Genomic DNA, 115,343 nt, shown 5'->3' on the forward strand with positions numbered 1-115,343 from the left:
TTATCGCGGTGGGCGGCCGCTTATTTTTTTTATAACACACACAAAACCACCCCCCCGGCCCTTTGCTGCACTTGCTAAAAACCCGCGGGCGGGGCCCCCCGGCCCCCGCCACGAGTGCGTTTTCAGACCACTGTGGACAACGCGTCACGCCCGGTCGGCGGTGCCGAACTCGTAGCGCACGCACAAGCTCATGTCGCGCAGCGCGCGGATGTGCCGCATCAGCTTGGCGAAGATCCTCGTCGCTTTCGGCAACGCGGCGGCACTGGGTGACAGCAGGGTGCTGACCACGTCGGTGCACCGCAGCCTCGCATCGACGGCTTCCAGTTCGCGCGGGTCTTCGATGGCCCAGTGCAGCAGGGGCGCGCCGAACAGTCGGGTCAGGTTCTTGTTCACCAGGCGCACGGCCAGCCGGTTGTGGGTGTCGAAGGTGATCGTGCCGTGCGGGAAGCGCTCGACGATCCGCCGGAACAGTTCGTGCCCCTGTTGCGGGCGCAGGTACATGGTCAGACCTTCGGCGACGATCAGCGTCGGCCGGTCGGCGGGCACTTGCGCCAGCCAGTCCGGGTCGGTCACCGAGCAGCCGATCATCCGGTAGTGCTGGCGTTCGGGGAAGATCTTGGCGCGCACGTCGAGGACGTCGGGGTAGTCGACGTCGTACCAGTCCACATCCGCCGCCGGGTCGACTCGCCACACGCGCGGGTCCAGTCCCGCGCCCAGGTGCACCACGGTGGCCTCGTCGTGGGTGGCGAGGAATTCTCGCGTCCAGTTGTCGAAGTGCTTCGTGCGGACCGCCGCATTGGGTGCCAGTTTCGGCGTCATCCCCAGTTTGGTGAAGTCGTAGTCGATCTTGTCGATGGCCTGCGCGGCCATCTCGTCGCCGAGCACGCTCGGCGACATCCGGGCGTCCAATGCCTTGCCGTACAACGTGATCAGCGACGTGCCCATCGCCTCGCCCAGTTGGACCTTCACCTGCGACATGCGGCGTGCTCCTCCTGCTTCGCGTCCGCGGCCGGTCATGCGGACTCCCCCGGCAGCGCGTCGGCGAGTTCGGTCAGCCACTGCTGGTACAGCTCGGTCATCTCGGCCGCGGCCGCCCGCAGCATCGCCGGGGTCGGTTCGGTGTCGGGTTCGAAAGCGCGGCGCACCGTCTCGGCCAGGGCGGCCGCCTTGTCCGCCACGCTGAAATCGGCGGCACCGGGCATGCCATCCAGCAGGAAAGAACCGGTGACCGCGGCCGAGACGCGGTAGGTCAGGATCGGTTCGGCCACCGGGTCGTCGGCCAGCAGACCGTGCCGGTGCAGCACGGCCAGGTATCGCGCCGTCGTTTCCACCTTGCCGACGGTGAACTGCCACCCGATCTTGCTCGCGGTCAGCAGTTCCCCGAGCGCTTCGTGGTCGCCGGTGGCCAGCGCCCTGGTCAGGGGCCTGCGCATGGTTTCCTGGAACGACCGGCGCAACGCGCGGTGCAACTGGACCTCGGCCGGATCGGCGCGCAGCACATCGAGTTCCGCGGCCAGCAGCGCGGCCGAGTCGCGGACCAGGACGGTCGCGAACAGGTCCTTCTTGCTCGGCCAGTAGAGGTACACGGTGCCCTTGCCCACGCCTGCCCGGCGCGCGACGTCGTCCACGGTGACCTTCCGGTAGCCGAACCCCACCAGCAATGCCTCGGCCGCGTCGAGGATCCGCACCGCCTTGCCCTGTTCCACCAACCACCTGACCAACTGACCGTACTGGTTTTTCAGTCAGTGTAGGGCTTGGCCGTTCGCCGCGGAAGTGCCCGCAGTACTGGCCGAATTTCGGGCGGATTTGCCTGACCAGGCAACTGCTCCCGAAATTCGGCCGCCGCGACAGCCCAGCTCTTATCGCGAGTACTCGCGGTTGAACAGCTTCTTCGACCAGAAGTAGCCGCCGAGGGCGATGAGGGCGCACCAGCCGAGCGCGATCCATGCGTTGTTCCCGATCGGCTTGTCCATCAGCAGGCCGCGCAGGGTTTCGATGATCGGGGTGAACGGCTGGTATTCGGCGAACCAGCGCAGCCCGTCCGGTATGGAGTCGGTGGGGACGAACCCGCTGCCGAGGAAGGGCAGTAGCACCAGCGGCATGGGCAGGTTGCTCGCGGTCTCGACGCTCTTGCTCACCTGTCCGAGCGCGACGGAGAACCAGACGAGCGCGAATGTCACCGCCACCAGGAAACCGGCTGCGGCCAGCCATTCGCCCGGTCCCGCGGTGGGCCGGAAGCCGACGAGTAGCGCCACGCCGATCACGATTACCAGGCTGAGCATCGTCTGGATCACGCTGCCGAGGACGTGCCCGGTCAGCACTGAGACGCGGGCGATGTTCATCGTGCGGAACCGGGCGATGATGCCTTCGGTCATGTCCATGGCGACCGAGATCGCGGTGCCTTGGACCGTGGCCGTCACGGTCATCAGGATGATCGCGGGCGCCACGTAGTTGGCGTACTCGGCGCGCCCACCGGCCACCCCGCCGAGCCCGGCGCCCAGCGTGCCGCCGAAGACGTAGACGAACAGCAGCAGGAAGATGATCGGCATCCCGACGAGCATCAGGGTCATCGACGGGTAGCGCAGCATGTGCTTGAGGTTGCGGCGCAGCATCGTCACCGAGTCGCGCAGCGGGTGGAAACGAGTGCCCGCAGGTGCGGGGCCGGTGAGTGCCGGGGTGCTCATCGGGTGATCACCTTCTCGTTGTCGGGATTGCCGGTGAGGGCGAGGAAGACGTCGTCGAGATCGGGGGTGTGCACGGACAACTCGTCGACCTCGATATCCCGCTCGTCGAGCCGGTCGAGCAGGGACTTCAGCGACCGGAGGCTGCCGTCACCAGGCACCCGCAGGGTGAGCGCGTCGTTGTCGCGCGAGACCTGGCCGAGGACGCGCACGGCCGCGTCGAGGCCGCGCGGATCGGCGAACCGCAGGCGAACGTGCCCGCCGGGGATGCGGCGCTTCAGCTCGTCCGCCGTTCCCTCGGCGACCAGCCGACCGCGGTCGAGGACCGCGATCCGGTCGGCGAGTTCGTCGGCTTCCTCCAGGTATTGCGTGGTCAGGAAGATGGTGACCCCGCCCGCCACGAGTTCCCGGACCATCTGCCACATGCTCCGGCGGCTGCGCGGGTCCAGTCCGGCGGTCGGTTCGTCGAGGAAGATGACTCGTGGGCTGGCGACCAGCGTCATCGCGAGGTCGAGCCGCCGCCGCATGCCCCCGGAGTAGGTTGATGCCGGTTTTTTGCCCGCTTCGACCAGGTCGAACTGGTCGAGTAGTTGGGCGGCGCGCTGTCGGCCGTCGCGGCGGCCGAGGTGGTGCAGATCCGCCATCAGGAGCAGGTTCTCCTCGCCGGTGAGCAGGTTGTCCACCGCCGAGAACTGGCCGGTGACCCCGATCGCCGCGCGCACCGCGTCGGGTTCGGTCGCGAGGTCGTGCCCGCCGACATGCGCGCTGCCGCCGTCGGCACTGATCAAAGTGGACAGGATCTTGACCGTGGTGGTCTTCCCGGCGCCGTTCGCGCCGAGTAGCGAGAAGACCGTTCCCCTGGGGACGTTCAGGTCGAGACCGTCGAGCACGACGTGGTCGCCGAAGGACTTGTGCAGCCCGGTCGTCGAGATGGCCGGTTGGGTGGTGGCCATGATTTCCCTTTCAGTAGGGCAGGAACCGGTCAGGAACGGCGGATCGTGATGTCGCCGTAAGAGGTGCGCGCCCGCACTTCGACGGTCTCGTCGGACTCTTCCGGGCGGGCAGCGTCCTCCAGCAGGTTGCGCACGTGCCCGAAGCCGGTGTTCACGTCGAGCCAGGCGGCGGTGCCTTCGGCGATGCCGATCTCGAGTTTGCCCATCGCGGTTGCGAGGGTGACCACGCCGCGGGCCACCTCGCCGAGGCGGATGTTGCCGTTGGCGGTCTTCGCGTCGACTCCCGCGTCGGCGCGCTCGACGGAGATGTCGCCGTTGGCCGAACGCATCCGCGCATCGCCGGTGACCGCGTCGATTTCGATGCTGCCGTTGGAGTCCTTGACGACCGCGGTCCCCTCGATCCGGCCGATGCTCACCTTGCCGGATGCGGTGTGAATCTCCGCGTTGCCGGTGGCGTGGTCCACGGTGACGTGACCGGTCGCCGTGTCCAGACGCAGCGCACCGGTGCGTTCGACCTGGATGTCCCCGGTGCCAGTTTTGAACCGGGTCTCCCCCAGCTGGCCGGTGCCGTGGAAGTCGCCGAGCTGCACCACGCCGGACACCCGCGAATCGCTGGGCAGCTCGACGGACACGTCGACCGACCTGGTCTTGCGGGAGAAGTCGAAGGGGCGCACCTTCGGCCCCTTGATCTGCAGCATCCCGCCCGCGTACTCGACGCGGACCTGCTGCGCGGCTTTCACATCGGACTTGTCGGATTCGTCGCTCGGGCGAACTTCGACGACGGTGTCGGTCCGGTCGGCGGCGGTGATCCGCACGCGGCCGGTCACGCCGAGTTCGAGCTCGACGGAAATCGGTTCGGGTGTCTCGAAATTGGGCATGGTTGTCCCCTCAGCACGAGTAGGTAGGGCATCCCCGCAGGTCAGGGATGTGTAGCGGAAAAGGTGTGGTTAGCGCACCCAGCCGGTGAAGCGCTGCTGGGACCGTTTTGCGCCGCCGCTTTGCTCAGCGCGTCGACCCTGATCGGCGCGCTGCAGGGCGGCCGATGCCGCCCGCACCAGCCAGGCGTTCACCGAGCGCCCCTCTTTCGCGGCGGCCTCCTCGACCGCGGCCTTGAGCTGCTCCGGGAGTCGTACGTTGATCCGCGCGGCCGGGCCGTCCTCGGCAATCGGTGGACCGCTGTCCGGCGCGTCCTCCGCGCCGCCTTCGACGACGTCCTGGGGTGGCTCGGCGGGCGGCGGGGTTACGGCGAAATCGGGATCGCGCCCGCGCAGGCGCAGCTCCACCGAACCCGGCGCCAGCTCCCGGGTGATCTCGTCCGCGGCGGCCGAAAGCACATCCAGCAGCGTCATCCGGATCGCCGACTCAAGCGGCCCGGTCAGCCGCTCCGCCAACGCTCGCGCATCGTCACCGCCAGCCTCGGCGAGCGTGGCGAACTCACGGCCAAGGTTGCCTACATGCGAGGTCAAATCCATGGCATCACCATGGCACGCCAGTGGCATCACCGCAAGCGAAAGTGGCTCAGAACGACTGCCAGATGGCACCACCAGGCGTCGTTGGTACCTGCTGCTGCCTAGGCGGGCACCCCGAACCAGGAAGTGAGGGCATCCGGCAGGCCCTCGGGGTCGGCTGTCGCGCATGCCCAGGCGACGTAGCCGTCCGGGCGGATGAGCAGACCGGCCAACTCGCCGCAGGATGCGCTGGACGCGGTGATGATCTGCACTCGGTCGGAGTGCTCGGCCGCCGCTGAACGGATCTCCGCCGAGTCGGCCAGATCCAGCAGGACCGCGCGGCTCTGCCGCAGTGGTACGGCGACGAGGTTCCAGATGTCGGGGTCCAGGTCGGGCATGAACCGGCCGACGAGTGGGTGTGTCGAGCCGGGCGCGTAGTCGATGTCGGTGCTGTTGACCATCGCGATGAAGTGGCGTTTGGCGGCGGGAATCGCAAGCACCTCGGCGAGCACCTCCCGCAGGGCCTCGACCTGCGGACCAGGTCGTATCAACGCCACCTGCGCGCGGCTGTTGCGCAGCACCCGCTCGCCGATCGGGTGCCGTTCGGCGGTGTAGGTGTCCAAAAGGGACTCCGGTGCCAGGCCGCGGACCACCAGGCCGAGCTTCCAGCCGAGGTTTATCGCGTCCTGCACGCCGAGGTTGAGCCCTTGGCCGCCGATCGGGGAGTGGACGTGTGCGGCGTCACCGGCCAGCAGCACCCGGCCCTGCCGGTAGGTGGCCGCCTGCCGGGCGTTGTCGGTGTACCGGCTGGCAATGGTCAGGTTGGTGACCGTCGCGCTGACGCCGCTGGCGCGACGGATGCTGGCCTGCACCTCTTCCGGGGTGACCGGCGCGGTGCGGTCGCCGGGCCCGCCGTCGAACTCCATGGTGGAGATCTCTCCTGGGAGCAATGGGGACACGGTGACCATGCCGCCCGGTCCGCGCTGGTTCGAAGCGAGGGCGTCGGGATCGGCCACTTCGGCCACGGCAACGCGGCCGGTCATGGTCGGCTCGGTGCCGGGGAAAGGGATCCCGGTGCGCTTGCGCACGATGCTGCGACCGCCGTCGCAGCCGACCAGGTAGGCCGCGTCGACAGTTCGCCCGTCAGCGAGGACTGCGAGCACGGCCTCGCCCTCGTCGATGACGTCGACGACCTCGCTGTCGTGCCAGATCCGCACCCCCAACTCGCTGGCCCGATCAAGGAGAACCTGTTCGAACAGATGCGGCTTGAGCAGGTGCGGACGCAGCGGCGAGGCGTCCTCGCCGGTGTCCTCCTCGAACAGCATCAGCCCGCCGAAGTGGCCTCGCACCTTGCGGGACCGGAGCTGGCGCCCGAGGCGGTGCCCCGGTGCGGCGTCAGCGCCGTCGTGGCCGTGCTCGGCGTCCAACCGCTCGAACATCTCCCGCTGCACTCGGGCCAGTGGTTCGGTCAGACCGCGCAGCCGCAGGCTCTGAGTGCTGCGGCAGTTGATGCCGCGCAGGCCAAGGCTGCGGGTGCGACGTTCGGTGCCGTCGGCGGCTTCGAGGACCAGCGGGTCCAGGCCGGCCAGGCGCAGTTCGCTGGCCAGCAGCAGACCGACCGGTCCGCCACCTACGACGAGGACATCAGTCATCAGAACACTCCGTTTACGATGTAAATTTACAGCGTAATTATCGGAGCATGTACGGTGTAAATCTGTCAACGCCGGAAGCGATGGAAGGACGGGCGGATGGCACCGAGGCAACCGCTGACCCGGGAACGCATCCTGGACGCCGCCCTGGCCCTGGCCAGCACAGACGGGTTGGACGGGCTGTCCATGCGCAAACTCGCCAAGTCCCTCGGCGTGGAGGCGATGGCCCTGTACAACCACGTGGCCAACAAGACCGAGATCCTCGACGGCATCGCCGACCGGGTGCTCGGCGGCATCGACCGCGCCGACCCTGAGCTCCCCTGGGCCCAACGGGTACGCGCCACGGCGGTGAGCATGTACCGGGCACTGCGCCACCACCCGGTCGTGCCGATGGCGCTGGCCACCGACCAGGCCAACCCGACATCACTGCGGGCACTGCAACCGATAGACGACCTGCTCGGGGCGTTCTACGAGGCAGGGCTCGACGATGACGGCGTCCGCCAAGCGCTCGGGGCGGTGCAGAGCCTGGTCCACGGATCGATCCTGCTGTCGACCACCGGGTTCGTCCGCGACACCAGCCGGACCACCCCAGGGGAACAACTCGACCCCTACGTCCACCGCCTCGACCCGGACAAGTTGCCGCACTTCAGCCGGGTGCAGCCCGTGCTGTCGGCCGGGGATGCGGAGAGCGACTTCGTGCGCGGGTTGGACGTGCTGATCGCCGGACTCCCGGTGCTGAAGTGAGCGGCGACGGGATAGGCGGAACTGCGACCTCGCGGGTCTCCCAGAGCTGCCGACCAGTTCCGCTCGATCGTTTTGGCACGGGCCCTCGGTGCGCACCACGGTCGGGTAGTGTTGCGGCCATCGCGTGCGACCGGGGAGGTGAGACCCATTACCGCTGCAGCAGGTCGGGTGCTCTCCCCGCACGGCCGTGATCCGCGTCGGTGACGTGGCAGGGTGCCCGCTGATATCGAAAGGCACTCCCATTCCCGTTTTCTGTTCTTCCACGCTGGCCACCGTCGTGACCAGGTTGCGGGCCGCGGGCTGCGTGTTCGCCGAAGACGAGGCGCGGCTGCTCGTCGACGCCGCGGATGCTCCGGCGCAGCTCGCCGAGATGGTCCAGCAGCGCATCGCCGGTCGCCCCTTGGAACAGGTGCTCGGTTGGGCCGAGTTCTGCGGTCTGCGGATCGTCGTGGCACCTGGGGTGTTCGTGCCGCGTCGCCGCACCGAGTTCCTCGTCCGCCAAGCCGCCGCACTCGCCGGGCCGCGCGCGGTCGTCGTTGACCTGTGCTGCGGTTCGGGAGCCGTGGGCGCGGCCTTGGCCGCGTCGCTGCAAGACGTGCGGCTCTACGCCGCCGATGTGGATCCCCGCGCGGTGCGCTGCGCGCGGCGCAACATCGCAGGTGCTGGTCAGGTCGTCGAAGGCGATCTCTACGAGCCGCTTCCCGCCCGGTTGCGGGGCCGCGTGGAGATCCTGGCGGTCAACGCCCCGTACGTGCCCAGCGGGGAGGTCGCTTTGATGCCCGCCGAGGCCCGGCTGCACGAGCCGCGTGTGGCGCTCGACGGCGGCGGCGACGGGCTGGACGTCCAGCGGCGGGTGGCCGCGGCGGCGCCGCGTTGGCTGGCTCCGGGCGGGCACCTGCTGATCGAGACCAGCCGCCGCCAGGCGCGGCGCAGCTGCGAGCTCTTCGCCCGCGCCGGGCTGCTCACCCGCGTGGCGACCTGCGCGGAACTCGACGCCACCGTCATCATCGCGACCCGGCCCCGCTAAAGACTGTTTCCAGAAGTGGTTTGCGCAGCGGTGCGGGTGGCGGAACCTCAGACGCCGCCTCGACTCCGGGATCCCCGACATCATGCCAATTCACCACGTCGGAGCTGTCCTCCCGAGGAGACGCCTGAGAACCCGCGGCGGTGCGAGCTGAGTCCCACACCGCAAGCGGCTACGCCGCTTACAACACAGGCTCCAGGCGAGCCGGGCGTTCAGCGCTGGGCTTCGCGGTGCTTGGCGGCCATGGTCACGTAGTGCTCGGCGGCGATTTTCAGGCGGGCCTGCTCCTCGGCGGTCAGTGCGCGGCGAACCTTGCCGGGAGTCCCGGCGACCATCGAGCCCGGCGGGATCTCGGTGCCTTCCAGGATCACCGCACCGGCGGCGACCAGGGACCCGGCGCCGATGCGGGCACCGTTGAGCACCACCGCGCCCATCCCGATCAGGCAGTCGTCCTCCACGGTGCAGCCGTGCAAGACCGCTTTGTGCCCGACGGTGACCCTGGTTTTGATCTCGGCCGGGAAACCGGGGTCGGCGTGCACCACGCAGCCGTCCTGGATGTTGCTCTCGGCGCCGACGCTGATGTTCTCGCGGTCCCCGCGCAGCACGGTGTTGTACCAGATGCTGGCACCGGCGGCCAGGCGCACGCGCCCGATGAGCGCCGCACCGTGCGCCACGAACGCCGCCGGGTCGATCTGCGGACTGATCCCGTCGATGGTCAGGGTGAACGACTGCCCTGCGCTCACTTGCCCTCCTGGTTCTCGCGTTGCCGCCGCAGCCACTGCAGCGACGCCTCGGTGTGTCCGTCCACTTTGGTCTCGATGCCGTCCAGGAAGGCGCGGTCGCCGTGCACGGCGAGTTCGGCGAGCACCGCGTCGGGATCGCCGCCTTCGATGATCTTCAGCAGCCGCTGGTGGCGGGCCAGGTCACCGGCGAGGGTTTCCCGGTCCCGGCGGGCCCGCCGGTTGAGCGCCATGGACATCAGCACCTGCAGTTGCAGCGACCGGTACGCCTCCTCCAGGCGCTGGTGCCCGGACAGGCCGACCACGGACAGGTGGAACTCGAAGGAGCATTCCCGGTAGCCCGGTTCGTCACCGGCGTCGACGGCGTCGCCCATCCGCTGCAACGCCTGCGCGCAGCGGCGCAACCGGGCGGGATCGGTGACCGGGACCCCCAACCGCACCGCGAGGCGTTCGAATTCGGCGCGCAGCGTGCAGATCTCGTAGATGTCGTGCAGCGTCAGCGGGGTCACGATCACGCCCTTGCGCGGCACCTGCCGCACCAGCCCTTCGCGTTCCAGGACCCGCAGCGCTTCGCGCAGCGGCGGGCGGCTGATGCCCAGTTCGTGGGTCAGCCGGTTTTCCACGATGCGCTGCCCGCCCAGCAGCTCGCCGCCGATGATCATGCGGCGCAGCGTGGCGGCGGCCAGTTCCACCAGGCTCGGGGGGCTGATGATGCTCGGGGCGCGGGTGGCGGCGGTGGGGCTGTCTTCAACGGTCACGACCAGCAGTGTCTCCTTCCGGGGCCGGGCGCCGGGGTGCTTTGCGCGTCACCGGCGGCGCGCTGGTCCGCTTGGAGCAACCTCGACGGGTAAGCTTGTCAGCTTCATCCTGCCTGCTGTAGACAAAAGTCAGGTGATGCCGATCACGGTGTCCGGTTTTGTCCCGGATTTCTTGGAGCCGCGCATGACTTCCTCCCCTGCCTCCGCCCAGGCCCCGTTGCGCGGGGTGCGCGTGGTGGAGATCGGCGCGTTCATGGCCGCGCCGTTCGCGACGATGCAACTGGCCGATCTCGGCGCTGATGTCATCAAGGTGGAAAACCCGGTCGGAGGTGACCCGGTCCGCCAGAGCGGGCCGTTCCTGCACGAGCACAGTTCCCCCTTCGTCCGGCTCAACCGCAACAAGCGGTCGGTGGCGCTGGATCTGAAGACCGACGAGGGCAAACGCCTGCTGCACGCCCTGCTGGAGAGCACCGATGTGCTGGTGGAGAACCTGCGACCGGGTGCGCTGTCGGCGTTGGGGTTCGGCTACGACAGCGTGCACGCCCGCAACCCGCGGCTGGTGTACGTCTCGGCGTCCGGGTGGGGCCAGGACGGGCCGCTGGCCGCCCAGCCTGGTCTGGACATCATGGCGCAGGCCCGCGCCGGGCTGATGAGCATCACCGGCAGCCCCGGCGGCGAACCCACCAAGGTCGGGGTGCCGATGTGCGACCTGGTGTGCGGGTTGTACGCGGCGATGGCCGCGATGGCCGCCCTGCGCGCCCGCGAGCACACCGGCGAAGGCCAGCACGTGGACGTGTCGCTGTACGAGGCGGGCGTGTCGTTCGCGGTGTGGGAGGCCGGGAACTACTTCGCCACCGGCGAGGTCGGCCGCGCGCACGGCTCGGCGCACCAGAACAGCGCCCCCTACCAGGCGGTGCGCAGCAAGGACGGGTGGGTGACCGTCGGGGCGACCACGACCAAGACCTGGCCCGCGTTCTGTCACGCCCTCGGGTTGGACGACCTGCTCGACGACGACCGCTACACCAACTCCTACGACCGCTACCAGCACCGCGACAGCCTCATCCCGGCGATCGAGGTGGCCACCACGACCCGCACCACCGCCGACATCGTGGCGGTGCTGGTGGCCGCCGGGGTGCCGTGCGCGCCGATCGCCACCATGGACCAGGTGTTCACCGACGAACACCTCGGGCAGCGGGGGTTCTTCTGGGACGCGCCGCATCCCGAGCTCGGCGAAGTCCGCCAGATCGGCTCGCCGATGCGGATGTCGGCGACCCCGGCGCGCCGTGATGGCGCCGGGCCGCCCTTGGGCGCGCACACCGCTGAGGTGCTCGCCGGTGTCGGGGTGCCGCCCGCCGAGGTGGCGCGGTTGCGCGATTCCGGCGTGATCGCCACCGGCCAGTAGCGGCCGCGCTGACCTCACTGGTGCGGTGCTGGCCTGGCCAGGCCGCGCGAAGTTCTTCTGCAACCACCTGCTTTTGGTTTCCGCGACGCAGCTCAAGGAGGAGCGATGCGCGCGTTGTTTCTGGCCCGTGGCGTGCTGGCCGCGGTGTGCACGGCGGCGCTGGTGGGTGCGTGTGGCACCGGCGCCGCCGGGCGGGACAGCTCCGGTACCGGCGGGCCGCGGCCGGTGGGGAACGTGACGATGGTGGTGCCCTTCGCCGCCGGTGGCGGCAGTGACATCGCCGGGCGTGCGATGGCCGACGGGTTGGTGTCGGTGCAGCCGGACCTGCGGATCAACGTCGACAACCGGGAGGGCGGCCAGGGCGCGGTGGGCTACTCCTACTTCCTGGCCAAGGCCGGGTCGCCGAACTACCTGCTGGCCACCGAGACGTCCCTGCTGTCGTTGCCGCTGAGCGTGGACGTGGCGTTCTCCTACCGCAGCTTCACGCCGATCATGAAGGTCGGCGAGGACTACACGTTGCTGGTGGCGCGGCCGGATTCGCCGATCACCGGTTGCGCGGACGCGGTGGCGCAAAGCCGCCAGCGGCGGGTGCTGGCCGGGATTTCCGGCGCGGTGGGACCGGACGCGGTGGTGTTCTCGCAGCTGGAACGGGTGGCGGGCGCGGATGTCGACACGGTGCCCTACGAGGGTGGCGGGGAGGCCGTCGCCGCGGTGCTGGGCGGCCAGGTGGAGTTGGCGTCGCTGAACCCCAGCGAGGTCATCGGCCAGTTGCGCGCCGGGCAGCTCAAGGCGTTGTGCGTCTTCGCCGACCAGCGCTACACCTACCCGGAACTGGCCGCGGTGCCCACCTCGGTGGAGCAGGGCGTGCCGGTGACGTTCGCGCAGTTCCGCGGGATGATCGCACCGGGCGGGCTCAATCCGCAGGCCGCCGAGTACTGGATCGACGCGGCCCGCCGCTTCGCCCAATCCCCCGCCTACACCGACTACGTCGAGTCGGAGTACCTGCAGCCGCGAGTGGCCTTCGGCGCGGAGTTCGGCGCGTATTTGCAGGACAGCGAGAAGCTGCTGGCGCAGGTGGTGCGGCGATGACGGATCAGCGGTTGGGCCAGGTGGTGCTCTTCAGCGGGCTGACGCTGGTGGGCGCGGGTTTCGCGGTCAGCGCGCTGGGATATGGCGTGCTGCTGCCGGAGTCGCGGATCGGGCCGGGTTTCCTGCCCTTGGTGGCCGGTGGGCTGCTGGCGGTGCTGTCAGCGCTGCTGCTGGTCGAGCAGCTGCGGCGGCCGGGACAGGCCGAAGCCGAGCGCGGCACCGACGATTTCGGGCGCAGCCCGGCACAGCGGATGTGGATCCTGCGGCGGGTGTTCGCGCTGCTGCCCGCGGCGCTGCTGGTGGTGCCGGTGGTGGGCATGGTCACCGCGTTCGGGCTGCTGGTACTGGTGATCTCGACCTGGCTGGAGCGGCGGCGGGTGCTGCCCGCGCTGGCGTTGTCCGCGGTGTCGGCGGCGGCGATGCACGTGATCTTCGCGGTGGTGTTGCGGGTGCCGCTGCCCACCGGCGTGTTCGGGTTCTAGGCGGGATGCCGATGCGCACCACGACACTTTCGCCTGAAGCCGCTTTCCGTCAACTTCCTGCCGCGCACCTTCTCAACCCGCGGAGGCGCACGTGATCGATAACTTGTTGTTGGGCTTATCGACGGCGTTGACTCCGACGAACCTGTTGTGGTGCTTCGTCGGGGTGGTGCTGGGCACCGTGATCGGGTTGCTGCCCGGTCTGGGTTCAAGCACGGGTGTGGCGATCCTGATCCCGTTGACGTTGACCGTGGAGCCGGTGACGGCGCTGATCATGCTGGCCGGGATCTACTACGGCTCGCAGTACGGCGGCACCATCACATCGGTGCTGCTGTCCACACCGGGCGAGGCGGCCAGCGTGGTGACCACCTTGGACGGTTACCAGATGGCCCGGCAGGGCCGGGCCGGTGCGGCGCTGGCGATCGCGGCCATCGGGTCGTTCGCCGCGGCAATCCTCTCCCTGGTCCTGCTGGCCGCGCTGGCACCACCGTTCGCGGCGTTCGCGCTGCGGTTCGGGCCGCCGGAGAACCTGGCGGTGATGGTGCTGGCGCTGGTGACGATGGTGGTGCTGTCCACCGGGTCGAAGCTGCGGGCCGCGGCGATGGCGTGCGCGGGGGTGCTCCTGGCGTGCGTGGGCATCGACGCGGGCACCGGCGAGGCCCGCTACACCTTCGGCAACATCAACCTGCTCTCCGGCATCCCCTACATCGAGGTGGTCATCGGCCTGTTCGCCGTCGGCGAGGTGCTGTACCAGATCCGGGTGGGTGCGGCCACGCCGATCCGGGCACGGTTTCGGGACCTGGTGATCCGCCGCCGCGACATCCGCGATTCCGCCGGGGCGATCGGCCGCGGCAGCGTCATCGGATTCCTGCTGGGCACGCTGCCCGGTGCCGGGTCGACGCTGGCGTCGTTCATGGCCTACGGGCTGGAAAAACGCCTGTCGCGCAATGCCGCGCAGTTCGGGCACGGCGCGATCCAGGGGGTGGCGGCGCCGGAGAGCGCCAACAACGCCGCCGCCAACGCCAACTTCATCCCGACGTTGACGCTGGGCATCCCCGGCGGGGCGACCACGGCGGTGCTGCTGGGCGCGTTGACGGTTTACGGAGTGCAGCCGGGACCGCTGCTGTTCGAGGAGCAGCCGGAGTTGGTGTGGGGTCTGCTGGTGTCGTTCTTCATCGGCAATGTGATCCTGCTGGTGCTCAACCTGCCGTTGGCGCCGGTGTTCGCGCAGTTGCTGCGCATCCCCTACGCCTATCTGTACCCGCTGATCCTGTTCACCAGCTTCGTCGGCGCCTACGCCATCGACAACAACTTCTTCAGCGTGTGGCTGGTGCTGATCTTCGGGATCATCGGCTACGGCATGAAGCGCTTCGACCTGCCCATGGCGCCGCTGGTGGTCGGCGTGGTCATCGGGGCGCTGTTCGAGAAGGCACTGGTGCAGTCCTCAGCGCTGCTGGACGGCAACCTGTGGCTGGTCCTGACCAAACCGATCGCGGTGGTGATCCTGGCGCTGGCACTGGTGCTGCTGGCCGGTCCGGTGCTCACCCGCCGCGTCCGCTCATTCCTCCGGCCACCCACCCCGGAGGAATCCCGCACCGAGGAGAAACACAATGTCTGACGAGTTGCTGGTCACCCGCGACGGCGCGGTACTGCAGGTGACGTTCAACCGGCCGCGGCAGCGCAACGCGATGAGCTGGCAGATGTACGACGGGCTGGTCGCGGCGTGCGAGGCGGCCGAAGCCGACGACGACATCCGGGTGATGGTGTTGCGCGGCGCCGGTGACGAGGCGTTCGTGGCCGGAACCGACATCGCCCAGTTCGCCGAGTTCACCAGCGGCGACGACGGCGTGGCGTACGAGAACAAGATGGAAGCGGTGCTGGAGCGGCTGGAATCCACCACGGTGCCCACGGTGGCGGCGATCTCCGGGTTCTGCGTGGGCGCGGGCATCGCGTTGGCGGCGGTGTGCGACATCCGGGTGTCCACTGTGACCGGACGTTTCGGGGTGCCGGTGGCGCGCACGCTGGGCAACTGCCTGGCCATGAACACCTATTCGCTGCTGGTGTTCCACCTCGGGCCCGCGCGGGCCAAGGACATGCTGCTGCGGGCGCGGCTGTTCAGCGCGCAGGAAGCGCACGCGGCCGGGTTCGTCGCGGAAGTGTGCGAGGTCGACGAACTGGACGCGACCGTGGCGGGCGTGGTGGACCGGCTGGTGCAGCACGCGCCGCTGACGATGTGGGCGTCCAAGGAAGCGGTGCGCAGGCTGCGGAAGGCGAACCTGCCCGACGGCGACGACCTGGTGCGCACGGTGTTCGGCAGCGACGACTTCCGCCACGGAGTGCGCGCCTTCCTCGACAAAACCCCCCGCAACTGGACCGGCCACTAGAGACTGCTTCAGACGCGGTTTGCGGGGAGCGGAACCTCAGAGGCTTTCTCGCTGTGGGATCTCCGACATCATGAATGCCTGAAATCGCTAGGATATTTGTCGTGCTTTGACGTCCGCGTGGCCCGCCCGCTGCTCCTTCGTTGCTCGGTTCATTCGTCACGACGGAGGAGTAGATGTCGTTTTCCCTGGTGGTTCCAGCTGAGTTGGCGGCCACCCATCGCAGGGTTTTCGGTTCAGCGGAGTGGATCGACGCGCTGCCCCGGTTGGCCGGGCAGCGCGTGGCGGCGTGGGATCTGCGGCTCGACGGGGCGCCCCGGCACGGCATGGTGGCGTTGGTGCTGCCGGTGCTGCGCGCCGACGGCACGCCCGCGGTGTTGAAGCTGCAACCAGTCACCGACGACACCGTCGGCGAACCGGTGGGTTTGCGGGCCTGGGCCGGGCGGGGCGCGGTGCGGCTGCTGGAGCACGACCCGGCATCCGGAAGCATGCTGCTGGAACGCCTGCAACCGCGCTCACTGGCCGACGTCGACGATGATCTCGCCGCGCTGCGGCTGCTGTCCGAACTCCTGGCGAGGCTGAGCGCGCTGCCCGCACCCACCGGGCTGCGGCGGCTGGCCGACATCGCCGCCGCGATGCTCACCCAACTCGACCGCGCGTGCGCGCGGCTGGCCGATCCGGGGCAGCAGCGGCTGCTGCGCCACTGCGCGGGCGCGGTCGCCGACCTGCTCGACGAACCCGGCGACCAGTTGCTGCACTGGGACCTGCACTACGAGAACGTGCTGGCCGGGCAGCGGGAACCGTGGCTGGCCATCGATCCGCAACCGATGGCCGGTGACCCCGGATTCGAACTGCTGCCCGCCCTGGACAACCGGTGGGACGACATCGTCGCCACCGGCGACATCACCGCCGCCGTGCGGCGCCGGTTCGCGGTCCTGGTCGAAACCCTGGGCCTGGACCGGCAACGGGCGGCGGGCTGGACGTTGGGGCGGGTGCTGCAGAACTGCCTGTGGGACATCGACGACGGCGCCACCACCCTGGACGCGGTGCAGGTCGCCATCGCGCAAGCCCTGGTCCCGCTGGGCCCGTGAGCGGTCTAACTGCCCTACCCGCCCCAGGTGGCGGCGGATGAGACTGGTCGATGTCGCAGCGCTCGGTGTCGCAGCCGAGGAGGCAAGGCGCCATGCATCCACGCGCACCCGCGGCCGACGAGCCGCGCGGAACCTACCCGCAGCGGTATGTGCGGTGGGATGAGGAGGTAGCCGACGAGCTGGCGGCGGCCTTCGGCGCGGCCGAGGGCCGCCAGGTCGCCGCCGCCTACCACCAGGCGTTCCCCCCTGGCTACCGGAACGACTCACCGGTGCGGCAAGCCGTCGAGGACATCGCGATCATGCAAGGCCGCCCGGTCCGGTGCGGGCTGGGCCGCATATACCGGGCACCGCAGCAGCCGCCGGGCTGGGTGCGGCTGCGGATCTGCTGGCCCGATGCCGCACCACTGCTGCAGGAGGTGCTGCCGATCTTCGCCGGGCTGGGCCTGCGGGTGGCCGACCACCGCAGCTACGAGGTCCACCCCGCCGACCGACCGCCAGCCCGCGTCGACGACTTCGGGCTGCTGCACGACCTCGACGAGCTCACCGACACCTCCGCCCGGCTGGTGGAGGACGCCTTCGCGGCGATGTGGACCGGCCGCGCCGAACGCGACGGCTTCAACCGGCTGGTGCTCACCGCCGGACTGCCGTGGCGGCAGGCCGCGCTGGTGCGCGCGGCCTACCACTACCTGTGGCAGGCCGGGTTCACCTTCAGCCGCACCTACGTCGAGGCGACCCTGGCGGGCCGTCCCCGGTTCGTGCGGGCGCTGCTGGAGTTCTTCGCGCAACGCTTCGACCCCGACCGCGATCGCGGGCCCGCCCCGGCGGCGTTGGAGGAAACCCTGCAGGAGGTCACCGGGCTCGACGAGGACAAGACCCTGCGGGCGGTGCTGGCGTTCGTGCAGTCCATGGTGCGCACGAACTACTACCAGCGGCTGCCCGACGGTGCGAACAAGGACTACTTCGCGTTCAAGATCGACCCGTCCTCGATGCCGTTCGTGCCCCGTCCCAGGCCGCTGTTCGAAACGTTCGTCTACTCCCCTCGCGTGGCGGCCCTGCACCTGCGCGCCGAGCGGGTGGCGCGCGGCGGGATCCGCTGGTCGGACCGGCCGGAGGACTTCCGCACGGAGGTGCTCGGCCTGATGAAGGCGCAGGCGGTGAAGAACGCGCTGATCGTGCCCGGCGGCGCCAAGGGCGCGTTCGTGCTGCGCCGGTCGCTGGCCGGACTGGACCGCGCCGCCATCGAGGCGGAGGTGCGGGAGTGCTACGCGACGTTCATCCGCGGCATGCTCGATATCACCGACAACCGCGTCGACACCGCGGTCGTGCCACCGCCGCGCGTGGTCCGCCACGACGAGGCGGACCCGTACCTGGTGGTGGCCGCCGACAAGGGCACCGCCAGGTTGTCGGACGTCGCCAACGCCATCGCCTGCGAGTACGGGTTCTGGCTCGGCGACGCCTTCGCCTCCGGTGGATCGGCCGGATACGACCACAAGGCGATGGGCATCACCGCCCGGGGCGCGTGGGTGTCGCTGCGGCAGCACTTCGAGGACTGCGGCCGCGACCCCGAACGGGCGGAGTTCACGGTCGTGGGCATCGGCGACATGTCCGGTGACGTCTTCGGCAACGGAATGCTGCTGTCCCCGCACATCCGCCTTCTCGCGGCATTCGACCACCGCCACATCTTCCTGGACCCCGACCCGGACCCCGCCCTCTCGCACGCCGAACGCACCCGCCTGGCCGGACTGCCCGCCTCCAGTTGGCAGGACTACGACCGCAGCCGCATCTCCCCCGGCGGCGGGGTGTTCTCCCGACGCGCCAAATCGGTGCCGCTGTCGCCGCAGGTGCGGCGCATGCTGGCCGTGGACGTCGAGGCGATGACCCCACCGGAGCTGGTGCAGGCGCTGCTGCGCGCCCCCGTGGACCTGCTGTGGAACGGCGGGGTCGGCACGTTCGTCAAGGCCAGCACGCAAACCCACCCGGACGCCGCCGACCCCGCCAACGACGCCATCCGCGTCGACGCCACCCAACTGCGCGCCAGCGTCGTCGTCGAAGGCGGCAACCTGGGACTGACCCAACCGGCCCGCATCGAATACGCGCTGCGCGGCGGCCGGATCAACACCGATTTCATCGACAACGCCGCCGGGGTGGACACCTCCGACCGCGAGGTGAACCTCAAGATCCTGCTCAACACTGCCATCACCGAGGGCATGATTAACCGCGGCGAACGCGATGAACTGCTGGCGGCGGTGCAGGACGAGGTAGCCGCGGCGGTGCTCACCGACAGCCGGTTGCAAGCCCGAATACTGGGCGTGGTGGAAGCAGAGGCGCCGGTGTTCCTCGACCAGCACGCGCAGAGCATCCGCAGGTTCGAGCAGCGCCACAACCTCGACCGCGAACTGGAATGCCTCCCGGATGACGAGGTGCTGGCGCAACGCCGAGACGCGGGGCTGGGGTTGGCGCGACCGGAGATCGCGGTGCTGCTGGCGCACGCCAAGAACCACCTCGCCCGCGAACTGTCGAACTCACCAGTGCCCGACGACCCGTATCTGGTCGAGGAACTGCTGCACTACCTGCCACGGGCACTGCGCGAGAGGTTCGGGCAGACCATGGCGCGCCATCCGCTGCGGCGGGAGATTCTGAGCACCGCGCTGAGCAACGACATCGCCGACCACGTCGGCAGCGGATTCTTCTACCGCCTGGAGGACACCACCGGGGTCCGACCGGCGGATGCGGTGCGCGCCTACCTGGCGGCGCGGGACATCTTCGGCCTCAACAGCCTGTGGTCCGAAGTGGACGGTCTCGCCGCCGACTGCCCGCCGCGGGTGCGCACCGAGATGTTCCACGACCTGCAACGGTTCTGCCAGCTGGGCACACTGTGGTTCCTGCGCCACCGGCGGCCGCCGGTGGACATCGCCGTCGAGGTCGAGCACTTCCGCAAACAGATCCGCCAGCTCGCCCCGGTGCTGCCCGCCGCACTGGCCGGTTCGCAAGCCGACGCGGTGGCGCGGCGCACCGACGAGCTCACCGGGCACGGGGTGCCGGGACTGCTGGCCAGCCGCATCGCCGCGCTCGGACCGCTGGCGGCGGCGCTGGACGCGGTGGAGATCGCCGGGGACCGCCGCGACGTCGGGTTCGTGGCGGCCGTGTACTCCGCCCTGGACGTGGGATTGCGGATGGATTGGCTGCAGGAGCAGATCGTCGAGCTGCGCTCGGAATCGCACTGGGAACTGCTGGCCAAGATCTCCCTGCGCGACGACCTGTTCGCCCAGCGGCGGCGGCTGACCAGCGCGGCACTGGCCCGGTTCGTGCCGGGGGTGAGTGCGGCGGAACTGGTCGAGGACTGGTTGCTCGCCAACACCGGGCCGGTGGACCGGTGCCGCGAAACGTTGGACCAGCTGCGCGGCGCCGGGCGGCTTGATGTGGCGATGCTGTCGGTGGCGTTGCAGGACCTGCGCAATCTCGCGCAGATCAGCGCCGACCCCCGCCCGGTGTGACAGCGGGCGGCCCGAACCAAGCGGCCAGGGCATCGGTGAGCCCGTCGCCACCGGCCCAGGCGAGGTAGCCGTCGGGGCGCATCAGCAATCCCGCCGCCGGGGGATCGGGGTGCCGCGCGAGGACCGCGTCAACCCGGTCCCCCCACGGACCAGCCATTGTGGACAGTTCACCGGCGGTGAAGTCCAACAGCAGCGGACGCCCGGTGCGGGCCAGCTCCGCCAACCGCCGCACCCCAGCCGTGGTGGTCACGGTGAGCTCCGGCGCGAAGTAGCCGGTCAGCGGATGCGCATCGGGCCCGGTCGGGTACCGCAAGTCGATCCCGGCCAGCAGCGCCGCGATACGTCGACGGGCAGCCGCGTCACCGAACAACTCGGCCACCACCCCACGCAACGCCGTGATCTGCTGACCAGGCGCCAGCAGCGCGGTCTGCGCCTGGGTGTGGGCGGCGACGCGCTCGGCAGCCGGACGGCGTTCGGCCTGGTAGGTCGCCAACAACTCCGGCGGCGCCCAACCGTGCAGCTGCGCGGCGAGTTTCCAGCCGAGGTTGGCCGCGTCCTGCAGGCCGACGTTGAGCCCCGGCGCACCCATCGCGGAATGCACGTGCGCGGCATCGCCCACCAGCAGAACGCGGCCGAGCTGGTAGTGCTCGGCCACCCGGGTGTTGCCGCCGTTGCGGCGGCGCAGCAGCGGCGGCTCATCCGCGGGCAGCCGCATCGTCAGGTCCACCCCCACGACCCGCCGCAGGCTGGCCCGCAGTTCCTCCACCGTCATCGGGACGTCGTCGCCGGGCGGGGCCTGATCCCATTCGATGGTGCTGACGTGCACGACGCCACCACCGGTCGGCATGATCGCGTACGTGCCGGTGGCGGTACGCGTCCACGCATACAGCGGCAGCCGCTTGTGTCCGAGGTCGACTTCGGCGGTGTCCATGCGCAGCACCGCCGCGTCGATGATCACCCGCGCGGCGCGCCAACAGGTGTTCTCGCCCGCCGCACCGACGAAAGCGATCCCGGCGTGGCGGCGCACGGTGCTGTGCCCACCGTCGCAACCGACGAGATAACGGGTGCGCACAGTGCGCGGCCCGTCGGAACCGTGCAGGTGCACGGTGACCGAGTCGGCGTCCTGGGCGAAGCCGGTGACTTCGGTGCCGCGGCAGATCTCGACACCGAGTTCACCGGCCCACCGCGCCAACACGCGTTCCAACTCCGGTTGTGCCACCGCCAGCCCGTGCAGCGGATTGTCCGCGAGATCGCGCAGATCCAACGGCAGCGCACCGAAGAGGAACCGCGGCACCGGGCTGGGCCGCTGGGAATCGCCGCCGAGACGGTGGTGCAGCCCGCGGTGATCCAACAGGCGCACCGCCTGCCCCATGACAGCGTTGGCCTTGGGTTCCTCGTTGGGTTCGACGCGAGATTCCAGCACCAGCGGACGCACTCCGGCCAACGCGAGCTCACCGGCCAACATCAGCCCGTTGGGTCCGGCCCCGGCGATGACGACGCCCTCGGTCATGACCGCTGCCCGGCCAGCTCGGCCAACGCGGTCACGGTCTTCCAGTTGCGGGCGGTGATGCTGACCCCGAGCCGCTTCTCCAAATAGGCGGCGGTCAGTTTGGAACGCCCCACCCCGGCCGGATAGTGCAGGTAGAGCTGCCGACCCGCCTGCTGGAACTCCTCGGGTGCCCCAGCGGGCACGCTCAACCGCGCCGCGTGCGCAGCGTCGGGTTCGTCGGAGAGGAAGGCCACCAGCAGCTTCGTGTGGTCGGTTTCCCGGTCCAGGAACGGGTTGCGCCCGGCGATATCGGCGATCTCCGCGCCGGTGCGCACCATCACCGGCGTGTCCACCCCGATTTCGGCGGCCAGCCGCTGCCGCAGGTCTGCGGCCACCGCCACCGGATCGGCGGCATCGGAGGTGAAGACCACGTTGCCGCTTTGCAGATAGGTCGCCACATCACCATGCCCCGCGGCAGCGACCACCGCCCGCAGATCGGCCATCGCGACGCGGCCACGGCCGCCGAGGTTGACCGCGCGCAACAGCGCGACATAGGTGCTCACACAACAATTCTTTCAGCCCGATCGGCCGGCGGGCAGCACGGGGGATCACCGATGGCCGCACCTGGCCCACGTAAAATGACCCCTCAACCGGGCTTTCACACGCGGGCTTCGGCAACCGCTTGGGCCGCGGTTTCCCGGCAGACGAACCGCTCCCGCAGCCGGGTGATCGTCAACAGCCGCAACATCGCGCCACCGCCGGGCACCACGAACAGCCGGATGCCGCGATGCTCAGCGCGGCGCTGGGTGTGCAGCAGCAACTCGACCGCGGCACTGCTGGCGAACGACACCTCCGAGAGGTCCAGCACCACCGCGTGCAACGCCGCCGCGGTCAATCGCTGCCGGATGAGTTCGGTGAGCCTGGGCACCGTGGCGAGGTCGATCTCGCCACGAATGCGCACCACCACGATTCCGGGGGCGGGCCATTCCACGGCCAGCCGCAACGCGGACGAGCAGGCACTACGGCCGATGATCGGATCGTCCGGCGAGCGTGGCGCCACGATCTCGTGACCGCGCGAAGTCCACGCGGCCGGTGGAGTACCGGATCTGGAAACGATCACGCTACCTCCCCTGGTTGCGTATCGACGGGCTTTGGCCACGGGCCCAGGAACTCGCCGCTGCGCTCAACGCAAGAGGTGCGCCGTGGCGGCTGCTCAACCGCACTTCCCACCGTAGGAGCCACCAGCCAACCCAACAAGGCTCACCACGTTCGTGTGACATCTGGTCTCGATCAGGTGGGCTTCCGCCCGACCAATTACCCCACGCACCCGACACCGGGGTGACACAGCGTCACGAGACGCGTCAGTGGTAGCAGCGAACCGCGGGCGCCCGCGAAGCCGACAGCGGCGGGCCGTCGACCGGCATCTCCACCCGCACCACCACCGACTCGGCGAACCGGTACGGACGGTGCGCGAGCACCCCCGCGAAATGCCGCCGCAACCGCGACATCTCCGCCCGCACCGTCACCGCCCGCCCCGCATCCCCGAACAGGTCCTCGGCCAACTCCACGGCACTGCGCCCACCCGGATGGCACGCCAGCACGAACAACACCTCGGCATGACGCGGCGTCAACCGCTGCCGCCAACTGCCGCCCACCCCGCTGACCTCCAACCACGCCGGACCGCTGCCGCGCAGATCCAACACCACCTCGGCCGGGCCCGGCGACTCAGCGGCATCCAACCGGATCAACCACCCACCCGGCACCGGCTCCGCGATACACGCACCGAACGCCGGAAGCCAACACGCACCGGGCAACGCCTCCGGCAACAACACCCGATCCACCGGCGCCACTCCGGCCGTAGCCGCAACCCAACCATGCGCGTCAGTGACCAACGCCCGCCCACGACAGCCAGCCAACACCCCCGCCGCCACCGCCCGCAGCCGCTCCAACTCCCACCGATGCGCATGACGCAACTCGGTCTCCGCCAACCGCGCCGCCGTCATCGCCAACGCCAACGTGCTCGGATGCACCGTCGACACCGGCCCGGACAAATCCACCGCACCCAACACCACACCACTGCGCGGATCCCGCACCGGCGCCGCCGAACACGTCCACGGATGGTGGCTGACCAGGAAATGCTCCGCCGAATACACCTGCACCGGACGACCGACCACCAGCGCCGTACCGATCGCATTCGTACCCACGGCGTCCTCACGCCAATTCGACCCCGGCACGAACCCCAACCGATCCGCCCACGCACGCACCCCGCAATCGCCCTCCCGCCACAACACCCGGCCATCGCCATCAGCCACGACCATGATGTTGCACGCCTGCTCGGCAATGGCCACCAGACTTGCCCGCAACGTCGGCAACACCTGCGCCAACCGCGTCGCCCGCGTCGCCCGCCGCCGATGCGCCAACTCCCGCGACCCCAACAACCCGCACTCCCGCGCCCGGCCCGGATCCATCCCCGCACCCAACACCCGCTGCCACGACTCGGAAATCACCGGCCGCGGCGCCTCCCGCACCAAAACACCCGACAGGTACTGGGCATGCACCTGCTCCAGGACCCGCGCCCGCACTCGCGCATCGGTGCCGACCGGCACCGCCGGTTCCAACCGCTCACCGCGCACTGATGTCCGCTCCCGACGCCGTTGTCCCACCTCAGAACACGCGCTCCCGGCTTGCGCGCGGCCCTCATTGTCAGCAGCGGCAACCGGGAACGTAAACGGCCGGTCGGGGCATCACAACCGAGCGAGCACCGCCTCGCGCACCACATGCGGATGCTCCAGGTGCAACATGTGCCCGGCGCCGTCGACCACCTCGACCCGCAACCCCGCAAGCTCGTCGGGCACCGGCAAGATCTGATCCGCACCACCCCACAGCACCGTCACCGGCACGGCCACCGACGCCAACAACCCGGGAGTGTCGATCCGCTGCTGATCACCATCCAGCAACGCCACCTGCAACGCCTGCAAAGCCTCGGTGACCCCGTCCAACCGCTTGTACCGCAGCAGATCCTCCACCAACCGGCGAGTGACCAACTCCGGATTGCCGAACAGCTTCGCCACCTGCGCCTTGAGCTCACGACGCGACGACGCCGCAGCGAAACCACGCACGAACTCCACATCCACCGCACGCGTGCAACCCGCCGGAGCCACCAACGTCAACGACGCCACCCGCTGCGGCGCGGCCCGCGCCACCGCGGCCACCACCGCACCACCCAACGAATGCCCCACCAGATGCGCGCGGTCGACGCCGACCGCATCCAGCAATCCCAACACCGACGCGACCAGCATCTCCAGGCTGCCGTCGCCGACGTCCTTGCTCGACTCGCCATGCCCCGGCAAATCCAACGCGAACACCCGCGCCGCCGCCGACAGCGGCTCCTGCACGAACAACCACGAGTTCTTGTCCCCGCCATAGCCGTGCACCAACACCACCGCCTGCTCGCCATCGCCCAGGCTGGCATAGCTCAACCGCCGCCCCCCGACCTCGACGGCCTCCACCGCCGGTCCGGACTCCTCGACGACCGCACCACTGGCCAACTCCTCCCGCGCGGCGGCCACCACCGCCGCAACAGGCCCCTCGCCGACATCATCATCAGCGACAACCGCGATCGTGGCGCCCACCGGAACGTCCTGCCCCGCCGCAGCCACGATCGCCCGCAACACGCCCGCCCCACCAGCCTCCAACGTGCCCGCGATCTTGTCCGTCTCGATCTCCGCCAACTCCGTACCCGGCTCGACCCGATCACCCTCGGCCACCAGCCACTCGGTGATCCGCCCCTGCGACATCGACAAACCCCACTTGGGCATCACGACCTGCTGCACCCCGGCCGCGCTCACCGCTGGTACCCCACAGTCGTTTTCACCGCATTGGCCACCCGCTGCGCATCCGGCACGTACAGGTCCTCCAACGCGTCGCTGAACGGCACCGGCGTGTGCGGGGCGGTGACCATCTCGATCGGCGCCCGCAACGACCCGAACCCCTCCCTGGCCACCAGAGCCGAAATATCGGTGGCCATGCTGCACCGCGGCGTGGCCTCGTCCACAACCACCAACCGACCGGTGTTCTCGACGCTGTCCAGGATCGTCTCGGTGTCCAGCGGGCTGAGGGTCCGCGGATCCACGATCTCCACCGACACCCCCTCAGCGGCCAACCGCTCCGCAGCCTGCCCGGCCACCGACACCATCCGCCCGATCGCCACCACCGTGACATCCGAACCCTCGCGCACCACATCGGCCTCCCCGAACGGCAACGCGTAGGAATCCTCCGGCACCTCACCCACCACGTCGTACATCGCCTTGTGCTCGCAGAAGATCACCGGATCATCATCGCGAATCGCCGCGATCAACAACCCCTTCGCGTCATAAGGCGAAGACGGCGTGACCACCTTCAACCCCGGAACGTGCGTGAAAATCGAATACAACGACTGCGAATGCTGCGCCGCCGCCCGCAACCCCGCCCCGTACATCGTGCGGATCACCACCGGCGTGACCGCCTTGCCCCCGAACATGTACCGGAACTTCGCCGCCTGGTTGAAGATCTGGTCGAAGCACACCCCCATGAAATCCATGAACATCAACTCCGCCACCGGCCGCAACCCACGCGTAGCCGCACCAATGGCCGCACCGATGAACGCCGACTCCGAAATCGGGGTGTCCAACACCCGCCCCGGAAACTCCCCGAACAACCCCGAGGTCACCCCCATGACCCCGCCCCAGGCGTCATCCGCGCCCGGCGCCCCGGCACCCCCGGCGATGTCCTCACCCATCACCACCACGCGCTCGTCCCGACGCATCTCCTGCCGCAACGCCTCACCGATCGCCTCGCGGTAACTGATCGACCGTGCCATCGAACGCTCCCTTCAGTACGACACGTAGACGTCGGTTTCCAAGTCCACTTCGGACGGTTTCGCCGCCGCCCGCGCCGCCCGCGCCGCGTCCTCGATCAACGCCGCGACCTCGGCATCCACCACATCCAACCGATCACCGGAGACCTGCCCGGTCTCCGTCACCCGCGCCCGAAACCGCGCCAAGCAGTCCAACCCCTGCCGAGCCCGCGCGACCTCATCACCGCGGTAAGTCTGCTGATCACCCTCGAAATGCCCGTAATAACGAGTCAACTTCACCTCGATCAACGTCGGCCCACCGCCATCCCGAGCCCGCGCCACCGCCTCCCCAGCCGCCTCGTGCACCGCGAAGAAATCGAACCCGTCCACGATCACCCCGGGCATCCCGAAACCCGCCGCCCGATCAGCGATGTTGTCCGAAGCCACCGACCAACGACTCGCCGTCGCCTCCGCATACCCGTTGTTCTCCGCCACGAACACCGCGGGCAGGTTCCACACCGACGCCAAGTTCATCGCCTCCAACGTGGTGCCCTGATTGCTCGCACCATCACCGAAGAACGCCACGCTCACCGCGCCATTACCAGCCAACTTGCCCGCCAACGCCGTCCCGCAGATCAACGGCGGCCCACCCCCGACGATCCCGTTGGCACCCAACATGCCCTTGCTCAGATCCGCGATGTGCATCGAACCGCCCTTGCCGTTGCACGACCCGGTCCGCCGCCCGAAGATCTCAGCCATCATCGCCTTCACATCCACCCCCTTGGCGATGCAATGCCCGTGACCCCGATGCGTGCTGGCAATCGAATCCCGATCATCCAAATGCACGCACACCCCCACCGCCGAAGCCTCCTCCCCGGCGTAGAGGTGCACGAACCCCGGAATGTCACCGGTCGCGAACTCCTCGTGCACCCGATCCTCGAACGCCCGAATGGTCCGCATCGTGCGATACGCCGCAACCAAATCCGCCCCAGCGGGCGCAGCGGCATGCTCGGACACCGTGCCAGTCATGGCAACCCTCCGTCCTGCTCCACCAACAACGACTCCTCGGCCGCCCGCCGCAACACCGCCCGCACATCCACACACCACGGGCCCTCGGCACACAGCCGCACACTCGGATCAACACCCGGACCGAACTCGATCTCCCGCTCCCCATCCACCGCGATCACCCCCGACGCCGTCCGCACCGCCACGGTCTCCCCCACCGCAAGCACCCGGCACTCCCGAACCCCCACCGAACGAATCAACCCCGGCGCGATCGGCGCCCGCACCACCCGACCACCCGGCCCCAACCGCAACGCCACACCCTCGGGCTCCGCACGGCGGCTGGGCAGCAGCAAACCGGCCACACTGGACCACCCGATCCCATCCGGCTCGGCAAACGTGCAGTACAACTCGGTCAGCGTCGAGGGATCCCACACAGCGCGACTACCCACGTGCAGCGCGCTGGACACCGCCACATCCACCAACGCCACCTCATCGCGTTGCCCAGCCCGCACCCGCAACACGCTCGCCCGCCGCGTCACCGCAGCGGCATCCACCGCACCGGTGGCCACCAACCCCGCCGCCAAACCCGCGACCGTGGCCTCCCGCAACTCCGGAAAAACGTTGTTCGTCCCCGTCGACAACGGCAGCAACGGCACCGACCCCACTGCACGCGCAGCCACCCGCGCGGTCCCGTCCCCGCCCAGGCACACCACCACCCGCGCCCCGGCCGCCACCATGTGCTCGACCGCACGCACCGTGTCCACGGCCGACTCCGTCGGCACCCACCCGTCGAGGAACTCCACCGCCGGCCACGGCGCATCCCGCCCCGGCCGGTGCTGCCGCGACGCCCGCAGCACCCCCGCCGAGATCCCACCCAGATCCGTGGACATCAGCACCCGGCCAACCCCCACCGCCGCCAACGCCCCCAGCAGCCGCTGCACCATGTTGGCCTTCTCCGCGGTCGGGAACACCGACGCCTGCGCCACCAACCGCCGCACATCCCGACCCGACATCGGATTGGCGACGATACCCACCAGCGCGTCGGCCACCGCTCCTCCTCGAACAGCGCGATACCCGCTCCACTGTCCGACCCGACTCGCACATCCGGAAGAGTTGCAAGGGGTTGCAGCCGACCAGCATCACCCGATCGGCTGCCCACCGAGGCGGTTCAAGGCCACCAGGACGTCAACGGATCGATCGGGCGGCCGCGACTCCGGCGACAACGGATCGTTGTGACAGCTCCGTGTCGCCGGTGATCTCGTTGAACTCCTTTCCCCTTAGAGAAAAGGAACCGTCAGCCGAACACGCTGTGCCGCTGGATCGGCTCCGAACGCTCAACCGCGGCCGCCGCCGCGTGCCGACCACCCGACACCGGCTCCCACACCGACGTCACCACCAGCGACAACTCCCCGCCGAGCACATCCACCGACACCTGATCACCCGCCGACAACGCGCCCTCCAACACCATCGACGCCAACCGGTTGTCCAACTCCCGCGCGATCACCCGCCGCAACGGCCGCGCCCCGAACTCCGGCTGGTACCCCCGCTCCACCAACCACCCCAACCCGGCATCGCTGACCACCAACCGAATCCCCTTGGCCGCCAACTGCTCCCCGGTGCGCTCCAACAGCAACGACGCGATCCGCCGCAACTGCTCCGCCGCCAACGGCCGGAACACCACCACATCATCGATCCGGTTGATGAACTCCGGCCGGAAGAACGCCCGCAACTCCTCCAACACCACCAACGCCGACTCCCCGGAATCCACCCCGGCGTCCATGATCCGATCCGCCCCGATGTTCGAGGTCATGATCACCACCACGTTGCGGAAATCCACCAACCGACCCTGCGAATCGGTCAACCGCCCCGCATCCAACACCTGCAACAACGTGTTGAACACATCCGGATGCGCCTTCTCCACCTCATCCAGCAACACCACCGAATACGGCTGCCGCCGCACCGAATCCGTCAACTGCCCCGCCTCGCCATAACCCACATACCCCGGCGGCGCCCCCACCAGCCGCGACACCGTGTGCTTCTCCTGGAACTCCCCCATGTCCAACCGCAACAACCGCTGCACATCCCCGAACAACGCATGCGCCAACGCCCGCGCCAACTCCGTCTTGCCCACCCCGGTCGGCCCCAAGAACAAAAAACTCCCGATCGGCCGATCCGGATCCGCCAACCCGGCCCGCGCCCGCCGCACCGCCTCGGCCACCGCCGCCACCGCAGCGTCCTGACCGACCACCCGCGCCCGCAGCACCTGGTCCAACGCCAACAACCGCTGCGCATCCTGCGCACTCACATCCGCCACCGGAATCCCGGTCCGCGACGCCACCACATCCGCCACGTCATCGGCACCCACCGTCGGCTCGAACACCGCCGACTCCCGCACCTCACCACCACGCCGCAACCGCACCCGCGAACACGCCTGATCCAGCAGATCCACCGCCTTGTCCGGCAAGAACCGATCCGCTATGTAGCGCTGCGACAACTCCGCGGCCGCCGACAACGACGCGTCATCGATGCGCACCCGATGATGCCGCTGAAACCGATCCCGCAAACCCCGCAGCACCACCACCGTGTCGGCCACCGACGGCTCCGGCACCATGATCGGCGCGAACCGGCGCTCCAGCGCCGGATCCTTCTCCACGTGCCGCCGGTACTCCTCCACCGTCGTCGCCCCGATCAACCGCACCTCACCCCGCGCCAACGCGGGCTTGAGCATCGTGCCCGCATCCATCGACCCCTCACCAGCACCCGCACCCACGATGCTGTGCACCTCGTCGATGAACACCAGCACGTCCTCCCGATGCGCCCGGATCTCCGCCAGCACATCCCGAAACCGCTGCTCGAACTCCCCCCGGTACTTCGCCCCCGCCACCATCCCGGCCAGATCCAGCGACACCACCCGCATGTCCGCCAACGACCACGGCACCGCCCCGTCCACGATGCGCTGCGCCAACCCCTCCACGATCGCGGTCTTGCCCACCCCCGGATCCCCCACGAACACCGGATTGTTCTTCGACCGCCGCCCCAACACCTCGACGGCCTGCTCGATCTCCGCGTCCCGGCCCACCACCGGATCCAACTTCCCCGCCCGCGCCAACTCGGTCAGATCCAACCCGAACTCGTCCAACCGCGGCGTCACGCTCAACACCGACCGAGCCGCACCCCGATCACCCAGCTCGATCGCCCGCGCCAACGCCCGCCCGGCCACCGAATCCGCATCCGCGGCCAACCCCAACACGACGTGCCGCGCACCCACCACATCGGCGCCCTCGGCCAACGCCTGCTGATACGCCCCCAACAACGCCCGCCGCGCCGCCGACGACAACACCGGCCGACCCGACCCCACCGGATCCTGCGCCACCACCGCCGACCGCACCGCCGAGGCCAACTCCTCCACCCGCACACCGGAAGACACCAACAACTCCGCAGTCGCCCCGACCTGCGTCACCGCCCACAGCAGATGCGCGCTGTCCAGCTCCCGGCTGCCCCAATCCACGGTGGCCCGAACCGCCTTCGACACCACCTCGTGCGCCTGCTCGTCCAGCAACGTCCCCAACGGCAGCCCGCGCTCCGAAGTGGACGCATCCTCCGAAGCCCCCGAGAACATCTCGCTGAACAGCGAATCAAAGGCGGCAGAGGAATCACCGACACTGCCGCGAACCAAAGGGGCCACCTCCACAACACACGCGCAGGCCCCGCCTGCAACCGGACTCCAGCAGCACACCAGCACGTCGCCCGCCCGCTAGCGAGACCGGCGCCCGACCCCACCAGCGCGCCCACCAGCAGCAGCGCACTGATCCTCGCGACCACGCACCGAGCTGCCGCAACGCCGGATCACCAAACCGGACCCGCGAAGCGCAACTCGATCATCGCAGTCGCGATGTTGGCACAAACATACTGAGAGGTCCGAAACAGCCCCGCAGCCGTCCCGGCATCACGCGCATCCGCGCGCGGCGGTCGGCCGCCAGGCCGTTCAACTCGCGCGCTGCTGCGCCCGCTCGATCGCCTCGGCCAACCGGCTCAACTCCTTGCCGATGTGCGACAACCGCTCCGCCATCACACTCGCGTGCCCGGACAGCGGACCAGCGTGCCCCGCCGCGCGCAGCCACTCGGTCACCCCGCCGACACCGACGGACATGCCCTCCACCGTCAGCGAGAACCCGCGCATGACCTTCTCGATCTCCTCGACGGTGTGCGGCACCGCCGGATCCCGCAGCCGATCGCCCAAGGCGGCGGCCGCCTCACCCACCTGCCAGGCCACTTCGGCGGAATATCCGGAGTCGCTGGAATCGGCACTCCGTCTCGCCCCCGACCGCCGAGGTGGCGTGTGCCTACCCGCCTGCGGCGGCGTGTTGTCGGAATGTCCAGCGGCAGTCATAACGAACCAATCAACCCGAGACGGACGGCTACCTCCACCCCGACGCGCCCGAAGACCCCCAACCGGTGGCACGAACCACCCGATTTTCAGCTCTTCGCAGCGCAGGAAGAGGTCCCGCGAGGTTATCGCGTCGTGGCTTCGATTGGTGAGGGTTGGTCCGGAGGATTGTATTTAGTCGACACTGAAGCAACGCGATCTATCAAAATCAACACCAGCGGGTCACAGCGCGCTCCCGCGGACTGAACTGGATCCGAATGCCCACCTCCACCGGAAACCCGTTTTGGCCCGCCCATCCACCTGCGAACATCGCACCGTGGAGATCGACTTCCGCTGGCGTGGTGACCTCGCCGACGACGAACTGGCCGAGCTGACGCGATCGCACGGCGGCACCGCCGAGCGCGGATGGTGGAACCGGGTCAGCGCGCACAGCCTGGGCTGGATGACTGCGCGACTGCCCGACGGGCCACTGGTCGGATTCGTCAACGTGGCCTGGGACGGCGGCGACCACGCCTTCCTGCTCGACCCGAAGGTCCGGCCGGACCACCAACGCCAGGGCATCGGGACCGAACTCGTGCGGCGCGCGGCCAACGCCGCCCAGCGCGCTGGGTGCACCTGGTTGCACGTCGACTTCGAGGCGCACCTGAGCGGCTTCTACCACGGCTCCTGCGGGTTCCGCCCCACGAAAGCCGGGCTGATCTTCCTCCCCGATCAGGCCAGCACGAACTGACAGCGGGGTGCCCTCTTCTGGGCGTTTGTGCCTGCTTCGGTTTTGGCATGTTCAAGCTCGTTGGTGTTTAGTTTTGATCCACACTGAAAACACAGGATCTATCAAAATAAGTGCAGACCACTGAAGACGACCGCACGGAAACCAGCACTGCTAGTCGAAGTCGCGGAGGATCTCGTGGATCTCCTCATCTGTGGTGGCGCTGAAATCCCGATACCACTGCCCCACCGCCGCGAAGCCGACCGGTTGCAGCACGCACACCACCACGTCGGCTTCCTCGCGCAGCGCGCTGACCGCCTCGGGCGAGCCGACCGGAACCGCCAGCACCACGCGGGTCGGCGACGATTCGCGCAGCATCCGTACCGCCGCGCGGGCCGTCGCCCCGGTCGCCAGCCCGTCATCGACCAGCACGACGTCGCGTCCGCCCAGCGGCAACGGCTCGCCGTGCTGGAACAGCCGCTCCCGGCGGCGGGCCTCAGCGCGCTCCCGTTCGCAGGCCGCCTGCAGGGTCTGCTCGTCGAGGTGGAACGAGCGCACCAGACGGTGGTCGTAGCTGGCCGGTCCGTCCGCGGTCACCGCGCCGATCGCCAACTCCGGCTGGCTCGGCGCGCCGATCTTGCGGGCCACGCAGACCCGCAGCGGCGCCTTCAGCATCCGCGCCACCTCCGCGGCCACCGGCACCCCACCCCTGGCCAGGCCGAGCACTACCGGGTCGAGAAGTCGCAGTCCGGTCATCCGCTGGGCCAGCACCCGACCGGCATGCCTGCGATCGGAGTAGCCGGTGGCGGTTCGTTGCGGGAAACCCATGCGAGGCATCGCTCGCCTCCCGTCCGCCGCGTGCGCGCACGGCAACACATCGGGGAAACCACTCGCCTCGATGATGCCCGTTCAACTCCGCTGGGCAAACCTCCGTCAGGACCGAAAACCGATCACCCGCAGCGCGCGCCACCGGTTCAGCGCCGCCGCCAGCTCGAAACGCCGCGGCACCGCGAAGTCGCCCACGTAGTGCTCGTCCACGGCGGCCACCCCGCGCTTGGCGACGTCGGCGGCGAAGGCATCGAGCACCTCGGCGACCGTGCGGTGGCCGTCCAGCAACCCGCGCCGCGCGCAGTTGACCAGCGCCAACCCGATCCCGGTGACCTGAGCCGGGTCGACCACCTGCTCCACCCCGCGAAGCTCCACAGTGGATTCGCCCAGGGTCAGTGCGTCCACGCCCCGAGCGCGGATCTTCGGCCGCTCGGTGGGAATCGAGCGCGGATCCACCACCCGGTGGCGAACCGGCGGGAACACCTCGGCCTCGGACCGGCGACCGGTCGGCGACGCCGCCAGCAGCTTCGCGCGATCGGTGACGTCACGCGCGTGGTAGGCATCCAGCATCAACACCTGGTCGGCGACGTCCATGTAGTCCCCCGAGCCGCCCATCACCAGCACCGTCGACACCCCGTGCGCGGCGTGCAGCGGCCGGATCAGGTCCACGAACGGAGTCAACGGCTCGGACTCCTTGGCCACCAACGCCTGCATCCGGGCATCTCGGATCATCAGGTTCGTCGCCGCGGTGTCCTCGTCGACCAGCAGCACCTTCGCGCCGGACTCCACCGCCTCCACGATCGCCGCCGCCTGCGACGTCGAGCCCGAGGCGTTGTCGGTGGAGAAGTCCGCGGTTTCGGCACCGGTGGGCAGATGGCTGACGAACGGGCTGACATCCACCCGATGCACCCGCCGCCCGTCCTCGGCACGCACCTTGACGGTGTCCTCCCGGCACACCACCAGCTCCCGCCCGTCGCCAGGCACGTGGTCGTAGACGCCGAACTCCAACGCCCGCAGCAAGGTCGACTTGCCGTGGAAACCACCACCGACGATCAGCGTGATCCCCTCCGGCACCCCCATGCCGCGCACCAGGCCCCGGTTGGGCAGCTCCACCTCAACGCGCATCGACTCCGGTGCCGCGAACGGCACACCGTCGGGCAGCGGACGTTCGTCCACCCCGCTGCGCCGGGGCAGCATCGCCCCGTCGGCGACGAAGGCGATCAGCCCCAACCGCGGCAGCATCCGGCGCAGCGCATCGGTGTCCTCAATGGAGTCCACGAACTCCCGCAACTGCTGCTGGTCCGCAGTGGCCCACCGCAATGCCGCTGCCACCATCCCGGGCAGCTCATCGCACAGCGCCCGCTCCGCCTGCCGCCCGTCGATGGTGCGGCCCCGGCCGGGCAGGTCGATGCCCAACCGCAGCACCACGGCACCATCCACCAACTGGCAGGCGCTGCGGTCCAGGACCTGCTGCCGACCGGCGTCCACCCGCAACCGGCTGTCCCGCAGTCGTCGGTACGCCGCCCGAACCAGGTACCCGGCCAGGCCCCGTGCTCGCACCGGAGTGGACCACAGCCGCTCCGGGAAACCCGCGACCACCGGATCCACCCGGACCTCGCAACGGCTCGCGGGCGCGTACGGGTCCGGCTGCACCCGCTGGACCTCCAAGGTGAACCCGTCGAAGGACCACCGGCCGCTCAACGACTTGTAGCGGCCGTAGCTCGCCCCGTGCATGGCGCGCAACTCCTGCCGCAGCGCCTGCTCATCACCGCGATCACCGCCGGGCCGGTCGTAGCGCCTGCGATCACCCGACCGCCGCCGATCTCCGTTGCGCCCCGGTCCGGAGCCGCCCGCTCGCTGTGCCATGCCCCGAGACCTACCTCACCCGCAGCGGATTCTCCAATCGGGAGACGCGGATCACCTCCGGCCACCACAGTGGACGGCCGCGATCGGCCCCATCGGGGCAAAACAGACGAAACGCCGCGCCAGAACCCAGCGCGCGCCCCGGTAGCGGGTTATCCTCCCAACGCGCAAGATCCGCATCACCCCCGGTCCGACGCCCCGAAGCCCGGCCGGTCCCACTCGACGACGATCGCCGCGTTGGTGAGGAGGCGAGCGCAGTGCCACACCCGTTCGGCAGCAGCCACCGGCAACGCCTGTCCCGCAACGTTTCCCGCGGTCCACATAGGACACGAACGCTACTCGCGGCACTGCTCACCGCAGCAGCGTTCATCGGCGGCACCGCCCACGCCGACCCACCGCGCGAGCGGGCCCGCACCGCGCCGCTGCTCAACCCCGACGATCCCAACGGCGCGTGGGCCGGGTACAGCATCGAAGGTGGTGGCGGTGCCCAGCCGCGCTCCCTGCCCGCGGGCGCGATCAGCGGGATGGACGTCAGCGGCCACCAAGGCGATGTCGACTGGCCCAGGGCGTGGGCCGACGGCGCCCGGTTCGCCTACGTCAAGGCCACCGAGGGCACCGGGTTCCGCAACAGCCGGTTCGCCCAGCAGTACAACGGCTCCTACGACGTCGGCATGACCCGCGGCGCCTACCACTTCGCGCTGCCGGACCGCTCCAACGGCATCGACCAGGCGCACTTCTTCGTCGACAACGGCGGCGGCTGGAGCTCCGACGGCCGGACCCTGCCGGGGGCGCTGGACATCGAGTACAACCCCTACGGCGAGACCTGCTACGGCCTGGACCCCGCCGCGATGTCGCAGTGGATCGCCGACTTCAGCAACACCTACCACGCCCGGACCGGCCGATTCCCGGTCATCTACACCACCACCGACTGGTGGAACCGCTGCACCGCGTCCAATCCGGACTTCGCGCCGAACAATCCGCTGTGGATCGCCCGCTACGCCCCGGAGATCGGGGCGCTACCGGCGGGCTGGGGTTTCCACACCATCTGGCAGAACAGCGATCGCGGCCCGTTCCCCGGCGGGCAGGACGTCTTCAACGGCAGCACCAAGCAGCTCAACCGATTCATCTCCTAACCGTCCCTCCCAACGGCGATGAGGGCCGCCCCGGCTTCGGGGCGGCCCTCATCGTCTGCGCGCGTCCTACGGTCCCAGCAGGTCCGGTGGGATGGGCTGGTCGTTGGCGACCGCCTCGAACATGCGGCTGGCACCGTCCTTGTCCCAGACGACCACCGAACCGCCGTCGGAGTCCTGGCCGAAGCGACCGAACGGCACGCTGGTGGTCACGCCCTGACCACCGCTGATGTCCCCCATCGCCAGTGCGAGCGACGCCAGGTGCCACAGGTGGTCGCCGTCGTTGACCAGGAACGTCTTGCTCGCCCCGGACGCCAGCGGGAACAGCCGGAACGGGTTGAACAGCGTGGTCGGGCTGGTCGCCTTCTTGACCAACGCACCCAAGAGTTTGCGCTGGTTCTCCGCGCGCTCCAGGTCCCCTCCCTGGAGGGAGTAGCGGGCCCGTACGAAGCCCAGCGCCGTCGGCCCGTCCAGCTCCTGGCAGCCAGCCTGCAGGTGCACGTTGGCCATGTCGTCGTTCATCGGCTGGTCCAGGCAGATGTCCACCCCGCCGACGGCGTTGACCAGGTCGGAGAACCCGCCGAAGCCGATCTCCGCGTAGTGGTCGATGTGCACCCCGGTGGCCTGCTCGATGGTCTGCGCCAGCAACTGCGGCCCGCCGAAGGAGAACGCGGAGTTGAGCTTGGTCCGGCCGTGGCCGGGGATGTTCACGTACGAGTCGCGGGGCAGGCTGATCAGCGCGGGTTGGCCACCGCCGCTGGGAATGTGCACCAGCATCATGCTGTCGGTGCGCCGCCCGGCGGCGTCCCCGGCCGACAGTTGCTCCCGCTGCGCCTCGTCGAGGCCCTCGCGGCTGTCGGAGCCGACCAGCAGCCAGTTGGTGCCCGCCGAGTCCGGTGCCTGCCCGTCGAAGCTCAGCGCGGCGGTGCGCTGCAGCGTGCTGTCGAAGTAGATCACCAACCCGCCCAGCAGCAGCACCAGCACGGCCACCGCGATGCCGATGCGCCGACCCCAGTGCCGCTTCTTGCGGGGCGGCGGCTGCGGCGGCAGGTCGTCGACCGGTGGCCGCGCCCCGCGATGAGGTGGCGGCGGGGGTCGTCGTCCCGGCGGCGGCCCGCCGCGGGCATCGCGGTAGTAGTCGTACCTTCCGCCGCCGCTTTGCGGTCTCCGGCTCCTCGGCGGCTGCCCCGCCGACCAGTCGCTCATGCACACACCTGCGTCGGATCGAACCGGCGCGTCCCGCACGCGCCGTGTTGGCGTGAAGCATTCCAGACGGCCGCCCGGGAATCACCCACCGCTATACAACGGTGACCCGCGATCACCCGTTTCGGCTGGTGGTGGGCGCGAGCACGACATCACACCCACCACAGCCACGGTGGTCAACCGGCGACGGCCTGCCGCACCGCCTCAGCCCAGCGGCCCACCGCGTCGTCGACCTGCTCCGCGGTGACGATCAGCGGCGGGATCATCCGCACCACGTTGCCGTGCGGGCCGCAGGTCAGCAGCAACAGGCCCTGCTCGGCGGCGGCCCGGTGCGCGCGGGTCGCGGTTTCGGTGTCCGGATTGCCCTCGGGCGTGGTGAACTCGTTGCCCACCATCAGGCCGAGCCCGCGAACGTCGCCGATCACCGGATGCTCGGCGGCGACCTTGCGCAGGCCCTCCTGCAGCCGGGTGCCCTGCTCGGCGGCGTTGTCGACGAGCTTCTCGTCCCGCACCACGTCGAGGGTGGCCAGTGCCGCCGCGGCGGCCACCGCGTTGCCGCCGTAGGTGCCGCCCTGCGAGCCCGGCCACGCCTGGGACATCAGCGCTTCCGGTGCCGCGATCGCCGACAGCGGGAAGCCGCTGGCCAGGCCCTTGGCGGTGATCAGGATGTCGGGGCGGATCCCGGCGTGGTCGTGGCCCCAGAACCGGCCAGTTCGGCCGACGCCGGTCTGCACCTCGTCGACGATGAGCAGGATGCCGTGCCGGTCCGCGCGTTCCCGCAGGCCGGTGAGGAACCCCGGCGGAGCGGGGATGTAGCCGCCTTCGCCCAGCACCGGTTCGACGATGATCGCCGCGGTATCGCGCGGCGAGCTGACGGTGACCAGCAGCTGGTCGAACTCGGCCAGCGCGAAGCGCACCGCTTCGGCCTCGCTGCAACGGTGCCGGTATGCCTCCGGGAACGGGGTGAACACCACGCCGGGCATCATCGGACCGATCCCGGCCCGCACCTTCACCCCGGAACTGGTCAACGCACCGGCGCCCATCGTGCGACCGTGGAAGCCGCCCTGGAACGCCACGATGTTCTGCCGCCCGGTGGCCTGCCGGGCCAGCCGCACCGCCGCCTCCACGGCCTCGCTGCCGGAGTTGACGTAGAACAGCCGGTCCAAGCCTGCGGGCAGCACCTCGCCGAGGCGTTCGGTCAGCCGCAGCAGCGGCCGGTGCATGACGGTCGTGTACTGACCGTGAATGAGGGTACCCACCTGGCGCTGGGCCGCTTCGACCACGCGCGGGTGGCAGTGGCCCGTGCTGGTGACCCCGATCCCGGCGGTGAAGTCCAGGTAGCGGCGGTCCTGCTCGTCGAAGAGGTAGACCCCTTCGCCGCGGGCGGCCAGGACCGGTGTCGCCTGCTTCAGCACCGGCGAGAGCTCAGCCATGATCGACTCCAAGCTTCGAAGCGTGCAAAATGTAGGATTGTTGACAATCTCCGGTGACATGCAACCATCACCGGGCACCGGTGTCCACCTCCGAGCCAGAAGGGTTCGTCGTTGCCATGACCATCTCAACCGAACAGCACCCCAGAGAGGCCGCGGTCGTCGATGCCGCGCCCAAGCAGCTGCTCATCGGCGGAAAATGGCGTGCCGCCGACGCGGACCGCAGCTATGAGGTCGAAGACCCCTCCACCGGCCAGGCGCTGTGCTCTGTCGCCGACGCCTCCCCCGAGGACGGTTTGGCGGCGCTGGCGGCCGCGGCCGACGCCCAGCCGCAATGGGCCAAGCACCCACCCCGCGAGCGCGGCGAGATCCTACGCCGCGCCTTCGAACTGATCATGCAGCGGCACGAGGACCTCGCCCTGCTGATGACCCTGGAGATGGGCAAACCGCTGACCGAGTCGCGGGCCGAGGTCAGCTACGCCGCGGAGTTCTTCCGCTGGTTCTCCGAGGAGGCCGTGCGCATCGGCGGCGACTACGCGGTCGCGCCCAACGGCAGCGGTCGGTTCCTGGTGATGCGCCAGCCGGTCGGACCGGCGCTGCTGATCACCCCGTGGAACTTCCCGATGGCGATGGGCACCCGCAAGATCGGCCCGGCCATCGCCGCGGGGTGCACCTCGGTGATCAAACCGGCCCACCAGACACCGCTGTCGATGCTGGCGCTGGCCGAGATCCTCATCGAAGCCGGGCTGCCCGACGGCGTGCTCAACGTCGTCACCTCGCGCGACGCGGGCAAGCTGATGGAGCCGATGATCCGCGACGGCCGGGCCCGCAAGCTGTCGTTCACCGGCTCCACCGCAGTGGGCCGCAAGCTCATCGAGCAGTCCGCCAACCAGGTGCTCAAGGTGTCGTTGGAGCTGGGCGGCAACGCGCCGTTCCTGGTCTTCGACGACGCCGACCTGGACGCCGCGGTGGACGGCGCGATGCTGGCCAAGATGCGCAACATCGGCGAAGCCTGCACCGCGGCCAACCGGTTCTACGTGCACGCCGACGTGGCCGGGGAGTTCTCCCGACGGCTGGCCGAGCGGATGAGCGGACTGCGGGTGGGCCGCGGTGTCACCGACGAGGTCCAGGTCGGCCCGCTGATCGACAACGCCCAACTGGGCAAGGTCACCGAACTGGTCGCCGACGCGGTGCAGCGCGGCGCTGAAGTCGTCACCGGCGGTTCCGCCCGCGACGGCGAGGGCTACTTCTACCAGCCCACCGTGCTGACCAACGTTTCGCCGGAGGCCCGGATGGGCAGCGAGGAGATCTTCGGCCCGGTCGCGCCGATCACCACCTTCACCGACGAGAAAGCCGTCATCGCCCAGGCCAACGACACGGAGTACGGCCTGGTCAGCTACCTCTACACCCGCGATCTGCAGCGCGGGCTGCGGGTCTCGGAGGCGCTGGAGAGCGGCATGGTCGGGCTCAACCAGGGCATCGTGTCCAACCCGGCCGCCCCGTTCGGCGGGGTGAAGCACTCCGGGCTGGGCCGCGAAGGCGGCAAGTTCGGCATCGAGGAGTTCCTGGAGACCAAGTACGTCGCCGTCGGCGGCCTGTGAAGGAGAGGGGAACTCGACTCGCTTCAGGAATTGCGGGGCGTTTCCGCCTGGTTGCGTAAACGCCCCGCAATTCACCAGGTCAGTTCGCCATGGAGCCGTTGAGCCGGTCGAGCGCGTCGTTCATGTGCTCTTCCAGCCGCTGCAACAGCAGTTTCTCGTCCCCGGCCTCGATCGCGTCGACGAGTCCTTTGTGCTCGTCGACCAGCGCCTGCACGTCGGCGTGGTACTTGTCCTGCAGGGCCGTCAGGCACATCCGCTTCTCCACCAGCAGCGTCTGCGCCATTCGCTGCAACCGCGCGCTGCCGGACACCCGCACCAGGGTCTCGTGGAACTCCTGGTCCGCGTCAGCCAGCTCGATCGCATCGCCCTTGCCCGCCGCGGCGACCATCCGGCTCTGCGCCGCAGTCAGTTCGGCGACCGCCTCCACCCGGTGGTGGCGCACGATCTGCTCGCACGCGGCCCGTTCCACCGCCAGCCGGGCCAGGTAGATGTCCTGGACGTCCTCGGCTTCCAAGGTCATCACGAACAAGCCGCGGTGCGGTTCGCTGCGCAGCAGCCCTTCGGCGACCAACCGCTGCATGGCCTCGCGCAGCGGGCCCCGGCTGACCCCCAGCCGGGCGGCGAGTTCGGCCTCCCCGAGCTGACTGCCCGGAGGCAGCGATCCGTACATGATCGCCGCTCGCAGCTGGTCGGCCACGATCGCCGCGGTCGACTTGCGCTGCACCGGCTCTAACTCACCCGGCTGCTGGTTCTGCTCGTCGGTCCCGAGCACCTGACACCATCTCCTCATTCCGGGGAGGCATCGCGCTCCCCTCCTGTTCCCCGTCGGAACAGCGTTCCCAATCCGTCGTGCGCGCCGAGATCACCGGCCAGCCGCAGCGCCTCCCAGGCACTGACCTGGTTGGCGGTGAGCACCGGTTTGCCCAGCCGGTCCTCCAGATCTCCCAGCCACGCCGCGGTGTGCAGCGCGGTGTCCGGCATCAGCAGCGCATCGGCCAGGTCGTCGTCGTTGGCCGCCGCGAACTCCAGCACGTCCGCGCGCCCGAGCGTGCCCACCTCGGCGGCGGTGACGATGCCCCGGCTGGACAGCCGCACCACGTCCAGGTCGGCGGCGTGCAGGAACTCCACGAACTTCGCCGCCACGTCAGCCGGGTAGGTCGCCGCCACCGCCACCCGCCGCAGCCCCAGCTGCGCCGCGGCGTGCACGAACGCGAACGACGTGCTGGAGGTCGGCAAGCCGGTGACCGCCTGCAGCTTCTCCACCTGGTCGCGGGCGCCCTGCCAGCCGAAGACGAAACTCCCGCTGGTGCACGCCCAGATCACCGACTGAACGCGGTGCTCGTCGACCAACTCCCGGGCGCCGTCGGCCAGCACGTCGGGCGAGCCGATGTCCAGCAGTGCGTCGACCCGGTGCGCGTCCTCGCGCATCAGGGTGTGCACCAGCGGCAGCCGCACGCCCCCGCCGAGCAGGCGTTCCAAGGTGGGGTAGTCGTCTTCGGCGCTGTAGCCGGGGTAGAGAATTCCTGCGGTGTAGGACACCGGGGAGCTCCATCCTTCGTCGACGTCGGTTTGCGACACCGCGGCGGACCGGGTGAGCGGTCCGCCCGGGACGGCAACGGCCAACACCGGACGACCGGTCGATTGTTGACAATGTTACCGCACGATCCACCGCGGCTTACTGAATCTTGATGTGATCGTCACGCGGCCGGAGCGTCCACGGCCTGCATCAACTGCTGTTCCGGGGCCACCGCCTGCAGCCCCATCTCGCGCAGCGCCGCCCAGATCGTGACCTGGTTGGCCGTCAGCACCGGCTTGCCCAACTCGTGCTCCAGCGGCCCGATGATGTCGTAGGTCGGCAGGTTCGTGCAGCTGATGAACATCGCCTCGGCCTCCGGTCGGTCCGCCGAACGCACGATGTCCACCACCTGCCGGTAGTTGACCTTCCAGATCTGGCCGAGCAACCCCAGCCCGACACTGGTGACCACCTCGATGCCGTGTTCGTCGAGGAAACCGTGCAACCGCTCGGTCACGCTCTCCACGTACGGCGTGGCGATCGAGATCCGGCCGACGCCCAACATCTGCAGGGCCTGCACCAGCGCGCCGGAGGCGGTCACCGCCGCTGGCGCACCGGCCTGCAGCATCACCTCGACCAGCGCGCGCTCGCCGGTCGCCCCGTTGACGAAGCTGCCGGAGGTGCACGCGTAGGCGACCACCTCCGGCTCCGGGACCAGCAGGTCGCGAGTAGCACCGTGCACCGCCGCCTCGTCGCTGACCAGGCTGGCCTGCTCGACGGTCACCGGCACCGGCACGAATGCGGTGCGCGTCAGGTACAGCGAGACATCCGCTGGAGTCCACCGCCACAACTCGCGGTCCAGCGCCAGGTCGAACGGAGCGATCACTCCCACGCCGCGTTGCGGCTCCGGGCCCGATACCGCCCCGAGGAAGTCAGGCGGCATGTGTCCCCCCGTCAACCCTGGTAGCGGTCGTAGCGGAGGGTCTCGCCGACGCTGCCGGATCTCCAGACGTCGTTGCACGCCTCGGCCATCTGGTCCAGCCCCTCGACGATGGTCGCGTAGACGTTGCCCGGCACCCAACCCACGTCCCCGTTGAGCAGCAGGTTGTTCCGCCCGTAGAAGATGGCCAGATCGATCACGCCGGGCAGCTCGTGGATGTCCTTCTCCTCCTTGAACTCCCGGTCGAGCATGCCGCTGGGGAAGGAGAAGTACACGACATCGCCGGGGATCGGGGTGACCGTCGGGTTTTCCTGACCGGGTTCCTCGGCCGCGAACCGCGGCACCATCGTGTAGATCTCGTTGCGGGCGTACTTGGCGTGGTGCACCGGCCCGACCTGCGGCAGCGCTTGCCACACCGCCTCGCAGGTCCGGGGCGCGTCCTTGTCCAGCAGCTCGGCCACACAGGACACACCGCGCTTTTCCAGCGTGATCGACAGGTACCTGGGCATCGTGATCTTCCGTTCGCAGGAGTGGGGACGCTTCATCTCCTCCGGCCCCGCCCGCCCGGCCGCGCCGCACGTCGGGATTCGCCTCGCAGCCGAGGGTACCCGTGGATTGTTGACAATCCTACGAACGCTTCATAGCGTGTCAATGCCCCGATGCGAGCGCGTTTTCCCGCTCAGGCTGGGGGAAACAAACTCTTAACCGGCACGCCCATCGATCGCCGCTGCCCACGCCCGCACGCCCACCGCCCTTAAGGTCAGGTCATGATCAATCGCACGCCCAGGGTCGTCGTCCTGCATGACGGCAACCCACCGGAGGCGATGACCCGCATCGAAGCCCGGGCCGAGCTCCGCTACGCCACCGCGGACGAACTGCCCACCACGCTGCCCGGCGCCGACGTGCTGTTCGTCTGGGACTTCCGCACCGACGCCATCTCCGACGCCTGGCCCCGCGCCGACGCGCTGCGCTGGATGCACGCCGCCAGCGCCGGGGTGGACCGGCTGCTGCTGCCCGCCGTGCGCGACTCCGACGTCGTGGTGACCAACTCCCGCGGCGTCTTCGACCAGCCGATGGCCGAATACGTGCTCGGCACCGTGCTGACCTTCGCCAAGGACATGCACACCACGCTCCGGCTGCAGGACCGCAAGCAGTGGCAGCACCGCGTCACCGAACGCGTCGCGGGCAAAACCGCGCTGGTGGTCGGCACCGGGCCGATCGGCCGGGCCATCGCCCGCCAGCTCTCGGCCGCCGGGCTGGCCGTCTCCGGCGCCGGTCGCCTCGGCCGCAGTGGCGACCCCGACTTCGGCGACGTGCACGCCTCCACCGACCTCGCCCACGTCATCGGCGCCTTCGACTACATCGTGCTCGCCGCGCCGCTGACCGAGCAGACCAAGGGGCTCGTCGACGCCGAGGTCCTCGCCCACTGCCGCCCCACCGCGCGGCTGATCAACGTTGGCCGCGGCGAACTCGTCGTCGAAGCAGACCTGGTGGCCGCGCTGCGCGCCGGGCAGCTGGCCGGGGCGGCGCTGGACGTCTTCGAAACCGAGCCGTTGCCGGTGAACTCCCCGCTGTGGGAGATGCCCGGCGTGCTCGTCTCACCGCACATGTCCGGCGACACCGTCGGCTGGACCGACGAACTCGTCGACCTCTTCCTCGCCAACCTGCGCAGCTACACCGACGGCACCCCGCTGCGCAACGTGGTCGACAAGCAACGCGGTTACGTCAGCGGAACGGAGCACTGATGGCCAACACCCAGCCTGCCCAGACCACGGCGGCCGACCTCACCGCAACCGAACTGCTCGCCAGCTACGCCGCAGGCGAGCTGTCGCCGGTGGAGGCCACCGAAGCGGCATTGCGCCGCATCGACGACGCCGACGCGGCGGTCAACGCCTACTGCCTGGTCGACGCCGACCGGGCGTTGGAGCAGGCCCGTGCATCCGAGCAACGCTGGCAACGTGGCGAACCGGCTGGACGGCTGGACGGTGTGCCGACCTCGATCAAGGACATCTTCCTCACCCGGCACTGGCCGACGCTGCGCGGCTCCCGCACCACCGACCCGCACCAGCAGTGGACCGTCGACGCGCCCGCCGTGGCCCGGCTGCGCGAGCACAACGCCGTGTTCGTCGGTAAGACCACCACGCCGGAACTGGCGTGGAAAGGCGTCACCGACAGCCCGTTGCACGGCATCACCCGCAACCCCTGGGACCCCTCGCGCACCTCCGGCGGTTCCAGCGGTGGCGCTGCCGCCGCCGTCGCGCTGGGCATGGCGCCGCTGGCCATCGGCACCGACGGTGGTGGATCGGTGCGCATCCCGGCGGCGTTCTGCGGCATCGTCGCCCTCAAGGCCACCTACGGCCGGGTTCCGCACTACCCCGCCAGCCCGTACGGCACCCTGGCGCACGCCGGGCCGATGACCACCACCGTCACCGAGACCGCGCTGATCCTTGACGTGCTCTCCGAGCCCGACAGCCGCGACTGGTCCGCGCTGGAACCGCCCAGCGCGTCCTTCCTGGACGGTCTCGATACCGGGGTGCGCGGCCTGCGCATCGCGGTCAGCGTCGACCTCGGCTTCGACACCTCCGTCGACCCCGAAGTCTCGCGTGCGGTCACCGCCGCCGCGCAGGTCTTCGAAGAGCTCGGGGCGATCGTCGAGCACGTCGATCCCGGCATCAGCGACCCCATCGAGGACTTCCACGTGCTGTGGTTCGCCGGAGCCGCCAAATCCGTCGAGCACCTCACGGCCGAACAGCGCGAACAGCTCGATCCGGGACTGCACGAGATCTGTCGGCAGGGCCTGACCTACTCCGCCCAGGACTACCTGGAAGCCACCAACACCCGGATGCTGCTCGGGCAGCGCATGGGCGCCTTCCACCAGACCTACGACCTGTTGCTGACCCCGACCGTGCCGATCCCGGCGTTCGAAGCGGGCCGCGAGGTCCCCAGCGGCTCGGCGAATCCGCGCTGGACGAGCTGGACCCCGTTCACCTACCCGTTCAACATGACCCAGCAGCCCGCCGCCAGCGTGCCCTGCGGACACACCACCGACGGACTGCCGATCGGCCTGCAGATCATCGGCCCCCGCCACGCCGACGCGAAGGTCCTGCGCGCGGCGCGCGCCTACGAACAAGCCCACCCCTGGCACCGCCCCCGACCCCGCTGAACCACCACAATCGGGTAGATCTGAGCTGGGTGAGGGGCACCCGTGACCAAGCAACTGGGTCACGGGTGCCCCTCACTCGATCACGTCAGGGTGAGCATGGTGGTGAATCCGAGTGCCGTCACCCGCAGCGTCGAACACGCTCCCAGGGCGAAGGCCTTGGGATCGTTGCGCTACCGCGATTGCCACCGCCGCCGCGCCCGCCGGTGACGCCGCGACGTCCCGGTCGCAGCACCCGACCTGCACCGCCCGCTGCACGCCGTCTGGCGCTCCGGCCTCCAGCTCACCGGCTCGGCCGCCGCCCTGCTGGCCATCGCCATGCGCACCCCGGAAACCCGCGGCTGAATGCCCGCCCTACTCGTCCTCCCAGGCCGACATCACATGCTTGATCCGGCTGTACTCCTCCAGGCCGTAACGGCCGAAATCGCGCGCCGACGCCGAGTGCTTGAACCCGCTGTGCGGCATCTCCGCGGTCAGCGGATGGTGCGCGTTGATCCACACCGTCCCCGCCTGCAACCGCCGCGACACCCGCATCGCCCGCGAATGATCGCGTGTCCACACACTCGCGACCAGCCCGTAACGGACCCCGTTGGCCAGCTCGACCGCTTCCTGTTCGCTGTCGAAGCGCTGCACGGTCAGCACCGGACCGAGCACCTCGTTCTGCACCAGCTCGTCGTCCTGCTCCTCCCCGACGACCACGGTCGCCTCGTGGAAGAACCCCCGCTCCCCCTTGCGCCGCCCACCGGCCACGATCCGCGCGTGCTCGGGGAGCCGGTCCAGGTGCGCCTGCACGATCTCCAACTGCCCCAAGCTGTTCAACGGCCCGAACGCCGCATCGGGATCCTGCGGCGGTCCCGGCCGCATCGCCTCGGCCCACTCCACCAACCTGGCCACCAATTCGTCGAACACCTCGGGTCCGGCCAATACCCGGCTGGCCGCCGTGTCGCTCTGCCCCGCGTTGCCGAAAGCCGCCGCCGCGATCCGCCGCGCCGCCCGCGGCACGTCCGCGTCATCGAAGACCACCGCAGGAGCCTTGCCGCCCAACTGCAGGTGTGCGCGCTTGAGGTCCGCCGCCGCCGAACCCGCGACCTCCATCCCGGACCGCACTGTGCCGGTGATCGAGAACATCCCGGGCACCTCGTGCGCCACCATCGCGCGTCCGCTGTCCCGATCACCGCAGATCAGGTTCAACGCGCCCGCGGGCACGAACTCACTCGCGATCTCCACCAGCATCGCGGTGCTCACCGGCGTGGTCTCCGCGGGCTTGAGGACCACCGTGTTTCCCGCCGCCAACGCCGGTGCGAACTTCGCCGCCGCAAGCAACAGCGGATGCGTCCACGACGTGACCTGCGCGCACACGCCGATCGGTTCCCGCCGCGCGAACGACGTGCAGCCGGGCTGGTACTCACCGCCCGCACCGTCCTCCTGCACCCGTGCGGCGCCGGCGTAGAAACGGATCAGGTCCACCGCCATCGGCAACTCGTCATCCCGTACGACCGACCACGGCTTGCCGGTGTTGCGGCACTCGGCCACCACCAACTCCTCGGCCCGGTCCTCGACGGCGTCAGCGACTTTCAGCAACACCTGTTGCCGTTGCCGGGGCGTCGTCTGCGACCAGGAATCGAACGCCGTCGCGGCCACGGCCATCACCGCGTCCACGTCCATCCAGCGCGTCAAGGGACAGGTCCCGTACTCCTCGCCGGTACTGGGATCCACCAGTGGCAGGGTCTCCCCGGCCAGGGTGTCGGCCGGTTCACCGCCGACGAAGTTGTGCAGTTCCAGCGCCGTGGTCAAAAAGAGCCTCCATCGCTGGGCCGACCGTCATTGGTCGACCGGGTGCCGCGTCCACCAACCGACCCTATCCGGACGGCTGCGGGTGTGAAGGCGGCTCGCCGGGGTGGGATCAGCTCGCCTTCGGCACCCGCAGCCGCCACTGCGCCACGGTGCCCGCCGCCAGCAGCACCAACACCGGTGCGAACGCCCAGCGGTAGGCGGCTGCGGCAGGCAGCAACGACACCACCTGCAACACCGCACCCACCAGCAACTGGATGAACACCGCAGCGGTGAACCCACCCATGTTCACCACCCCCGAGGCGGTCCCGGACCGGTGCGCCGCGTTGGCCATCCGCGCCCCGTCGAACGCCAGCATCGCCCCGCCCCCACCGACGCCGATGACCACCAGCGCCACCACCAGCACCGGCAGCGGCAACACCGCTGGCCAGCCGACCAGAACCGCCCAAACCGCGACAACCGCGCAGGACAACGCCAGGGTGAACCGGTCCCGCCGCTGCGGGCGTCCGGAGATGTGCTGCCCGGCGAACCACGAGCCCCCGATGAAACCGAGCACGCAGAGCAGCAGCAGCGAACCGACTTCGGGCTGGCCGTGCCCCTGCGCAGTCGTCAGCCACGGCGCTCCCCACAACGTCGTCACTGCCAGGAACTGCGCCATCAGCACGAAATGCACCCAGAAGGAGTGCTTGGTGCCGCGCTGCGCGATGACATCCCGCAGCGCGTGCACGACCCGCTCCGGCTCCGCATGCGCCTGCGGCACGGGCTCGGGTTGGTCCCGGATCACCAGCACCGCGACCACCGCCAGCCCCAGGGTCAGCGCTGCCGCTCCCAGGAACGTCGGCACCCAGCCAAGACCGTGCAGGGACAGGCCCAGCGGCAGCGTCGAGACCACCTGGCCCAGCCCACCGGCCAGCCCGGTCAGCGCCGCGACCTTGCCGAAGCGGTGCGGCGGGAACCAGTGGGCGGCCAACCGCAGCACGTTGGTGAACATGAACGCGTCACCGAAGCCGATGAGCATCCGGCCGACGATCCCACCGTAGATCGAACCGCTCACCGCGAAGACCGCCGACCCGACCGCCAGCGCCACCATGCCGCCCGTGATCACTTTCCGGGGACCGAGCCGGTCCGCCAGCAACCCGGACGGCACCTGCAGGGCGAGGTAAACCCCCAGCTGAAGAGCGGAGAACAACGCCAGGATCGCCGGAGGGACGTTGAAGCGCTGCAACGCTTCCGGCGCCGCCACGCCCAGGCTGGCGCGGTGGAACAACGCCGCGCAGTAGCAGATCGCGCCAACTCCCCACACCAGCCACGACACGCGCGACGACCTGTGGTGATCGGCCTGCTCCCCGGCAAGCGGCGTGCTCACGACCGTCCCGAACACCCGAACCCCTCCCCACCCATCTTGTATTCATCATAGATACAAGATGGGTGGAAGTACGATGCCCTCGTGTCGAGCGCAACATCACGCGAAACCGCGTCCTCCGCCGCCAACTCGGAGGCCCCCGCCGCAGACCGCGCGTACCAACACGTCAAAGCTGGCCTGCTGGACGGCAGCTTCCCCGACGGCTACCTGCTGTCCGAAGGCGAGGTGGCGAACGCGCTGCAGATGTCGCGCACCCCGGTGCGCGAGGCGTTCCTGCGACTGCAGACCGAAGGATTCCTGCGGCTGTACCCGAAGCGCGGCGCGCTCGTCGTGCCGGTGACCCCCACCGAAGCCCGCGCCGTCGTGGAAGCACGACTGGCGCTGGAGAGCTTCGCCATCGACAAGCTCGCCGTGCAAGGCCACGAGGCGATGACCACGGTAGGCGACCAACTCGCCGCGCATCCGGCCTGCGACCCCGCCGAACTCAGCGACGCGGACATGCACGAGGCGGACCGGGCCTTCCACGCCACGCTCGTGGCCTCGGCCGGGAATCCGGTGGTCGCCGACCTCTACAACGCGCTGCGCGACAAGCAGATGCGGATCACCGCCACGGCCCGCACCCACGCCATCCGACCCCGGATCACCCACCAGCACACCGAACTGGCGGCGGCGATCCGCGACGGCGACCCGGAACTGGCCAAGACCCGGCTGCGCGAACACCTCCTCGGCACGGTCCGCGCCCTCGGCGTCGCCGGTGGCCCTTACCTCGACCCCACCGTCGACGCCTAGTCCCCGCTTGTCATCTTCGCGGCCCGGTCTATGCGCTTAGGGTGTTCTGGATTAATTTCAGTTAACACTGAAGTAATTATGATTACGAAATCAAAGCAGATGCTGGACCGACTCCCCGGCTTCCGCGTTCGGGCCGCGCGTGTCAGGGGCGCCGCCTAGCCTCAATGCGTGGCTGAGATGCAGGTCGTCACGGCGACGCCACCGCCTCGGCTGCGGTCGCTGATCACCGACTGCACCGGTTATCGCGTGCGGTCCGCACCCGGCGTGCACCACGGGCTGCCGTCGCGGAGCCTGACCGTGGTCATCTCCCTCGACGACGCGGTGGACATCACCCCGGCAGCGGGACCGGATCAATCGCTCACCGCGCTCGCCGCCGGTCTGCACGCCCAAGCCGTTCGGATCAACCACGGCGAGTTGCAGCACGGCATCCAACTGGGCCTCACCCCGCTGGGCGCTCGCGCCCTGCTGGGCCTGCCCGCCGGTGAACTCGTCGACAGCAGCGTCGACCTCGACGTCGTGCTGGGCCCGGCTGCCACCGAACTCGCCGAGCGACTGCGCGCGGCGACGACCTGGAGCGACCGCTTCACCTGCCTCAACGACGCACTCCTGCGGCTGGCCGCCCCGGCCGCCCTCCCCTCCCCGGAACTCGGCTGGATCTGGCGGCGGATGGCCCAGACCGACGGCCACCTCCCGATCACGGCACTGGCCGCCGAGGTCGGGTGGAGCCGCCAGCACCTCGGCGTCCAGTTCCGCCGCGAGTTCGGCCTGTCCCCCAAGCTCCTCGCCCGCGTGATGCGCTTCGAGCGGGCCCGCCGCCTGCTGATCGCCGGAGTCCACCGCAGCTTCGCCGACGTCGCGACCGCCTGCGGCTACGCCGACCAGGCCCACTTCAACCGGGATTGGCGGGAGTTCGCCGGGCTGTCCCCATCGCGGTGGATGGCCCAGGACCTTCCATTCGTCCAAGGCGCCGCACACCTGCCGGATGCATCCTGACGCCATGGCGAACACACCGACGGGCATCTGGCCCCTGATCCCCTACGCCGATCCGAAGGCGGGCATCCGCTTCCTGGTCGACGCCTTCGGCTTCGAGGAAACCCTGGTCGTGCCCGGCGACGACGGCAAGATCGCGCACGCCGAGCTGCGCTGGCCGAACGGCGGCGGAGTCATGATCGGCACCTGCGAACCCGGCCACCCGTTCGCGAAACCGAAGGGCTCGGCCGGGCTCTACGTGGTCACCGACAAACCCGACGATCTGTACGAACGCGCCGTCGCAGCCGGTGCCGAGGTCATCCTCGCACCCGAGGACAAGGACTACGGTTCCCGCGAGTTCGCCGTCCGCGACCCGGAAGGCAACAGCTGGAGCTTCGGCACCTACGCGGGCAGCTGACACCCCCGACACGACCGAAGGAGGCACCCACGACCGGGCACCCCCTTCGCCGGGAAGTCCTACCTGGACTGATCCTCATCGGACACCGGCGGTTGGGCCAGGGCACCGGGCTCGGCGATGGCCGCCGGGGTTGTCCCGACACTCGGTCCGGGCACCTCCTTGCGGGCCACCGCTTCGGCCGCCCGGACCGCCTCCGCGACCTCCGGGGTCGTCGAGGTGTCGAACCACGCCTTGACCGATTCCTCTTCCTCCTCCGGCGCGATCCCCGGAATCTCCTCGGTCGGCGGCTCGTAGCGGAACACACCGTCCTCGCCGGGCGCGCCGAGCATCCGCGCGAAACCCTCCAGGGACTTGCCGAAATCGCTGGGCACCACCCAGACCTTGTTCGCGTCGCCCTGCGCCATCTGCGGCAACGTCTGCAGGTACTGGTAGGCCAGCAGCTCCGGAGTCGGCTTGCCGCGCTTGACCGCCGCGAAGACCTTCTCGATGGCCTTCGCCTGGCCCTGCGCCTGCAGGTACCGGCTGGCCCGGTCACCCTGCGCCCGCAGGATGCTGGACTGCCGGTCGGCCTCCGCGGACAGGATGGCCGCCTGCTTCTGACCCTCGGCAGCCAGGATCGCGGCCTGCTTCTGGCCCTCGGCGGTCTTGATCGCCGACTCCCGCTCACCTTCGGCGTTGAGGATCATCGCGCGCTTCTCCCGGTCGGCGCGCATCTGCTTCTCCATCGAGTCCTGGATGGACGGCGGCGGATCGATCGCCTTCAGCTCCACCCGCGCGACCCGGATGCCCCAGCGCCCGGTCTCCTGGTCCAGCACCCCGCGCAGCTGCGTGTTGATCGCATCCCGCGAGGTCAGCGTCTCCTCCAGGCTCATCGCGCCGACCACGTTGCGCAGCGTGGTGGTGGTCAACTGCTCCACCGCGATGATGTAGTTGGAGATCTCGTACACCGCCGAGCGCGAATCGGTGACCTGGAAGTACACCACGGTGTCGATCGACACCGTCAGGTTGTCCTGGGTGATCACCGGCTGCGGCGGGAACGACACCACCTGCTCGCGCAGGTCGATGCGGGCTCGGACCCGGTCCAGGAACGGCACCAGGAAGTTCAGGCCGGGCTCGGCGACCGACCGGAACTTGCCGAGTCGTTCGATCACCGCCGACTGGGCCTGCGGCACCACCATCACGGACTTCACCGCGATGATGAGCACCAGCAGCACCACGACCACCAGCACGATCAGTTCGGTCACGCCAACATCCCTCTTTTCACGGCTCAGCCCACACGACGGCAGTCGCGCCCGCGATCTCCATCACGGTGACGGTCTGGCCGACCTCGATGACTTGGGTCTCGTCGAACGCCCGCGCCGACCACAGTGCCCCGTCGATGCGCACCTGGCCACTGTGCGCATCCACTGTGGATTCCACCTTGGCCCGCTTGCCGACCAGGGCGTCCACATTGGTCTTGAGTTCGCGCTGCACCTGCATCCGCCGCTTCAGCGCGGGCCGTGCCAGGAAGATCAACCCCAGTCCCAGCACCGCGAACACCACGGCGTCCACCGGCAGCGGTGCACCGAGCGCCGAAGCACCGGCGGCACCCAACGCCGCAGCACCGAGCATCACCAGGACGAAGTCCCCGGAGAGCACCTCGGCGGCGACCAGCAACACCCCGGCGATCAGCCACAGCAGCGCGGGAGTCATATTCCCCATGGTGACAGACGCCGGGGAGCCGCGAAGGCGGATTTCTCCGGCGTGATCAACACGTGACTCGACGTGCACCGCGATGACCGGAGTGCACCATTCACGCACGCGCCGTCAGGCGTCGTGGCGCGGGCGACCATCAGCTTTCCTCGGTGACGAAGTCGATCAGCCGCTCGACCGCGGCCAGCAGCGGGGCCTCGACGTCCCGGAAGCTCGACGCGGCCGCCAGCACCCGCCGCCAGCCGTCGGCCGGTTCACCCCAGCCCAGCTCTGCGCACACGCCCTGCTTCCAGTCCGTGCCGCGCGGGACCCGCGGCCAGCCCGCGATGCCCAACGCCCGCGGCTTGACCGCTTCCCAGATGTCCACGAACGGGTGGCCGGTGACCAGCACGTTCGGGTCGTCGATGCCCTCGACCAGCCGGGATTCCTTGCTGCCGGGGACCAGGTGGTCCACCAGCACCCCGACCCGCCGCCCCGGTTCGGGGCCGAACTCGGCCAGCAGGCCGGGCAGGTCGTCCACGCCGTGCAGCGGCTCCACGACCACGCCCGCCACACGCAGGTCGTGCCCCCAGATGCGCTCCACCAGCTCGGCGTCGTGCAGACCTTCGACCCAGATCCGGCTGCCCCGCGCGGTCCGCGCCCGCAGCCCTTCCACCCGCACGGACCCGGACGCCGAACGCGTCGACTTCGCCTCCGGCTCGACGCGCACCGGTACCAGCGTCGCCGGTTTCCCCTCGAACAGGAACGCCGCCGGGCGCATCGGGAACAACCGCTGCTTGCCATGGCGGTCCTCCAGCACGACGGTGTCCTTGTCCACCCGCAGCACCGCCCCGCAGAACCCGCTGGCCGGGTCTTCGACCACCAAGCCGGGTTCGGCGGGGATCTCCGGCACCTTCCAGCGGCGCGGGCCCGCGAGGATGTCCTTGCCGTAGTTGACCGAACGCACGAGGCGCCACGGTAATCCGATCGGGGAATCCGTGGGGTGCGGCGCGCCGCGATGCGTAGATCACAGTCGAAAACCCCCGGACGACGCGCCCGCGGACCGATCCGTACCCTGCTCGACGTGCCTTGCCCAAGCGCCACGATGGTTGTCTGGACGTCCGCCTGGCTGCATGGTGCAGCCGCTTCGGACGACGTGCTCGATGCCCTGCAGACCTGGGCCGAGACGCAGGAAGTGCGTGCCTGCGACGCGGATCTGGCCGCGCGGCTGGAACTGCCCGGTCCGCAGGAGTCCCCGGCCGGTCCGGCGCTGCTGCTGGCGGCGCTGCGCAAGGCGGGGGCGGGCAACGGTGAGCTGGTCCTGCCGGTGCCCGGCGACGCGCGCGGTCTCGGCGGTTCGAGCGCGTTCGCGAAATTGGCGATGCGCGTCGGTGAAGCCGTCGTGCTGCCGGACGCCGGTCTCGGGCTCGTCCCGCAGCGCGTCGCCGAGGGAATCCTGCGCTGGACCGCATTCGAAATCGGGGATCTGCCCCCTGCCGAGCACCTGCCGATCGGCGAAGCTGAGCACGGCATGGCCTCGGCAATGCGCGAAGCCGCCAGCGCACTGATCGATCTCGGTGTCGCCAAGCAGCGCCCAGGGGTGCGCGAGGAGATCGCCGAGACCGTCGCCTCCCGCCCAGCGCCGCGGTGGCCGCAGGACGTGCCGCAGCGCACCCTGCGCATCCTGCAACGGGCCACCGAAGTCGAGGCGATCCTGTGGGTGGCCACCGATGATGCGCCCGGCGGCGCCCTGTCCGCGTCGGCGATCCGCGGCCGCACGGAAGCACTGCGCCCGCTGTTCGACGCCGTCCGAGCCGCCCGCCGCGCCTCGGTGACCGAGATGGTCCGCGTCCTCGCCGACCGCGCCAGCAAGCCCTGACTCACCCGATCGTGAACGAGGGAAGGGCACCTTTGACCGGCTTACTCGGTAAAGGTGCCCTCCACCTCGGAAAATCGCCCTGAAAGTGGTCAGCAGCCGGGGGCGCAGGGTTCTCCGTTGGTCGTGGAACCCGCTGCGGGCATGGTGGAGAGCTTGCGCAGTTCGGTGCCTTCGGTGTGCTCGGCGACCAGTTCGACGATCAGCTTCGCGAACCTCGGGTCCGGGCCAGCCGTCGCCGCGCGGGCGAAGCCCATGCCCAGCTCGGCGGCCTTGTCCCTGGCTTCGCTGTCCAGGTCCCAGATCACTTCGAGGTGGTCGGAGAGGAACCCCACCGGGCTGACCACCACCGCCTGGACGCCCTTGGCGTGCAGGTCGTCGAGGTGGTCGCAGATGTCCGGCTCCAGCCACGGCACCTGCGGTGGGCCGGACCGCGACTGCCACACCACGTCGTAGCGGTCCACCCCGACCGCCTCCGCGACCAGCCGGGACGCCTCCGCGACCTGCCGCGAGTACCACTGCGGGCGACCGTCCGGCCCGTCCTGCGCATCGGCCCGCAGCGGAACCGAGTGCGCGGTGAACACCAACCGCGCCTGCTCACGCTGGGCCGGGTCCAGCTCCGCGAACGCGCGGCGCACCGCGTCGGCGTTGGCCTCGATGAACAGCGGGTGGTCGAAGAACTGCCGCAACTTCACCAGTTCCGGCGCCCGGTCGCCGACCGCGGCACGGGCCCGCGCGATGTCCTCGTGGTACTGCTTGCAACCCGAGTAGCCGCCCCAGGCGGAGGTGGCGAACACCAGCGCCCGGCGCACCCCGTCGTCGGCCATCTTCGCGACGGTGTCCTCGATCATCGGATGCCAGTTGCGGTTGCCGAAGTAGACCGGCAGCTGGCGGCCCTGCGCGGCCAGTTCGTCCCGCAGCGCGGCGATGATCTCCTCGTTGAGCCGATTGATCGGCGACACCCCGCCGAAGTGGTGGTAGTGCTCGGCGACCTCGTCGAGGCGCTCCGGCGGCACTCCCCTGCCCCTGGTGACGTTCTCCAGGAACGGTCGGACTTCCGCCGGGCCCTCGGGCCCTCCGAACGACAGGAAAAGCAACGCATCAAAGCTCACCGGACCATGATGGCGCTGCGCACCGCCCGCCCGCAGCCGGGGCCACCCGACTACGGGCGCTTCAGCGAGCCCTGCCTTCGAGCTCCTTTTGCGTGGCGGTGCGGGTAGCGGAACCTCAGACGCCGTCTCGGTCCGGGATCCCCGACATCATGTAATGCCAATACACCACGTCGAGGCTGTCCTCCCGACACGACGCCTGAGAACCCGCGGCGGCGCGAGCTGCGAAGGTGGGCTAAGCGGCTAGCGCCGCTTCAAAAAGCAGATCAAAGACGGCGACTCAGATGCCGAGAGCGTGCACGCCGCCGTCGACCATGATCATCGAGCCGGTGGTCTTGGGCAGCCAGTCCGACAGCACCGCGCACACCGACTTCGCAACCGGGGTGGGGTCGTCGACGTCCCAGCCCAGCGGGGCCCGGTCACCCCAACCGGCCTCCAGGTCGGCGAATCCCGGGATCGACTTGGCCGCCATGGTGCGCACCGGACCCGCCGACACCAGGTTGACCCGGATGCCCTTCGGGCCGAGCTCACGCGCCAGGTAGCGGGAGGTCGACTCCAGCGCAGCCTTGGCCACGCCCATCCAGTCGTAGGCGGGCCAGGCGACGCGGGCGTCGAAGTCCATGCCGACGATCGAGGCACCCTCGCCCAGCATCGGCAGCGTGGCGGTGCTCAGCGACTTCAAGGAGTACGCCGAGACCTCCAACGCGGTCGAGACGTCCGCCCACGGCGCCGCCAGGAAGTCGCCGCCCAGGCAGGACGGCGGGGCGAAGCCGATCGAGTGCAGCACGCCGTCCAGCCCGGCGACGTGCTGGCGCACCCGCTCGGCCAGGCTGTCGAGGTGCTCGGTGTTGGTCACGTCGAGCTCGAGCACCGGCGCGGGCTTGGGCAGCCGACCGGCGATGCGCTCCACCAGGCTCATCCGGCCGAACCCGGTGAGCACCACCTCGGCGCCCTCCTCCTGGGCGACCTTGGCGGCGTGGAACGCGATCGACGCGTCGGTGATCACGCCGGTGACCAGAATCCGCTTGCCTTCGAGCAATCCGCTCACGAAATTCCTCCGCTGTGCTTGATCAGGTCCATCGGCACCCACAACTCCCACCACCGCTGCCGGGCGCGAGAAGCCGAATCGTCCACTGTGTCCGTCCGATGCGGAAACGGCCTCAGTGTCCCATCCCGAGACCACCGTCGACCGGGATCACCGCGCCGGTGATGTAACCCGCTGCGTCGGAAGCCAGCCACTCGACGGTGGCCGCCACCTCGTCGGCGGAAGCGAACCGGGCCAGCGGGATCTGGCCGAGGATCTCCTTCTTGCGCTCCTCGGACAGCGCGTCGGTCATGTCGGTGGTGACGAAACCGGGCGCGACCACATTGGCCGTGATGCTGCGCGATCCCAGCTCGCGGGCGATCGAGCGGGCCAGACCCACCAGACCCGCCTTGCTCGCCGCGTAGTTGGCCTGCCCGGCACCGCCGGAGAGTCCGACCACGGATGAGACGAAGATCATCCGACCCCGGCGGTTGCGCAGCATGCTGCTGGCCGCCCGCTTGGCCACCCGGTAGGAACCGGCCAGGTTGGCGTCGATGACCCGGCCGAACTGCTCTTCGCTCATCCGCAGCAGGAGCGTGTCGTCGGTGATGCCCGCGTTGGCCACCAGTACCTCGACCCGACCGTGCGCGGCTTCGACCTCGTCGAAGGCCGCCGCCACCTGCTCCGGGTCGGTGACGTCGCAGCGCACCCCGAACAGCCCTTCCGGCGCACCCGATCCGCGGTGTGTGACCGCCACCTTGTCCCCGGCGGCCTGGAAGGCTTTCGCGATGGCCAATCCGATGCCGCGGTTACCACCGGTCACCAGTACGGACCGTGCCACTGTGGATCTCCCCTCGAACAACACCGCAAGCTTTGTTTCAGCCGCGACATTATCCGTTCGCGGTCATCGACCGCCCAGCGCCTCCATACAGAATTAGCTGCACCGTGTCGTGGTCCACCTACAGCGACCACGACAGGCAGACTGCGCTACGCAGCCTGTCTTCCAACTCGTTCTGCGTGGCGGTGCGGGTAGCGGAACCTCAGACGCCGTCTCGGTCCGGGATCCCCGACATCATGTATGCCAATACACCACGTCGAGGCGGTCCTCCCGACACGACGCCTGAGAACCCGCGGCGGTGCCAGCTGCGAGGGTGGGCTAAGCGGCTTCGCCGCTTCGAGACAAGATCAAAGACAGGCACTCGGAACTACCGACCGCGGAGGCGCTTCGATGGCCCAGACGTCCGACGAACTCGCCGCCGAGCTGCGCGCGGCGCTGTCCGGCCCGGCTCGCTTCGACCCCGGTACGCGCGCGTTGTACTCCACCGATGCCTCGAACTACCGCCAGGTGCCGCTCGGCGTCGTGTTCCCACGCTCCGAGGACGACGTGGCCGCGGCGGTCGCCATCGCGCGCAAGCACGGCGTGCCGATCACCGGTCGCGGCGCGGGCACCAGCATCGCCGGGAACGCCGTCGGGCCTGGCCTGGTGGTGGACTTCGCACGGCACCTCAATCAGATCCTGGAGATCGACCCCGAGCGCAGGCTGGCCCGCGTGCAGCCCGGCGTCGTGCTGGACTCGCTGCGCGCCGCGGCCGCCAGTCACGGGCTGACCTTCGGGCCCGATCCGTCCACGCACAGCCGATGCACGCTCGGCGGGATGATCGGCAACAACTCCTGCGGCACGCACTCGGTGGCCTGGGGCAAGACCGTCGACAACGTGCACTCGCTGGACGTCCTGCTCGACGACGGCACCCGCCTGCAGGTCGGTGCGACCTCGCCGGTCGAGCTCGACCGGTTGTGCGCGCGCGGCGACCGGACCGGACGGCTGTACCAGGAGTTGCGGGCGTTGCGCGACGATGCCGGCGACTTGGTCCGCCGCTCGTTCCCGGACCTGACCCGCCGGGTGTCCGGCTACAACCTGGACCAGCTCTTGCCGGAGAACGGGTTCCACGTGGCTCGCGCATTGGTCGGTACCGAGGGCAGCTGCGCGACGGTGCTGCAGGCGACCGTCGAGCTGGTGCCGTCTCCGCCGGTCCGGGCGATGACGGTGCTCGGTTTCCCCGACAGCTACGCCGCCGCTGACGAAGTGCCCCGGTTGCGCGGGCTGGAGGCGTTGGCCATCGAAGGGCTCAGCGCGGAACTCGTGGACGTGGTGCGGCAGCGCAACCCGAGTTCGCCCGCGTTGCCGCTGTTGCCGGGTGGGCGCAGCTGGCTGCTGGTGGAATCCGGCGGTGCCGACCAGGGCGAGGCCGAGGCAGCGGCGCGACGCGTCGCCGAGGCGATGGGCGAGCGCGCGGCGAGCGTGATCCACACCGACGTGGCGCGGATGGCCGCGCTGTGGAAGATCCGCGAGGAAGGCTCGGGGTACTCGACGCGGATGGCCGGTTCCGAGCGGTGGTCCGGTTGGGAGGACGCCGCTGTGCCGCCCGAGCGGTTGGGCTCCTACCTGCGGGAATTCGACGCGCTGCTGGCCCGCTTCGGTCGCCGCGGGGTGACCTACGGCCACTACGGCGACGGCTGCATCCACGTGCGCATCGACTTCGACCTGCTCTCCTCACCCGGTGCGCGCGACTACCGGACCTTCCTGGAGGCCGCCGCCGACCTCGTGGTCGCGCACGGCGGTTCGGTCTCCGGCGAGCACGGTGACGGCCAGGCTCGATCGGCGCTGCTCACCCGCATGTACCCGGCCGAGGTGATCGAGGCGTTCGAGCGGTTCAAGGCCGCCTTCGATCCCGAGGACCTGTTCAACCCCGGCCAGATCGTGCGCCCGCGCCCGGTCGACGCAGACCTGCGGTTGCTGGTAGCGCCGCCCCGGCTGCCCAGCCGGACCGCGCTGGCGCTGCACGCCGACTCCGGTGATCTCGCCGCCGCGACTCGGCGCTGCGTCGGCATGGGCAAGTGCCTGAACACCACGGGCGGGGTGATGTGCCCGAGCTACCGGGCGACGAAGGACGAGAAGCACTCCACCCGCGGTAGGGCGCACCTGCTGTTCGAGATGCTGGCCGGGCGGGTGATCCGCGGTGGCTGGCGCTCGCCGGAGGTCCGCGACGCGCTCGACCTGTGCCTGTCGTGCAAGGGCTGCAAGTCGGACTGCCCGGTCGACGTCGACATGGCGACCTACAAAGCCGAGTTCCTGCACCACCACTACCGGCACCGCGTCCGCCCGGCCGCGCACTACTCGATGGGTTTCCTGCCGTTGTGGCTGGCCCTGGGCCAGCGCGCACCTCGGCTGGTCAACCGGGTGCTTTCCGGACCGCTGGCACCGGTGCTCAAGCGGCTCGGCGGTGTCGACTCGCGACGCGAGGTGCCGCGACTGGCGCCCCGGACACTACAGGCGTGGTGGTCCGGTCGGCGCCCGCCGACCGGCGATGCCACCGCGCGCGTGGTGCTGTTCCCGGACACCTTCACCAACCACTTCGACCCGCACATCGGCCGGGATGCGGTCACGGCGCTCGAAACGTTGGGCCAGGCGGTGGAAATCCCGCGCGAAGCGGTCTGCTGTGGACTGACCTGGCATTCGACCGGACAACTCGGCATCGCCCGCGCCGCCGTCCGCCGCACCGCCCGACTGCTGCGCCCCCAGCTCGATCAGGGCCTGCCGGTCGTGGGGCTGGAGCCGAGTTGCACCGCGTTCCTCCGCAACGACGCGCTGGAACTCGCCCCGCACGATCCCGATGTCGCGGCGCTGGCGGCGGCGACCAAGACCTTCGCCGAGTGGATCGAGCCGACCCGCGCGCAGTGGCAGCGCACCGCGACCGGCCCGGACGCGCTGGTGCAGGTCCACTGCCACCAGTACGCCGATCTGGGCTTCACCGCAGACCGGGCCACATTGGACGCCACCGGAACCCGCGCGCGGGTGCTGGATTCGGGCTGCTGCGGTCTGGCGGGCAACTTCGGCTTCGAGCGCGGGCACTACGACGTCTCGATCGCCTGCGCGGAACAAGCTCTGCTCCCGGCCGTCCGGGAAGCGGCCCCGGACACCGAGATCGTCGCCGACGGATTCAGCTGCCGAACCCAGCTGCGGCAAACCACCGGCACCGAACCCGTGCACCTCGCTACCCTCGTCGCCCGCGCCCTCGACAGCTCGTCGTGAGTGCTTAACCGGGCTGGAGGCCGGTTAAGCACTCACGACCGATCCGTGCGGGAGCAGACAGCGGCGCGGGGAATGCCGGGCCGGTCTGGGAGTGTTGCACCGGTGCACCGCAAGCAGCTTGAAGGGAAACGCAGATGGCGACGGTCGAACTGACCACCGAGAACTTCGACGAGGTCGTTAACGGCAACGACTTCGTGATCATCGACTTCTGGGCGGACTGGTGCGGCCCGTGCAAGATGTTCGCGCCGGTCTTCGAGCGCAGCGCCGAAACGCACGACGACATCGTCTTCGCCAAGGTCGACACCGAGGCCCAGCCGGAGTTGGCCGGTGCCTTCGAGGTCCGCTCCATCCCAACGCTGGCGATCGTCCGCGACAACGTGCTGGTCTTCCAGCAGCCCGGCGCCCTGCCGGAGAACGTCTTCGAGGACCTCATCAGCCAAGCCCGCGACCTGGACATGGACGAAGTGCGCAACAGCGTGAAGTGACCGGTGGCCCGGCGGTCAGAAACCCGGTTCGACCGCTTCTCCGATGGCGGCGTGCAGCACTCCCGGTAAGGCGCTGATCTCCTCGACCAGCGCCGACACCGGGACCTTGCCGCGCAGCCGCAGCGCCACCACCGCGGTTCGTTGCTCTTGGTCGTCGGTGTCCTCGCGCTCCACTTGCAGGTCCATCACGGTCCAGCCGCGACTGGTGCACAGCGTCAACACGCTACGCAGTACGCCATATCCGTCGAGGTAGCCGATCCGCATCACCTGCGGCTCGCGCAGCGATTTGCGCATCAGGTGCAACAGCCGCGGATACCCCATCGCGACCAGGAAGTGCACCGCCGTCGTCGCGGTGGCCAGCACCACCAGCCCGCTGCCGCAGGCCATGCCGACCGCGGCCACCAGCCACACCGTGGCAGCGGTGGTCAGGCCGCGCACCGCGTCGCGGCGCACGAAGATCAACCCGCCGCCGATGAACCCGATGCCCGAGACGATCTGCGCCGCCACCCGCGACGGGTCGAACGAGACCCGGTCGAACACCAGCAGGTCGCCGAAGCCGTACTTGGACACCAGCATGAACAGCGCCGCACCGACACCCACCAGGGCGTGCGTGCGCAGTCCGGCGCTCTTGGCGCGGATCTCCCGCTCCAGCCCGATCAGGCTGGACAGCAGCAGTGCCGTCCCCAACTCGACGAGCAGTGGGAACTCGCCGAACCCGGCCACGACCGCATCCGTCACCTCTGGAACGTAACCCACCGCTTCCGCTGGGTCACGATCAGGCTGCCCGGTGCGGCCGTCGGGCCAGGTAGACCACCGCGGGCGGCAGGTTGCGCCAGACCGTTCGGCTGATCACCGTCTCCTCGAACTCCGCCCGCAGGTCCGCGAGCTGGCGGCGGGCCGGTGGCGCCCAGCGCGTCCAGGTGTAGCCGAACTGCGTGAAAGCTCCCCCAGGCGTCAGCGACTCGGCGATCAGCCGGATCAGCGGCACCCCGTCTACCGGGGCATGCGCCACCCACGGCAGACCGCTGACCACGACATCGGCCCGCAAACCGCGCTGTCGCAACAACTCCGGCAGCTGCCGGGCGTCCGCGCACACCGATTCCACCGCCGGGAACCGCTGCCCCAATTCCGCGGCCCAGCGCGAGTTGAGCTCCAACGCCAGGTGCTTTCCCCGTCCGCCGAGGCGACGCTGGATCACCTCGGTGAACGCGCCGGTTCCCGGCCCCAGTTCGACGACCACGGGCTCACCGCGGTTCGGAATGGGCGCCACCATCTGCGCGGCCAACGATCGCGAGCTCGGTCCGACCGCTGCGGTCGTGGTCGGCGATTTGATGAACTCCCACAGGAAATCCGCGGTCCCCACCGGCGAGCACTCCCGTCGCGAGAAAGATGCGCGATCACTACGGCAATCGACGACCGGCGAACAGCGAGATCCCGGCCGAGATGATCGCCGCGAGCGTACCGAGCACCAACCACGGTTTACTCGCATCTGTGTGCTTGGTCTCGTAGCCGATCTGCTCGCCGAGCGTGTCGTAGGCCTCGCGGAGCTGCTCGGCGCTGGCCGCCTTGTGGAACTCCCCGCCGGAGAGCCGGGCGATCTCCTGCATCGCCTCGTCGTCCACCTCGACCCACTCCTGCTCGCCCTCGATCTCGATGCTGCCGTGCTTGGTGCCGAAGGAGATCGTGGAGATCGGGATGCCCGCCTGCTTTGCTTCCTTGGCCTTCGTGTAGGCGCCACGCGGCGCGTCCAGCTCGCGCGGGATCGTCTGCCCACCGTCGGCCATCAGCACGATCCGCGCCGGTGGCGCCCCGGCCGGACCGCCGACCATCTTGCCGAAGGAGTCGATCGCCTGCATCGCCGCGTTGATCCCGTCGCCGGTGGCCGTGGCCTCCGCCAGCTTCAGGCTGTCGATGGCCTGCTTGACGCTGGCCCGATCGGTCGTCGGCATCACCAGCACGGTCGCGGTGCCCGCGAACGACACCAGCCCGAGGTTGATGCCCGGCGTCAGCTTGTCCGCGAACTCCTTCGCGGCGACCTTCGCCGCCTCCAACCGGCTGGGCTCGACATCGGTGGCCTTCATCGACAGCGACACGTCGATGGTGAGCATCACGGTCGCCCGATTGCGCGGGATGCGCTGCTCGGCGGTCGGCCCGGTCAGCGCCACGGTCAGCAGGATCAGCGCCACACCGAGCAGGGCCGGTGGCACGTGCTTCCACCAGCCCTGCCGAGCCGGGACGACCCGCTCCAGCGTCTCCAGGTTGCTGAACCGCAAGCTGTCCCGGCGCCGCCGCCGCAGCGCCCACAGGTAGCCGCCGACCAGTGCCGCGATCACCAACAGCAGCAGGAACCACCACGGCGCGGTGAATCCCGTCAGGCTCAACATCAAGCAGCTCCTCCGGACCAACCTCGCTTGCGTGCCATGACGAACCGCACGACGTCGGCGATCCAGTCCGAATCGGTTCGCAACACCAGGTGGGCGCAACCGGCACGCCGCAGCAGGCCCGCGACCTCATCGCGGTGCGCCGCCGCGGCGGCGGCGAATTCCTTGCGCAGCACCGGAGTGGTGTGCACCTCCCGCTGCTTGCCCGTTTCCGGATCCGACAGCAGGACGGTGCCGACGTCGGGCAGTTCCAGATCGCGCGGATCCAGCACTTCGATCGCCAGCAGCGAATGCCGCGCGCCCAAGCCGCGCAGCGCGCGTTCCCAATCCGTCGACCCCAGGAAGTCCGAGATCACCACCGCCAGCCCGCGTCGCCGCGGCGGGCGGCGCAGCGACTCCAGCAGCTTGGTGAGGTCGCCCCGCGTGCCCTCCTCGGCTCGCGGCGTCTCGGCCACCTTCTTCAGCAGCGCCCGCGCGTACGCCGTGCCGCCGCGTGCCGGTAGCCGCACCGTGCCGGTGCCGTTGTCCACCACGGCGCCGATCCGGTTGCCGCCGCCGCTGGTCAGGAACATCACCGCGGCCAGGGCTGCGACGGCCAGCTCCCGCTTGTCGCAGGCCGCCGAACCGAAGTCCAGGCTCGGTGAGAGGTCGACGGCCACCCAGGTCTCCAGTTCCCGGTCCGCCACCGTCTGCCGGATGTGCGGTTCGGCGGTGCGCGCGGTGACCGCCCAGTCCATTCGCCGCACGTCGTCGCCGGGCTGGTAGATCCGCGCCTCACCCGGTTCGGTGCCCGGTCCAGGCACCAAGCCCAGGTGGTTGCCCTGCAACAGGCCGTCGAGCCGACCGCGCACGTTCAGCTCCAGCGCCCGCAGCGCCGCCGCCATCCGGGCGGTGTCCAGCGCGGGCGGCGCCCAACTCGGGCGGTCGTCGCGGCCGGAATGGGGTGCTGCCGACACGACTGCGTCGCTCCTCACTGGTGCGGGTTGGGCCCGAGCGGCGGCTGGCTGTAACCGACCGGGCCGACCGGCGCGGGCGGACCCGCCTGCGGCCGGGCCGACACCTGTGGCAGCGGCACGGTCTGCAGCACCCGGTTGACGATGTGCTCCACCGGAATCCCGTCGGCCAACGCGTCGTAGGACAGCACCAGTCGGTGCCGCAGCACGTCCGGCACCACGTCGACCACGTCCTGCGGCAGCACGTAGTCCCGGCCGCGCAGCAGCGCCAGCGCCCGCGCGGCGGCGACGATGCCGAGGCTGGCGCGCGGTGACGCACCGTAGGAGACCCATCCGGCGATGTCGGACAGGCCGTGGTCGTTGGGCATCCGGGTGGTCACCACCAGCCGCACGACGTAGTCGACCAGGGCGTGGTGCACGAACACGCCGGACGCCACGTTCTGCAGCCGGATCAGCTCGTCGGGGTTGAGCACCGGGTTGGGCTCCGGCACGGTCACGCCCATCCGGTAGACGATCTCCCGCTCCTCCTCCGCCGAGGGGTACTCCACGGGCAGCTTGAACAGGAACCGGTCGCGCTGCGCTTCCGGCAGCGGGTAGACGCCCTCGTTCTCGATTGGGTTCTGGGTGGCCAGCACCAGGAACGGGGCGGGCATCGGGAAGCTCTGGCCGCCGATGGAGACGTGCCGCTCGGCCATCACCTCCAGCAGCGCCGACTGGACCTTCGCCGGGGCTCGGTTGATCTCGTCGGCGAGCACGAAGTTGGCCAGCACCGGGCCGAGTTCGACGTCGAAGCGTTCGCTGCCCTGCCGGTAGATGCGGGTGCCGAGGATGTCGGCGGGCACCAGGTCCGGGGTGAACTGCAGGCGGGCGAACGAACCGCCGACGACCCGCGAGAACGTCTCCACCGCCAGCGTCTTGGCCACGCCGGGCACGCCTTCCAGCAGGATGTGCCCCTTGGCCAGCAGTCCGGTGAGCATCCGCTCGACGAGCCGGTCCTGGCCGACGATCACCCGCTTGACCTCGAAGACGGTGCGCTCCAGCAACTGGGCGTCGCGTGCCGGGGTGCTCACCTGATCCGCCGGGCGCGCCGCCGTGGCTCCGGCGCCCCCGCTCTCACCGTTGCCCGCGTCGGTCACTTCTCCCAGCCTCCTGTCGTCGATGCGGCCGTTGTCGACCGATCAAGATCCTGACACGCGGCCAGCACGGGCTCGCGCGGGGGCAATGCCCCCACGCACACCCAACCCCACCCCCGGTATGACCGCTGTGAAGCCCGCCGGTCCGACTCCTGCCCGCCGAGGTCCGGTGCTGGCTGTCTTGCAGCTCAGAGCATGCGGACCGCGTACGGGGCGATGCCGCCGTAGCGGACCGCGGTTACTCGGACTCGCGAACCCGAGTACGGGGCTTCGACCATCTTGCCGTTGCCGAGGTAGAGGGCCACGTGGTGGATGCGACCGCCGTTCTGCCAGAACAGCATGTCGCCGCGCCGCATCTCCGACAGCGGCACCCGGCGTCCGGACTGGTACTGGTAGCCGCTGTAGTGGTCGAGGTCGATACCGACACCGGCGAAGGCGTAGATCATCAGGCCCGAGCAGTCGAACCCGACCTTGGCGTAGTCGCCGAAGGCGTCGGCCACTCCCCCGTCCCGGATCCCGCGGGAGGGTCCGCGCGAGGTCCCGCCACCCCAGGCGTACTGCACGCCCAACTGGGACAGCGCCCGCCCGATGACCACCTCGACCGATCGGCCGCCCGGCTGCGGGCCCACCGCCCCGGCGTTCGCGGCCTGCACCGCCGCCTGTGCCGCGGCCTCCTCCTGCTGCTTCGCCGCCTGCCAGCTCTCGTACCGGCCGCGCTGCGCTTCCAACCCGGCCACCCGCGAACGCGCCTGCGCGAGCTGAGCTTCGACACCGGCCTTGTCGGCCTCCAGCCGACGAGCTTGCTCGGTCTGGCTGGCCTGCGCCGTGATGGCCGCCTGCTCCGCGGCCTCCGCCGCGCTTCGCGCCTGGTCGGCGGCCCGGCGCTTGGCTTCGGCGTCCTGCAGCGCCGCTCGGGCCAGCGAATCCTTGTTGGCCTTCTCGACCCGCGCGCGTTCGAGGTCGTCGAGCACGTCGAGCTGGGATTTGCTGATCACGTCCAGGAACACCGCGCGGTCCAGCACGTCCTGCGGGTTCTTCGCACCGAAGTACGCGGTGACCGAGCCGACCAGGCTGCCCTGCCGGTAGCTGCTGGCCGCGAACTCGTCGAGCCGGTTGCGCTGCTGTTCGATCTGCTGGGCCGCGCCGTCGGCCTCGGCACCGGCCGCGTCGGCGGCCTGGCGGGCCTCGTCGTAGGCGTGCTCGGCGCGGCCGAGGTCGACGCGCGCTTTGTTCGCGTCCTCCATCTTGACCTCGACCTGCGTCTGCAGGCCGACCAGCCGGGATTCGGCCTCGCCCAGCCGGTTGGCCAGCTCCCCGACCGCACCTGCCATCTGCTGCGCGGTGGCGTGCCCGATGTTCAGTTCGGCGTCGCTGGGATTGGGCGGCGGGGGCGGCGCGGCCAGACCGGTGCCGGACAGCGCCAGGCCGACGGTGGCGAGCAGCGTGATCGTGGCAGTTCGGCGCATGCCTCGGGATCGCGACACGACCGTCACCTCCAGCTGGTACGCCCGATCGGCGGTCGTACGTTGGGCCGAATGGAGTTGCACGACGGTCCAACTTTGCCACTGCCGTCCCGAGCGCACCACTGGACACGATGGCGACATGAGCAGGCATCAACCACTTGAGTCACAAGAGTGCGCAGCCGATCCCCGAAGACGGAATGCGGATCAGCTCCAGGTGCTGGGGTCTCCCCAGGTGCGCAGCGGGTCCGGCGAGTCGACCACCGGGACCGCGACCAGCTCCGGCAGCACCTCGACCAGCGGTTCGCGCAGCACCGCGGCCGCCACGTGGTCGTAAGGCGTCGGCTCGGCGTTGCAGATGATCAGATCCGCGCCGGCCTTGGCGGCCAGCTCCGCGAACGCCGCCGCCGGGTGCACCGTCAGCGAGGTGCCAGCCGCGACGAACAGATCGCAGTCCAGCGCCGCGCGCTGGGCACTGCGCAGCACGTCGGCGTCCAGCGACTGTCCGAAGGAGACGGTGGCCGACTTCAGGATGCCGCCGCAGGAGCGGCAGGGCGGGTCCGGCTCACCGGCGGCCACGCGCTCCAGCGCCGCGCTCATCGGGCCGGTCGCACCGCAGTCCAAGCACACCGTGCGGAACATCGTGCCGTGCAGCTCAAGCACCCGGTCCGGGGCCAGACCGGCGCGCTGGTGCAACTCGTCGATGTTCTGGGTCAGCAGCGCACCCAACCGCCCGGAGCGGTCCAGGTCGACGAAGGCGCGGTGCGCCGCATTGGGTTCGGCTTGCCAGGCCGGGTGTTCGGCGCGGTTGCGCCACGCCTGCACGCGCACCTGCGGATCGGCGACGTAGCTGTCGATGTCGCTGAGCCGCTGGGCAGCCGGGTTCTTCGTCCACACCCCGTTGGGGCCGCGGAAGTCCGGAATGCCGGAGGCGGTGGACACCCCGGCGCCGGTGAGCGCGGTGATCCGGCGCGCGCTGCCGAACAGTTCGCGGGCGCGGCGCCACTCCGCACCATCCCGGCCACCCATGCCTCGCGTCACGACTCCACCGTGCCACGAACGCCCTGGCTGGTGTGGCTTTGGGCACGGTCTCGGTGCTCACACCGCCAGGAACAGGGCATGTGAAGGCTGCTTTGCATCGTGGTAACGCTCGGCGAGCGCCTGTGAAACTTCCGGTTCCTACCTTCGCAGCAACCGACGAGAGGAGCCGAGTTGACCACGAGGGCCTTGGCCAGCAGAGGCCATTGGATCGAGGGTTGGGATCCCGAGAACGAGGAGTTCTGGGAGTCCACCGGCAAGCACGTGGCGCGGCGGAACCTGCTCTTCTCAATCCTGTCGGAGCACATCGGTTTCTCCATCTGGAGCATCTGGTCGGTGCTGGTGCTGTTCATGTCCCCCAGCATCGGCCTGCCGTTCACCGCGGCCGAGAAATTCCTGCTGGTGATCACCCCGAACCTGGTGGGGGCCGTGCTGCGGCTGCCCTACGCCGCCGCGGTGACCCGCTTCGGCGGCCGCAACTGGACCATCTTCAGCTCGGCGATCCTGCTGGTCCCGACCGTGTTGGCGTTCTTCGTCGTGCAGCAGCCCGGCACACCGTTGTGGGTTTTCATGCTGATCGGTGCGGCGGCCGGGGTCGGCGGCGGCAACTTCGCCTCGTCGATGACGAACATCACGACGTTCTTCCCGCAGCGCCGCCAGGGGTGGGCGCTGGGGCTCAACGCCGGTGGCGGCAACATCGGGGTGGCGGCGATCCAGATCGTCGGCCTGCTGGTGATCGCCTTCGCGGGCAACACCCACCCGTCCTACGTGGCGGCCATCTACCTTCCGCTGATCGCGCTGGCCACCCTGTGCGCGGCCATGTTCATGGACAACGTGGACGCGGTGCGGGCCAGGCCGGGCGCGCTGCGCGAAGCGGCCGCGAGCAAGCACACCTGGTGGATCTCCTTCCTCTACATCGGCACGTTCGGCTCGTTCATCGGTTACAGCTTCGCCTTCGGCCTGGTGTTGCAGACCGAGTTCGACTTCACCCCGCTGCAGGCCGCGAGCTGGACGTTCCTCGGCCCGCTGATGGGCTCGATCTCGCGTCCGTTCGGCGGCTGGCTCTCCGACCGCCTGGGCGGCGCGCGGGTCACCCTCTGGACCTTCGTCGGCATGGCGGCGGGCACCGCGGCGCTGCTGTTCGCCTCGTCGCAGGGTTCCTTCGGGCTCTACGTCGCGGCGTTCATCGTGCTGTTCGTGCTGACCGGCGTCGGCAACGGCTCGACCTACAAGATGATCCCGGCGATCTTCGCCAAGGAAGCCGAGGACGACGTGACCGACGGCGGCGAAGCCATCGCGGCCTTCGCGCGGGCGCGGCGGCTGTCGGGCGCGGTGATCGGCATCGCCGGGGCGATCGGCGCGCTCGGCGGGGTGGGCATCAACCTCGCCTTCCGCTCCTCCTACAGCAGCGCAGCCGCCAGCGGTGACGCCGCCCTGACTTCGTTCCTCGTGTACTACGTCCTCTGCGTGCTCGTCACGTGGTTGGTCTACCTGCGCGGAGTGCTCAGGAGCGGCGCGGCGCAGTCGGTCCCGGCCCAGGCACCGTCGTCGAAGGCGGAGGCCAGTCGTGCCTGACGGGCGGACCGTGGCCACGCACTGCCCCTACTGCGCTTTGCAGTGCGGCACCCAGCTGACGCGGGAGCGGCGCGGGGTGTCGGTGCGGCCGACGGACTTCCCGGTCAACCGAGGCGGGTTGTGCCAGAAGGGCTGGACCGCGCCCGCGGTGCTGGACGTCGCCGACCGGATCCGGCACCCGCTGGTGCGCCGCGACGGTCGGCTCACCCCGGTGGACTGGGACACCGCGCTGGACACCGTCGCCACCGGTATCGACCGGATCCGACGCGAGCACGGCCCGGACGCGGTCGGGGTGTTCGGCGGTGGTGGGTTGACCAACGAAAAGGCTTACCTGCTCGGCAAATTCGCCCGGCTGGCGCTGAGCACCAGCCAGATCGACTACAACGGCCGGTTCTGCATGTCCTCGGCGGCGGCGGCCGGAACCGCCGCCTTCGGAGTGGACCGGGGGCTGCCGTTCCCGGTCACCGATCTCGGCGGTGCCGATGTGGTGCTGCTGGCCGGGGCGAACCCGGCCGAGACGATGCCGCCGCTGATGCAGCACCTGCGCGCCGCGCAGCTGGTGGTCATCGACCCGCGCCGCACGGCGACCGCTGAACAGGGCGCGCTGCACCTGCAACCCGCGCCCGGTACCGATCTGGCGCTGGCGCTCGGGCTGCTGCACATCGCGGTGGTCGACGGCTGGACCGACACCGACTACATCCGGACCCGCACCACCGGTTTCGACGCCGCTTGGCAGCGCGCGATGACCTGGTGGCCGGAGCGCGTCGAGCGCGTCACCGGGGTGCCGGTGACCGCGCAGCGGCAGGCGGTGCGGATGCTCGCCGAGGCCGACAGTGCCTACCTGCTCACCGGGCGCGGCGCCGAGCAGCACAGCAAGGGCGTCGACACCGTGTCCGGGTTCATCAACCTCGCCCTCGCGCTCGGTCTGCCCGGCCGCCCCGGTCGCGGCTACGGCTGCCTGACCGGGCAGGGCAACGGGCAGGGCGGCCGCGAGCACGGCCAGAAGGCCGACCAGCTGCCCGGCTACCGGATGATCACCGATCCGGCCGCGCGTGCGCACGTCGCCGAAACCTGGGGCGTGCTGCCCGACGTGCTGCCCGGTCCGGGCCGCAGCGCCTACGAACTGCTCGACGCGCTGGGCACCGCCGAAGGTCCCCGCGCACTCCTGGTCTTCGGTTCGAACCCGGCGGTTTCCGCGCCCAACGCCGACCACGTCGTGGACCGTCTGTCCACTTTGGAAATGCTGGTGGTCGCCGACTTCGTGCCCTCGGAAACCGCGCAGCTGGCGGACGTGGTGCTGCCGGTGACGCAGTGGGCCGAGGAAGACGGCACCATGACCAACCTCGAAGGTCGCATCCTGCGGCGTCGTCGATTGCTGGTGCCGCCCGGTCATGCCCGCAGCGATCTCGAAGTGCTGCACGGGCTCGCGGTCCGGCTCGGCGAGCCCGGCCACCGCTACCCCACCGCGCCGCGCGAGGTCTTCGAGGAACTGCGCCGCGCATCGGCCGGTGGCAAGGCCGACTACGCCGGGATCAGCTACGAGCGGCTGGATGCCGGTGAGGCCCTGCACTGGCCTTGCCCGGATCCGGCGCATCCGGGCACACCGCGGCTGTTCCTGGACGGTTTCGCGCATCCCGACGGGCTCGCCCGGTTCGCCGTCGTCGAACACCGCGACCCGGCCGAAACACCGCACGGGACGTTCCCGCTGACCGCCACCACCGGCCGGGTGCTCGCCCAGTACCAGTCCGGTGCGCAGACCCGCCGGGTGGCCGAGCTCAACGAGGCCGTCCCCGAAGCCTTCGTCGAGATCCACCCGGACACCGCCGACCGCGCCGGGCTCGCCGACGGAACCCTGGCCAAGGTCACCTCGCCGCGCGGCAGCGCGCTGGCGCGGGTGCGGGTGGTCGCCACGATGCGCACCGACACGGTGTTCCTGCCCTTCCACTTCCCCGGCGCGGCGCGGGCCAACCTGCTCACCAATGACGCGCTGGACCCCCGCAGCCGGATGCCGGAGTTCAAGGTCAGCGCGGTCCGGATCGAACCCGCACGGGAGGCCGTATGAGCAGCCCGATGACGCGGATCGTGGTCGTCGGCAACGGGCCCGCCGGGCACCGTCTCGTCGAGCGGCTGCGCGCGCACCAGCACACCGGCCCGATCACGGTGCTGGGGCGCGAAGAACATGCCGCCTACAACCGGGTTCTGCTCTCCGCCGTGCTGGACCGGACGCTCAGTCCCGACACGATCACACTGCCCACTGTGGACGCCCACGTGCGGTTGCGGGTCACCGCGACCGGCATCGACCGCACCGGACGCGTCGTGCACACCGACACCGGCGAGGAGCTCCCGTACGACGTCCTCGTGCTGGCCACCGGTTCGCGGCCGAAGATGCCCGAGGTTCCCGGTTTGCGCGCCGGACACCTCCAACCGTTGCGCACGCTCGCCGACTGCGCGCGGATCGACGACGTCGCAGGTCCGATCGCGGTGCTGGGCGGTGGGATCCTCGGCGTCGAGGCCGCTCGGGCGCTGCTCGCGCGTGGTCACGACGTGGCACTGGTGCACCCGAACCCGCATCTGATGGATCGGCAGCTCGACGACACCGGTGGGCGGTTGTTGGCCGAGCGGCTGGGCAAGCTCGGCGTGGAACTCCATCTGGGGCGCGAGGCGATCGCCTACCGGCCCGGTCGCCTGGTCCTGGACAGCGGCGAGGTGGTGCCCGCGAACCTGGTCGTGGCGTGCATCGGGGTGACTGCTGAAACGGGCTTGGCGGTGCGGGCTGGGTTGCCGGTGCGGCGCGGCATCGTGGTCGACGACCAGCTGCGCACCAGCGATCCGCGCATCCACGCCATCGGCGACTGCGCCGAGCACAACGGCGACACGCCCGGCCTGATCGCCGCGGCGTGGGAGCAGGCCGACACGCTCGCCGCGCTGCTCACCGACGGCGACGCGCGCTACCACGGCACCCCGACCGTCACCCGGCTCAAGGCCCGCGGCATCGACCTCGCCTCGATCGGCTCGGTCGAGGGCCTGGGCAGCGCCGAAGCCGAGGTCGTGACGCTGTCCGACCCGGCCCGAGGCCGCTACGCGAAGCTGGCGCTGCGGGCGGAGCGGATCACCGGCGCCGTGCTGTTCGGCTTCCCAGAAGCGATCGCCTCGGTCAGCCAGCTGCACGACCGCGACCTCCCGGTGCCCGCCGACCGGCTGGCGCTGCTGCTGGGCACCCCGGCCGCAACGCCCAGCGCACCCGTCGAGCTGCCCGACGACGCGGTGATCTGCCGCTGCAACAACGTCACCAAGAAGTCCCTGACCGCCGCCTGGCACGGCGGTGCCCGCTCGGTGCCCGAGTTGGCCAGGACAACGCGGGCGACCACCGGCTGCGGCGGCTGCGTCGACGACGTCGGCCGCCTCTGCGACGCACTGGCCAACCGCATCGAACACCAGAAGGAGGGCGCGGCATGACCCGCACGCTTGTCGTCGTCGGCCACGGCATGGTCGGACATCGGCTCGTCGAAACGCTCCGGGAGCGCGACGCGACCGACGCCTGGCAGATCGTCGTCCTCGCCGAGGAGCCCCGCCCCGCCTACGACCGGGTCGCGCTGTCGTCCTACCTGGACGGCAAGAGCGCCGCGGACCTCAGCCTGACCAGCCACGAACTCCTCGACGATCCGATGGTCGAGCTGCGGTTGAACACCGCCGTCACCGCCATCGACCCGACGGCCCGCCGGGTGTCCACATCGGACGGTTTGGACGTGGCCTACGACGCGCTGGTGCTGGCCACCGGTTCGCGGCCGTTCGTGCCGCCGGTGCCCGGTCACGATCTCGACGGCTGCTTCGTCTACCGCACCATCGAGGACCTCGACGCGATCCGCGCGGCGGCCGTCGAAGGCAGACCCGGCGTCGTCATCGGCGGGGGGCTGCTCGGCCTGGAAGCCGCCAACGCCCTGCGGCTGCTGGGCATGCGCGCACACGTCGTGGAGATGGCGCCGCGGCTGATGCCGTTGCAGATCGACGAAGGCGGCGGCCAAGTACTCAGCCGGTTGGTAGGCGACCTCGGCTTGACGATCCATTGCGGCGCGGCGACGAAATCCGTCGACGGCGACGAGCACGTCCGCAGCATCACGCTGGCCGACGGCACGGTGATCGACACCGACGTGGTGGTGTTCTCCGCCGGGGTCCGGCCGCGTGACGAACTGGCCGAACTCGCCGGGCTGCGGCGCGCGGAACGTGGCGGGTTCCTCGTCGACGACAACTGCCGCACCAGCGCGGAAAACATCTGGGCCATCGGCGAATGCGCCGCCGTGCAGGGCCGCTGCTACGGCCTGGTCGCGCCCGGCTACAGCATGGCCGAGGGCGTCGCCGAGCAGCTGCTCGAGATCAGCGACGGCACCTTCCCCGGCGCGGATCTGTCCACCAAGCTCAAACTGCTCGGGGTCGACGTCGCCAGCTTCGGCGACGCGCACGGCCAGACCGAAGGCGCCTTGGAAGTCGTCTACGCCAACAACGCCGCAGGCACCTACGCCAAGCTCGTGCTCAGCGACGACGCGCGGGTGCTGCTCGGTGGTGTGCTGGTCGGCGACGCCAGCGCCTACGCGGTGCTGCGACCCCTGATCGGTCGTGAACTGCCCGCCCCGCCGGAACAACTGCTGCTGCCCGCCGGTTCCGGAGTGGACTCCGGCGCGCTGCCCGCGGACGCCGCGGTGTGCTCCTGCAACAACGTGTCCAAAGGGGACATCACCGCGGCGATCAACGAGCAGGGGCTCACCGACGTGCCCGGTATCAAGGGCTGCACCAAGGCGGGCACCAGCTGCGGTTCGTGCGTTCCGATGCTGAAGAACCTGCTCGCCGAGTGCGGCGTGCGCACCTCCAAGGCGCTGTGCGAGCACTTCCCGCAGTCCCGCAGCGAGCTGTTCGAGATCATCCGGGCGACCGGGGTCGGCTCGTTCTCCGAGCTGATCGGCAAGCACGGCAGCGGGCGCGGCTGCGACATCTGCAAGCCCGCGGTCGCCTCCATCCTGGCCAGCCTTGGCAGCGGGCACATCCTCGACGGCGAGCAAGCCGGGTTGCAGGACACCAACGACCGCTTCCTGGCCAACATGCAGCGCAACGGCACGTACTCGGTGGTGCCGCGGGTACCCGGCGGCGAGATCACCCCGGAGAAGCTGATCGCGCTGGGCGAGGTGGCCAAGGAGTTCGGCCTCTACACCAAGATCACCGGAGGGCAGCGCATCGACCTGTTCGGGGCGCGGGTGGAACAGCTGCCGCTGATCTGGCAGCGGCTGGTCGACGCCGGGTTCGAATCCGGCCACGCCTACGGCAAGGCGCTGCGCACGGTGAAGTCCTGCGTCGGCAACGACTGGTGCCGCTACGGCGTGCAGGACTCGGTGAGCATGGCCATCCGGCTGGAACTGCGCTACCGGGGCCTGCGCGCGCCGCACAAGGTCAAGGCCGGGGTGTCCGGCTGCGCGAGGGAGTGCGCCGAAGCACGCGGCAAGGACTTCGGCGTGATCGCCACCGACAAGGGCTGGAACCTCTACGTCGGCGGCAACGGCGGATTCACCCCGCGCCACGCCGAACTGCTGGCCGCCGATCTCGACGACGACCAGCTGATCCGGCTCGTCGACCGGTTCCTGATGTTCTACGTGCGCACCGCCGACCGGCTGCAGCGCACCGCGGCGTGGCTGGAAGCGATGGACGGCGGGTTGGACCACTTGCGCGAGGTGATCGTCGAGGACTCCCTCGGCATCGCCGCCGAGCTGGAAGCGGCGATGCAGCGCCACGTCGACGGTTACACCGACGAGTGGGCCGGGGTGCTGGCCGACCCCGGCAAGCTCGCCCGCTTCGTGTCCTTCGTCAACGCCCCCGACGCGCCGGATCCGACCATCCGCTTCGTCCAGGAACGCGGTCAGATCCGGCCGGGCCCGGTGGTGCTGCCGATGCCCGTCGTCGCCAACCAGGAGGTGCGCACGTGAACTGGCAACAGATCTGCGGGATAGACCTGCTGCCGCGCGAGTACGGAGTTCCGGTGCTGGTCCAGGACCACCCGGTGGCGCTGTTCCGCACCCACGACGACCAGCTGTTCGCGGTCGGCAACGTGGATCCGTTCTGCGGGGCCGGGGTGATCAGCCGAGGCATCGTCGGCGACCGCAGCGGGGAACCCACGGTCGCCTCGCCGATGCTCAAGCAGGTGTTCTCGCTGCGCACCGGGCAATGCCTGGACGATCCGAACGCACGGTTGCCGGTCTACCCGGTGCGCCGCCGTGCCGACGTGGTGGAGGTCGCCGTCCCTTGACCGATGAACTCGCTGGTTACACCGTCGCGGTGACCGCAGCGCGACGGGCCGACGAGCTCGGTTCCCTGCTGGAGCGCCGTGGCGCGCGGGTCGTGCACGGCCCGGCGCTGCGGATCCTGCCGCTGGCCGACGACACCGAGCTGCGCCGGGCGAGCCAGGAATGCCTCGCGGATCCACCGGATGCGGTGGTGGCGACCACCGGCATCGGCTTTCGCGGCTGGATCGAGGCCGCCGACGGCTGGGGCATCGGCGCCGAACTGCTCGACGCGCTGCGCCCCGCGCAACTGCTGGCGCGGGGACCGAAGGCACGCGGCGCGGTGCGGGCCGCCGGTCTGCCCGATCCGTGGTCGCCCGCGTCGGAATCCTCCGCGGAACTGCTGGAGCACCTGCTCGACCAGCCGTTGGACGGGGTGCGGATCGCGGTGCAGCTGCACGGCCAACCGCTGCCCGACTTCGTCGAGGCGCTGCACTGCGCGGGCGCGAAGGTCATCGAGGTCCCGGTCTACCGCTGGACCGCACCCGCCGACATCACCGCGCTGGAGAACCTGTTGGCCGCCGTGTGCGCGCAGGAGGTCGACGCGGTGACGTTCACCAGCGCGCCCGCTGCGGCCAGCCTGCTGTCGCTGGCCGCCGAGCGGCGCTGCCAGGAAGAACTCCTCGACGCGTTGCGCGGCCCGGTGTTGGCCGCCTGCGTCGGGCCGGTGACGCACGCGCCGCTGGCCGACCACGGAGTGCCCGCGGTCATCCCGCAGCGGTTCCGCATCGGCGCACTGGTGCGCGCGCTGTGCGACACGCTGCCGGGTCGCGCTCCGACACTGCCGGTGGGCGGCCGGGAACTCCAGGTCCGCGGGCATGCCGCGGTCGTCGACGGTGTGGTGAAGCCGCTTTCGCCGCAAGGCAAAACGCTGCTGCGGGCGCTCGCCGAGCGGCCTGGGCGGGTGGTGTCGCGGCGCAGTCTGGCCGATGCGCTGAACTGCGCGGGCAGCCCGTCCGACGAGCACGCCGTGGAGCAGGCCGTCGCCCGGTTGCGCGCCGCGCTGGGCGCACCCGAGCTGGTGCAGACCGTGATCAAGCGCGGATACCGACTTCCGCTGGAACCGATGAGGGACGCCCCGCGATGCGCCGATCCGCAACCCTGACTCCGCTGCTGCTGGTCGCCCACGGCACCCGAGATCCTGCCGGGCCACGGGTGATCGAACGAATCGCCGACGCGACTGCCGCCCGGCTGCGGGTGCCGGTGCACATCGCGTACGTGGACGTCATCGGCCCGACCGTCGAGGACGCCCTGCGCGAGATCGACGGGCCGTTGGTCGCCCTGCCCGCGTTCCTGGCCGCTGGTTACCACGTGCGTACCGATCTGCCCGAGCAGATCGCGGCCAGCGGACGCGACGACGTGGCGGTGTGCGCCCCGCTGGGTCCGGCCCCGGAGATCACCGAGGCGATGCTGCGGCGGTTGATCGCCGCCGGGTGGCAGCCCGGCGACCGGGTCGTGTTCGCCGCGGCGGGCTCATCCGACGCGCGCGCACTGGCCGACGTGCGCACCGCGGCACGGCTGCTGGGTCGCCGCTGCGGGCAATGGCTGAATCCGAGCTACGTCACCACCGCCGCGCCAGCGACCGCCGACGTCTGCGGGCCTGGCGACTACCTCGCGCCCTACCTGCTGGCACCGGGCTTGTTCCACCGGCGGCTCGCGGAGCTGCCGGTGCGCGGGGTCGCCGAGCCGATCGGCGCGCATCCGAGCGTGATCGAGCTGATCGGCCGCCGCTATCGGCTGGTTGTGCGCGACCACGTTTCCGCCGCCTGACATCGGGTACCCCGGTTGGATCACCGGCAGGTGGCCGCCGGGTGCGGCCGGTGGAGGGAAGGAAGCGTTGGAGATGGCTACCGCGACGAGCGCAGCACAACAGACTTCGCACCGGACCCAGCAGAGCCGGTCGACGAGCGCGGCGAGCCCCACCCGCGCGAAGCAGCAAGCCCCCGCGAGCATGGCGATTCCGCTACCGCGCGTTACGGCGCAGATGCACACGTACCAGATCCCGTTGCCGAACCGCGCGAACATCACCTCTGCGGCTGAGACGGTGCGCGACCAGTTGCCCTCCCGCGACCAGGCGCTGTTCTACGGCGGGCTGGCCGCTGGTGTCGCCTTCAGCCTGATCGAATGGCCGGTGGCGCTGGCGATCGGAGTCGGCAACGCGCTGGTCCAACGCTCCGTCCAACAGCGAGGGTCCAAGAAGCGCTGACCGGGATGCCGCTGGGCTGGTTGCTGGCGAAGGCCGCCGAGGTCGCGTCCCCGATCCGGCACGCGATGCGGACGGTGGCCGCGGCACCGGCCGGTCGACGGGTGTGGGTCGGGCGGCGGCGCAGCCACCTGGAGGTGCGCGGCATGCACCGGCCGGGCACCGAGGCCGCGGCGCGCGATCTCGAACAACGGTTGCTGGCCGTCGACGGGGTGCGCAGCGCCGAGGTCAACGGCGTGCTTGGGCGGGTGATCATCGGTCACGATCCGGCTGAGCTCGGCGTCGCGGCGCTGGCCCGCGTGATCGCCGAGGTGGAGGCCGAGTACGGACTCGCCGATGCCGAGACGGCACCGGCGAGCGCGACGCATCCGGGCAATCCCGACGCGCTGCTGCGCGATGTGGGGGCGTTGGCCGTGAGCCTGTTCGGGCTCGGCTACGCGACGGTCGGCGCGCTGCTGCCGGTGCGCGGGGTGTCGCCACTGGTTCCGGCCGTGGTGTCCCTTGTGGACTCGGTGCCGTGGCTGCGAACCGAGTTGACCAGCAAGCTCGGGCGCGCCGCGACCGACACCACGCTGGGCCTCGGCGGAGCGGTCTCGCAAAGCCTGACTGGCAATCCGGTGGCCGTGCTGGCCGATCTGAGCAGCCGGTTCTGCGCCTCGCGCGAGGCGATCGCCCGCCACCAGGCGTGGCTGCGGTGGGAGGAAGCGGCCACGCACCGCTGTGATCCGGTGCCCACCGAGCCCCGCCCGTGCCCGTTGCCCCACGGCCCGGTCGAACGGGTCGCGAACACCTCCGGCGGCCTCGCCCTGGCCGGATACGCGACCGTGCTGGCGGCCACCCGGAATCCGCAACGCGCGCTCGCGACCTTGCTGGCCGGGGTGCCGCGCCCGGCGAAGGCGGGCCGGGAGGGCTTCGCCGCGCAACTGACCACCGCGCTGTCGGCGCGGGGCGGGCTCGTACTGGGCCCGGACGCGATGCGGCGGCTGGACCGGGTCGACACCGTCGTGTTCGACGCACCGGTGCTGCTCACCGGCCGCCGCGTGCTCGATTCGGTGGTGCCGCTGGACGGATCCGATCCGGCGAGGCTGTTCGCCCACGCCAGTGAACTGGTCGATCTCCGCGATCCCGCGCAGCCGCGCACCCGCGGTGCGTGGTCGATCGGACCGCCGGGGGAAAGCACGCGCCGACTGGTCGGTGCGGAAGTCCAGCGGGGTGCGACGGTGCTCATGCTCAGCTACCAGGCGAACCCGGTGGCATTGGTCACGGTCGTCGACGAGCTCGAACCGCTGGCGGAGGCCCTGATCGAGGCGGCGAGCACGGCCGGGACCGTCGCGGTCGGCGGAGTCGGCAAGCACCTGGAGGACCGGCTGCCGGTGGACAAGGTCATCCCGGGCGGAAACCGCCTCGCCCAGTCCGTCCGGCGGCTGCAAGAGGATGGCGCAGTGGTGGCCGTGGTGTCCAAGAGCGCACACGCTGCTCTGATCGCGGCGGACGTCGGAGTCGGTCTGTCCGAACAGGACATCGATCCGTGGGGCGCAGACCTGTTGTGCCCCAACGCTGATCTGGTCCACCTGCTGCTGGCGGCGGTGGGCAACGCGCGCATCGCCAGCCGTCACGCCGTCCTGCTGTCGGTCGCCGGGTCGTGCCTCGGCGCGGTGTTCGCGGCGCTCGGCCCGACTCGCGCCGCACCGCTGCGGGCCTCGCTGCCGGTGCACACCGCGACGGTGTCCGCGCTGATCGCTGGCACTTGGGCGGCGATGCGGGCCGCCAACCGCGCTCCGCCGGTGCCCCAGGAACGCACTCCCTGGCACGCCATGGCCCCGTCCGCCGTACTCGCCGCGTTCGGCAGCACCGAGCGCGGCCCGAGCATGCCGGTGGCCAGGCAGCGACCGCACGACGCCGGGCGGGCGCCGCTGAGCGTGGCCGGTGCGACGCTGGAAGGCCTGGTCAACCCGATCACACCGGTGCTCGGGGCCGGTGCGGTCGTGTCCGCGGGTTTGGGATCGGTGCTCGACGCGGTGCTGATCGGCGGTGTGCTGGTGGCCAGCGCGCTCGTCGACGGTGTGCAGCGGGTGGCCACCGACCGGGAGCTGCGGCGCCTGCTGGACGCCGGACAGCTGCCCGCCCGGCGGCGTCGCGACGGCACCACAGAAGTGGTGCCCGCCGACCGCTTGGTGCCCGGCGACGTCATCGAAGTCCGTTCCGGGGACGGGATTCCGGCCGACTGCCGAGTGCTGGAGGTCGACGGCCTGGAGGTGGACGAATCCGGCCTGACCGGCGAATCCCAGCCGATCGCGAAAGAAATCACCGCTACGACGGCACCGATGGTCGGCGACCGGACCTGCATGCTGTACCAGGGAACCTGCGTGGCGAGCGGTTCCGGCACCGCCATCGTGGTGGCCACCGGGGCGCAAACCGAGCTCGGCCGCACCACGCAGAGCACGACGGCCCCCAGTGCGACCGGCGGTGTCGAGGCGCGGTTGAGCGAGCTGACCAAGCAGGTGCTCCCGCTGTCCGTCGGTGCCGGAGGTGTGCTGATGGTGGTCGACCTGCTGCGGGGGCTGCCATTCGGGCAGACCGTGGCCCGCTCGGTCGGCCTGGCGGTCGCGGCCGTTCCGGAGGGCCTGCCGTTCGTCGCGACACTGGCCGAACTTGCCGCCGCGCGGCGGCTTTCGCAGCGCGGTGTGCTGGTGCGCGCCCCGGCGACCATCGAAGCGCTGGGCCGCGTGGACGCGCTGTGCTTCGACAAGACCGGCACCCTGACCCAGGGCCGGATCATCCTGCGGCAGGTCTCCGACGGCACGGTCGCGCAGTCCACTTCGGAGCTCGATACCGCCCATCGGGAGATCGTCGCCGCCGCGCTGCGCGCCAGCCCCCGCCCCGACGGCCAACCGCTGCCACATCCCACCGACCAGGCCGTGCTCGACGGTGCCACCGCGCTGGACGTCGGTCCGGCCCCGGCCGCACTCGCCGAACTGCCCTTCGAGCCGTCGCGGGGCTTCCACGCGGCGCACACCGCCGGGCTGCTTTCGGTCAAAGGCGCACCCGAGGTCGTCCTCGATCGCTGCGCGTTCCCGCATCCGGAAACCCGTGCCGAGCTGGACGCGGAGATCGAACGGCTGGCGCTGCGCGGCTACCGGCTGCTCGCGGTGGCTGAGCGACCGGCACCACCCGGCTTCGCGCTCATCGAGTCCGATGTGGACGATCTGGAGTTCGTCGGGCTGCTCGGCCTGGCCGACCCGGTGCACCCCACTGCCGCCGACGCGGTCGCCCGGCTGCGCCGCTCCGGCGTGGACGCCATCATGATCACCGGTGACCACCCCAGCACCGCCGAGGCCATCGCCGCCGAGCTGGACATGCTCGGCGACAAGCGGGTGCTCACCGGTGCCGAACTGGACGCGCTCGACGACGAGCAGCTGGCCGGTGAGCTGCCGAAGGTCTCGGTGTTCGCGCGGGTCAGCCCGGCGCAGAAGGCGCGCATCGTGCAACAGCTGCGGGCCGGTGGCCGGGTGGTCGCGATGACCGGCGACGGCGCCAACGACGTGCCCGCGATCGGCTTGGCGCACGTCGGCATCGCCTTCGGCTCCCGCGCCACACCTGCCGCGCGGGAAGCAGCCGACCTGGTCGTCTCCGACGACCGGATCGAAACCCTCACCGACGGCGTGGTGGAAGGCCGCGGCATGTGGATGTCGGTGCGCGACGCGCTGTCGATCCTGCTGGGCGGCAACCTCGGCGAGATCGGCTACGCACTGGGCACCGGCCTGCTCAGCCCCGCCGCCGGGCTCAACGCGCGGCAGCTGCTGATGGTCAACCTGCTCACCGACGTGCTTCCGGCCATCGCGATCGCGGTGCGCCCGCCGCCGCACGCGACACCGGAGAAGCTGCTCGCAGAGGGGCCGGAAGCCTCGCTGGGCGCGGCGCTGGCGCGCGACGTCTATGTCCGCGCGACCGCCACCGCTGGCGCCGCCGGGTTGGCCTGGATGCTGGCCCGGCCGCTGTCCACTGCGGCGCAGGCCCGCACCACCGGGCTGGTCGCGCTGGTGTCCGCCCAGCTGGCGCAGACCGTCGCGGTGCGCGGGCGGACCCCGCTGGTGCTCGTCGCGGGTACCGGCTCGATGCTGATCCTGGCCGCGCTGGTGCAGGTTCCAGGTGTCAGCCAGTTCTTCGGAAGCAGCCCGCTGCTACCGCACCACTGGGGCATCGCGCTGGGCACCGCTGTCGCCGCAGCACTGGTCGTGCTGCTCTGGCCGAACCACTGACCTGCAGTGTTCCGACCCGCTTCACCTTCCGGACACCTGGCGCGCACCGACTCCTAACTGGATCAGCGCACCGTCAGGGCGTACCCGAAGCCACTCGCAGAAAGACCCCGAGATGCCCCAGTTCCTCAGCACTGTCCTGGCCGCCGTGGCCGTCGCCCTGGTGGAGACCCTGGTGGTCCACCTGGTCAGGTCCGCCCTGCGCGTGGCCTGACGCTCGCCCGCACACGAGAAGAGTCCCCGAACCCGATCTATACCCCTGCCAGCTCCGATGCTTGCGTGCGCTCCGGTGCCGCGCGCTGCGCGACGTAGGCACCGGCGAGGATCAGCGCCCCGCCGAGCAACTGCATCGGCCCGAGTTCCTCGGCGAGCAGCAACCAGGCGAGCACCGTGGCCACCACCGGCTCCAGGAACGCGACCGCACCGGCGACCTGCGGCGACAGCTTGCGCACCGCGACGATCCCGGTCAGGTAGGCCAGCACGGTGCTGAGCACGACGATCCAGGCGACCGCCACCAGCGCGGGCCACTGCTGCCCGGCCAACTCGACCTGGCCGACCAGCAGCGTCCAATCCAGCTGCCACGGCTGCGCGAGCAGCGTGACCACCGCGGCGCCGAGCAGCAGCCCGAAGCCCGCCAGGGCGAACGGATTGACCTCCGGTCCGCTGTCGGAGAGCAGGAAGTAGGTGGCCTGGCAGCCCGCCGCGCCCAGCGCGAGCAGCAGTCCGATCGGATCGAAGCTCAGCCCCGCCCACAGCTCCACCACGCAGGCCAGGCCGACGACCGCGATCACCACGCCGATGGCCGCCGAGCGGGCCACCGGCTGGCGGCGGACGAATCGGATCCAGCCCAGCACCAGCACCGGGCCGAGGAATTCGATCAGCAGCGCCACCCCGACCGGCACGGTGGCGATCGCGGCGAAGTAGCACACCTGCACCCCGGCGATGGCGAACAACCCGTACCCGGCGAGCAGCTTCGGCACCCGGCGCACGGCTGGCGCGTGCCGGAAGACGAATGGCAACATCAGCAGCGCGCCCCCGGCCAACCGCAGCCAGGCCACCTGCAACGGGGTGAACCCCGCGGTGATCAGCGGCTTCGCGAACGGTCCGGAACCGCCGAAGCAGAACGCGGAAACGATCGCGAACGCCACCCCGGCCGACTTGGCGTTGTTGGTCAGGTTGCGCACCCGCTAATCGAAACACGCCACCCCGCCGCCCCAGAAGCGGGTTTCGGTACCACCGTCCCAATCCCTGGGATGCCGGAAATTCCGCCGTTTTGCACGAGGTGGCACAGCCGATCGAGAGTTTGCCAACCCTCAGTTGAGGGTAAATACAGGACAAGCGTACTGTTAGCGGTGAAGAGCGCGGGTCCCCGCGCACGCCCCGCTGACGTGCGCGAGACTCGCAATCGTTCCCGAACTTGCGTCCGTCGCGAGATGGAGTTGAACGTGACTGCACCTGCGAGCAAGGACAGCTTCGGCGCCCGCGGCACGCTGAACGTCGGTGACGCCTCTTACGAGGTGTTCCGGCTCAGCGCGGTCGACGGCGCGCAGCGGCTGCCCTACAGCCTCAAGATCCTCCTGGAAAACCTGCTGCGCACCGAGGACGGCGCGAACATCACCGCCGAGCACGTGCGGGCCCTGGCCGACTGGGACGCCAAGGCCGAGCCGTCCACCGAGATCCAGTTCACCCCGGCGCGGGTGATCATGCAGGACTTCACCGGTGTGCCGTGCGTGGTCGACCTGGCCACCATGCGCGAGGCGGTGGCCGAACTCGGTGGCGACACCGCCAAGGTCAACCCGCTGGCACCGGCCGAGCTGGTCATCGACCACTCGGTGATCATCGACGTGTTCGGCAAGCCGGACGCCTTCGAGCGCAACGTCGAATTCGAGTACGGCCGCAACAAGGAGCGCTACCAGTTCCTGCGCTGGGGGCAGGGCGCCTTCGACGAGTTCAAGGTCGTCCCGCCGGGCACCGGCATCGTGCACCAGGTCAACATCGAGCACCTGGCCCGCACCGTCATGGCCCGTGGCGGCCAGGCGTACCCGGACAGCTGCGTGGGCACCGACTCGCACACCACGATGGTCAACGGCCTGGGCGTGCTGGGCTGGGGCGTCGGCGGCATCGAGGCCGAGGCCGCGATGCTCGGCCAACCGGTGTCGATGCTCATCCCGCGAGTGGTCGGCTTCAAGCTCACCGGCGAGATCCCGGCCGGTGCCACCGCCACCGACGTGGTCCTGACGATCACCGAGATGCTGCGCAAGCACGGCGTCGTCGGCAAGTTCGTGGAGTTCTACGGCTCGGGCGTGGCTTCGGTGCCGCTGGCCAACCGCGCCACCATCGGCAACATGAGCCCGGAGTTCGGCTCCACCTGCGCGATCTTCCCGATCGACGAGGAGACCATCCGCTACCTCAAGCTCACCGGTCGCTCCGCCGAGCAGGTCGCCCTCGTCGAGACCTACGCGAAGGAACAAGGACTCTGGCACGATCCGGCCCACGAGCCGGAGTACTCCGAGTACCTCGAACTGGACCTGTCCACTGTGGTCCCGTCGATCGCCGGTCCGAAGCGCCCGCAGGACCGCATCGTGCTGGCCGAGGCCAAGCAGTCGTTCCGCACCGCGCTGACCGACTACGCCAAGGTCGCGGAGACCGCCGACGACGCGGCGCTGGACGAGGCCATCGAGGAGTCCTTCCCGGCCAGCGACTCCCCATCGGTCACCCACCGCGAGTCCGCGCCGCAGATCGCCTCGGCCGCCAACGGCTCCAAGGGCCGGATCTCCAAGCCGGTCAAAATCTCCTCGGATGAACTGGGCGAGTTCGAACTGGACCACGGTGCCGTGGTGATCGCCTCGATCACCTCCTGCACCAACACCTCCAACCCGTCGGTGATGCTGGGCGCCGCGCTGCTGGCCCGCAACGCCGTGGACCGGGGCCTGACCCGCAAGCCGTGGGTGAAGACCTCGATGGCGCCGGGTTCTCAGGTGGTCACCGACTACTACGAGAAGGCCGGGCTGTGGCCGTACCTGGAGAAGCTGGGCTTCCACCTGGTCGGTTACGGCTGCACCACCTGCATCGGCAACTCCGGTCCGCTGCCCGCGGAAATCTCCGCCGCGGTGCAGGACAACGACCTGTCGGCGGTGTCGGTGCTGTCGGGCAACCGGAACTTCGAGGGCCGGATCAACCCCGACGTCAAGATGAACTACCTGGCCTCGCCGCCGCTGGTGATCGCCTACGCGCTCGCGGGCTCGATGGACTTCGACTTCGAGAACGACGCGCTGGGCACCGACCCCGAGGGCAAGCCGGTCTACCTGCGCGACATCTGGCCGTCGCCGCAGGAAGTCCAGACCGTCATCGACTCGGCGATCACCAACGAGATGTTCACCAAGAGCTACGAGGACGTCTTCAAGGGAGACGAGCGGTGGCGGTCGCTGCCCACCCCGGAGGGCGAGACCTTCGAGTGGGACCCGAACTCCACCTACGTGCGCAAGCCCCCGTACTTCGAGGGCATGGCGATGGACCCGGCGCCGGTCACCGACATCTCCGGGGCCCGCGTGCTGGCGCTGCTCGGCGACTCGGTGACCACCGACCACATCTCCCCGGCCGGTGCGATCAAGCCGGACTCGCCCGCGGGCAAGTACCTCACCGAGCACGGCATCGACCGCAAGGACTTCAACTCCTACGGTTCCCGCCGGGGCAACCACGAGGTGATGATCCGGGGCACGTTCGCCAACATCCGGCTGCGCAACCTGCTGTTGGACGACGTGCAGGGCGGCTACACCCGCGACTTCACCCAGGACGGCGGGCCGCAGGCGTTCATCTACGACGCCGCGCAGAACTACGCCGCCCAGGACATCCCGCTGGTGGTGCTCGGCGGCAAGGAGTACGGCTCCGGTTCCTCGCGGGACTGGGCGGCCAAGGGCACCCGGCTGCTCGGGGTGCGCGCCGTCATCGCCGAGTCCTTCGAGCGCATCCACCGCTCGAACCTGATCGGCATGGGCGTCATCCCGTTGCAGTTCCCGGCGGGTTCCTCGGCCGGTTCGCTGGGCCTGGACGGCACCGAGACCTTCGACTTCGCGGGCATCACCAAGCTCAACGACGGTGAGACGCCGCAGACGGTGAAGGTGACCGCGACCAAGTCCGATGGGTCCACTGTGGAGTTCGACGCCACGGTCCGCATCGACACCCCCGGTGAGGCGGACTACTACCGCGACGGCGGCATCCTGCAGTACGTGCTGCGCAAGATGATCCGCTCCTGATCTCCTGCCGAACCGGCAGGTAGCCAACGAACGGGCCGGTGCGCCACAAGCGCACCGGCCCGTTCTCTTCGCGGAACGCGGTCAGTCTTGGAGAGGGCGGCGGCAGACGTAGATCCGGGCCGGGGGGACGTTGCGCCAGACCGTGCGCGAGGTGAGCACCTCGTCGAAGGCCAGGTCCAGGCGGCGGCGGAACTGCCGGGCGCCGGACATGCCGAGCGCGTGCACGTAGGCGAACGTGGTGAACGCGCCGCCCGGTGCCAGCACCGCGCCGACCTGTTGCAGGATGGCCTGCTGCAACTTGGCCGGGAAGATCGACCACGGCAGGCCGCTGATCACCGCGTCCACCCGGTCGATACCGGCCTCGCCCAGCAGTTCCCCGAGTCGCGCCGCATCGCCCTGGATGACTTCCAGCCACGGCAGTTCGGCGCGCAGGTACTCGACCATGCCGGAATCCAGCTCGATCGCCACCTGCCGACCACCAGCGGGCAGCCGCTCGGAGATCGCGCCGCTGAGCGCCCCGGTGCCAGGCCCGAGTTCCACCACCACCGGACGGCCGGAGGTGGGCACCACGGCGGCCATTTCGCGGGCCAGGTTCGGCGAGCTGGGCGCGACCGCGCCGACCAGGTTCGGCTTGCGCACCGCGCGCTCGATGAACGTCCGGTAGTTGGCCAGCACCGATCCGCTGCTCGACCGGGGCAGCACCGGAACGCCTGGCTGTGGACCACGGGACTGTTCGGCTGGAGTCACGGATGCCCTTCCCGATCGGTGGTTCGGCCGTTGTTCGGCTCACCCTATCGGTCCAGCCCCGCGCAGCGACGAACCCATGCGGCAGGTGCCGATCAGCACACCGCCGACCGGCACTGCTCTCTTTCGGGAATAACCGAGTCAGCAAAGGGCCGAATCGGTGTGACGCAACTAATCGGGAAAGCCCCGAGAATTGGATAACGAAAACCGGCGGGCCGACGATCGAATGCGTCGCGGAAAAACCGGTTCGGGGTCCACGGGCTTGTTCCCGGCAGGGCAACAAGCCCGTTCGCGCGTGTCCTCGCTCAGGCGATGCGCTCGGCCGCCGGGCCGATCGGCTCGATCACCTGGTCCGGGGTGCCCGGCTGCCGCCGCTGCGCCCACTTCGTCAACGCTCCCGCCACCGCCAGCAGCACAACCGCCTCAGCCGCCAGGGCCACCCACACCGTTGTCACTTCTTGCCTCCCTTCTGCGAACCTCCCCGTCTTCCGCGCGCGCGAGGCAGGCCCACGCAAAGGGCAAGGCGAACGGAAGAAGGTTTGGGGAACCACTGCTTACGACAACAATCGTAGGGTATTGTTTCGGCGACATTAAAGGCGCCCGGCTGGTGTCTTGCGTCGCACTCGCCCGGCCTATCCGGAAAAGCTCGAAAAGTGGCACAGACCACTGCTGCGGTGGGAAGAATCCGGCTCGGCGGCTGTTCTGCTGGATGTGCGGCACAGCGATGTGGTGGTGATCGGAGCCGGTCAGGCCGGGTTGACCAGCTCTTACCACCTGCGGCGGACCGGCGTCGACCACGTGGTGCTGGACCGGAGTGACGGACCGGGCGGCGCTTGGCGGCATCGCTGGCCGTCGTTGCGGTTGGGTGGCGTGCACGGCATTCATGACCTGCCGGATAGCCCGTTGCGGGAGACCGATGGTGCTCGTCCGGCCGCCGAGGTCGTTTCGGAGTACTTCGAGCGGTACGAGTCCGAGATGCGACTCCCGGTGCTGCGGCCGGTGAAGGTGCACGCGGTCCGCGATGGTGGCGCACGACTGCTGGTCGAGAGCTCGGCCGGAACCTGGGCGGCGCGGGCGGTCATCAACGCCACCGGCACTTGGGAGAATCCGTTCTGGCCGCACTACCCCGGCCAACGGCGCTTCACCGGTCGCCAACTGCACACCGCCGACTACCGCGGGCCCGCGGAGTTCCGGGGGCAGCACGTGATCGTGGTCGGCGGTGGCATCTCGGCGGTGGAACACCTCTTGGAGATCTCTGAAGTCGCCGGGACCACCTGGGTGACCCGGCGGCCACCTCCGTTCACCGATACCCCGGTGGACGGGCGCGCGGCGGTCGCCGAGGTGGAGCGCCGGGTTCGCGCCGGTCTGCCGCCCGGCAGCGTCGTCAGCGCGACCGGACTGCCGAACACCGGCGCGGTGCGCGCGGCATGGGAGCGGGGCGTGCTGACCCGGCTGCCGATGTTCGAGCGGATCACCGCCGACGGCGTCGAATGGGCCGACGGACGCACCCAGCGGGCCGACGTGATCCTGTGGGCCACCGGGTTCCGACCGGCGCTCGCCCACCTGGCGCCGCTGCACCTGCGCGAACCGGGTGGGGGTATCCGCGTGGCGGGTACCCGGGCGGTCGCCGAACCCCGCCTGCACCTCGTCGGATACGGGCCATCCGCCAGCACCATCGGCGCCAATCGTGCTGGTCGCGCCGCTGTCCACGAGATCCACGCACTGCTGCGGGAACCTGAACGCAGCCTTAAGGGGACCTGTCCAGGGACCTAATGCCCTGTGGGCCACCAGTGGCACCGGCCAAGCTGCGCTTGGCGGCTCAACCGCGCCAAGCGGCGCCATCTCCAGGAGAGGGGGAGGTGGCGCCGCTTCTATATCCAGCCGAACCCCACGTCTGGTCGGCTATCGGGCGCAGGTAGAAACCGCCGATGCGCTCGCCGTAGAGCGTGGCTTGTACCACGACACCGGATGAGCAGGCCGTCCGCACCCTCCAGCGGCTACCGCGCGTTACGGTTCACTGATCGGCGACCAGCGAAAGCGCACCCGAGGGGCACACCTGCACCGCTTCCTGAGCCGCCTCGGCGGCTCTTCCGTCCACTTCGGTCACCAGCACCACCACCCGACCGTCGTCCTCGTTCTGGTCGAACAGCGCTGGCTCGGTGAGCACGCACTGGCCCGCTCCGACGCAGCGGTCCAGATCGGCCATGATTCGCATCGTCACTCCTCTCACCAGGTCACGGGCATTTCGTAGATTCCGTAGACGTTGGCGTCGGATTTGAACGGTAGGTCGTCGACCTCGACCGCCAACCGCAGTTCGGGCATCCGCCGGAACAACGTGTCGAAGACGGTTTGCAGCTCCATCCGCGCCAGGTTCTGCCCCAGGCACTGGTGCGGGCCGAAGCCGAAGGCCACGTGGCGCCGGGCGTTGCGGTTGATGTCGAGGTCGTCGGGCCGGTCGAACGCCTCGGGGTCGCGGTTGGCCGCAGTGCCCAGCGCCACCACGCCCTCGCCCGCCTTGATCAGCACACCGCCGATCTCGACGTCCTCCACCGCGGTGCGCGAGGTCGCGGCCTCGACGATGGTGAAGTAGCGCAGCAACTCCTCGACCGCTGGCAAGGTCTTCGCCGGGTCGGCGACGATCTCCGCCAACTGCTCGGGGTTCTCCAGCAGCGCCAGGGTGCCCAGCGAGATCATGTTCGCGGTCGTCTCGTGCCCCGCGATCAGCAGCAGGAACGCCAGGCTGACCAGCGCCTCGTGGTCGACCTCGCCGGATTCGCGCTGCTTGCTGATCTGCCGACCGATCAGGTCGTCGGTGACCTCGCGCTCCTTGTTCGACACCAGCTCGTCCAGATAGGTCCGGATGTCCTCGACCGCCGCCATCCGCTGCTCGGCCGTGGTCGACCTGCGCACCACCAAGCTGGTCCGCTGCTGGAAGAAGTCGTGGTCGGCGTACGGCACGCCGAGCAGTTCGCAGATCACCAGCGACGGCACCGGCAGGGACAGCGCGCGCACCAGGTCGGCCGGGCCGGACTCGGCGAGCATCGCGTCGATGCACTCATCGACGATCTGCTGGACCCGCGGCCGCAGCTCCTCGATCCGCCGCACGGTGAACTCGCCGAGCACGGCGCGGCGGGCCGTGGCGTGCTCGGTGCCGTCCATCCCGATCAACGACGGGGTGAAGTTGCTGACGGCCTGCTGGTTCGGCGTGAACTTGGGGAAGCCGGGGTGGCGCCGGTCGGAGCTCATCCGCGGATCGCCGAGCACCCGGCGGACGTCTTCGTGGCGGGTGACCAGCCAGGCCGTGCCGCCGCCGAGCATCGGCACCTTGGTGATCGGCGCCTCCGCTCGCAACTGGGTGTATTCCGGTGCGGGCTCGAACGGGCAGGTTCGGACCTTGGGATAGGCGGCTGTTGCGTCGACGCCTGCGTCGGACATCGTGACTCCCTGATCACCGAGCGAACAACTGGATGAATCCCTTCCGGTTATATCGAACCGGAAGGATTTCGTCCACCTATAGTCGTTCCGGAACATGCGACAATCCGCCCAACCCAGCCCCACCCTCGACGAGCGAGGACCATGACGACCGACGCCACGCCAAGACTGCGGGCCGACGCCCGCCGCAACCGCGACCGGATCATCTCGGCAGCGCGCACCGTCTTCACCGAGCGCGGTACCGAAGTTCCGATGGAGGAGATCGCCCGCGCCGCCGGGGTCGGGATCGGCACGCTCTACCGGCGCTTCCCGGATCGCGACTCGCTGATCACCGCCATCGGCCGGGACGCGTTCGAGCGGGTGCTCGACGAAGCCCGCACGATCGGCGAGCGCGAGCCCGACCCGTGGCGGGCGCTGACCAGCTTCCTGCTGCGCGCGGCGGATCTGCGCACCGTGGTCCGGTTTTCCATGCTGTCCCAACGGGCCAGGGCGATCCTGGCCGCGGACCCGGCCGTCGCGCAGACCCGCGACGAACTGCTGGAGGTCCTGGACGGACTGGTGCGCGCCGCGCAGCGCAACGGTTCGATCCGGCCGGACGTCAGCAGCGGTGACATCGGGGTGATCCTGTCCATCGTGCTGCAAGGCGTGCACATCGTCCCGGAGGACGTCCGCCGCGACGCCCCGGCCCGGTACCTGACGCTGATGCTCGACGGCCTGCAGGCCAAGCCCGGAACACCACTGCCGGGCCGGCCGGTCACCAACGACGACCTGGCGACCGTGCACCGCGTCGTGGAGAACTGAGCACCCCGGCAACCAGTGGGTGCGGCCGTTTCGAGCCCGCTCAGCGCGCCATGTCATCGGCTTCGAACATGCCGAAGATGTTGCCCTCGGTGTCGCGGCAGTAGGCCACCCAGCCCATGCCGGTCAACGCCGTCTTCGGCATCGCCACCCGGCCGCCCGCCGACTCCACGATCGACAGCATCGCCTCGACGTCGGCCACCTCGACGGTCGTGGCGAATGCCGCGATCGGCGTTTCGTCGGTGGGGTCCGAACCCTTGCGGGGCAGCAGACCGCCGTCGATGCCCGGCCCGTCGCCGGTGAAGACCAGCCAGTAGGGATTGTCCTCCCACTGCTGGAAGTGCCACCCGAACACGGTGGAGTAGAACTCGCGGGCGCGATCCACGTCGGTGGCGTGGATCTCGAAGTGCACGGGACGCAGCATGGCGGCCTCCTCGACGCCAACCCCTCGCCTGCGAACGTAAGCCCTGCCCGCCGCACCCGCACTGACGATCAGCGCCGCTTCGCCACCAGCACCCGCAGCAGGTGGTAGCCCAGCAGCGCCACCAGGGTGCCCAGCGCGATGCCGCTGAGGCTGAACCGCGGGGTGATATCCAGCGACACGCCGCCGATTCCGACCACCAGCCCGGCGGCCAGCGGCAGCAGGTTGATCGGATCGCCGAAGTCGACCCGGTTCGCCACCCAGATCTTCGCGCCCAGCAGGCCGATCATGCCGTAGAGGACGACGGTGATGCCGCCGAGCACGCCGCCCGGCGTCGCCGCGATCACCGCCCCGAACTTCGGGCACAGTCCGAACAGGATCGCCACGATCGCGGCCACACAGTACGCCGCCGTGGAGTACACGCGGGTGGCGGCCATGACGCCGATGTTCTCCGCGTAGGTGGTGGTCGGCGGGCCACCGACGGCGCTGGAGAGGGCGCTGGCGAAGCCGTCGGCGAAGATCGCCCGGCCGAGGCCGTCGTCCAGCTTCGTGCGGGTCATCTCCTCGACGGCCTTGACGTGCCCGGTGTTCTCCGCGATCAGCGCGATCACCGCGGGCAGCACCACGATCACCGCCGCCGCGTCGAACGACGGCGCCAGCAGGTCCGGCATGCCGAACCAACTCGCGTCCGCGACGCCGCTGAGGTCGAGCCGGAAGTGCGTGCTGACAACCCCGTCGGCGTCCGGCGCGGTGATCGGTCCGAAGCCCCGGTCGAACAGCCACGACAAGCCGTAACCGACGACCAGCCCGAGGAACACCGCGATGCGGGCGAAGAAACCGCGCAGCAGCACGGTGCAACCGAGCACCACGAGCATCGTGATCAGCGCGATCCACTGGTCCTGCGGCCAGTACGTTTCCGCGACCACCGGGGCGAGGTTAAAGCCGATCAGCATCACCACCGCACCGGAGACCGCGGGCGGTAACAGGCGGTGCACCACCTGCGCGCCGACGAAGTGGATGATCAACCCGACGGCGGCCAGCACCACGGCGCACACCAGGATCGCGCCGGTGACCGTCGAGGTGTCCCCACCGCCAGCCCGGATCACCGTCACCGCACCTACGAAGGATGCGCTGCTGCCCAGGTAGCTGGGAATTTTGCCCTGCACGATCAGCAGGAACAGGATCGTCGCCGCGCCGGAGACCATGATGGCCAGGTTCGGGTCCAGCCCCATCAGCACCGGGAAGACGAAGGTGGCACCGAACATGGCCACCACGTGCTGCGCACCGAGCCCCGCGGTGCGGCCCCAGGACAGCCGTTCGTCCGGGGCCACCGCCTCGCCGGGTCGCGGGGTGCTGCCGTCCCCGTGCAACGTCCAGCCGATGCCGAGCTTCGCCGCGAGTCCCCGCCGCATGGCGCCCCTTCCTCCTGCGCCCCGCCGCGCGGGACTGCCGCGTTTCGCGGAACTCTACAAAGCGAATCCCGCGTGACGGCGCCGCACAGCCCCGCCAAGCCACATTTCACGAGAAGTTGACCACGCACCACCTATCGGGTGAGCAGTGAAGGGCACCTCTTACCCGCTTACTTGGTAGGAGGTGCCCTTCACCTCGAAGATCACCGCAGGGCGGGGATGACGGTCGCGCCGTAGGCGTCCACTGTGGAGTCCAGCGCGTCGTGCATGGCGTAGACCGCGAACTGGTCGACCCCGGCTTCGCGGAGTTCGCGCAGCTTGGCCACATGCGCCTCGGCCGGGCCGAGCACGCAGAAGCGGTCCACGATCTCGTCTGGCACGAATTCCGTGCTGGGGTTGTCGGCGCGGCCGTGGTGCGAGTAGTCGTAGCCCTCCCGGCCCTTGATGTAGTCGGTGAGCGCGGCGGGCACCGCCTCGGCCGCCTCGCCGTAGCGCGCCACGAGATCGGCGACGTGGTTGCCGACCATACCGCCGAACCAGCGGCACTGCTCGCGGGCGTGGTCGAGGTCGGCCCCGACGTAAGCCGGAGCCGCCACGCACACCGTGATCGACGCCGGGTCGCGGCCAGCATCCACGGCGGCCTGCCGGACGTGGTCGACCATCCACCGCGTCAGGTACGGATCCGCGAGTTGCAGGATGAAGCCGTCGGCCTGCCGACCGACGAGTTCCAACGCCTTGGGTCCGTAGGCGCCCATCCAGACCGGCAGCCGACCACCACGGACCCACGGCAGCCGCACCGCTGTCCCGTGCCGCTGCACCTCCCGGCCCTCGGCGAGTTCCCTGATCACGTGCATGGCCTGTTCGAGCGTGGCGAGCGTGGCCGGTCGGCCGCCGGTCACCCGCACCGCCGAGTCGCCGCGACCGATGCCGCACACCGTGCGCGGTCCGAACATGTCGTTGAGGGTGGCGAAGGTCGAGGCGGTGACCGTCCAGTCGCGGGTGGTCGGGTTGGTCACCATCGGGCCGACGATCAGCCGCTCGGTGCGGGCCAGGATCTGGCTGTGGATGACGAACGGCTCCTGCCACAGCACGCAGGAGTCGAAGGTCCAGCCGTGGCTGAAGCCCAACTGCTCGGCTCGGCGCATCCGGTCCACCACCGACCAGGCCGGTGGATCGGTCTGCAGTACCAGCCCGAAGTCCATCGTGGACCTCCGTTCTCCTCAAGAAGTCGGTTGATTCGCGTAGCCCGCTCGGTCCCGAATGCCCCGACGAGGCGTTCAGATCAGGTATTGGCAGGTGTCGCGGGGCAGGAAGCGGCCGTATCCGGCCCGCCCGGTGAAGGTGCCGTCGGCTACGACGACCCCGCCGCGGGAGAGCACGGTGCGGACCCGGCCGGTGACCCGCTTGCCTTCGTAGGCGTTGTAGTCGACGTTCATGTGGTGCGTCTCGGCCGAGAGCACGTGTTCGGCGTGCGGGTCGTAGATCACGATGTCGGCGTCGCAGCCGGGCGCGATGGTGCCCTTGCGGGGGTGCAGGCCGAACATGCGCGCCGGGGTGGTGCAGGCCAGCTCGATCCACCGGCGGCGGCTGATGTGCCCCTCCACCACTGCTTGGTGCAGCAGGTCCATCCGGTTCTCCACGCCCGGGATGCCGTTGGGGATCTTCGAGAAGTCGCCGCGGCCGAGTTCCTTCTGGTCCTTGAAGCAGAACGGGCAATGGTCGGTGGAGACCACCGACAGGTCGTTGGTGCGCAACGCCCGCCACAGGTCAGTCTGGTGCTCGACCGGGCGCAGCGGTGTCGAGCACACGTACTTGGCGCCCTCGAAACCAGGTTTCGCCAACTCGTCCAGGGTGAGGAACAGGTACTGCGGGCAGGTCTCGCCGAAGACGTTGAGGCCGTTGTCGCGGGCCTGGGTGATCTCCGCGACCGCCTCGGCGGCCGAGACGTGCACGACGTACAGCGGCGCACCGGCCACTCTGGACAGTTGGATCGCCCGGTGCGTCGCCTCGGCCTCCAGCAGCGGATGCCGGACCTGCCCGTGGTGCTTCGGGTCGGTGCGACCAGCCGCCAGCGCCTGCTGCACGAGCACGTCGATCGCGATGCCGTTCTCGGCGTGCATCATGGTCAGCGCGCCGTTGTCGGCGGCCTGCTGCATGGCGCGCAGGATCCGCCCGTCGTCGCTGTAGAACACGCCGGGATAGGCCATGAACATCTTGAAGCTGGTGACGCCTTCCGCGACCAGCGCGTCCATCTCCTTCAGCGCTTCGTCGCCGACGTCGGAGAGGATCATGTGGAAGCCGTAGTCGATGGCGCACTGCCCGTCGGCCTTGGCGTGCCAGGCGTCCAGACCTTCGCGCAGGAAACCGCCGACCGGCTGGATCGCGAAGTCGACGATCGTGGTCGTGCCGCCCCAGGCCGCGGCGCGGGTGCCGGTTTCGAAGGTGTCCGAGGCGAACGTCCCCCCGAAGGGCATCTGCATGTGCGTGTGCCCGTCCACGCCGCCGGGGATCACGTAGTGCCCGCTGGCGTCGATCACCGCGTCCGCACTGGACGCCCACTGCTCAGCGGCTGCGGGTGCGGCGATCCCCACCACCTGCTCGCCATCGACGAGCACGTCCGCACGGGTCTCTTCGGTCGCGGTGATCACCAGGCCACCGCGGATGATCGTCCTGCTCATCGTCGCCCCACCTCCTCCAGCGCAGCCAGCAGGATCCGGCCGCCGTCGCGTGCCTCCGACTCGGTGAGGCTCAGCGGTGGGGCGATCCGCAGGACGTTGCCGTCCAAGCCGCCCTTGCCGATGAGCACCCCGCGCCGCCGGGATCCTTCGAGCACTTCGCTGGCGATCTCCGGGGCGGGACTGCCGTCGGCGTGCGCCAGTTCGACGCCGATCATCAGGCCCTTGCCGCGCACCTCGACGACCGCCGGGACCCGGCCCAGCGCGCTGTCGAGCTGTTCGTGCAGGATCGCGCCGACGCGGGCGGCATTGCCCTGCAGGTCGTTGGCGATGAGGTAGTCGAGGTTGGCCAGCGCCCCGGCTGCGGTGACCGGGCTGCCGCCGAAGGTGGAGATCGAGTTCGCCCGGACGCTGTTCATGACATCGGCGCGGGCGATGACACCACCGATCGACAGGCCGTTGCCGATGCCCTTGGCGAAGGTGACGATCTCCGGCGCGCCGCGCGCGTCGTGCGCCTGCCAGCCCCAGAAGTGCTCGCCGGTCCTCCCCCACCCGGTCTGCACCTCGTCGCTGATCCACAGGATGCCGTGCCGGTCGAGGACCTCCTTGAAGCGGGCGAACAACCCGTCCGGCGGGGTGGTGAACCCGCCGACGCCCTGGATCGGCTCGGCGATCAGGCAGGCGACGTTGCCGTGCAACTGTCCGAGCACGTCTTCGAGGTCGGCCACGCAGGCCGCGGTGAGCTCCTCGTCCGACAGGTGCGCCAACGGCGTACCGCGCCGACGGCTGCCGTGCACGTATGCCGTCTGCACCGGGGACAGGCTGGTCGGCGACCAGCTGCGGTTGCCGGTCACCGCCAGCGACGAGAACGACCGGCCGTGGTAGCTGTTGCGCAGCGCGAGCACCTGGTTCGAGCCGCGGTATGCGGTGGCCAGCAGCAGCGCGGTGTCGTTGGCCTCGGTGCCGCTGGTCGTGAAGAACACCCTCGGGTCCTCGATGGCGGCCAGCTCCGCGACCCGCTCGGCCAGCTCGATCATCGGGCGGTTGAGGTACAGCGTCGAGGTGTGCAGGACCTTGCCCGCCTGCTCGGTGACCGCCGCGGTCACCTCGGGCAGCGCGTGCGCGGTCATGGTGGTGAGGATGCCGCCGAAGAAGTCCAGGTACCGGTTGCCCTCGGCGTCCCAGACGTGCCGCCCCTCGCCGCGCTCGATGTCGATCGGCTCGTCGTAGTACAGCGCGAGCCAGTCCGGCAGCACCGCGCGGTGCCGCTTGGTCAGGTCGGTGTGCGTGCTCGTCATCGTCGCTCCGTTCACGGCTCGGTCAGCGGCTGGTAGGCGTCCGGGCGCCGATCGCGGTAGAAGGCCCACTTCCGGCGGACCTCGTCGATCAGGTCGAAGTCGAGGTCGCGCACCACGAGTTCCTCGTCGCTGTCGCTGGCGGGTTCGCCGACGAACTGCCCGTACGGGTCGACGAAGTAGCTGGTGCCGTAGAAGTCGTTGTCGCCGTACTCCTCGATGCCGACCCGGTTGATCGCCGCGATGAAGTACTCGTTGGCCACCGCCGCCGCGGGCTGTTCGAGCTTCCACAGGTACGACGACAGGCCGCGACTGGTCGCCGAGGGGTTGTAGACCAGTTGCGCGCCAGCCAGCCCGAGCGCCCGCCACCCCTCCGGGAAGTGCCGGTCGTAGCAGATGTAGACACCGACCCGCCCGACCGCGGTGTCGAACACCGGCCAGCCGAGGTTGCCGGGCCGGAAGTAGTACTTCTCCCAGAACCCCGGCAGGTGCGGCAGGTGGTGCTTGCGGTACTTGCCGAGGTAGCTGCCGTCCGCGTCGATCACGGCGGCGGTGTTGTAGTAGAAACCCGGACCGTCGATCTCGTAGACCGGCACGACGATGACCATGCCGAGTTCCCGCGCCAGCGCGCACATCCGCTGTGTGGTCGGCCCGTCCGGCACCGGCTCGGCCCAGCGGTGGTGCTCCGCTTCCTGCACCTGGCAGAAGTACGGCGCGTTGAAGACCTCCTGGAAGCCGATGATCCCGGCCCCCTGGTCGGCCGCCGCGCGGGCGCGCTTCTCGTGCTCGTCGACCATCGAGGAGGTATCGCCGGTCCACTTCGCCTGGACCAGTGCGGCGCGAACGATGTTTGGCATGGATCTGCTGCACCCCTTCGGTCGGTGATGCCCGGACAGACGATGTTCGCCAGGGCAACATGACGAGCCGCTCGGCCCGTCCATCGAAGGTATGACCAGCGATGACCACGTGCAATGACCCTCTGATTACGCAGTGTTCGCAATTCGGCCCCGGCAAGCTCCCGGCGAGGGTCAACGCCCGCTGCGCGGACCGCCGCAGGGATCCGAATTCCCCCGAGCAGGCGAAGCTCCGGTGTGTCGTGCTGCCCGGCTTCGCCGCACGCCTCCTACCACTTGCGGCCCTGGTGGACGGCTGGCCGTGGGGGTAGAACAAATGTGAAGGGGTCGGTCTGACGTCGATGCGTCCAGCGCAGCTCAAGCGCACGGCGTGGGGCCGCTTGGAGCCGGGGGGTCCTGTGGCGTCGGATCAGCGGTCTTCGGCAAGTGCCTCCCGATACTTGCCGATCGCCGACCACGGATTGATCGGTGACCTGCGCAGCGTGGCGCTGGTGGGCACCAACGGCACGATCGACTGGTACTGCTGTTCGCGCTTCGACGGCCCGAGCGTGTTCGCGTCGATCCTCGACGCCGACCGGGGTGGGGCCTTCGAACTCGCCGCCGACGTGCCCGCGCGGACCAAGCAGTTCTACTTCCCGGACACCAACGTGCTGATCACCCGGTTCTTCGCCGAGGACGGGGTCGGCGAGATCCAGGACTTCATGCCGATCGTGGACGACTCGCGCGAGGCCGATCGGCACCGGCTGATCCGCCGGGTGGTGTGCGTGCGGGGATCGCTGCCGTTCCGAGCGCGGGTGGCGCCGCGGTTCGACTACGCGTCGCAACCGCACACGCTGCACATGGAGGACAGCCACGCCATCTTCGAATCGGCGTCGCTGTCGCTGGCGCTGACCGCCAGTGTGCCGATCGAGCGCGACGGCTCCGACGTGTGGTCGGTGTTCAAGCTCCACGAGGGTGAGATAGCCGTGTTCGCCCTCGACCGGGTCGGCGACAGCGTCGTGCCCCGGTCGTGTCCGCTGGCCGAAGCCGAGCGGGAATTCACCGCTACGGTGCGGTTCTGGCGGAAGTGGTTGTCCGCGTCCCGCTACCGGGGCCGGTGGCGGGAGATGGTGCACCGCTCCGCGTTGACGCTGAAGCTGCTCACCTACGCGCCGACCGGCGCGATCGTGGCGGCGCCGACGACGAGCCTGCCCGAGCACATCGGCGGCGGGCGCAACTGGGACTACCGCTACGTGTGGATCCGGGACGCCGCGTTCTGCGTGTACGCCCTGCTGCGGCTGGGGTTCACTGACGAGGCCGAAGCGTTCATGAGCTTCCTGTCCAACCACGTCGACCTCCGCCACTGCAACGACTCGGGCCCGCTGCAGATCATGTACGGCATCGACGGGCGCAGCGAACTGCCCGAGCGCGAACTGCACCACCTGGAGGGCTACCAGGGCTCCGCCCCGGTGCGGATCGGAAACGCGGCCGTCGACCAGTTCCAGCTGGACATCTACGGTGCGCTGATCGATTCGATCTACCTCTACGACAAGTGGGGGAAGTCGATTTCCAGCCAGTCCTGGGACAGCATCGTCGCCGTGGTCGACTGGGTCTGCGACAACTGGGACCGGCCCGACGAGGGGGTTTGGGAAACCCGCGGCGGCCGCAAGAACTTCCTGTACTCCCGGCTGATGTGCTGGGTGGCCATCGAACGAGCGATGCGGATGGCCAACCGGCGCGGGCTGCCCGCCGACATCGCCCGGTGGCGGCGGGCCCGCGACACGATCTACCGGCGGATCATGCAACGCGGCTGGTCGGACAAGCGGGCTGCCTTCGTCCAGCACGAGGGCGACGACGTGTTGGACGCCGCGCTGCTCATGATGCCGCTGACCAAGTTCATCGCCCCGACCGATCCGAAGTGGTTGGCCACGCTCGACGCGCTGGGCGAGCAGCTGGTGTCCGACTCGCTGGTCTACCGCTACGACCCCCAGGCCAGCCCGGACGGCCTGCAGGGCGCCGAGGGCACCTTCTCGATCTGCTCCTTCTGGTACGTCGAGGCCCTGACCCGCGCCGGACGCCTCGAAGAGGCCAGGTTGGCGTTCGAGAAGATGCTCACCTACGCCAACCACCTCGGCCTCTACGCCGAGGAGATCGGGCACACCGGCGAGCAACTCGGCAACTTCCCACAGGCGTTCACCCACCTGTCGTTGATCAGCGCGGCGTTCAACCTCGACCGACACCTCGGCTGAAGCCCAGCACCAGGCGAGTCGTTTTGCGCGGGAAATCCGATATCGACACCGTTGTCGGACCCGAAGAGGACACAGCGTTGAGCAATAGATGAACAGCAGGCAAACTCACTCGATGTGATCATGTAGGCACATGCAGCATCCATTAGGTGGAATATCCACAGACTGCCGTGCACGCTGCGTTTCAGCCGCTGGTGAACATTCGGCTCGGCGGGATCGTGGCCGTTGAGGTCGTCGCCCGCTGGAACGAACATGCCCAGCGCGACGGCGCGGTGAGCCTGCCGTCCGACTCGCTCACCCGGGACCTGCGGCTGACCGTGGCCGCCGTCCGGGCCTCGGCCGAGTGCCGGGTCCGACTACCGCTGCACCTCACCGTGCTGGCCAGCACGGTCGTCCGCGATTCCCGCGCCCTAATGGACGTGCGGCGGGCGCTGTGGGCCACCGGCCGTCACGAGCACGAGGTCATCCTCGAAATCCGCCCGCCGTTGAGCCAGCTCGACCCGGACCAATTGCACGCCCGTATCGAAGAGCTGCGCAACTGCGGATTCCGCATCGCGGTCGGCGGTGTGGGCGAAGGCCACGTCCCGCCGACTCTGGTCACCGACCTGCGACCGGACTTCCTCAAGCTCGCGCCAGCCGTGTTGCGCGGATTCCCGGAAACGCGCGGCCGACTCGCCATCGTCGAATCGTTCCAGCACATGGCCGAGGCCATCGGCTCGAACCTGGTGGTCGACGGCATCGACGACCAGCAACAGCTCGCGGCCGTGCGCCGCCTGGGCATCCGGCTCGTGCAGGGCAACCTGCTGGCACCCTCCTCCGACCAGCCGCCGTCGAGCACCCAGGTCTCCATCCCAGCGCGGGAGATCTCCGGGCGGCTCGACCGGGAGGAAACCAGTGCCGCCGCAGGACCACTGGTCACCGAATTCATGTCGCCCGCCACCTCGCTCCCGGACGACGCCTTGGCGGACGAGGCGCGCCAGACCTTCGCCGAGCACCCCGAGATCAGCGGCATCGTCCTGGTCGACGAAGAACAGCGGCCCCGGCGGACGATCGACCGCAACCGGTTCCTGCTCGCCGTCACCGGCCCGTACGGCCACGCGCTGCACGCCAAGAAGCCCGCTTCCCGGCTGGCCGACAAACCCCGGATCGTCACGACCTCCACCACGGCCACCGAGACCCTGCGGCTGGTCACCTCTTCGGATCGCAACCGCGTCTACGACGACGCCGTGGTGGTCGACGAGGCGGGTCGATGCCTGGGGGTGGTCCGCGCGAGCGACCTGGTCCGCGGTGTCACCGACCAGAAGGTCGAGGAAGCCGCCGCGCTCAACCCGCTGACCCGGTTGCCGGGCAGCGGCAGCATCGCCCGCGAGATCTGCCGACGCCTGGACCAGGGTGACGAGTTCACCGTGGGATGGCTGGACGTCGACTCCTTCAAAACGCTCAACGACCACGCCGGAATAGCCGCTTGCGACGATCTGATCCGCGCGATCGGTCGCAGCCTCACCGATGTGGCCACCTCGATGGGTTCGGTGCAGATCGCGCACGTCGGCGGCGACGACTTCCTCATCGCCTGCGCACCGGCCGACCTGGAGGCGCTGGCCTCGGCGGTCCTGGATCCGCCGCGCACGGTCGGCGGCACACCGGTCAGCTTGTCGCTGGCCACGCTGGCGATCGACCCCTGCGGCGCGGCGGGCTACGACGAGATCGCGCAGCGCCTGGCACCCCTGAAACGGTTCGCGAAGGCGCTGCACGGCTCGAGCTGGGTGATGTCGCGGCCCGGCACCGAGCACATCGAAGTCCTGCGCGGTCGGGAGGAAAGCCGCGCCGAGCACGGCCTGTGCCTCGCCGATGACCAGCCGGAACAGGACGCGGCGCCGTCGAGTGAGCCCGATGTCGCCCTGACCCGGCTGCGGCGGTCCAGCCAGCGCTTCACCGACCTCCTCGCCGTCGCCCCGGTCGGCATCGGCCTGTTCGACCAGTCCGAACGGCTGGTGGACGCCAACGACGCGCTGTGCCGACTCCTCGGATACCGCCTGGACCAGCTGCGCGGGTGCACCGCCGACGATCTCAGCCACCCGCAGGACCAGGCCGGATCGCTGCGACCGGCCAAGGGCAAGTTGAGCCCGGACGGCGCGAACCCGAGCGTTCTGCAACGGCTGTTGTTGCGGGCCGACGGCCAACCGGTGTCCTGCGAGCTGCACACCTCCCTGTCGGTGCAGGACGACGGGTCGCAGTTCTGGTTGGTGGTGTTCCAGGACATCACCGAACGCCACCGGCAGGCCGAAATCCTGCACCACCGGGCCACCCACGACGATCTGACCGGCCTGCCCAACCGAGCCGCGGTCAAGGAACTGCTCGGCGCCTACCTCAACGGCCCGGAGCGCACCCGCACCGCCGTGCTGTTCTGCGACATCGACAAGTTCAAGCGGATCAACGACTCGCTCGGCCACGACGCGGGTGACGAACTGCTCGTGGCGCTGGCCAGGATCCTGGAAAACGGCGTGCCGCCCGAGTGCACCGTGGTGCGGCTCTCCGGCGACGAGTTCGTGATCGTCTGCTCGGACATCAACGCGGTCGGTGGCCTGGACGCGCTTGCCACCCGCGTTTCCGCGCTGCTGCGCACCGCCATTCCGGTGCAGGGCCAGCTGATCCGCGTGTCGGCCTCGATCGGCGCCGCGATGCCGTCCCAGGGCAACAACACGGCGGACGACCTGCTGAGATTCGCCGACGTGGCGATGTTCGAAGCCAAGCGCAGCGGCCTCGGCAAGGTCTCGCTGGCCAGCCCCACGCTCATCGCCTCGGCCGACGGGCAACTGCACATGGAGGGCGAGCTGCGCGCGGCGCTGGCGCGCGACGAACTGGAGCTGCACTACCAGCCGGTGGTCGCCTCCGACGGCTCGATCGTGGGAGCTGAAGCGCTCGTGCGCTGGCCGCACCCCGAGCGCGGACTGCTCACCCCCGGAGACTTCCTCCCCATCGCCGAACAAGGCGACCTGCTCGGCAAGCTGGACCGCTGGGTGCTGCGCGCCGCCCTGCACGACGCCGTGCAGTGGCCGATGGCCAACGGCCAGGAGATCCGAATCGCGGTCAACCTGGCCGGACTCGTGCCCGGCGATCCCAAGTTCATCCCCACCATCTCAGACACCCTCAACGAAACCGGCATCGACCCGGCGCGGGTCGTCCTGGAACTCGTCGAAACCGCTCTCGTCGACCTGCCCACCCAAGCCCGTTCGGCGATGCACGCCCTCGCTGAACGGGGCGTCAGCTTCGCCGTCGACGACTTCGGCACCGGCTACTCGTCACTGGCGCGGCTCAAGGAGCTGCCCGCCCAGATCATCAAGGCCGACCGCCGGTTCATCTCCGGTATCGGCGGCGATCCCGCCGACTTCGCCGTCACCCGAGCCGTGGTCGACATGGCCCGCGCCATGGGACGCCGCTGCATCGCGGAAGGCGTGGAAACCGCCATCCAGTTCCACGTCCTCAAGGGGCTGGGCGTGGACGCCTACCAGGGTTGGCTGTTCTCCCATGCGATCCCGCACCACGACCTGCGCGACCTGCTGCGCAAGGGCACCCTGCTCACTCCCGACGCGCAGTAGCACCGATCAGCTGCCCAGACCGATGCGGTGGCGGTCGAGGAAGCGCAGCCACCGGCCGCGCCGACCCCCGTCGGCATCGGCGTGCGCGAGGGACCTGCGGGTGAACTGGACCAGTGGCCAGCGCAGCGGCTCCGGGGGGAACGGCAGCGGCTTCTCGCGCACCATGCTCAGCCGGGTTCGCTCGGTGTCCTGCTGCCACAACAGGTCCAGCGCGGTCTGCGCGCCGAACCGGGCGGCCGCGACGCCCAATCCGGTGAAGCCGACCGCGTAGGCGACGCCTCGGGTGCAGCCGAAGATCGGGGTGGATCGGGTCGTGGAGTCGATCGGACCGCCCCAGCGGTGCGTGAAGCGCACACCGTCCAACTGGGGAAACGTGTGGAAGAAGTTCCGGGCCAAGTTGCGGTGCGCGGCGTCGTGCCGGGCCAGCCGCGCATCGGTGCGCCCGCCGAAGTAGTACACCGCGTCATAACCGCCCCACAGGATCCGACCGTCGGGCGTCGGGCGGTAGTAGTGGAACCGGTTGGCGCTGTCGGTGATGCCCTGCCGATCCCGCCACCCCAGCGACTCCCACTGCTGGGCCGACAGCGGCTCGGTGACCAGCACGTAGTCCCAGATCGGCAGCACGTACCGGCGGATCGACCGCAGCGGGGTCGGGAAAGCGTTGGTCGCCAGCACCACCCCGCCGGCCCGCACCGTCCCTTGTGGAACCTTCAGCCGGACCCCGGCGCCGTGGCGGCGCAACCCGCGAACCGGGGTGCCCTCGTGGCCGCGCACGCCGAGCCGCTGCGCGGCCTCGGCAAGCCCCCATACCAGCCTCGCCGGATCGACCAGACCACCGGCGTCCGGCAGGCGCAGACCCGCCCGATACGTCGGCGAGGCCACGTCCGCGCGAACACCGCCCGCGCCCAGGAAGCGCGCCGCCATCCCGTGTTCGCGGTACAGCTCGGCTTCGTCGCTGAGCTCCCCCACCTCGTGCGGCGCGGTGGCGACGCTGGTCTTGCCGCACAGCCGGAGGTCCGCCTCGATGCCCTCTTGGCGGACGAACTTCTCGATCTCCTGCAGGTTCTCCCGCCCCAACGTCACCAACCTGCTGATCTCCGCTGGCCACAGCCAAGCGCCGTGCGCGAGCCCGTGCGTCAGGGATTCCGATACGAACCCACCGCTGCGACCGCTGCCGCCGTGCCCGATCCAGTGCGCTTCCAGCAGCAGCACGTCGAGGTCCGGGCGTTGCTGTTTGGCCAGGATAGCCGCCCACAGCCCGGTGAATCCGCCCCCGACCACCACGAGATCGGCGCGATCGTCCCCGGCCAACGGTTCCCGAGGCGTTGGCCGGTCGCCGCGATCCGTCCAGTACGCGGCGATTTCGGCATCGGCCAGCGCCGCGTCGAGCTGATCCATCCCCTGCTACTCCCACCACGGCCGGTAGCCGACGCCGTACCTGTCGGCCCGGCGGACGTCGCGGCGCAGTTCTCGGGTGTCCCTCGCGACACCAGGTGGGAAGCCGTGCTTGATCGCGCGGTGCTCGGCCGTCTCGCCCGCGTAGCACAGCGAGTAGAACAACCCGACCAGCAAACCGAGCAGGATCGAGGTCAACCGGATCCACAGCGGGCCGGGCAGCAGCACGAGCAGGCAGAACGGCGCCAGCTGGGTCAGCGCGCGAGCCACGTGGCGCAGCACCCAGGTGGGGCAGGTGACGTCGTGCAACACCCACTCGGCGCACCGGTCCGGCAGCTTGCCACCGAAGGCGTACCAGACCCATTGCGCCGGATTGGGCCGATTGGTCGCCATCCCTCCAGGTTAGTCTTCGGCGGTTTCGACCGAGCCGTCCATTCGGCCGGACCTCGTTGGCTGCGCGATCACCGGCAGCTGCGATCCGCCCGAGCGCCCCATGCGTCGGCGCCTGCAACGCGCGTCACTCGAACCATTTCGTCGTCGCCGGTAACGAATGCCGCGCTTGATCGATGTGCACAGCAGAAGGGGTGAGTTACGTGTTCGTCGTTGTTGTGGCCTTGCTGTTGGTGTTGATCCTGGGTGCCGTCATGTTCACCGATGTGCTCGACGACAAGGGATCGTTGAGCCGCCGCAGTCTCAAGAACGCGGTGGCGCAGTTGCGGCGGGACATCCGCCTGCTCGGCCACCGCTGACCGTCCAGAGTGGATTATCGGCCCCCGCCGAGCGGCGGGGGCCGACGCCGCTACCCGGCCAGCAGGCCACGGGTGGTGAGGTTGGCCAGCAGGGCTCGCACGCCGAACGTCCACTCCGGACATTGCTCGGAGTGCGCGACCCGGTTGACCAGGGTGCCCAGCTTCGGGGTGGAGATCCGGACGACGTCTCCGAGGTGGTGGGTGAACCCCTTGCCCGGTGCGCCGCGGTCCTCGGTGGGCGCGAACAGCGTCCCGGTGTAGAGGATCAGGCCGTCCGGGTACTGGTGGTGGCGGCCCACCGCGGCGCGGGCGAGGTCCTGCGGATCGCGGCTGATCTCCCGCATCGAGCTCAGCCCGTCGAGCACGAACCCGTCCTCGCCGACGACCTCCAGCCGCAGGTCCAGCGTGCGCACATCATCGACGCCGAAGCCGTCGTCGAACAGCCGCAGGAACGGTCCCAGCGACGCGGAGGCGTTGTTGTCCTTGGCCTTGGGCAACAGCAGCGCGCTGCGGCCCTCGACGTCGCGGAGGTTGACGTCGTTGCCGAGGGTCGCGCCGACGATCCGGCCGTCGGAGCGGATCGCCAGAGCCACCTCGGGTTCGGGGTTGTTCCACTCCGAACCCGCCGCGATGCCCACGTCGGCGCCGACGCCGACGGCGGCGAGCAGCGGTGCCTTGGTGAAGATCTCCGGGTCCGGACCGAGCCCGACCTCCAGGTACTGCGACCAGAGCCCATCGCGGACCAGCACTTCCTTGACCGACTGCGCCTCCGCCGAGCCGGGCACCACGGTTGCCAGGGTGCCGCCGATCGCGGCCTCCACCTGAGTGCGGATCTCCGCGGAGCGCCGCACGTCGCCGCCCGCGCGCTCCTCGATCACCCGCTCCAGCATGCTCTTGACGAAGGTGACCCCGGCGGCCTTGAGGACCTGCAGGTCAGCGGGCGCCAGCAGGTGCGGTCCCGCGGCGCCGGTCAGCGAATTCTCCAGCACCCGCGCCAGCGGCCAGCTCTTGCGCCCGGTCGCGGTGCGGGCGAGTTCGGCCGGGTCTGGGTGTTCCAACAGGTCGGTCAGCGTCGGGGTGACGCCGCTGAGGTCCACCAGTTCTTCGCCGCGAACCGCCACGACGGCGGGCCCGGCCTCGTCGGGGTCGTACAACCGGCCGACCAGCGTCGCCGCGGCCCGGTCGGTGGGCAGGACATCGAAGGCATCATCGAGCAACTTCACCACAAGCACACCTCGCGATCAGCGTTGATCGACAAGATACCCGTCGAAGCGGACGCACGGGTTCGGCCGACAGGCCGCACCATTGCTGCGCAGTGCGGGCCGCGAAGCGTCGGCGTTCCGGGCGGCACGACATCACGCGGCCGCCGACCGCACCGCCGCTGACCAGTGGTGATCATGCGATTCGGCAGTCCGGGGGGCTGGCGAGGCGAATCGGCCGTGGCGTAGGGTGCGACCGGTTGTCATCACTCGTTCGGGTGACGCCGTAGAGACCTTCCGGCCGACAGGTGAGGTGACAGAGGTGCGCATGTCGTCGTTGCCACGGGCCCGCACGCGGGGTCGCCACCGGCGGGTGGAATCCAAGTCTTGGCAGCGGGGCACTCCCCCGCGCGTGATCGGCTACGCGGTCGCGGTGTTCCTCACCGTGATCGCGGTCAGCAGTGCGCACTACGGCACGGAGGAACCGCAAGGGGCCGCTCCGCAGGCCGCCGCGGCCCAGCCCGCCGCCCAGTTGCTGGCACCGGCGGTCATCGCGACCGCGCCGGATCTGGACGTCCCGGCGCCAGCGCCGCAAACGGTCGACAGCGAAGCCCCAGCACCCGCACCGACGACGGCGGCCCAGGCCACCCGCACCCGCACGAAGCAGTCCGCGGAAGCGGTGACCCCGAAGACCACGGCGAAGTCCACGACCACCCCGACCTCGGCTCCCGAGGAGCCCGCACAACCCAAACCGCCCGAGGCGACGCAGCCGCCGGACGAGCCGAGCGAATCAACTCCGCCGCCGTCGCAGCCCGAGCCGACGCCGACCCCGCCCAGCGAACCGGCGCCCGAGCAGCCGGGGCTGCTGCCCGCGCTCGGCGGCGTTCTCGACGGCCTCACCGGCCCGCTGCTGGACCCCCACCACCGCTAACCTCGCGGCTCCGGCACCCCGGTGGGACAGTTGATCCGGGGGTGCCGACATGGACACAGTCGCGATCACCGGGGGGACCGGACACCTGGGACGCGAACTGGTGCGGCTGCTCAAGCCCACGCACCAGGTGCGGATCCTGACCCGCCGCCCCGGCACCGACCCGGAGCTGGAGTGGGTGCAGGGTGACCTGACCACCGGCCAGGGCGTGCCCGAAACGGTCGCCGGTGCCCACACCCTGGTGCACGCGGCCACCTTCTCACCGGTCGCGCAGCGCGGTTTCATGCATCCGGTCGACTTCTGGCGCAGCCCGCCCGATGTCGACGTCGACGGCACCAGCCGGTTGCTCGAAGCCGCTGCCGCGGCCGAGGTCCGGCACTTCCTGTACGTCTCCATCGTCGGGGTGGACCGACCGGCCATGCCCTACCTGCGGCTGAAGCACACCGCCGAAGAACTCGTCAGCGTCGCCGACGTGCCTTGGTCGATCGTGCGCGCCACCCTGTTCCACTGGCTGCTGGACCGGATGCTCAACCGTGCGACGCGGCTGCCGGTGCTGCCGCTGCCCGGTGCGCTGCCCGTCCAGCCGGTCGACACGCGCGACTTCGCCGAATACCTTGCCGAATGCATCCGCAACGGCGCTGTCGGTCGGCGCGAGGACTACGGGGGCCCGGAGGTGCTCACCCTGCGCGAAGCGCTGCGGGCCTGGCAACGCGCTCGCGGACGGGATCGGCGGGTGTTCAACGTTCCCGCGCCGAAGCGGCTGCGCCGGATCGCCACCGACATGACCTGCCCAGGCGGCCGTCGCGGCAAGATCACCTGGGACGATTGGCTGCACTCCCACCCCGCCGAGTGACCACCAGCCACTTCGGCACCGGTTGCCGAACTCGCGGACCGGCGCGTCAGCTCGCCCTCCTACGATCTAGGCGTACGGAGTACGGAGGCGGGTGTGATGGCGACCGAGTACAGCGGCGGCGGTGATCCGGCGCGCAGCCTGGCGTTGTTGTGGCGGACCCAGGACGGGCCGAGCAGCGGCCGCCGAGGACGATCCGACCTCGGGGTGGACCGCATCGTGCGAGCGGGGATCGACATCGCAGACGCCGACGGGCTAGCCGCGCTGTCCATGCGGCGGGTCGCCGACCACCTCGGCGTCGGCACCATGTCGCTGTACACCTACGTGCCGGGCAAGGCCGAGTTGATCGACGTCATGCTCGACACCGTCTACGGCGAGACCGCCCGCGCCGTGGACGACGACGCCGATTGGCGGAGCAGGCTGACGCGGATCGCGCGGGAGAACTGGGCGCTGTACCACCGGCATCCGTGGATGTTGCAGGTCGCGGCCGGGCGCGCGGTCCTGGGGCCGAACGCGATCGCCAAGTACGACCACGAACTGGGCGCGGTCGCGGACCTGGGGCTCACCGAGATCGAGATGGACTCGCTGCTGAGCCTGGTGCTCGGGCATGCCGAAGCGGCGGCCCGGCGCGCGGTGGAGATGGCGCAGGTCGAGCAGCGCAGCGGGATGACCGACGAGCAGTGGTGGCGCGCGCACGCCCCGCTGCTCGGCCAGTTCCTCGACCCGCAGCGCTACCCGACCGCCGCCCGCGTCGGCTCGGCCGCGGGCCAAGCGCACGGCTCGGCGCACAATCCCGCGCACACCTTCGAGTTCGGCCTGCAACGGATCCTCGACGGCATCGAAGCCTTCGTCGCAACCCGTTCGACTGATGGGTGAGGGGCACCCTTCACCAAGTAAGTTGGTGAAGGGTGCCCCTCACCCATCACCCGTTGGGGGTTAGGCGAGCTTTACGAGCATTTTGCCGGTGTTCTCGCCGCGTAGGAGGCCGAGGAATGCCTCCGGGGCGTTGCGCAGGCCCTCGACCACCGTCTCCCGGTAGCTGATCTTGCCCTCGCGCAGCCAGCCGCCGACCTCGGCGACGAACTCGTCCTGGCGGTGCAGGCGGTCGGTGACGATGAAGCCTTCCAGCTTCAGGCGCTTGCTGACCAGCATGAACATGTTGTTCGGGCCGGGTTGCGGCGTGGCCTTGTTGTACTGCGAGATCATGCCGCACTCGGCGACTCGGCCGAAGTCGTTGAGCGCGTAGATGGCCGCCTCCAGGTGCTCGCCGCCGACGTTGTCGAAGTAGACGTCGATGCCCTCCGGTGCGGCGGCCTTGAGCTGCTCGACGACCGGGCCGTCGTGGTAGTTGAACGCGGCGTCGAAGCCGACTTCGTCGAGGAGGTAGCGGACCTTCGCCGCGGATCCGGCGCTGCCGATCACTCGGGACGCACCGCGCAGCTTGGCGATCTGCCCAGCCAACGAGCCGACTGCGCCCGCCGCGCCGGAGACGAACACCACGTCGCCTTCCTTCTGCTCGGCGATGTCGACCAGACCGAGGTAGGCGGTCAAACCAGGCATGCCGAGCACGTACAGGTAGGCGCCCAATGGCGCGACCTGCGGGTCGACTTTGGCGACGCGCTTGGCGTCGACCACCGCGTAGTCGCGCCAGCCCAGGTTGTGCAGCACGACGTCGCCGGGCTTGAACCCCTCGGCATTGGCGGTGACGACCTCGCCCACCGCCCCGCCGTCCATCGCCTTCCCCACTTGGAATGGCGGTGTGTAGGACTTGCCCGCGTTCATCCGGCCCCGCATGTACGGGTCGACGCTCATCACGAGGTTCCGCACCAGCAGTTGGCCGTCGCCGGGCTGCGGTGTCTCGACCTCGACGATGTCGAAGTTCTCCAGCGTCGGCCAGCCCTTCGGGCGGGACGCGAGGCGGACCTCCAGGCCATTGCTCATCTGTGCTCCTTCGCGGCTGCGGTTGCCACCGACCATACCGAAAGTGTCATTGACTGCCAATTGTCGTGCCATGACTTATGTCTCGGTCTGTCGTGCTGGCACAATGGTTGTTATGAGTGCTCCGAGCGAACAGGGTGGCCTGCGCGCCCGCAAGAAGCAGCGCACTCGGACCGCTTTGATCAACGCGGGCCTGGACCTGTTCCTGACGAGGGGCTACGACCCCACGACCATCGACGAGATCACCGCCGAGGTGGAGGTCTCGTCGCGCACGTTCTTCCGCTACTTCGCGAGCAAGGAGGACGTCGCGCTGGCCAAGGGCGCCGAGTTCGACGAGCTGCTGCTCAACGCGCTCACCGCCCGGCCCGCGGACGAACCGCCACTGGTCGCGCTGCGGCACGCGGTGCTGGACATGGTGCGCGAATCGGCCTCCAGCGACGGCGTCCGGCGGTTCCTCCAGGTCCAACACCTGATCACCAACACCCCATCGCTGCTGGCGGGCAACCTGCGCCGCCTGGCGGGCAACGAGGAGCGGCTGACCGTCGAGATCGCCGCCCGCCAGGGCGTCGACCCGGCGGCGGACCTGCGCCCGCGGGTGCTCGTCGGGATGGTCTGCGCCGCGCTGCGCATCGGCTTGCAGACGATGTGCGCTGACCCGCGCCGCGACCTGGCGCGAATGGTGGAGCTCGTCGAAGAGTCCATCGACCTCGCCACCGCCGGGATTCCGCAGCGCTGGGGCGATGACCCGCACACCTGGTGATCAGTCCACTGCGGACAGTGGACTGGACGGCACTGCCATCGGCGGATTCCGGGCCATATCATCGGGTGTCTGAAGTCGACCGGAAGGGGCGCCGAGTGAGCGAGATCGTGACTGTGGACGACGTGCGGGACGCGGCGAAACGCCTGGACGGCGTCGCGCACCGCACCCCGGTGGTCACCTCCAGCACGCTGGACGAGCTCGTCGGCGCCGAGGTCTTCCTCAAGTGCGAGAACTTCCAGCGGATGGGCGCGTTCAAGTTCCGCGGCGCTTACAACGCGATCTCCCGGCTCAGCCAGGAACAGCTGAGTCGCGGCGTGGCCGCGTACTCCTCCGGAAACCACGCGCAAGCCGTCGCGCTGGCCTGCCGGTTGCTCGGCGGCACCGCTGTGATCCTCAAGCCAGCGGACGCACCGGCGGCGAAGCTGGACGCGACGCGCGGCTACGGCGCCGAGATCGTCACCTACGACCGGTACAGCGAGAACCGCGAGGTCCTCGGCCAGCGGCTCGCCTCCGAACGCGGCCTCACGCTGATCCCGCCTTATGAACACCCGCACGTGATGGCCGGGCAGGGCACGACGGCGCTGGAACTGCTGGAGGAGGCCGGTCCGCTGGACGCGCTGGTCGCCCCGATCGGCGGTGGCGGACTGATGGCCGGGTGTTCGACGGCGGCCAAGGCGCTCAACCCGGCCATCCGCGTCGTCGGCGTCGAGCCCGAATCCGCGGATGACACCAAACGATCGCTGGCCGCTGGCGAGCGGGTGGCGATCCCGGTCGCCCGCACCATCGCCGACGGCCTTGCCGCCGACACCCCCGGTGAGCTCACCTTCTCCGTCAACCGGCGGCTGGTCGACGAGATCGTGCTGGTCAGCGACGAGGAGATCCGGTCGGCGATGCGGCTGGCCTTCGAGCGGCTGAAGCTGGTGATCGAGCCCAGCGGCGCGGTCGGCATCGCGGCGCTGCTGGCCGGACGGATCACCCCGCCGCCGCGCGTCGGCGTGGTGATCTCCGGCGGCAACATCGGGCTCCAGCGCTTCGTCGACCTCCTCGGCGGCTGAACGATTTCGCGCGACCGGCGTGGAGTGGGTGCGACGCTGGGACCCCCGCGACGCCCGTCGATCTCGACGAGCACTACTTCAGCGTGGCCTTCGGAGCGATACTCGTGCTGATCCTGGGCGCAGGCTCGCTAGCCAGTGCCGTGATGCTGTCCGTTGGTCTGGTCATGACAACCGGAAACGCGCTCGTCGCAAGACCCGCAGCTCCGCACGCTGATGGCGGACGACCAACAGGTCACACGGTTGGCCACGGGCGTTGTGCGGGGCGGAGTTGTTCGTAGGCGCGGGCCAGGCTGAGCACGCCGACGTCGTCGAAGCGCTTGCCCGCGATCTGCAGTCCGATCGGTAGGCCCTCCGGGGTCCAGCCGCAGTTGACCGACACCGCCGGTTGCCCGGACATGTTGTAGGGCAGCGTGAACGCGATGTGCTCCAACGGACGCATCGGGTCGTTGGTCGGATACGCCTGCTCCGCCGGGAATGGCGGAATCGCCGCCACCGGGGACAGCACGTAGTCGAAGTCGCGCACCACCCGGTTCGCCGCCACCGAGATCGCATCCATCTGGCTGAAGCCGTGGAAGACATCGGCGGCGGAGACGTCCTTGGCACTCGTCGCCCACTGCGCGATGTCCGGCAGCACCTTGGCGCGGCGCTCGGCGGGTAGCGCCGAGATGTCGGTCCAGGCCCGGAAGCGCCAGAACAGGTCCATACCGTCGAGCATTTCGCGGGACAGGAACGGGTCGATCGGTTCCACCGCCGCCCCGGCGGACTCGAAGAGCTGCGCAGCGGCGGTCACGGCGGCCTTGATCGCGGGCTCGACCGCCAAGCCCACCCGGTGGTCCAGCAGCAGGGCGATGCGCAGGCCGCGAACATCGCCGTCCAGCCGCATCCAGTCCAGGACCGCGGGCGGCAGCGAAGTGTGGTCGCGGGCGTCCGGCGCGGACAGCACCGAGCTCAGCAGCGCCGCGTCGGCGACCGTGCGGGTCAGCGGACCGATGGTCCGACCGGGGTATGGCGGGTCCACCGGAATCCGGCCGAAGCTGGGCTTGAGGCCGACCACCCCGCACCACCCGGCGGGCAACCGCACCGAACCGCCGATGTCCGTGCCGACGTGCAGCGGGCCGTATCCGACTGCGGCGGCTGCGCCCGCACCGGCACTGGAACCGCCCGGCGTGCGGGTCATCTCCCACGGGTTTCGGGCCAGCTTGTGGAAGCTCGACGCACCAGAGGTGAGCATGCCGTAGTCCGGCATGGTGGTCTTGGCGAAGATCACCGCGCCGCTTTCCCGCAGTCGCGCGGCGGCAGGGGCGTCTTCCCTGGCCGGAACCAGCTCGGTGGCCGCCGTGCCCAACGGCACGGGTGTGCCTTTGGTGGCGATGTTCTCCTTGACGGTCACCGGCACTCCGTCGATCGGCCCGGCCGGTGCGCCGCTTCTCCAGCGCTGCTCGGCGGCCCGCGCTGCCGTGCGCGCTGCGTCGGGATCCAGCGCGTAGGTGGCGCACAACTTGGATTCGCAGGAATCGACGCGCGCCAGCACCGAATCGACGACCTCGACCGGCGATGTCTCGCCCGCCCGGTACGCCGCCACCAGATCCACCGCCGAGAGATCAGCCAGCTCAGCCATGCCACGTTCTCCTCGCTTGCGATCCAAACCCCGAGTCTCGACCAGACCGGACCGCGAGGAAAGTTGGCAACATGTCCGCGGCGCACGACGAAACCGCGCACACCGTCCGTTGACTTCCCCGCCCGCCAGCCGCCGCGAAAGGCGTACGACGGATTTCTAAGCGCTGTCGCCGTAGAAGAGGCGTTCTGGGTGTGGGTGGCTGAGGAAGTCGTGGTGCGAGATC

At 69.9% G+C, this 115,343-nt stretch carries 98 protein-coding genes and 2 pseudogenes (1 of these 100 running past the window's edge); 40 read left to right on the forward strand and 60 right to left on the reverse strand.

The window, feature by feature from the left end; all coding sequences use genetic code 11:
- Window positions 1–144 precede the first annotated feature (144 nt).
- The 7 genes from MOQ72_RS07115 to MOQ72_RS07145 form a co-directional block, all read right to left on the reverse strand.
- Entirely contained in the window at window positions 145–978 is an 834-nt protein-coding gene (locus MOQ72_RS07115; protein WP_242181339.1) for a class I SAM-dependent methyltransferase, read from the reverse strand.
- 35 nt (window positions 979–1,013) lie between these two features.
- Entirely contained in the window at window positions 1,014–1,706 is a 693-nt protein-coding gene (locus tag MOQ72_RS07120; RefSeq protein WP_242181340.1) for a TetR/AcrR family transcriptional regulator, read from the reverse strand.
- A 153-nt stretch (window positions 1,707–1,859) separates the two neighbouring features.
- Window positions 1,860–2,684, reverse strand: a complete 825-nt coding sequence (locus tag MOQ72_RS07125; protein WP_242181341.1) for an ABC transporter permease — start codon at window positions 2,682–2,684, stop codon at window positions 1,860–1,862.
- Window positions 2,681–3,634: an ATP-binding cassette domain-containing protein gene (locus MOQ72_RS07130; RefSeq protein ID WP_242181342.1), complete on the reverse strand. Its 954-nt coding sequence runs from the start codon at window positions 3,632–3,634 to the stop codon at window positions 2,681–2,683. Before MOQ72_RS07130 ends, MOQ72_RS07125 begins: the two co-directional genes overlap by 4 nt.
- Window positions 3,635–3,663: 29 nt before the next feature.
- A complete protein-coding gene (locus MOQ72_RS07135) occupies window positions 3,664–4,512 on the reverse strand; it encodes a DUF4097 family beta strand repeat-containing protein (RefSeq protein WP_242181343.1) in 849 nt (282 codons plus the stop codon).
- Between the two features lie 69 nt (window positions 4,513–4,581).
- Window positions 4,582–5,106, reverse strand: a complete 525-nt coding sequence (locus MOQ72_RS07140; RefSeq protein ID WP_242181344.1) for a YlcI/YnfO family protein — start codon at window positions 5,104–5,106, stop codon at window positions 4,582–4,584.
- 98 nt (window positions 5,107–5,204) lie between these two features.
- Window positions 5,205–6,734, reverse strand: a complete 1,530-nt coding sequence (locus MOQ72_RS07145) for an FAD-dependent oxidoreductase (protein WP_242181345.1) — start codon at window positions 6,732–6,734, stop codon at window positions 5,205–5,207.
- Window positions 6,735–6,830: 96 nt separating this feature from the next.
- Here MOQ72_RS07145 and MOQ72_RS07150 point away from each other — a divergent pair, with 96 nt between their 5' ends.
- Together MOQ72_RS07150 and MOQ72_RS07155 are read left to right on the forward strand one after the other, a co-directional pair.
- Window positions 6,831–7,475 carry a TetR/AcrR family transcriptional regulator gene (locus MOQ72_RS07150; RefSeq protein WP_242181346.1) on the forward strand — a complete coding sequence of 215 codons (645 nt, stop codon included), beginning with the start codon at window positions 6,831–6,833 and terminating at the stop codon, window positions 7,473–7,475.
- Window positions 7,476–7,752: 277 nt separating this feature from the next.
- Window positions 7,753–8,502, forward strand: a complete 750-nt coding sequence (locus MOQ72_RS07155; RefSeq protein ID WP_242181347.1) for a putative protein N(5)-glutamine methyltransferase — start codon at window positions 7,753–7,755, stop codon at window positions 8,500–8,502.
- A 209-nt stretch (window positions 8,503–8,711) separates the two neighbouring features.
- Here the strand turns inward: MOQ72_RS07155 and MOQ72_RS07160 are convergent, their stop codons facing one another.
- Window positions 8,712–9,242 carry a gamma carbonic anhydrase family protein gene (locus tag MOQ72_RS07160; RefSeq protein WP_242181348.1) on the reverse strand — a complete coding sequence of 177 codons (531 nt, stop codon included), beginning with the start codon at window positions 9,240–9,242 and terminating at the stop codon, window positions 8,712–8,714.
- Window positions 9,239–9,997 carry a GntR family transcriptional regulator gene (locus MOQ72_RS07165; RefSeq protein ID WP_308197853.1) on the reverse strand — a complete coding sequence of 253 codons (759 nt, stop codon included), beginning with the start codon at window positions 9,995–9,997 and terminating at the stop codon, window positions 9,239–9,241. The genes MOQ72_RS07160 and MOQ72_RS07165 overlap by 4 nt, the downstream gene beginning before the upstream one ends.
- A gap of 184 nt (window positions 9,998–10,181) precedes the next feature.
- On the opposite strand from MOQ72_RS07165, the gene MOQ72_RS07170 reads away from it, so the two are divergent.
- The 7 genes from MOQ72_RS07170 (at window position 10,182) to MOQ72_RS07200 (ending at window position 19,933) form a co-directional block, all read left to right on the forward strand.
- Window positions 10,182–11,399, forward strand: a complete 1,218-nt coding sequence (locus MOQ72_RS07170) for a CaiB/BaiF CoA transferase family protein (protein WP_242181349.1) — start codon at window positions 10,182–10,184, stop codon at window positions 11,397–11,399.
- A gap of 105 nt (window positions 11,400–11,504) precedes the next feature.
- Window positions 11,505–12,488, forward strand: coding sequence for a tripartite tricarboxylate transporter substrate binding protein (locus MOQ72_RS07175; RefSeq protein WP_242181350.1), 984 nt, complete (start codon window positions 11,505–11,507; stop codon window positions 12,486–12,488).
- Window positions 12,485–12,970: a tripartite tricarboxylate transporter TctB family protein gene (locus MOQ72_RS07180; protein WP_242181351.1), complete on the forward strand. Its 486-nt coding sequence runs from the start codon at window positions 12,485–12,487 to the stop codon at window positions 12,968–12,970. The genes MOQ72_RS07175 and MOQ72_RS07180 overlap by 4 nt, the downstream gene beginning before the upstream one ends.
- A 91-nt stretch (window positions 12,971–13,061) precedes the next feature.
- Window positions 13,062–14,585, forward strand: a complete 1,524-nt coding sequence (locus tag MOQ72_RS07185) for a tripartite tricarboxylate transporter permease (protein WP_242181352.1) — start codon at window positions 13,062–13,064, stop codon at window positions 14,583–14,585.
- Window positions 14,578–15,351 (forward strand): enoyl-CoA hydratase/isomerase family protein, encoded by a 774-nt coding sequence (locus MOQ72_RS07190; RefSeq protein ID WP_242181353.1) that lies wholly within the window; start codon window positions 14,578–14,580, stop codon window positions 15,349–15,351. The genes MOQ72_RS07185 and MOQ72_RS07190 overlap by 8 nt, the downstream gene beginning before the upstream one ends.
- A gap of 173 nt (window positions 15,352–15,524) precedes the next feature.
- Window positions 15,525–16,439 (forward strand): aminoglycoside phosphotransferase family protein, encoded by a 915-nt coding sequence (locus tag MOQ72_RS07195; protein ID WP_242181354.1) that lies wholly within the window; start codon window positions 15,525–15,527, stop codon window positions 16,437–16,439.
- Window positions 16,440–16,531: 92 nt separating this feature from the next.
- Window positions 16,532–19,933, forward strand: a complete 3,402-nt coding sequence (locus MOQ72_RS07200) for an NAD-glutamate dehydrogenase domain-containing protein (RefSeq protein ID WP_242181355.1) — start codon at window positions 16,532–16,534, stop codon at window positions 19,931–19,933.
- Here MOQ72_RS07200 and MOQ72_RS07205 read toward each other — a convergent pair.
- The 10 genes from MOQ72_RS07205 to MOQ72_RS07250 all read right to left on the reverse strand — a co-directional run bounded on the left by MOQ72_RS07205 (window position 19,908) and on the right by MOQ72_RS07250 (window position 31,534).
- Window positions 19,908–21,443 carry an FAD-dependent monooxygenase gene (locus MOQ72_RS07205; RefSeq protein WP_242181356.1) on the reverse strand — a complete coding sequence of 512 codons (1,536 nt, stop codon included), beginning with the start codon at window positions 21,441–21,443 and terminating at the stop codon, window positions 19,908–19,910. The two genes, MOQ72_RS07200 and MOQ72_RS07205, sit on opposite strands and share 26 nt — an antisense overlap.
- Window positions 21,440–21,985 (reverse strand): DUF1697 domain-containing protein, encoded by a 546-nt coding sequence (locus MOQ72_RS07210; protein ID WP_242181357.1) that lies wholly within the window; start codon window positions 21,983–21,985, stop codon window positions 21,440–21,442. Before MOQ72_RS07210 ends, MOQ72_RS07205 begins: the two co-directional genes overlap by 4 nt.
- Before the next feature lie 95 nt (window positions 21,986–22,080).
- Window positions 22,081–22,542, reverse strand: coding sequence for an STAS domain-containing protein (locus MOQ72_RS07215; RefSeq protein ID WP_242181358.1), 462 nt, complete (start codon window positions 22,540–22,542; stop codon window positions 22,081–22,083).
- Between the two features lie 241 nt (window positions 22,543–22,783).
- Window positions 22,784–24,085: a GAF domain-containing protein gene (locus tag MOQ72_RS07220; protein WP_308197854.1), complete on the reverse strand. Its 1,302-nt coding sequence runs from the start codon at window positions 24,083–24,085 to the stop codon at window positions 22,784–22,786.
- A gap of 81 nt (window positions 24,086–24,166) precedes the next feature.
- Window positions 24,167–25,270: an acetoin dehydrogenase dihydrolipoyllysine-residue acetyltransferase subunit gene (locus tag MOQ72_RS07225; RefSeq protein WP_242181359.1), complete on the reverse strand. Its 1,104-nt coding sequence runs from the start codon at window positions 25,268–25,270 to the stop codon at window positions 24,167–24,169.
- Entirely contained in the window at window positions 25,267–26,280 is a 1,014-nt protein-coding gene (locus MOQ72_RS07230; RefSeq protein WP_242181360.1) for an alpha-ketoacid dehydrogenase subunit beta, read from the reverse strand. Before MOQ72_RS07230 ends, MOQ72_RS07225 begins: the two co-directional genes overlap by 4 nt.
- A gap of 12 nt (window positions 26,281–26,292) precedes the next feature.
- The gene (locus MOQ72_RS07235; RefSeq protein ID WP_242181361.1) at window positions 26,293–27,285 is read right to left on the reverse strand and encodes a thiamine pyrophosphate-dependent dehydrogenase E1 component subunit alpha; all 993 of its coding nucleotides are present in this window, start codon (window positions 27,283–27,285) and stop codon (window positions 26,293–26,295) included.
- On the reverse strand, window positions 27,282–28,310 hold the full coding sequence (locus tag MOQ72_RS07240) for an ATP-NAD kinase family protein (RefSeq protein ID WP_242181362.1): 1,029 nt from the start codon (window positions 28,308–28,310) through the stop codon (window positions 27,282–27,284). Before MOQ72_RS07240 ends, MOQ72_RS07235 begins: the two co-directional genes overlap by 4 nt.
- A 245-nt stretch (window positions 28,311–28,555) precedes the next feature.
- Window positions 28,556–30,880, reverse strand: coding sequence for an ATP-dependent Clp protease ATP-binding subunit (locus MOQ72_RS07245; protein ID WP_372495312.1), 2,325 nt, complete (start codon window positions 30,878–30,880; stop codon window positions 28,556–28,558).
- A gap of 366 nt (window positions 30,881–31,246) precedes the next feature.
- Entirely contained in the window at window positions 31,247–31,534 is a 288-nt protein-coding gene (locus MOQ72_RS07250; protein WP_242181364.1) for a hypothetical protein, read from the reverse strand.
- A 430-nt stretch (window positions 31,535–31,964) separates the two neighbouring features.
- On the opposite strand from MOQ72_RS07250, the gene MOQ72_RS07255 reads away from it, so the two are divergent.
- Window positions 31,965–32,378, forward strand: a complete 414-nt coding sequence (locus tag MOQ72_RS07255) for a GNAT family N-acetyltransferase (RefSeq protein WP_242181365.1) — start codon at window positions 31,965–31,967, stop codon at window positions 32,376–32,378.
- A 150-nt stretch (window positions 32,379–32,528) separates the two neighbouring features.
- Here MOQ72_RS07255 and MOQ72_RS07260 read toward each other — a convergent pair whose 3' ends face one another.
- Window positions 32,529–33,191, reverse strand: a complete 663-nt coding sequence (locus MOQ72_RS07260) for a phosphoribosyltransferase (RefSeq protein WP_372495306.1) — start codon at window positions 33,189–33,191, stop codon at window positions 32,529–32,531.
- 96 nt (window positions 33,192–33,287) lie between these two features.
- Window positions 33,288–35,048 carry an ABC-ATPase domain-containing protein gene (locus tag MOQ72_RS07265; protein WP_242181366.1) on the reverse strand — a complete coding sequence of 587 codons (1,761 nt, stop codon included), beginning with the start codon at window positions 35,046–35,048 and terminating at the stop codon, window positions 33,288–33,290.
- A 344-nt stretch (window positions 35,049–35,392) separates the two neighbouring features.
- Between MOQ72_RS07265 and MOQ72_RS07270 the strand changes: the two genes are divergently transcribed.
- Window positions 35,393–36,178, forward strand: coding sequence for a lysozyme (locus MOQ72_RS07270; RefSeq protein WP_277953707.1), 786 nt, complete (start codon window positions 35,393–35,395; stop codon window positions 36,176–36,178).
- 66 nt (window positions 36,179–36,244) lie between these two features.
- On the opposite strand, the gene MOQ72_RS07275 is transcribed toward MOQ72_RS07270, so the two are convergent.
- Both MOQ72_RS07275 and MOQ72_RS07280 read right to left on the reverse strand, forming a co-directional pair.
- Window positions 36,245–37,381: an LCP family protein gene (locus MOQ72_RS07275; protein ID WP_242181367.1), complete on the reverse strand. Its 1,137-nt coding sequence runs from the start codon at window positions 37,379–37,381 to the stop codon at window positions 36,245–36,247.
- 173 nt (window positions 37,382–37,554) lie between these two features.
- On the reverse strand, window positions 37,555–38,811 hold the full coding sequence (locus MOQ72_RS07280) for an aspartate aminotransferase family protein (RefSeq protein ID WP_242181368.1): 1,257 nt from the start codon (window positions 38,809–38,811) through the stop codon (window positions 37,555–37,557).
- Window positions 38,812–38,927: 116 nt separating this feature from the next.
- Here MOQ72_RS07280 and MOQ72_RS07285 point away from each other — a divergent pair, with 116 nt between their 5' ends.
- Window positions 38,928–40,409, forward strand: a complete 1,482-nt coding sequence (locus MOQ72_RS07285; RefSeq protein WP_242181369.1) for an NAD-dependent succinate-semialdehyde dehydrogenase — start codon at window positions 38,928–38,930, stop codon at window positions 40,407–40,409.
- A gap of 79 nt (window positions 40,410–40,488) precedes the next feature.
- Here the strand turns inward: MOQ72_RS07285 and MOQ72_RS07290 are convergent, their stop codons facing one another.
- From MOQ72_RS07290 to MOQ72_RS07305, 4 genes are all read right to left on the reverse strand, one after another.
- Complete coding sequence (locus tag MOQ72_RS07290; protein ID WP_242181370.1) at window positions 40,489–41,181, reverse strand: GntR family transcriptional regulator; 693 nt, start codon at window positions 41,179–41,181, stop codon at window positions 40,489–40,491.
- 14 nt (window positions 41,182–41,195) lie between these two features.
- Entirely contained in the window at window positions 41,196–41,948 is a 753-nt protein-coding gene (locus tag MOQ72_RS07295) for a maleate cis-trans isomerase family protein (protein WP_242181499.1), read from the reverse strand.
- A gap of 158 nt (window positions 41,949–42,106) precedes the next feature.
- On the reverse strand, window positions 42,107–42,865 hold the full coding sequence (locus MOQ72_RS07300) for a maleate cis-trans isomerase family protein (protein WP_242181371.1): 759 nt from the start codon (window positions 42,863–42,865) through the stop codon (window positions 42,107–42,109).
- Window positions 42,866–42,876: 11 nt separating this feature from the next.
- The gene (locus tag MOQ72_RS07305) at window positions 42,877–43,371 is read right to left on the reverse strand and encodes a DUF3830 family protein (RefSeq protein WP_242181372.1); all 495 of its coding nucleotides are present in this window, start codon (window positions 43,369–43,371) and stop codon (window positions 42,877–42,879) included.
- A 258-nt stretch (window positions 43,372–43,629) separates the two neighbouring features.
- Between MOQ72_RS07305 and MOQ72_RS07310 the strand changes: the two genes are divergently transcribed.
- Both MOQ72_RS07310 and MOQ72_RS07315 read left to right on the forward strand, forming a co-directional pair.
- Complete coding sequence (locus MOQ72_RS07310) at window positions 43,630–44,607, forward strand: D-2-hydroxyacid dehydrogenase (RefSeq protein ID WP_242181373.1); 978 nt, start codon at window positions 43,630–43,632, stop codon at window positions 44,605–44,607.
- Entirely contained in the window at window positions 44,607–46,025 is a 1,419-nt protein-coding gene (locus MOQ72_RS07315) for an amidase (protein ID WP_242181374.1), read from the forward strand. Before MOQ72_RS07310 ends, MOQ72_RS07315 begins: the two co-directional genes overlap by 1 nt.
- 351 nt (window positions 46,026–46,376) lie before the next feature.
- On the opposite strand, the gene MOQ72_RS07320 is transcribed toward MOQ72_RS07315, so the two are convergent.
- Complete coding sequence (locus tag MOQ72_RS07320; RefSeq protein ID WP_242181375.1) at window positions 46,377–47,816, reverse strand: aldehyde dehydrogenase family protein; 1,440 nt, start codon at window positions 47,814–47,816, stop codon at window positions 46,377–46,379.
- A 109-nt stretch (window positions 47,817–47,925) separates the two neighbouring features.
- Window positions 47,926–49,194 (reverse strand): MFS transporter, encoded by a 1,269-nt coding sequence (locus MOQ72_RS07325; protein WP_242181376.1) that lies wholly within the window; start codon window positions 49,192–49,194, stop codon window positions 47,926–47,928.
- A 66-nt stretch (window positions 49,195–49,260) separates the two neighbouring features.
- Here MOQ72_RS07325 and MOQ72_RS07330 point away from each other — a divergent pair, with 66 nt between their 5' ends.
- From MOQ72_RS07330 to MOQ72_RS07340, 3 genes are all read left to right on the forward strand, one after another.
- Window positions 49,261–49,965: a GntR family transcriptional regulator gene (locus MOQ72_RS07330; protein WP_242181377.1), complete on the forward strand. Its 705-nt coding sequence runs from the start codon at window positions 49,261–49,263 to the stop codon at window positions 49,963–49,965.
- A 177-nt stretch (window positions 49,966–50,142) separates the two neighbouring features.
- Window positions 50,143–50,958, forward strand: a complete 816-nt coding sequence (locus MOQ72_RS07335; protein WP_242181500.1) for a helix-turn-helix domain-containing protein — start codon at window positions 50,143–50,145, stop codon at window positions 50,956–50,958.
- A gap of 4 nt (window positions 50,959–50,962) precedes the next feature.
- Window positions 50,963–51,352, forward strand: coding sequence for a VOC family protein (locus MOQ72_RS07340; RefSeq protein WP_242181378.1), 390 nt, complete (start codon window positions 50,963–50,965; stop codon window positions 51,350–51,352).
- A 185-nt stretch (window positions 51,353–51,537) separates the two neighbouring features.
- On the opposite strand, the pseudogene MOQ72_RS45535 reads toward MOQ72_RS07340, so the two are convergent.
- The 4 genes and pseudogenes from MOQ72_RS45535 to MOQ72_RS07355 form a co-directional block, all read right to left on the reverse strand.
- Window positions 51,538–51,675: pseudogene (locus MOQ72_RS45535) on the reverse strand (SPFH domain-containing protein); the annotation flags it as partial.
- Window positions 51,676–52,074: 399 nt separating this feature from the next.
- Window positions 52,075–52,530 (reverse strand): annotated as a pseudogene (locus tag MOQ72_RS45540) (SPFH domain-containing protein); the annotation flags it as partial.
- An 82-nt stretch (window positions 52,531–52,612) separates the two neighbouring features.
- Window positions 52,613–53,044 (reverse strand): NfeD family protein, encoded by a 432-nt coding sequence (locus MOQ72_RS07350; protein ID WP_242181379.1) that lies wholly within the window; start codon window positions 53,042–53,044, stop codon window positions 52,613–52,615.
- A 139-nt stretch (window positions 53,045–53,183) separates the two neighbouring features.
- Window positions 53,184–53,990: a DUF3097 domain-containing protein gene (locus tag MOQ72_RS07355; RefSeq protein ID WP_242181380.1), complete on the reverse strand. Its 807-nt coding sequence runs from the start codon at window positions 53,988–53,990 to the stop codon at window positions 53,184–53,186.
- Window positions 53,991–54,128: 138 nt separating this feature from the next.
- On the opposite strand from MOQ72_RS07355, the gene MOQ72_RS07360 reads away from it, so the two are divergent.
- Window positions 54,129–54,902 carry an Rv1486c family protein gene (locus MOQ72_RS07360; RefSeq protein WP_242181502.1) on the forward strand — a complete coding sequence of 258 codons (774 nt, stop codon included), beginning with the start codon at window positions 54,129–54,131 and terminating at the stop codon, window positions 54,900–54,902.
- Window positions 54,903–54,991: 89 nt separating this feature from the next.
- Here the strand turns inward: MOQ72_RS07360 and MOQ72_RS07365 are convergent, their stop codons facing one another.
- From MOQ72_RS07365 to fabG, 3 genes are all read right to left on the reverse strand, one after another.
- Window positions 54,992–56,011 carry a ferrochelatase gene (locus tag MOQ72_RS07365; RefSeq protein ID WP_242181381.1) on the reverse strand — a complete coding sequence of 340 codons (1,020 nt, stop codon included), beginning with the start codon at window positions 56,009–56,011 and terminating at the stop codon, window positions 54,992–54,994.
- A gap of 277 nt (window positions 56,012–56,288) precedes the next feature.
- Window positions 56,289–57,056, reverse strand: coding sequence for an enoyl-ACP reductase FabI (fabI, locus tag MOQ72_RS07370; protein WP_242181382.1), 768 nt, complete (start codon window positions 57,054–57,056; stop codon window positions 56,289–56,291).
- A gap of 112 nt (window positions 57,057–57,168) precedes the next feature.
- Window positions 57,169–57,873 (reverse strand): 3-oxoacyl-ACP reductase FabG, encoded by a 705-nt coding sequence (gene fabG / locus MOQ72_RS07375; protein WP_242181383.1) that lies wholly within the window; start codon window positions 57,871–57,873, stop codon window positions 57,169–57,171.
- Window positions 57,874–58,260: 387 nt separating this feature from the next.
- On the opposite strand from fabG, the gene MOQ72_RS07380 reads away from it, so the two are divergent.
- Together MOQ72_RS07380 and trxA are read left to right on the forward strand one after the other, a co-directional pair.
- Window positions 58,261–61,122 carry an FAD-binding and (Fe-S)-binding domain-containing protein gene (locus tag MOQ72_RS07380; RefSeq protein ID WP_242181384.1) on the forward strand — a complete coding sequence of 954 codons (2,862 nt, stop codon included), beginning with the start codon at window positions 58,261–58,263 and terminating at the stop codon, window positions 61,120–61,122.
- 134 nt (window positions 61,123–61,256) lie between these two features.
- Window positions 61,257–61,607: a thioredoxin gene (gene trxA, locus MOQ72_RS07385; protein WP_242181385.1), complete on the forward strand. Its 351-nt coding sequence runs from the start codon at window positions 61,257–61,259 to the stop codon at window positions 61,605–61,607.
- 15 nt (window positions 61,608–61,622) lie between these two features.
- On the opposite strand, the gene MOQ72_RS07390 is transcribed toward trxA, so the two are convergent.
- The 7 genes from MOQ72_RS07390 to MOQ72_RS07420 form a co-directional block, all read right to left on the reverse strand.
- Window positions 61,623–62,345, reverse strand: a complete 723-nt coding sequence (locus MOQ72_RS07390) for an MgtC/SapB family protein (protein WP_242181386.1) — start codon at window positions 62,343–62,345, stop codon at window positions 61,623–61,625.
- Window positions 62,346–62,382: 37 nt separating this feature from the next.
- Window positions 62,383–62,970, reverse strand: a complete 588-nt coding sequence (locus MOQ72_RS07395) for a class I SAM-dependent methyltransferase (protein WP_242181387.1) — start codon at window positions 62,968–62,970, stop codon at window positions 62,383–62,385.
- Window positions 62,971–63,007: 37 nt separating this feature from the next.
- Window positions 63,008–63,988, reverse strand: a complete 981-nt coding sequence (locus MOQ72_RS07400) for a VWA domain-containing protein (protein WP_242181503.1) — start codon at window positions 63,986–63,988, stop codon at window positions 63,008–63,010.
- A gap of 2 nt (window positions 63,989–63,990) precedes the next feature.
- Entirely contained in the window at window positions 63,991–64,872 is an 882-nt protein-coding gene (locus tag MOQ72_RS07405; protein WP_242181504.1) for a DUF58 domain-containing protein, read from the reverse strand.
- 86 nt (window positions 64,873–64,958) lie between these two features.
- The gene (locus MOQ72_RS07410; protein ID WP_372495307.1) at window positions 64,959–66,077 is read right to left on the reverse strand and encodes an AAA family ATPase; all 1,119 of its coding nucleotides are present in this window, start codon (window positions 66,075–66,077) and stop codon (window positions 64,959–64,961) included.
- 185 nt (window positions 66,078–66,262) lie between these two features.
- Window positions 66,263–67,558, reverse strand: coding sequence for an NlpC/P60 family protein (locus MOQ72_RS07415; protein ID WP_242181388.1), 1,296 nt, complete (start codon window positions 67,556–67,558; stop codon window positions 66,263–66,265).
- A 183-nt stretch (window positions 67,559–67,741) separates the two neighbouring features.
- Entirely contained in the window at window positions 67,742–68,563 is an 822-nt protein-coding gene (locus MOQ72_RS07420) for an SIR2 family NAD-dependent protein deacylase (RefSeq protein ID WP_242181506.1), read from the reverse strand.
- Between the two features lie 183 nt (window positions 68,564–68,746).
- Between MOQ72_RS07420 and MOQ72_RS07425 the strand changes: the two genes are divergently transcribed.
- The 9 genes from MOQ72_RS07425 (at window position 68,747) to MOQ72_RS07465 (ending at window position 82,929) form a co-directional block, all read left to right on the forward strand.
- Window positions 68,747–70,147 (forward strand): MFS transporter, encoded by a 1,401-nt coding sequence (locus MOQ72_RS07425; RefSeq protein ID WP_242181389.1) that lies wholly within the window; start codon window positions 68,747–68,749, stop codon window positions 70,145–70,147.
- Complete coding sequence (locus MOQ72_RS07430) at window positions 70,140–72,209, forward strand: molybdopterin oxidoreductase family protein (RefSeq protein ID WP_242181390.1); 2,070 nt, start codon at window positions 70,140–70,142, stop codon at window positions 72,207–72,209. Before MOQ72_RS07425 ends, MOQ72_RS07430 begins: the two co-directional genes overlap by 8 nt.
- A gap of 8 nt (window positions 72,210–72,217) precedes the next feature.
- Entirely contained in the window at window positions 72,218–73,603 is a 1,386-nt protein-coding gene (locus tag MOQ72_RS07435; RefSeq protein WP_242181507.1) for an FAD-dependent oxidoreductase, read from the forward strand.
- The gene (nirB, locus tag MOQ72_RS07440; protein ID WP_242181391.1) at window positions 73,600–76,113 is read left to right on the forward strand and encodes a nitrite reductase large subunit NirB; all 2,514 of its coding nucleotides are present in this window, start codon (window positions 73,600–73,602) and stop codon (window positions 76,111–76,113) included. The genes MOQ72_RS07435 and nirB overlap by 4 nt, the downstream gene beginning before the upstream one ends.
- Window positions 76,110–76,433, forward strand: coding sequence for a nitrite reductase small subunit NirD (gene nirD, locus MOQ72_RS07445; protein WP_242181392.1), 324 nt, complete (start codon window positions 76,110–76,112; stop codon window positions 76,431–76,433). Before nirB ends, nirD begins: the two co-directional genes overlap by 4 nt.
- Window positions 76,430–77,572, forward strand: a complete 1,143-nt coding sequence (locus MOQ72_RS07450; protein WP_242181393.1) for a uroporphyrinogen-III synthase — start codon at window positions 76,430–76,432, stop codon at window positions 77,570–77,572. Before nirD ends, MOQ72_RS07450 begins: the two co-directional genes overlap by 4 nt.
- Window positions 77,551–78,237: a sirohydrochlorin chelatase gene (locus tag MOQ72_RS07455; protein ID WP_242181394.1), complete on the forward strand. Its 687-nt coding sequence runs from the start codon at window positions 77,551–77,553 to the stop codon at window positions 78,235–78,237. The genes MOQ72_RS07450 and MOQ72_RS07455 overlap by 22 nt, the downstream gene beginning before the upstream one ends.
- 73 nt (window positions 78,238–78,310) lie before the next feature.
- Window positions 78,311–78,673, forward strand: a complete 363-nt coding sequence (locus tag MOQ72_RS07460; RefSeq protein WP_242181395.1) for a hypothetical protein — start codon at window positions 78,311–78,313, stop codon at window positions 78,671–78,673.
- 5 nt (window positions 78,674–78,678) lie between these two features.
- Window positions 78,679–82,929 carry a cation-translocating P-type ATPase gene (locus MOQ72_RS07465; protein WP_242181396.1) on the forward strand — a complete coding sequence of 1,417 codons (4,251 nt, stop codon included), beginning with the start codon at window positions 78,679–78,681 and terminating at the stop codon, window positions 82,927–82,929.
- Between the two features lie 248 nt (window positions 82,930–83,177).
- Here MOQ72_RS07465 and MOQ72_RS07470 read toward each other — a convergent pair whose 3' ends face one another.
- Complete coding sequence (locus MOQ72_RS07470) at window positions 83,178–84,110, reverse strand: EamA family transporter (protein ID WP_242181397.1); 933 nt, start codon at window positions 84,108–84,110, stop codon at window positions 83,178–83,180.
- Window positions 84,111–84,359: 249 nt separating this feature from the next.
- Between MOQ72_RS07470 and acnA the strand changes: the two genes are divergently transcribed.
- On the forward strand, window positions 84,360–87,179 hold the full coding sequence (gene acnA, locus MOQ72_RS07475) for an aconitate hydratase AcnA (protein ID WP_242181398.1): 2,820 nt from the start codon (window positions 84,360–84,362) through the stop codon (window positions 87,177–87,179).
- A gap of 81 nt (window positions 87,180–87,260) precedes the next feature.
- Here acnA and MOQ72_RS07480 read toward each other — a convergent pair whose 3' ends face one another.
- Both MOQ72_RS07480 and MOQ72_RS07485 read right to left on the reverse strand, forming a co-directional pair.
- Window positions 87,261–87,818: a class I SAM-dependent methyltransferase gene (locus MOQ72_RS07480; protein WP_242181508.1), complete on the reverse strand. Its 558-nt coding sequence runs from the start codon at window positions 87,816–87,818 to the stop codon at window positions 87,261–87,263.
- A 410-nt stretch (window positions 87,819–88,228) separates the two neighbouring features.
- On the reverse strand, window positions 88,229–88,378 hold the full coding sequence (locus MOQ72_RS07485) for a hypothetical protein (protein WP_242181399.1): 150 nt from the start codon (window positions 88,376–88,378) through the stop codon (window positions 88,229–88,231).
- A 247-nt stretch (window positions 88,379–88,625) separates the two neighbouring features.
- Between MOQ72_RS07485 and MOQ72_RS07490 the strand changes: the two genes are divergently transcribed.
- Window positions 88,626–89,696, forward strand: a complete 1,071-nt coding sequence (locus MOQ72_RS07490; protein WP_372495314.1) for an FAD-dependent oxidoreductase — start codon at window positions 88,626–88,628, stop codon at window positions 89,694–89,696.
- Window positions 89,697–89,937: 241 nt separating this feature from the next.
- On the opposite strand, the gene MOQ72_RS07495 is transcribed toward MOQ72_RS07490, so the two are convergent.
- Window positions 89,938–90,138 carry a ferredoxin gene (locus tag MOQ72_RS07495; RefSeq protein WP_242181400.1) on the reverse strand — a complete coding sequence of 67 codons (201 nt, stop codon included), beginning with the start codon at window positions 90,136–90,138 and terminating at the stop codon, window positions 89,938–89,940.
- 11 nt (window positions 90,139–90,149) lie between these two features.
- Entirely contained in the window at window positions 90,150–91,358 is a 1,209-nt protein-coding gene (locus MOQ72_RS07500) for a cytochrome P450 (RefSeq protein ID WP_242181401.1), read from the reverse strand.
- Between the two features lie 141 nt (window positions 91,359–91,499).
- Between MOQ72_RS07500 and MOQ72_RS07505 the strand changes: the two genes are divergently transcribed.
- Window positions 91,500–92,156, forward strand: coding sequence for a TetR/AcrR family transcriptional regulator (locus MOQ72_RS07505; RefSeq protein ID WP_242181402.1), 657 nt, complete (start codon window positions 91,500–91,502; stop codon window positions 92,154–92,156).
- A 40-nt stretch (window positions 92,157–92,196) separates the two neighbouring features.
- On the opposite strand, the gene MOQ72_RS07510 is transcribed toward MOQ72_RS07505, so the two are convergent.
- The 6 genes from MOQ72_RS07510 to MOQ72_RS07535 form a co-directional block, all read right to left on the reverse strand.
- Window positions 92,197–92,577: a VOC family protein gene (locus tag MOQ72_RS07510; protein ID WP_242181403.1), complete on the reverse strand. Its 381-nt coding sequence runs from the start codon at window positions 92,575–92,577 to the stop codon at window positions 92,197–92,199.
- 68 nt (window positions 92,578–92,645) lie between these two features.
- Window positions 92,646–93,986, reverse strand: a complete 1,341-nt coding sequence (locus tag MOQ72_RS07515; RefSeq protein WP_242181404.1) for a uracil-xanthine permease family protein — start codon at window positions 93,984–93,986, stop codon at window positions 92,646–92,648.
- Window positions 93,987–94,186: 200 nt separating this feature from the next.
- On the reverse strand, window positions 94,187–95,185 hold the full coding sequence (locus tag MOQ72_RS07520; protein WP_242181405.1) for a TIGR03842 family LLM class F420-dependent oxidoreductase: 999 nt from the start codon (window positions 95,183–95,185) through the stop codon (window positions 94,187–94,189).
- A 75-nt stretch (window positions 95,186–95,260) separates the two neighbouring features.
- Window positions 95,261–96,661, reverse strand: a complete 1,401-nt coding sequence (gene hydA / locus MOQ72_RS07525; RefSeq protein ID WP_242181406.1) for a dihydropyrimidinase — start codon at window positions 96,659–96,661, stop codon at window positions 95,261–95,263.
- The gene (locus MOQ72_RS07530) at window positions 96,658–97,956 is read right to left on the reverse strand and encodes an aspartate aminotransferase family protein (RefSeq protein ID WP_242181407.1); all 1,299 of its coding nucleotides are present in this window, start codon (window positions 97,954–97,956) and stop codon (window positions 96,658–96,660) included. The genes hydA and MOQ72_RS07530 overlap by 4 nt, the downstream gene beginning before the upstream one ends.
- A gap of 11 nt (window positions 97,957–97,967) precedes the next feature.
- On the reverse strand, window positions 97,968–98,810 hold the full coding sequence (locus tag MOQ72_RS07535) for a nitrilase-related carbon-nitrogen hydrolase (RefSeq protein ID WP_242181408.1): 843 nt from the start codon (window positions 98,808–98,810) through the stop codon (window positions 97,968–97,970).
- 338 nt (window positions 98,811–99,148) lie between these two features.
- On the opposite strand from MOQ72_RS07535, the gene MOQ72_RS07540 reads away from it, so the two are divergent.
- Both MOQ72_RS07540 and MOQ72_RS45115 read left to right on the forward strand, forming a co-directional pair.
- Window positions 99,149–101,035: a glycoside hydrolase family 15 protein gene (locus MOQ72_RS07540; protein WP_372495310.1), complete on the forward strand. Its 1,887-nt coding sequence runs from the start codon at window positions 99,149–99,151 to the stop codon at window positions 101,033–101,035.
- Between the two features lie 146 nt (window positions 101,036–101,181).
- Window positions 101,182–104,628, forward strand: a complete 3,447-nt coding sequence (locus MOQ72_RS45115; protein ID WP_242181410.1) for an EAL domain-containing protein — start codon at window positions 101,182–101,184, stop codon at window positions 104,626–104,628.
- 6 nt (window positions 104,629–104,634) lie between these two features.
- Here MOQ72_RS45115 and MOQ72_RS07550 read toward each other — a convergent pair whose 3' ends face one another.
- Together MOQ72_RS07550 and MOQ72_RS07555 are read right to left on the reverse strand one after the other, a co-directional pair.
- The gene (locus MOQ72_RS07550) at window positions 104,635–106,026 is read right to left on the reverse strand and encodes an NAD(P)/FAD-dependent oxidoreductase (protein WP_242181411.1); all 1,392 of its coding nucleotides are present in this window, start codon (window positions 106,024–106,026) and stop codon (window positions 104,635–104,637) included.
- 6 nt (window positions 106,027–106,032) lie between these two features.
- Window positions 106,033–106,416: a DUF5313 family protein gene (locus MOQ72_RS07555; RefSeq protein ID WP_242181412.1), complete on the reverse strand. Its 384-nt coding sequence runs from the start codon at window positions 106,414–106,416 to the stop codon at window positions 106,033–106,035.
- Window positions 106,417–106,616: 200 nt separating this feature from the next.
- Between MOQ72_RS07555 and MOQ72_RS07560 the strand changes: the two genes are divergently transcribed.
- A complete protein-coding gene (locus MOQ72_RS07560; RefSeq protein WP_242181413.1) occupies window positions 106,617–106,772 on the forward strand; it encodes a hypothetical protein in 156 nt (51 codons plus the stop codon).
- Between the two features lie 50 nt (window positions 106,773–106,822).
- On the opposite strand, the gene MOQ72_RS07565 is transcribed toward MOQ72_RS07560, so the two are convergent.
- Entirely contained in the window at window positions 106,823–107,995 is a 1,173-nt protein-coding gene (locus MOQ72_RS07565; RefSeq protein ID WP_242181414.1) for a fumarylacetoacetate hydrolase family protein, read from the reverse strand.
- A 388-nt stretch (window positions 107,996–108,383) separates the two neighbouring features.
- On the opposite strand from MOQ72_RS07565, the gene MOQ72_RS07570 reads away from it, so the two are divergent.
- The 3 genes from MOQ72_RS07570 to MOQ72_RS07580 all read left to right on the forward strand — a co-directional run bounded on the left by MOQ72_RS07570 (window position 108,384) and on the right by MOQ72_RS07580 (window position 110,625).
- Complete coding sequence (locus MOQ72_RS07570) at window positions 108,384–108,902, forward strand: hypothetical protein (RefSeq protein ID WP_242181415.1); 519 nt, start codon at window positions 108,384–108,386, stop codon at window positions 108,900–108,902.
- Between the two features lie 49 nt (window positions 108,903–108,951).
- Entirely contained in the window at window positions 108,952–109,752 is an 801-nt protein-coding gene (locus tag MOQ72_RS07575) for an SDR family oxidoreductase (RefSeq protein ID WP_242181416.1), read from the forward strand.
- Window positions 109,753–109,848: 96 nt separating this feature from the next.
- Window positions 109,849–110,625, forward strand: coding sequence for a TetR/AcrR family transcriptional regulator C-terminal domain-containing protein (locus MOQ72_RS07580; protein ID WP_242181417.1), 777 nt, complete (start codon window positions 109,849–109,851; stop codon window positions 110,623–110,625).
- Between the two features lie 60 nt (window positions 110,626–110,685).
- Here the strand turns inward: MOQ72_RS07580 and MOQ72_RS07585 are convergent, their stop codons facing one another.
- On the reverse strand, window positions 110,686–111,690 hold the full coding sequence (locus MOQ72_RS07585) for an NADP-dependent oxidoreductase (protein ID WP_242181418.1): 1,005 nt from the start codon (window positions 111,688–111,690) through the stop codon (window positions 110,686–110,688).
- Window positions 111,691–111,802: 112 nt separating this feature from the next.
- On the opposite strand from MOQ72_RS07585, the gene MOQ72_RS07590 reads away from it, so the two are divergent.
- A complete protein-coding gene (locus MOQ72_RS07590; RefSeq protein ID WP_242181419.1) occupies window positions 111,803–112,447 on the forward strand; it encodes a TetR family transcriptional regulator in 645 nt (214 codons plus the stop codon).
- A 104-nt stretch (window positions 112,448–112,551) separates the two neighbouring features.
- Window positions 112,552–113,502: a threo-3-hydroxy-L-aspartate ammonia-lyase gene (locus MOQ72_RS07595; protein WP_242181510.1), complete on the forward strand. Its 951-nt coding sequence runs from the start codon at window positions 112,552–112,554 to the stop codon at window positions 113,500–113,502.
- 232 nt (window positions 113,503–113,734) lie between these two features.
- Here MOQ72_RS07595 and MOQ72_RS07600 read toward each other — a convergent pair whose 3' ends face one another.
- Window positions 113,735–115,120 carry an amidase gene (locus MOQ72_RS07600; RefSeq protein WP_242181420.1) on the reverse strand — a complete coding sequence of 462 codons (1,386 nt, stop codon included), beginning with the start codon at window positions 115,118–115,120 and terminating at the stop codon, window positions 113,735–113,737.
- Window positions 115,121–115,276: 156 nt separating this feature from the next.
- Window positions 115,277–115,343: the final stretch of a type III PLP-dependent enzyme gene (locus MOQ72_RS07605; protein WP_242181421.1), read on the reverse strand. Its footprint extends 1,127 nt past the window's final position; only the last 67 of its 1,194 coding nucleotides appear in the window; its start codon lies off the right edge, out of view — the gene reads right to left on this strand; its stop codon occupies window positions 115,277–115,279.

It is taken from the genome of Saccharopolyspora soli (assembly GCF_022678645.1).
GTDB classification, from domain to species: domain Bacteria; phylum Actinomycetota; class Actinomycetes; order Mycobacteriales; family Pseudonocardiaceae; genus Saccharopolyspora; species Saccharopolyspora soli.

What these genes read in the sequence shown, in the direction of transcription:
- MOQ72_RS07115 (WP_242181339.1), bottom strand. Translation starts at nt 978, where the DNA reads ATGTCGCAGGTGAAGGTCCAACTGGGCGAGGCGATGGGCACGTCGCTG.
- MOQ72_RS07125 (WP_242181341.1), bottom strand. Translation starts at nt 2,684, where the DNA reads ATGAGCACCCCGGCACTCACCGGCCCCGCACCTGCGGGCACTCGTTTC.
- MOQ72_RS07130 (WP_242181342.1), bottom strand. Translation starts at nt 3,634, where the DNA reads ATGGCCACCACCCAACCGGCCATCTCGACGACCGGGCTGCACAAGTCC.
- MOQ72_RS07135 (WP_242181343.1), bottom strand. Translation starts at nt 4,512, where the DNA reads ATGCCCAATTTCGAGACACCCGAACCGATTTCCGTCGAGCTCGAACTC.
- MOQ72_RS07140 (WP_242181344.1), bottom strand. Translation starts at nt 5,106, where the DNA reads ATGGATTTGACCTCGCATGTAGGCAACCTTGGCCGTGAGTTCGCCACG.
- MOQ72_RS07145 (WP_242181345.1), bottom strand. Translation starts at nt 6,734, where the DNA reads ATGACTGATGTCCTCGTCGTAGGTGGCGGACCGGTCGGTCTGCTGCTG.
- MOQ72_RS07150 (WP_242181346.1), top strand. Translation starts at nt 6,831, where the DNA reads ATGGCACCGAGGCAACCGCTGACCCGGGAACGCATCCTGGACGCCGCC.
- MOQ72_RS07170 (WP_242181349.1), top strand. Translation starts at nt 10,182, where the DNA reads ATGACTTCCTCCCCTGCCTCCGCCCAGGCCCCGTTGCGCGGGGTGCGC.
- MOQ72_RS07175 (WP_242181350.1), top strand. Translation starts at nt 11,505, where the DNA reads ATGCGCGCGTTGTTTCTGGCCCGTGGCGTGCTGGCCGCGGTGTGCACG.
- MOQ72_RS07180 (WP_242181351.1), top strand. Translation starts at nt 12,485, where the DNA reads ATGACGGATCAGCGGTTGGGCCAGGTGGTGCTCTTCAGCGGGCTGACG.
- MOQ72_RS07190 (WP_242181353.1), top strand. Translation starts at nt 14,578, where the DNA reads ATGTCTGACGAGTTGCTGGTCACCCGCGACGGCGCGGTACTGCAGGTG.
- MOQ72_RS07195 (WP_242181354.1), top strand. Translation starts at nt 15,525, where the DNA reads ATGTCGTTTTCCCTGGTGGTTCCAGCTGAGTTGGCGGCCACCCATCGC.
- MOQ72_RS07200 (WP_242181355.1), top strand. Translation starts at nt 16,532, where the DNA reads ATGCATCCACGCGCACCCGCGGCCGACGAGCCGCGCGGAACCTACCCG.
- MOQ72_RS07205 (WP_242181356.1), bottom strand. Translation starts at nt 21,443, where the DNA reads ATGACCGAGGGCGTCGTCATCGCCGGGGCCGGACCCAACGGGCTGATG.
- MOQ72_RS07230 (WP_242181360.1), bottom strand. Translation starts at nt 26,280, where the DNA reads ATGGCACGGTCGATCAGTTACCGCGAGGCGATCGGTGAGGCGTTGCGG.
- MOQ72_RS07235 (WP_242181361.1), bottom strand. Translation starts at nt 27,285, where the DNA reads ATGACTGGCACGGTGTCCGAGCATGCCGCTGCGCCCGCTGGGGCGGAT.
- MOQ72_RS07245 (WP_372495312.1), bottom strand. Translation starts at nt 30,880, where the DNA reads ATGTTCTCGGGGGCTTCGGAGGATGCGTCCACTTCGGAGCGCGGGCTG.
- MOQ72_RS07260 (WP_372495306.1), bottom strand. Translation starts at nt 33,191, where the DNA reads ATGCCTCGCATGGGTTTCCCGCAACGAACCGCCACCGGCTACTCCGAT.
- MOQ72_RS07265 (WP_242181366.1), bottom strand. Translation starts at nt 35,048, where the DNA reads ATGGCACAGCGAGCGGGCGGCTCCGGACCGGGGCGCAACGGAGATCGG.
- MOQ72_RS07275 (WP_242181367.1), bottom strand. Translation starts at nt 37,381, where the DNA reads ATGAGCGACTGGTCGGCGGGGCAGCCGCCGAGGAGCCGGAGACCGCAA.
- MOQ72_RS07280 (WP_242181368.1), bottom strand. Translation starts at nt 38,811, where the DNA reads ATGGCTGAGCTCTCGCCGGTGCTGAAGCAGGCGACACCGGTCCTGGCC.
- MOQ72_RS07285 (WP_242181369.1), top strand. Translation starts at nt 38,928, where the DNA reads ATGACCATCTCAACCGAACAGCACCCCAGAGAGGCCGCGGTCGTCGAT.
- MOQ72_RS07300 (WP_242181371.1), bottom strand. Translation starts at nt 42,865, where the DNA reads ATGCCGCCTGACTTCCTCGGGGCGGTATCGGGCCCGGAGCCGCAACGC.
- MOQ72_RS07305 (WP_242181372.1), bottom strand. Translation starts at nt 43,371, where the DNA reads ATGCCCAGGTACCTGTCGATCACGCTGGAAAAGCGCGGTGTGTCCTGT.
- MOQ72_RS07310 (WP_242181373.1), top strand. Translation starts at nt 43,630, where the DNA reads ATGATCAATCGCACGCCCAGGGTCGTCGTCCTGCATGACGGCAACCCA.
- MOQ72_RS07315 (WP_242181374.1), top strand. Translation starts at nt 44,607, where the DNA reads ATGGCCAACACCCAGCCTGCCCAGACCACGGCGGCCGACCTCACCGCA.
- MOQ72_RS07335 (WP_242181500.1), top strand. Translation starts at nt 50,143, where the DNA reads ATGCAGGTCGTCACGGCGACGCCACCGCCTCGGCTGCGGTCGCTGATC.
- MOQ72_RS07340 (WP_242181378.1), top strand. Translation starts at nt 50,963, where the DNA reads ATGGCGAACACACCGACGGGCATCTGGCCCCTGATCCCCTACGCCGAT.
- MOQ72_RS07350 (WP_242181379.1), bottom strand. Translation starts at nt 53,044, where the DNA reads ATGACTCCCGCGCTGCTGTGGCTGATCGCCGGGGTGTTGCTGGTCGCC.
- MOQ72_RS07360 (WP_242181502.1), top strand. Translation starts at nt 54,129, where the DNA reads ATGGTTGTCTGGACGTCCGCCTGGCTGCATGGTGCAGCCGCTTCGGAC.
- MOQ72_RS07380 (WP_242181384.1), top strand. Translation starts at nt 58,261, where the DNA reads ATGGCCCAGACGTCCGACGAACTCGCCGCCGAGCTGCGCGCGGCGCTG.
- trxA (WP_242181385.1), top strand. Translation starts at nt 61,257, where the DNA reads ATGGCGACGGTCGAACTGACCACCGAGAACTTCGACGAGGTCGTTAAC.
- MOQ72_RS07405 (WP_242181504.1), bottom strand. Translation starts at nt 64,872, where the DNA reads ATGGCGGCGGCGCTGCGGGCGCTGGAGCTGAACGTGCGCGGTCGGCTC.
- MOQ72_RS07420 (WP_242181506.1), bottom strand. Translation starts at nt 68,563, where the DNA reads ATGGGTGGCCGGGATGGTGCGGAGTGGCGCCGCGCCCGCGAACTGTTC.
- MOQ72_RS07435 (WP_242181507.1), top strand. Translation starts at nt 72,218, where the DNA reads ATGACGCGGATCGTGGTCGTCGGCAACGGGCCCGCCGGGCACCGTCTC.
- nirB (WP_242181391.1), top strand. Translation starts at nt 73,600, where the DNA reads ATGACCCGCACGCTTGTCGTCGTCGGCCACGGCATGGTCGGACATCGG.
- MOQ72_RS07455 (WP_242181394.1), top strand. Translation starts at nt 77,551, where the DNA reads ATGCGCCGATCCGCAACCCTGACTCCGCTGCTGCTGGTCGCCCACGGC.
- MOQ72_RS07460 (WP_242181395.1), top strand. Translation starts at nt 78,311, where the DNA reads ATGGCTACCGCGACGAGCGCAGCACAACAGACTTCGCACCGGACCCAG.
- MOQ72_RS07465 (WP_242181396.1), top strand. Translation starts at nt 78,679, where the DNA reads ATGCCGCTGGGCTGGTTGCTGGCGAAGGCCGCCGAGGTCGCGTCCCCG.
- acnA (WP_242181398.1), top strand. Translation starts at nt 84,360, where the DNA reads ATGGAGTTGAACGTGACTGCACCTGCGAGCAAGGACAGCTTCGGCGCC.
- MOQ72_RS07495 (WP_242181400.1), bottom strand. Translation starts at nt 90,138, where the DNA reads ATGCGAATCATGGCCGATCTGGACCGCTGCGTCGGAGCGGGCCAGTGC.
- MOQ72_RS07500 (WP_242181401.1), bottom strand. Translation starts at nt 91,358, where the DNA reads ATGTCCGACGCAGGCGTCGACGCAACAGCCGCCTATCCCAAGGTCCGA.
- MOQ72_RS07505 (WP_242181402.1), top strand. Translation starts at nt 91,500, where the DNA reads ATGACGACCGACGCCACGCCAAGACTGCGGGCCGACGCCCGCCGCAAC.
- MOQ72_RS07510 (WP_242181403.1), bottom strand. Translation starts at nt 92,577, where the DNA reads ATGCTGCGTCCCGTGCACTTCGAGATCCACGCCACCGACGTGGATCGC.
- MOQ72_RS07515 (WP_242181404.1), bottom strand. Translation starts at nt 93,986, where the DNA reads ATGCGGCGGGGACTCGCGGCGAAGCTCGGCATCGGCTGGACGTTGCAC.
- MOQ72_RS07520 (WP_242181405.1), bottom strand. Translation starts at nt 95,185, where the DNA reads ATGGACTTCGGGCTGGTACTGCAGACCGATCCACCGGCCTGGTCGGTG.
- hydA (WP_242181406.1), bottom strand. Translation starts at nt 96,661, where the DNA reads ATGAGCAGGACGATCATCCGCGGTGGCCTGGTGATCACCGCGACCGAA.
- MOQ72_RS07530 (WP_242181407.1), bottom strand. Translation starts at nt 97,956, where the DNA reads ATGACGAGCACGCACACCGACCTGACCAAGCGGCACCGCGCGGTGCTG.
- MOQ72_RS07535 (WP_242181408.1), bottom strand. Translation starts at nt 98,810, where the DNA reads ATGCCAAACATCGTTCGCGCCGCACTGGTCCAGGCGAAGTGGACCGGC.
- MOQ72_RS07540 (WP_372495310.1), top strand. Translation starts at nt 99,149, where the DNA reads ATGCGTCCAGCGCAGCTCAAGCGCACGGCGTGGGGCCGCTTGGAGCCG.
- MOQ72_RS07550 (WP_242181411.1), bottom strand. Translation starts at nt 106,026, where the DNA reads ATGGATCAGCTCGACGCGGCGCTGGCCGATGCCGAAATCGCCGCGTAC.
- MOQ72_RS07555 (WP_242181412.1), bottom strand. Translation starts at nt 106,416, where the DNA reads ATGGCGACCAATCGGCCCAATCCGGCGCAATGGGTCTGGTACGCCTTC.
- MOQ72_RS07575 (WP_242181416.1), top strand. Translation starts at nt 108,952, where the DNA reads ATGGACACAGTCGCGATCACCGGGGGGACCGGACACCTGGGACGCGAA.
- MOQ72_RS07580 (WP_242181417.1), top strand. Translation starts at nt 109,849, where the DNA reads ATGGCGACCGAGTACAGCGGCGGCGGTGATCCGGCGCGCAGCCTGGCG.
- MOQ72_RS07585 (WP_242181418.1), bottom strand. Translation starts at nt 111,690, where the DNA reads ATGAGCAATGGCCTGGAGGTCCGCCTCGCGTCCCGCCCGAAGGGCTGG.
- MOQ72_RS07590 (WP_242181419.1), top strand. Translation starts at nt 111,803, where the DNA reads ATGAGTGCTCCGAGCGAACAGGGTGGCCTGCGCGCCCGCAAGAAGCAG.
- MOQ72_RS07600 (WP_242181420.1), bottom strand. Translation starts at nt 115,120, where the DNA reads ATGGCTGAGCTGGCTGATCTCTCGGCGGTGGATCTGGTGGCGGCGTAC.